The organism is Treponema zioleckii, from assembly GCF_014737315.1.
GTDB classification, from domain to species: domain Bacteria; phylum Spirochaetota; class Spirochaetia; order Treponematales; family Treponemataceae; genus Treponema_D; species Treponema_D zioleckii.
Window position 1 is genome coordinate 1 of sequence record NZ_JPUF01000001.1, and the last position, 115,343, is coordinate 115,343.

A 115,343-nucleotide genomic window follows, 5' to 3' on the forward strand; every position below is an offset into this window, starting at 1 on the left:
GAATTTCTATTCCGTAACTTCTACCTGAGACTGCAAAACCGAAATGATGTTTACGTTCGAACCGTCGTTAAGAAGCGACTGTCCTTTTACGACGATTTCATCGCCTGCGGCAAGTCCTTCCGTAACTTCTGTTTTGCTGTCAACTTCAATACCAACTGTTATTGGCTGGAGTTTTACTTTTGCCGGAGTTTCCCCGTTCTTCTGGCTTGAGACCATAAAGACATAAGTTTTCTGGTCGCGAATTACGATTGCGTTTGACGGAATTACGATTGCGTTTTTTACGCTCTCCGTAACGAGTTTTACGCGGGCATACATTCCCACTTTGATTCTTGGGTCTGGCTTTGTGAATTTGAGTTTTACCTGCATCGTTCGTGTGAGCGTGTCCAAAACAGGGCTGATTTCTACGACGCGTGCCTCGAATTCAACGCTCGGATATGCGTCAAAACTGATTGTGGCAACCTGCTTGTTTTCGATTCTCGAAATGAATCTTTCGGCAATGTTGATTTTTACTTCCAAATCGTCGGTGCGCGAGATTTTTGCCAATGATGAAGACTGTGCCACAGTTGCTCCCACCGTTGCCGGAAGTGCAGTTACTCGTCCCGCGATTGGCGCGCGAACCGGGCTTGCTGCGTAGTACATTCCGCCGCGGCTTGCGTCAACGTATGCAATCACCTGATTTTTTGAAACCTTGTCGCCAACGTTTACGAGCACGTTCGAAACTTTTCCTGCCATGTCCGGCATTACGTCTACCGTGTTCACCGCAGTAACGTCTCCGCCGAATTCCAGATAGTCATCAAGATTTCCTTCTGAAGTTTTGTATGTGTTTACTGCGAAAAGCGATTCTACCACTTCGTCTTTTTTTGCAACATTCTTGTTTTTTGGTCCGCAGCTTAAAAGGCTTGTTGCCAGCATTGCAGCGGAAACAACTATGACTGTAGATTTTATTGTGCGATTCATTTTTCAGTCCTCCGTTTTTTATTTGTTTGATTCTTCAGCTTTTGGCTGAGATTTATAGATTTCTGTAAGATTCGTGTTCAAAGTGTTTTCCAGTTCCATCAATGCGGAGATGTACTGAAACTTCTGATTCAAAAGGCCGAGTTTTGCCTTGTTCAGTGCTGATTCAGAATCCCGCAAATCAAGAAGTTCTGTCATACCGTTTCGGTAAGTCCTGTACATCTGATTGTAGGCTCTTTGCGCTAAGGTTACGCTTCGGCCCATCGCGTCAATTTGGGCTTTTGCCTGATTCAGCGTGTCCACTGCTTTTCGTACCGAAACTTTCTGATTTTCTTTGAGAGTTTCCATGCTCAGTTCGAGTTTTGATATGTTCGCGCTCAAATCTTTTTCTTGCTGACGGTTAGCTGACCACGGAAGCATGTTCGTAATGTTCCATGCGAGCGTTAGGCTTAGCGAGCCGCTGTCATACCATTCGTCGTCTTTTCCGATTCCTTTGTAAAAGTGGAATGCTCCGTCCGAGCCGATGTAGGCTGGCTGCCAGGAATAATTCAAAGCCAAAGCCGGAGTCCATGTGGAAAGGTTCAGGGCCTTTTTGTTGAGTTTTAGGACTTCCAGATTGTTTTGAAGCGAGCGGATTGTAAGGTCGTTCTCACCGTATTTTTTGATTAGAGTATCAACATCAACGTCAACGTAAACTGGCTCAATCGTTCCCGAAAGCTCGATTTTTGTGCCGACTGGCATTCCGAGCAAAAATGCGAATGTGTCGAGTTGCTGAACGAGAGACTGTTCTGCTGAGTCTACGTCCGGTTTTGTGTTCTGATAGTTTACTTGCGTCTGTAATAGCGTAAGTTCCGGAACCGTACCGTTCTTGTAGTTCACTGCCGCCTGATTCATTCGCTGACGTGCGTTTTCGAGAGTCTCTTTTTGGATTTTAAGATTTTCCTGCTGGAGCAAAAGCGCGTAAAAGAGCTTTTTGATGTTCATTATTGTTTCGTTCTGGCTCTGCTCCCAAGAAATCTTTCCGGCTTCGTAGCCAGCTTTTGTGGCTTTTATCTGCTGAATATAGGCAAGGCTAAAATTCCAGCTAACACTTGCGCTTCCCACAACAGCCCAGCGTTCTTCTTCATCCGCAAAGTCTGTTTTTGGAGCAGTGTGCAGAATTGATGCCATGAGCTGTGAAGTTGCCGCACTGCTTGGCGAATATTCCGTGCTTCGGTTCATCGTGCCGGAAAGCGTTACCGACGGCAGAAGAACGTTCCACGCGTTCTCTGCGGCGCGCGCCTTAATTTCTAGGTCTATATCGTTGCTTTTGAGTGTGCGACTGTTTTTCTTCGCATATTCAATAGCTTCTTCGAGCGTTATTTTTGTAGCCTGAATTTCTGCTTTTTGCTCGGTCTGGTTTTCCGCGGCTTCTGGTGTTGAAGCGTTTTGCGAGAAAGCGAGACTTCCTGTAAAAGCTGCCAGACAAATTGCGGTCATGAGCTTATAGTGAATCTTCATGTGTCCACCTCCGTAAAACTTGATTAAATTGAACAGGAATCCGTATCGATTCCGTTTTGTATACACTCAAAAATTTTTTCTATGGCAATAAGATATTCTTCGTAAGGCATCTTGTACTTTTTCCCCATGACGGTCAGTGCCACCGGAAGAAAACCTTGCCATAAACTTAAGATTTCTGGAGAAATCCTAAATCCCAAATCGATTTTTTTTACATCTTCCGCTATTCGGTTTTCCCATGCGTGGGTAACTTCAAGACTTTTGTCGCTCCCCATTTGGTTTGATGTGTTTTGAATCAGCCACTGGCAGATTGGAATTATCGACGGTCTAAAAAGAAAATAATTTGTTTCCGAAAGCAAAGAAATGTAGATGCATTCAGAATAAGTTTTTGCCTCGCTGATGTTTTCAAAGATAATTTCGTTCAAAAGCGAGAATTCTTTTTCGATAAGTTTTGCAATCAGCTGATTTTTGTTGTCAAAGTAAAAATACAGGCTGCTCTTTGCCATGTTCAGCTCGTCTGCAATCTTTTCGATTGTTACGTTCGTCAGTCCGAATTTTTTGATTACGGTTGCAAGTGCCGTAAAAATTCGGTCTTCCGGTGGAAAAGCCGACTCGTCAATCGAACAGATTTTTTTGAGTTCTTCTTTTCGTTCGTTTGAAATTTCCTTCGGAAAAATCGCTGCGCCTGGTTCGGCGACTCCTCTAAGTCCGTCCGTAACGAATTTTATGAGTTTTACGCCAAAATTGTCGTCCAATGCCGTTTTTTTGCATTTGTGCATCTTTTCGCGGATTTTAAGGAACAAAAGGAACGTCGTGCCACAGTAAAGTGCCTGAATCTGGTCGTCGTTTTTGCCGCTGAACGTCCATTCTTTGTTGATTGATACAGTTGCCTGCTTTACGCCGCGCGTTGAAAGTTCTGCTCGCATTTGGGACTCAAAATTTTCGTTGAGCGAAAACTGACTCAAAAAATAATTGATGTATTCAGGATTTGCTGCAAAAAACTGAATGGTTTCTGCAAACGGCATTTTTGAGTATTCTTTTCCGCTTTCGGCTGCCTTCTGAACTTCAATCAAGCGTTCCGCCAAAAGGTCGTAAAAATGCGCTTGCATTGATTCGAGCAAGGCTTCCTTGTTCTTAAAATGGCGGTAAATTGCCGGCTTTGAAATGCCGACTTTCTCTGCAATCTGATTCAACGAAAAATCAGTAAAGTGCGGCTCATGGTAAAATGAAAACGCCGCGTCGAGAATGAGAGATTTTGTATTTTTTTTGTTCGAAATCTGACTATTTGCCATAAAAAGTTACCGTCTGTTCGGTAACGTAAATATATCGAACAAACGGTAACATAGTCAATAAAATTTATTGTTTTTTTTCTGAGTTTAGTACAACAATTAATTGTCATTCCGATCTCGTTTCGGAATCTCTGTGTTTGGATTCTGAAACAAGCTCAGAATGACTGTTTTTTGTGATTCTATTCAGAAATGCTTTGGACGCGTTCCTTAAATTCTTCGATATTCTCGCATTTTAATTCTTCCGCGATTTTTAATTCATCGAGCGCCTTTTGATTTTCTCCCGTGTACGCATAAGCCACGGCGAGATTTGCGTGCGCGATTGCGATTCTAGGTTCTTTTTCGATTGATTTTAAAAGAAAATTCACCGCCTCGTCGTATTTTTGCATTCCAAGGTAAAGCGAACCTAAACTCACGAGAGCTTCCGCTTTTTCTGGATTCATTTTTAAGGCTTTTTTGTACGCTTCCTCGGCTTTTTCGTCATTCTTCAAAAGATGATAGTTCATGCCGAGCGTCACGTAAGTTCTGTAATCTTCCTTTAGTTCAAGGGCTTTTTCCTGAAAGACAATCGCATTCTCCAAATCCTGCTCAGCAAGATAGACGTTCGAAATCATCGTGTAGACTGATTCCTTTGAGTAGCTCAGTTCCTCGGTCAGGGCCTGATTAAAAAGCTCAAGTGACTTTTCGTAGTCCTGTGCCTGATAGGCCTTCATCGCCTTTGAAACCGTAAAGTCACCCGGTTTACCGCATGAAGTTACCGTAAGAATTCCAAAAAATCCCATTGCCAAAAAAAATCTTTTTAAAAAAAATCTCATGTCAAAAAGATAGCATTGTTAAATTAATTTGAAAAGTTTGATTGTAAATTTGGGATTTTGAATTTATAATTTTTCTATTATGGTGAATATATTACCCATTGCTAGCGGAAAAGGCGGCGTTGGAAAAAGCAACATAGCTGTGAATCTCGCAATTATTCTTGCCCAAAAGGGGCACAGAGTCGTTCTTGCTGATTTTGATTTTGGCGGCGCGAATTTGCACACTCTACTCGGCTTAAAAAATAATCACGTGGGAATGGGAAATTTCATCTACAAGCAGACTGCGGATTTATCAGAGCTTTTGCAGGACACTCAGGTTGAAAACCTAAAATTCATTGCGGGCGATTGTTTGTACCCTGGAACCGCGAATATCGACAATTCGATGAAGAAAAAAATTATCCGCAAGCTTACGACGATTGACGCGGATTACCTTCTTTTGGATTTGGGGGCCGGGACCACATACAATACACTCGATTTCTATCTATTAACGTATAATTCGATTCTTGTTACGACTCCTGAACTGACTTCGATTCTGAACGCATATTCGTTCCTGAAGGCTGCTGCATTCAGATTTTTTGTGCGGCAATTCAAAGTCCGAAGTGAAGAAAAAAAATTCATCGATGAATTTTTGCAGAACAGTTCAAGCGGAACCGAAACTTCTTTCCTTGACTTGGTAAATCAGACTGCGGCAAAGTTTTCCAGCGACGAGTCGGTTTTCCTCACGGAACTGAATAAATATCGTCCTCAGGTTATAATGAATATGGGGCAGAATTCTGCCGACCTTGAAATGGGCCGGAGGCTGCGTTCTCTCGTAAAAAACAAACTCGGAATCTCAATGGATTTCGTGGGCTTTTTACCGAAAGATGATAATATAAGCTATTCGATTGCGCTAAGAAAACCGCTTGCGCTTTCGGATGCAAACTGCAATTTTGTAAGTTCTGTGCGAACCGCCGCTGACAGAATTTTGCAGCACACATATTATTACAACAACGGTCTAAATGATGATACAATCGGTGGCGAGTCAGACACTGAGGATTTAACTTCCGACTCGGATTTAAAATCTTTGGAAAACGAATTTGATTCAAATGTTGACAAATAACCGTTTGAAAAATTAAGATAAATTTAAATGTGACTTTAGCATTGCGCAACTGTGGGCAAAAAGTATAATGTCAAAAGCATAATAAAGGATGTATTTATGGATTTAACACACTCTATTTCTCAGATTAAAGACATCAGCTCAAAATCAGAGCAGGTTTTTCTCCAGCTTGGAAATCTCTTTCCTTCACTATTAAACCGTGATGGCGAAACGTCACTTCAAGAATTGAGAAAAATGTTCATCAATCTAAAATCTGGAGAGGATGCCTCGGACGAAAAGGAGAAGGCTCTTTTTACGGATTATTCGGCAAAATACAATCCTTTGTTTGACAAGTTGAATTTGAAGATTGAAGATCTTCATCGGCTTGACAAAATGATTTCGGACATAAAAGAAGATTCTGAGCAGATGGAGCTTATCGCTCTTAATGCGATGGTAATTTCTATAAAATCTGGTGAAAAGGGACAGGCTTTCAGCCGAATCACAGAAAACCTTCAGCGGCTTTCAAACGATATGTTCCTTTTTTCGGACAAATTGAGTGAAGAGGAAAGTCAGCTTTTAACCCATATCAACACTTTGAAGTCGATTTTCTCTGGAATCCTTGAGTCTCAGAAATCGCTTTCCGCAAAGGGAACTTCGGGTTCTTCAGAAATCAGAAGCCTGATTATGAACGTTACGCAGCCGATTTCTTCTATGGAAAGCGACATTGATAGCGTTTATCCTTACATTCAGAAAGCAATGGAATGCTTGCAGTTGCAGGACATGATTCGTCAGTCTCTCAGTCACGTTCAGCGTTGTATAGAAGAAATTTCTTCTTCTCGCGCGCCGGCTCCTGGAACTGAGGAAGAACTTGACTACGTATGCTTTACGATTGCCCTTCACAAGCTTGCAAACGAAGTTCTGAAAGATATTAATTCTTATGTTTCTCAGGGATTTGCCACATTCGACAAAAACTGGCAGAAAGTTATTTCGATTCTTGACCGAGTTGAGTCTGCTCGTCTCGAATTTGAGTCAAGATTCCTTAGTGAATTTGCCGTAAGCTCTGAAAATATTGAAAAACGGCTTACGGGCATTATTGACGGCTTCCAGTTGATGATGAACGAATTCAACAATTATCATTCAGTTCAGAAAGATTTGCTCCACACTTGTCAGAATATCACAGAGCGTGCGCGAATTATTTATGCAGTATTCGACAACTTGCGTCCTGTAATGAGTCGCTTGCATCACGTTCGAATTTTGCAGCAGATTGAGGTTGCGAAGAACGATGCAATTAAGTCTGTACAGGATTCTGTTACGGACATGGACAATCTTATTAAAGATGCCAACGCTTCTCTTGATGACATGCAGGCTTTGCTCGAATCGTTCATTGCGGACACGAGTTCAATGCTCGGAACATTCACTACTTCGATTTCAAAAGACAACGAAAATATGGTTGCTCTCCGCGAGGACAAGAGTACGTTCTTTGAGGAACTCAAACTTGGACGCAATCAGCTTGCTTCAATTATACAGAACTTTACGGTATTCCCGGACGGATTCCAGTCTAAGTGCGTTACGGTTCAGCAGAATTTGCAGGGGCTTAAAAATCTTGAGTCTGAAATCTCAGGCTTTATGAATTTGGTTTCAAATTCTGCACGTGAATTTGAGTTGAAGCGAAGTCAGCTCTTTGGAGAGCATGGAATTTCTGATTGGAAAATCAAGAACAGCCGGTTCAGCGATATTATTGAGCACTTTACGATTACTGCCCACAAAGCAGCCGCTGGCAAATTGGCTGGCGTGAGCGTAGAAAAAGGTGCTGCTTCTGGGGAAGTTACTTTCTTCTAATGAATAGATATTACGATTCTCACTTTGATAAGCAGATTGTTACGATTTACCCAGGGGAATTTTACTCGACTTCCGAATCCGAGATGATTTCCACGGTTCTCGGTTCGTGCATCAGTATTGCACTTTTTGATGCTGACGCACAAATCGGTGGCTTGAATCATTTTATGCTTGCAAAAGACAGCCGGATTGAAGGCGATTATGGCGAAAAACTCATGGGTAAATTCGGTGAATATGCGATTGAGCTGCTTATAAAAGATTTGGTAGAAAAAGGGGCTAGAATTTCAAGGCTCTCGGCAAAAGTGTTTGGAGGCGGAAATATTTTTAATCTGCCTTCAAACGTTGGCTCGCAGGTTGGCGAAGCTAACAGCCGGTTTGCATTTGAATTCTTGCAGCAAAAAAATATTCCTGTTTTGAGTCAGAACACGGGTGGCCCGCACTCAAGAAAAATATTTTTTGACCCGCTTACAGGCAAAGTTTTTATGAAATTCATCAATAGAACCGTTGTTGACAACAATATTGCGGCGGACTTGGCCGCAGATTTGATGGAAAAAGAAAAAAAATATGCAGAAAAAATCGAAAAAATTGAATTTGCAAGGGTAAGGGATTTGTTCGCCTGAGAAAAACGCGAGCAGATTCTTACGTTTTCTTGCCGACTGCTGCATCGAATCATAATTTGCTTTCATTCCGAACCTGATTCAAAATCCATTTTCCACCAGAAGTGCAGATGCTGAATCTAGTTCAGCATGACAGAAAAATCGAACTTTAATCATCTTACTTTTCTTTCAGTTGCATTTGTCAGCGTTGCGCGTGCACGGAAAACTTTCAATATTTTTGCCAGCTAGCTTAAACTGTTAGCTTATTTTTTTTGCTTTCTCAACATCAGATTTTATGAATTCAACAATCTTGTCTAAATCAAGGATGAGGATAAACTGCTCTCCTTGTCGTGCCACGGCACGAACGAAGTATCTTTGTTCTTCGGGAATACCGTAATTTGCGGAATCTGCCTGAATAATCGGCAACTTTGTTACAATATCAACTTCGTCTGCAATAATCGAAATTTCAAAAGGCTTTTCGCCTTCTTTTGGAAGTTCCAAGTCTATTACGGTCGTTTCGCTCAAGTCGTCTGACGGATTAAAACCGAACAGCTTTCTTAAATCAATTATAGAAACAACTGAACCGCGGATGTTCATTACGCCTTTTAAATAATCAAGAGAATTGGGAACAACTGTGCGTGCTGTAAAATTAAAAACTTCTTTAACGTATGCCACTGGCACGGCAAACATTCCGGTACCTAATCTGAAAGAAAAAAATAATTCATTTGATAAGTTGTTGTCTTTCATTTGACGATTCCCCTAAAGTGCCTTAAACTTTATTTAAGATAATTATAAACTACATTAAGTAAAAAAAATAGGAGAACTTGCAGTAAATGGCTGAGAAAAATACTGACAGAATAACTGTAAAATGGCAGGGAACTGCAGGAATTGAACAAGCTCATGCATTGAGCGATGAATTGCTGCAAGCTTTTAAAGACTCCTCTGATGTAAGACTGGACATTTCTGAAGTTGAAGATATTGATATTACTGGAATCCAGGTTATTATTGCAGCTCGAAAAGAAGCTGAAAAACAACAGAAGAATTTCTATATTACGGGAAAAATTCCTCCCGCAATTCAGGATTTTACAGCTGCAAGCAGTATCTCGCTAAAAGACTACGTTGCTGATTATGGAAACGAGGGAGATAAAGATGCTTGAGCAATTAAGTTCAGTTTTTTTTGATGAGGCAAATGAGCTTTTAGACAATCTTGAATCTCAGTTGCTTACATTAGGCGATAATCCGAATGACTCAGAAACTATTGCCGCGGTTTTTCGTGCGATGCACACGATAAAAGGTTCTGCCGCAATGTTTGGCTTTACGGATATTTCGTCGTTTACGCATGAAGCCGAATCTGCTATGGATCAGGTGCGTAACGGTGTTATTCCTGTTACCGGCGAGCTTATCGATTTGCTTTTAAAGGCCCGTGACCACATACGAAATCTTTTGGATGCCGGCGCGGAAGTCCCAGAAAACTACAAGCAGGTGAGCGAGCAGCTTATCATTGCGTTTAAAATCTACGTTTCTAAAAACGGCGGAAACGCCTCTCTCAATCAGCCTGTAAAAAAAGACGTTCCAAAAATCAAAAAAGAAGACAAACTTTCGTTTTCTTGGCGAATAAAATTCAGGCCGTCAAAAAACATTATGAAAAACGGAACCCGTCCAGAACTTCTTATAAAAGAGCTTACCGAAATGGGAACGGCGACTGTCGTACCGTTTTATCATGCTTTGGCGCCGCTTTCCGAGATTGACAGTGAACTTTGTTATTTTTCTTGGGACGTAATTCTTACGACCGGGAAATCTGAAAACGATATAAAAGATGTTTTTATCTTTTTGGATGATGAATCAAAAGTAGAAATCGAAAAAATTGATTTGCTGCCTGGCGAGAACAACCGAATCGGAGAAATCCTTGTAGACCGAAAAGATGTTTCCCGCGAGGAACTTGATAAAATCCTTAAGGAGCACAGACAGCTTGGCGTAATTCTTGTTGATAAGAATATGGTTTCGGAGGAGCAGGTTCAGTCTGCCCTTGCCGAGCAGCAGCATTTAAAATCGCTTACGCCGGGCGGTCAGGTTGCCACTCCGCAGAGTCCTGCTTCTACTCAGACTTTACGAATCAGCTCTGCAAAACTTGACCAGCTTGTTGATTTGGTGGGTGAGCTTGTAACTTTCAATGCTCGTCTTGAGCAGGAAGCCCAGGAAAAGAATATTGCAGTCTTTAAGAGTCTTAGCGAACAGTGCGGACGTGTTGTGGTGCTTATGCGCGACGTTTCCATGGGCTTACGAATGGTTCCGGTCAGTACGCTTTTTTCTCGGTTTAGACGAACGGTGCACGATTTGGCGGCTCAGCTCGGAAAGCATATTGAAATGGCTACTGTGGGCGCGGAAACCGAACTTGATAAAACTGTAATCGAAAAATTGAATGACCCGCTTCTTCATTTGGTTCGAAACTCCGTAGACCACGGAATTGAAATGCCTGAAGACCGCGTGGCTGCCGGCAAAACTTCTGTAGGAACTGTAACGCTTTCTGCAAAGCATGCAGGCGCGTTCATTATGATTACGGTAAAAGATGACGGAAAAGGCCTGGACAGGGATGTTATTCGTGCGAAAGGAATTCAGCGCGGACTTATCAGCGAGAATGACAATCTTTCGGACAACGAAATCTACAATCTTATCTTTCAGCCCGGTTTTTCTACCGCAAAATCTGTTACTTCGATTTCGGGCCGCGGAGTTGGCCTTGACGTTGTAAAAAAAGACATTTCCACGTTGAGCGGTACAGTCTCGATTGAAACGGAAAAGGGCATGGGCACGACTTTTATCCTAAAAATTCCGCTCACCCTTGCAATCATCGACGGAATGCTCGTAACGATTGACAATGCAAAATACGTTGTTCCGCTGAACGCAATTTCGGAGTGTATTGCATACTCAATGCCGGCAGAAGAAAAGGGGCAGCGCTTTGTAACAACTACTAACCACGGAAAACCGTTGAACTGCATAAATCTTCGGGAATTCTTTAATTTTGGCAAGGAACCTCCTGCAAAACAGGAAATTCTTTCGGTTTATGATGGCGATGAAGTTTACGGTCTTGTAGTTGATAAAATTCTTGGAAGCCAGCAAACGGTAATAAAACCTTTGGGACCGCTTTATGGAAATTGTGTTGGAATCAACAGTTCGTCAATTTTGGGCGACGGTTCCGTTGCGTTGATTCTTGATGTTTATCAGCTTACGGGGCTGATAAAGAATTCTAGCAAAAAGGCGAGTTAGTTCGGTAGTTTTTGGGGATATTGATTATGGATAAAAAATCGTCAGAAAAATTGGCTATTCTCACTAATGCGGAACTTACGAACGAGCAGTTTCAGCGAATTGCGAATTTTATCCAGAAAAATGTGGGCATAAAAATGCCTGAGCAAAAAAAAATAATGGTGCAGTCAAGGCTTTATGCACGCCTGAAAGAGCTTAAAATAAGCAATTTTGATGACTACATCGACTATGTTTTTCAGCAGAACGCGCAGGGCGAGGAAGAAATCGCCCTGATGATAAACGTAATAACGACGAATCTTACGAGCTTTTTTAGGGAGTCAAACCATTTTGATTTTATGACGAATGTGGCGCTTCCCGAAATTGCAAAAGAATATCCGTCGGTGGAACTGTGGTCAGCGGCATGTTCGAGCGGGGAGGAGCCATACACGATTTCTATCGTCATGCAGGAATTTATGCGGACTCATCCGAACGCCATCAGAGATTTTTCGATTCTTGCTACGGATATTTCGTCAAGAATGCTGGATAAGGCCATAAATGCGGTTTATCCGATGGAGAGCGTGGAAAATATTTCTTACGACCTTAAAAAAAGATATTTTTTGAGAAGCAAAAATAAAGAAAATCCGCTTGTAAGGTTAAATCCTTATACTCGCGGAAAAGTAAAATTTGACCGTTTGAACTTTATGGATGATGATTATTCTATATCAACTTCCAAAAATATAATTTTCTGCAGGAATTGTTTGATTTATTTTGACAAGCCTACACAGGAGTCCGTAATACGAAAGTTAATCAAACATCTTGTTCCTGGAGGATATTTGTTTTTGGGTCATTCAGAAACGATTTTCGGAATGGATCTTCCGTTAAAAACGGTTGGGCCGACAATTTTTAAGAAAATTGACTGATAGACAGGAGTTTTAGCAACGGTAAGAAGATGCCAATGAATCCAATAAAAGTTTTAATCATAGACGACTCAGCACTCGTTCGTCAGACAATTACGGAAGTTCTCGATTCAGACCCTGAAATTAAGGTCATTGCAACAGCGCAGGATCCTATTATCGGTGTGCGCAAAATCCATGATGAGAGACCTGACGTAATTATTCTTGACATTGAGATGGCTCGTATGGACGGTCTTACCTTCCTTCGCAAGATGAATGAAACGGTAGACCCGATTCCGTGCGTGATTTGTTCATCTCTTGTTGCTAAAGGTTCTGCCGAATCAATTAAAGCCCTTGAGTACGGGGCTGCAGAAATTATTTTAAAGCCATCGTTTGGGACTAAAAAATTCCTTGAAGAATCAAAAATACAACTTTGCGATGCCGTAAAATCGGCAAACAATTGTCAGGGCAAGATTAAGCAGCTAATTCCTTCTCAGGCGGCCTTGCATTCAAAGTACGGAGAAACTCCAGTCAAAAAGACGCATGATGAGCATAAGTCGTCTTCTGGAAAAAATTCGGCTTTTCCAAATCCTGTTTTTGGTGTTCAGCCTAAACTGTCTGCGGACGTAATTCTTGAAAAACCAAATCCTGCTCTTGCACCGATTGATTCAACCGAGCCTGTAATCGTGGTTGGGGCGAGTACAGGCGGTACGGAAGCTTTGAAAGATTTTTTGGTGGGCTTACCGCCAGATTCCCCTGGAATTGTAATCGTTCAGCACATGCCGGAGCATTTTACCGCATCGTTTGCGCAGCGCCTTAACAGCCTTTGCCAGATTGCCGTTCACGAGGCCGAAGACGGTGACATTGTTCAAAAAGGGCAGGCTTTGATAGCTCCCGGAAATCACCACATGCTTCTGAAACGCCAGGGCCTGAGCTATTACGTTGAGATTAAAGACGGACCGTTGGTTTCGCGTCATAGACCTTCTGTTGATGTTTTGTTCCGTTCTGCGGCACGCTACGCTGGAAAAAATGCCATCGGCATAATAATGACAGGAATGGGCGATGACGGTGCCAAAGGAATGAAGGAAATGCACGACGCTGGCGCATTCAACATTGCTCAGGACGAAGCTTCCTGCATTGTTTACGGAATGCCGGCGGAGGCGGTAAAGGCCGGCGCGGTCGATAAGATTGCGCCTTTGGATGAGATTGCGGCAGTAATGCTCAATAATGCTAAGTTAAAATCTGCGGCACGCGGGCATTAGACCCGTTTGTGAGACAGTAAATCATACAAGAATGTTAAGGGAGGCGAAAAAAATGGCTAAAAAAATTCTTGCAGTAGATGATTCAAATTCAATTCGAAAAAGTATTTCGTTCATACTTGGTCAGGAAGGTTATGAGATTGTGGAAGCAGTTGACGGTGTTGACGCACTTTCAAAGGCAAAATCCGATAAGTTTAACCTTGTAATTACTGATATCAATATGCCGAATATGGACGGAATTGAACTTACTAAGCAGTTGCGTCAGACAGAGGGATACAAATTCATTCCGATTATCGCGCTTACGACTGAAAACCAGCAGTCCAAAATGGATGAGGGCAAGGCTGCAGGAGCGACTGGATGGATTGTAAAACCGTTTACTTCTGAAAAATTGATTGCGGTAGTTAAGAAAATAATTGGATAAAAACAGTTAGATTCGACAACAGTGGAATTCCTGGAGGATTTATGAGAAGCATTCGTTCGGCAATGACAGTTTTTATTTCGCTGATTATCATTGCCATTGGCATTACACTTACGACAATTTCGATTGTTATTGCCGGAAAGGCGGTAGATATGGGGTCTATGGGTAATATGGACACCCTTGTTGATAATGTTGCAAGTTATGCGGATTTAAAACTTGAGTCGGATTTGATTGCTCTCAGAACCATTGCAGAATTCCCTGTTGTAAAGGAAGATGGCTCTTTGCAGAATCAAGCGATGCAGCTTTCCCAGTACCTTAAGAACGTGGGAAAGAATGCCAGATATTTTGTTCTTGCAGATTCATCTGGACATGCTTACACTTCCGAGGGAGTGGAACGTGATATTGTTCGCCGGGAGTACTTCCAGAATGCTTGCAATGGAAAAGAGGTTGTTTCCGGGCCAATTCTGAGTGCGAAAGGAGAGCCTTCTATTTATGCGTCCGTTCCTGTTAAAGGATATGACGGAAAGATAAAGGGCGTGCTTGCCGTAAATATTGACACCGGAATCTTAAAAGACTTTGCCGCACAGATGTCTATAAGCGAGAACGGAAAGTCAGTTATAATCGATCGGGCTTCTGGAGCGATTCTTTGTTCTGATATAGAAGAGTACGTAAAGAACGCTGAGACATTTGAGCATCTTGCACAAACGTCGCAAAGCGGCCTTGTGAACTTTGCAGCGGTCACAAAAAAAATGCAGGCTGGTCAGCACGGATGTGAGCTCATAAAAATCTATGGCAAGGATTATTATGTTGCTTACACATCGATGAAAAAAGCAGATTGGGCCTTGGCAATAGACGCTCCCCGTTCAGATTTTGCAGGTTCGGTTTCTTTTTTGGCTGAACTTCTTTCAATTTCGTGCGTTATTTTTGCAGTTGTTTCAATCGTGATAGGATTCATTTTTGCAACTTCGCTTTCAAGACCAATCAATTTGATTTACCGGGTTTTGGATTCTGTTGCAAATGGAAATCTTATTCTTGATAAAAATGATGATGAAAGGCGTAAAAAACTTTTAACACGTAAAGATGAACTTGGAAAGATGGGAAAATCTCTCCAAAAGATGCTGGAGTCGCTTACAGCAACGATTCAGCATGTGCGTGAGGCTGCGATTCAGGTTCGCTCTGGCGGTGAGCAGCTTAGCATTTCGAGTCAGTCGGTTTCTTCCGGAGCTAGCGAACAGGCTGCTTCTACGGAAGAGATGAGCGCGACAATGGAAGAGATGACGGGCAATATCCGACAGACTGCCAATAATGCCGGCAAAACAAGTGAAATTGCGAATATGGCAGCTGCCAAGGCCGAAGCGGGCGGTGAAGCCGTTCAAGAAGCCGTTAAGGCTGTCGAGATGATTTCTGAAAAGATTGGCGTTATTGAGGACATTGCGGGGCAGACCAACATGCTTGCTTTGAATGCCGCTATTGAGGCTGCCCGTGCGGGTGAGGCTGGTAAGGGATTTGCGGTTGTTGCGAGCGAGGTCAGAAAACTTGCGGAGCGTTCTCAGTCGGCGGCGGCCGAAATCAGCGATATTTCTGCAAAAACGCTTTCTACTGCCGAACATGCCGGTGCAATGATAAAAGAAGTTGTTCCGGGCATTGAGCAAACTTCGCAGCTTGTTCAGGAAATTGCAACTGCAAGCCGAGAGCAGGATAACGGTGCGCAGCAAGTCAGTACGGCGATTGTGCAAATGGATTCTGTTGTTCAGCAGAACGCAAGTGCGGCGGAAGAAATGGCAGCAATGGCGGAAGAGCTTAGCAGCGAGGCACAGCGACTTGTAAAGGTTATTAGCTTCTTTAAAGTTGATGGCGACCCGAATGCCGACAGCGCGGATATTGAAGCAAAACCTGTTGATAAAGTTCCTGAAAAACCTGTTTCTGTTGCCGAAAAAAAGGTTGAGACCAAGGCGAATGAATCGCCTGCAGAAACCCCGGCTGTAAAAAAAGTTGAAAAACTTAACATAAAAAAGATTGAGCAGGCTGAAAAGGTTGAAGAAAAACCTGAAAGCAAAAAAACTTCTAAACCGCAGAAAATGCAGATAAAAAAGGTTCCTGAAAAACAGGCTGAAGCCCAGCCGGCTTCAGGAAATGCTGCTAAAAGCGAATCTGGCAGTGCTCCTGTGAGCGGTTCAGTAACTCGAAAAACTACTGCCGATTTGATTAGTGACGCAGATTTCGAAGAATTCTAATTTGACGCACGTCAGATTGAGGGGTGAATTTTATGATTCAAAATTATTTAACTTTTACCGTAGCTGAGCATGTTTATGCTATAAACGTCTCTTCCGTTCTTGAGGTTTTGAATTTTAAAGTTTCCACCTCAGTGCCGTGCGCGCTTCCGTATATCGAAGGTCTTATTTATTCCCGCGAGCAAGGTATTACGGTCGTGAATCTTAGAAAAATGTTCAATTTGCCTGAGCACGAAGCGGACAAACGCACAAAAATAATCGTAGTTGAAGTTCAGGTTCCTACAGACGAAGTGACGAATCATATAGTTCTTTACGGGCTTGTTGCGGATTCTGTTCAGGACGTAATTCAGATTTATGAGGAAACGCGCATTGCTGATGCGGAATGTCTTATCCCAAAAGAATTTATCTCATTCGTACTGAATTACGAAGATAAGCCTCTTTTTGTTTTGGATTTTAACAAGCTTTTTGAAGAACCAAAAACTGTCAACCTGGAAGAAAATCTTGCATTGGTCAATATGTAAATTTCTAGTGCTAAATGTCGGAAAATTACTAGCATTGATTATTAATCGATAATTGACGATACAGTTTTATTTCTATATTTTTTTTAAAAACTGAATTTTAAATTAAGGGAATTTCCGAAAATATTCAAATTTTAAGTTTTTAGAGATGACCATAATTTTTAGAATTCATATATTTTTTGGAGGCGAAAAAAAATGGCAAAAGCATTTGAGATGAAAGATTTCGACCTTTCTGGAAAAGTTGCATGGGTAACTGGTGCTTCTTACGGTATTGGTTTCGCAATCGCAAAGGCATTCGCTGCTGCTGGCGCAAAAATCGTATTCAACGATTTGAGCGAGGAAAAACTCGCAACTGGTGTTGCCGCTTATAAAGAAGCTGGAATTGAGGCTCACGGTTATGTTTGCAACGTTACTGACGAAGCTCAGGTTGTAGAGACTGTAAAAAAGATTGAGAAAGATGTTGGTGTTGTTGATATTCTCGTAAACAACGCCGGAATCATTAAGAGAATCCCAATGACAGAGATGTCTGCTGCAGACTTCCGTGCTGTTATTGATGTTGACTTGAACGCTCCGTTTATCGTTTCTAAGGCAGTTATTCCTGCAATGATTAAGAAAGGACACGGAAAAATCATCAACATCTGTTCAATGATGTCTGAGCTTGGTCGCGAGACTGTATCTGCTTACGCTGCTGCAAAGGGCGGTTTGAAAATGCTCACACGCAACATTTGTTCAGAGTACGGCGCAGACAATATTCAGTGTAACGGTATCGGACCTGGATATATCGCAACTCCACAGACAGCTCCTCTTCGCGAGAAGCAGGCTGACGGCTCACGCCACCCATTCGATCAGTTCATCGTAGGACGAACTCCTGCTGGTCGTTGGCTTGATCCTGAGGAACTTGCAGGTCCTGCAGTATTCCTTGCATCTGACGCATCAAACGCTGTTAACGGACACATCCTCTATGTAGACGGTGGTATCCTCGCTTACATTGGAAAACAGCCTAAATAAGTTCGGAAAAATCCTAGAGACTGACTGAAAGTTGATTTTTGACTTTCGGTCAGTCTTTTTTTTGGATAAAACAGAATGAATTAAGTTTTCCTAACCTAAAAGATATGTTAAAATCATAGTTATAGGTCTGAAAAGTTCAAATCTTTTTGACTGGAGCGAGTTAAAAATTAGGAGCTAATAACTATGAACGGAAACGTTATTGTTGGACAGTCTGGTGGTCCTACGGCGGTGATTAATTCTAGCCTTGCAGGTGTTTTTAAGACGGCAAAAGACCGTGGGGCAAATAAAGTGTACGGCATGTGCCACGGAATCAAAGGGCTTTTGGACAGAAAGTTCATTGATTTGTCGGACAAACTTGATTCAACAATGGCAATTGATTTGCTAAAACGAACACCATCATCTTATCTTGGTTCTTGCAGATATAAACTTCCTGAAATAAAAGACAGCAAAGAGACTTACGATAAAATCTTTCAGATTCTGAACGAGCTTGAAATCAAATATTTTTTCTATATTGGCGGAAACGACTCTATGGACACCATCAAAAAACTTTCTGATTATGCGATTGTTTCGGGAAGTGACATAAAATTCATGGGCGTTCCGAAGACTATTGATAACGACCTTGCGATTACAGACCACACGCCGGGATATGGCAGCGCGGCAAAATTCATTGCGGCCACAATGAAAGAAATTATCCGCGACGGTTTGGTTTACGATTATCCGAGCGTTACGGTTGTCGAAATTATGGGGCGAAACGCGGGCTGGCTCACGGCTGCTGCGGCTCTTGCAAAATCTGACGACTGCGAGGGCGTTGATTTGATTTATCTTCCTGAAAAGCCGTTTGACATTGACCGCTTTATGGTGCGGGTAAAAGATTTGGCGGCAAAAGGAAAATCTCTCGTGATTGCGGTTTCTGAAGGAATTAAGGTTTCGGACGGTCGCTACGTGTTTGAGCTTGATAACCACGTTGAGATGATTGACGCGTTTGGTCACAAGCAGATGTCGGGAACTGCGAAATTCCTTTCGAACAAGATTGCTTCCGAGCTTGGATTAAAATCCCGGGCCATCGAGCTTTCGACTTTGCAACGATGCGCGGCTCACATGTCGAGCAGGACGGACATTACCGAAGCATACAATGTTGGCGGTGCGGCGGTAAAAGCGGCTTTTGAGGGCGAGACCGGAAAAGTTGTAGTTTTGAAGCGAGTTTCTGATGACCCGTACATGTGCATAACTGAGACTGGCGACGTTCATAAAATTGCGAACGTTGAGAAAAAAGTCCCTCTCGAATGGATTACGGATGACGATTACGTTACGGACGAACTCGTGCATTATATTCGCCCGCTGATTCAGGCGGAACTTTCCCCGATTATGATTGACGGTCTTCCGCGCCACCTAAAAGTGTAAGGAAACGACGGGGGTGCGTGCGTTTCGCACGAGCCGATTTTGTCGTTCCTGTCAATTTTTCAAGCAAAACTGAAGAAAATCGTGCGTGTTGTTTAGGCTGATTGAGCTTGTCGCTACTCAACCGCACAGATTCAATGTCCGTGTGAAAAGGGTGGGCTGCATGAGAATACTTTTGGGACAGACAGTACTTGCTTTTTTCCTGTCATGTTGAAACTGCGATTCTCATTCAGTAGAATAGAGAAATGTACCGAATTTATGTTGAACGAAAGCCGGGCTTTGATGCCGAGGCTAATCGTATTTACTCAGAAATTACTGGATTTCTTGGAATTGCTGGCGTAAGTAAGGTTCGTTATTTGAACCGCTACGATATTGAGAACACTTCGGAAGATGTTTCCAAAATGGCGGCGAGCCGAATCTTCTCTGAACCTCAGAGCGATTTGGTGAGCGAGTCTGTTGAGATTCCTTCCGGTGACACGGTGATTGTTTGGGAATATCTTCCTGGGCAATACGACCAGCGTGCTGATTCTGCTGAGCAGTGTCTTTCGCTTCTTCGTGAGTCGCTAAAAAACTCCGTAAAGGTCGGAAATCTTCCACCGCGTGTGCGTTGCGCAAAAATGGTCATTTTGACCGGAAATATTGCGGCTTCGGACGTTGAGAAGATTCAAAAATATCTTATCAATCCTGTTGATTCCAGAATCACTGATGAGAAAATCCCTGAGACGCTTGAAATGAAGTCTGAAATTCCGGGCGACATTCCTACTGTTGAAGGATTTATAAAATTCGGAAAAAAAGAACTTGAGGAATACAGGAATAAGATGGGCTTGGCTATGGATTATGCCGACATCGAATTCCTTCAGAAATACTTCAAATCTATAAATCGAAACCCTACCGAAACCGAGGTGCGTGTTCTTGACACTTATTGGTCGGATCACTGCCGCCACACTACGTTCAATACTATCCTTAAAGACATTAAAATCGAAAAAGGTCCTTACAAAAAACTGTTCGAGTCTTCGCTCAAAAATTACGAGGCTATGCACGCGGACGTTTATCAGAACCGAAAGGATAAGCCATTGACGCTTATGGACATGGCTACAATCGGCGGAAAATATCTTAAAAAGCACGGTCTTCTTGAAGACATGGAAGTGTCTGCCGAGAACAATGCCTGCTCGATTTACATTGACGTTCATTACACGACGGGCGAGCCGACTGAACGCTGGCTTTTGATGTTCAAGAACGAGACCCATAACCATCCGACTGAAATTGAGCCGTTTGGTGGCGCTGCAACTTGTATTGGCGGTGCGATTCGTGACCCGCTTTCTGGTCGTTCGTGGGTTTATCAGTCAATGCGAATTACAGGTGCGGGCGACCCGACTGTGCCTTTGAGCGAGACTTTGCACGGAAAATTGCCTCAGCTAAAAATCGTTCGCGAGGCGGCTCAGGGATTCTGCTCTTACGGAAACCAGATTGGTCTTACTACCGGACAGGTTGCGGAAGTTTATGACCCAGGATTTGTTGCAAAGAGAATGGAACTTGGTGCGGTGATTGCGGCCGCTCCTGTTGACACAGTGATGCGTGAGGAGCCGGAGGCCGGGGACATAATCGTTCTTGTTGGTGGCGGAACTGGCCGTGACGGAATTGGTGGTGCTACGGGTTCTTCAAAAGTTCACACAGAGAAATCTGTTACGACTGCCGCTGCCGAGGTTCAGAAAGGAAATGCGGTAGAGGAACGAAAAATCCAGAGACTCTTTAGGAATCCAGAAGTTTCTAAGATTATTCGCCGGTGCAATGACTTTGGTGCTGGCGGCGTGAGCGTTGCTGTTGGTGAACTTGCCCCAGGACTTGATATAAATCTTGATAACGTTCCTAAAAAATACGAGGGACTTAACGGAACTGAACTTGCGATTTCTGAATCGCAGGAGCGAATGGCTGTTGTTGTCCGCAAGAATGATGTTGAAAAATTCATTGAGGCTGCGAATGCAGAAAACCTTAACGCGGTTGTTGTTGCGACTGTAACGGACACAAATAAACTCGTAATGAAGTGGCGGGGAAAGACAATCGTTGATTTGGACAGAACTTTCCTCGATTCAGCTGGTGCGGAGCATACTGCAAAGGCTTTGATTGAGAGTCCTGCTGTTCAGGCGGAGTCTCCTCTTGTGCGTCCGCTTGCTTCGGTTGCCGAAAAACTTGGAAAATGTGCGTCTGCCACGGGCGAGTCTGCGAGCGAGCGGCCTACTGCCGAGCAGATTAAGGACGCATTCATCGCGAATATTGGTGATTTGGCTTGCTGTTCTCAGCGCGGACTTTGCGAGCGTTTTGACGGTTCAATCGGTGCTTCCACGGTTCTCTTCCCTTTCGGCGGAAAGTATCAGGGAACTCCAGAAGCCGGAATGGCCGCAAAAATCCCGGTTCTCTCACCGCGAGAGACTTCTACCGTCAGCTTGATGACTTACGGATTTGACCCACGCGTTGCGAACTGGTCGGCTTGGCACGGTGCGCAAACTGCCATTCTTTCGTCACTTGCAAAAATCACTTGTATTGGCGGAAAGGCTACGACTTCGAGAATGTCATATCAGGAATTCTTTGGTCGAACCGTTGACGAAAAACGCTGGGGCTACCCGACGGCTGCTTTGCTCGGTTCGGTAGACGCTCAAAAATCAATGGGCTGTGCTTCAATCGGCGGAAAGGATTCTATGTCGGGAACTTTTGAAAATCTCAATGTTCCTCACACTCTTGTTTCGTTTGCTGTTGCCCACGACGAGGCTCAGAACGTTTGCTCTGGTTCTTTCAAAAAGGGCGGAGACCACTTGTTCCTTGTTATGGTTCCTTATTCTGAGGAACTTGCGCCTGATTGGGAAGTGTTCAAGAAAAACACGGATGAACTTTACGAGCTTAACAAAGCCGGAAAAATCAAGGCGATGTATCCTGTAGGTGCGGGCGGAATTGCCGAGGCCGTTACAAAAATGGCTTTTGGAAACAGAATCGGCTGCCAGCTTACTGCTATTCCTTCGAGCGCGACTGCGCTGGGATTCCACAGAAACGTTACGAATACGATTGCCGATTTGTTCACTCCGCTTTACGGTTCGATTATCGTTGAGACTGAGGATGAAAAATTTGACAGAAATCCATCTTTCGTTAACACGACTGTAGTTCATCTTGGAAACACACAAGAATCTTCAATTATATCTGTCGCTATGACTGGATTGAATCCGCTTCCGATGGTTGACATTGAGCTTTCTGAGCTTGAAAAAGTTTGGGAGTCAAAACTTTCAAAAGTCTTCCCGCCGGTAAGCGACGCAAAAGCTCAGGAAAAACTTCCAGAATGGGCGGTGCGCGAGCATGACTCTCTTGTTGAGGCTCGAAAAACGTTCACGGTTGTGGACTCTTCAAAAGCGAAGCCACGTGTTATCATTCCGGTCTTCCCAGGAACGAACTGTGAATTTGACATGGCTCGTGCATTCAATCTGGCTGGTGCTGAATCTAAAATCTTCGTGTTCCGAAACAGAACACCAAAAGATTTGGAAGAGTCGCTCCTCGGCTTGCAGAAAGAGATTTCTGACGCTCAGATTCTTGCCCTTGCGGGCGGTTTCTCTGCCGGTGATGAGCCTGACGGTTCTGGAAAATTCATTGCCAACGTAATTCGTGAGCAGAGAATTTCGGACGCGGTAACAGCTTTGCTTGAAGAGCGAAAGGGACTTGTTCTCGGAATTTGTAACGGTTTCCAGGCTCTCATTAAGACCGGTCTTGTTCCGTTCGGAAAGATTATGGCACCTGACGCTTCAATGCCGACTTTGACGTACAACAATATTCACCGTCATATTTCGCGTGTTGTTCGTACCAGAATGGTGAGCGCGGCTTCTCCGTGGGCTCTTGACCCAAGCGTTCTCAAAGCTGAACCGCATTATGTTCCTGTTAGCCACGGCGAAGGAAGAATCATAATTTCTGACGAACTTGCAAAAAAACTTTTCGAAAACGGTCAGGTTTACAGCCAGTACTGCGACGAAAACGGAGTCCCGGCCGTAAGCGAGCCAGATAATCCGAACGGTTCTATGTACGCGATTGAAGGTCTTACAAGTCCGGACGGTCGTGTTCTCGGTAAAATGGGACACTCGGAGCGCACTCTCGGAAACGGCGAAGGCGGCTCTAGTTCAGATTTGATTAAAAATATTGCGGGTTGCGGCTCTGGAAATTCTTGCCAGAACCTCTTTGCAGCCGGCGTAAGATATTTTAAATAATTAGTAGGCACTTTTTATGCGGGGAAGATTTTTCTCCGCATAAAAAGTTGTATGGATGGAATTGATGAAAAAGTTAGTCAAAATCCTTGCGGTGCTTTTTGCCGCAGGAATTTTTTTTGTTTCATGCTCAAAAGAAGAAAAATCTAAGGGCCTGGTTTGGTTTGACACGCTGGAAGACGGTCTTGAGGCCGCAAAAAAACAGGACAAGAGAATCTTCCTTCATTTTACATCGTTTGACGATGACGGAATCAGCAAGCGGATAAAAGATTCTTTGCTTGATTTGCCGGAATTTGCCGAGGAGAATTCACAAGAATTCGTTTTTGTGAATCTTGATTTTTCAAAATCACTTTTTGAAAAGGCGTTCAATCCTCAAACGCAGAATGAAAATGCTGATTCTGGCGCAAATGAGGAGCTTGCGAAAAAACTTTCGGCCAACGCAAGAAGTCAGCGTAATTACGGGGTAAGTGCATTCCCTACGACTTTTGTGCTTTCAAAAGAAGGTTACGTAATTAAAGAAATTGATTTGTTTGACAGAAACGAAAGTTTTAAGGCTGACGAAAATGATGCCTCTTCGCTTGTGAGCGAGGAGGCTGTTCGTCCTTTGACTTTGGTCGAATACAAGGCTGTTTTGAAGGATTTAAAAGAATCTTTTAAACTTTTTGACGAACTTCTTGAAAAAACAAAATCGTCGGAATTGGGCGAAATGGTAAAGGCAGTTGAGAATCTTTACACTTTTACGGCCGTGCAGAGTCCTGACGAATCGACTGATTACTGCTATCCTTTGAAGGAATTGAGTCAAAAAATCGTGGACACAGACAAAGAAAATAAGTCGGGCGAGGTCGGAAAACATTTTTTGATTCTTGCAAAATACGAGGCTCAGGATTTGCTTTCCGAGGATAAATTTCTTGAGGCGAGTGAAGTTTGGTCAAATGCCTCTAAAAATGCAGTTCTTACGGCAGAAGAAAAACAGGCGGCGCTTGTTCAGGCGGGATTTACGCTTGCGACGGGTGGCTCAACAAATTACGCGAAGATGATAGAATATTTTGACGCGGCGATTGCCACCGCCCCTGATTCGGATTCTATCGCACAGATTGAGAGCCTAAAGAGCCTTGTGGAGCAGACTGCTTCCGGAACGGTTTCTGAGTCGTCTGAGCCGGGCGAGCAAGGTGAGTTTGCACCGTTCGAGAATGCCGAATAAAAATTAGCTGTTAATAAAGCAAACTGGGCTGACTAAAAACTTTTGTCATGCTGAACTTGTTTCAGTAGCTGCTTTGCATTATTTGGCATTTCTGCGCTTGGTTTGGGAATCTATGCTTCTGCTTTGTTTGCTACCTCTGGCGGTGAGCATGGCAGAAGTTCAGATGTAACCAATGCAACTTTATAATTTTATAAGGAGATTTTTTTATTTTTATGGATGACCCCTCGGGTAATTTATTTTCTTTAATCGTCCTGCTGCTTTCTGCGGCAACTTTCGTAACTCTTTCACTTTTATTTTCTGCGAGCGAAAGTGCTTTTCTTGCCTTGAACAAACTTCGGGTGCACTTTCTCCGTAAAAAAGGCGACAAACGTGCCGTTCGGGCGGGTAAGCTCCTCGACAAAAAAGAAGAGCTTTTGAACATGCTGCTCGTTGGCAACGAAATCGTAAACGTCGCTCTTTCTGTTGTCCTCACTTCTGTTTTCCTTAAACTTTTTGGTCCTAAAGGTCTTGGAATCGCTACGGGAATTTCTACCGTGCTTCTGTTGATTTTTGGCGAGATTACCCCAAAAAGCGTAACCACGCGTCACCCAGAGGCGATTGCGTTCGGTCTTTCAGGATTCGTCACTTTCTTTTTTTATCTGCTTCGCCCGTTCGTAATCTTTTTTACGTTCATTTCGCGTTCAATTCTAAAAATGTTCGGAATCGACACGAAGAAAAAAAACGTGTCTTTTACCGAAGACGAAATCAAAACGTTCATTGATGTTGGCGGAGAAGAAGGCGTGCTTGAAAACGGCGAGAAAAAAATGATGAACCGTGTTTTTAAGTTTACGGATTTGGCGGCGGTGGACATTATGATTCCGCGTCGAAAAATTGTTGGAATCCAGCCAGACGCAAAGTATCGCGACATTATCCAGCTTTCGGAGCGAACGAGACTTTCGCGTTTTCCTGTTTATCGCGAGGACATTGACGACATAATCGGGGTTCTTTACGTTAAAGATTTGCTTTACTTTGACCCGAAAGACGGAGATTTTAGCGTTGGGCGAATGATGCGCGAACCGCTTTTTATTCCCGGAACTACGAAAATGTCTTCGGTGCAGTCGCTCATGTACGAGCGAAAAGAAAATTTTGCCGTTGTAATCGATGAATATTCTGGCACCGACGGAATTCTTACGAGCGAGGACATTGCCCGCGAAATTTTTGGCGGAATTGCAGATGATTTTGAGCAGAGCGGGCGTGCGACCGGAGTTGAAAAAGCTGCTGAAGATAAATTTGCTGACACGATTCTTGAAGGCTCTTGCCGGCTTGTGGATTTGGAGGAGAACCTTCACATCAAATTGGAGTCTAAAATGAACGAGACCCTTGCTGGCTTCATTACTGAGCAGCTAGACCGAATGCCGATGCTTGGCGACAGCGTTGAAGTGAGCGGATATAAATTCACCGTTGAGGCGTTTGAGGCTTTGCGAATTTCAAAAATCAGGTGCGTGCGGCTGGTTACGGAGGATGACGAACTGACTATGGAGGAAAATGAAGATGAATCTGCTGTTTGATGTGGTTTTTCCTATTCTTCTCGTCATTCTGCTTGTTTTAATCGTGGCGTTTTTTGCGTCGAGCGAGACAGCTTTTCTCTCGATTTCAAAACTCACGATTCGGCAAATGCTAAAAAAAGAGCCTCCGGGAACGAAAAATTCCCCTGCCAAACGGATTGCTTATTTGAAGCGTGACACGAACAAGCTTCTTTCGCTCATTTTGATTGGAATCAACTTTGTGACTTCGTTGGCTTCGGGGCTTGCGACTACGGTTGCCATAAATCTTGCGGGGGCGGCGGGTTCTGCCTATGCCACTGTGGTTATGGTTTTTGTGCTGATTATTTTTGGCGAGATTACCCCAAAAACGTTCAGCGCGGTTTATCCGGTTCAGGCTGCCTCTAAATTTGCCCGACCGCTCATCATTTTGCAGAAAGTGTTATTTCCCATTGTGTGGATTTTTGCAAAGATTTCTGGCGGAATCACGACCGTTCTGAATGCTCTCTGGAAAAAAGATGAGAATCTTGTTACGGAAGAGGAACTTAAAAGTCTGATTGAAGTAGGCGAGAACGAGGGAACTTTGGAGCACTCCGAAACGAAAATGCTCTACAAGATTTTTGATTTTACGGATTTGCACATTCACGACATTATGCGTCATCGTTCGATGGTTCAGTGGGTTCCGCTGGATGCAGACTATGACGAGGTTGTGCAGATTTTTACTCAGAGTGGATACTCAAGACTTCCTGTGTGCGACCGTGAGAAGGGCTTTGAAGATGTTTGCGGAATGATTTATTACAAGCACGTGCTTTTTAAAACCGGAAGTGCGCAGCGTTCGTCATCAACGTCACAAAAGTTCGCTCAAAAGTGCATGAGACCTGTGATTTTTGTTCCTGAGACCTTGATGGCCACGGAACTTCTTTCAAAATTCAAGAAGGAGAAGGTGAATTTTGCCATTGCGATTGACGAGACTGGCTCAAACGTGGGAATTGTGACGATGGACGATATTTTGCGCGCGGTTTTTGGTCGCAGCGTAAGCGACGAGTGCAACGACGTGCCGCCGGAGAACAGAATCCAGCCGATAACTCCGCTTGAGTACATTGTGCCGGGCGACATGCGGCTCGACGACGTGAACGAACTTTTGGACATGGATTTGGACAGCGAAGATTACGACACCCTCGGCGGTTGGCTTTTGGAGCAGTTTGACGCTCTCCCGGAAACCGGCGAAGTTATTACTCGGAACGACGTTGTTTACAAAATCGAAGACCAGAGCCAGCGAAGAATTCAGAGCGTCCGAATAAATCTTCCGACTCCGCCCATGCGTCAAGGAACTTAGATTTGTTTTATAGAGGAAAATTATGCTTTTGACGTTGAGGCGGTTTGTTTTTTCTTTTCTGCTGGATATTTTGCCTTCATCTTGTTTTGCGTGGCGGAGATTTGTTTTAAGAGTGATGGGCGTAAGAATCAAAAAGTCGGCTCGCGTCAATTCTGGATTTAGGGTTTATGGGGGCGGACCGTGCGCTATTGGCGAGAATGTTTGGATTGGAAAAAATTGCCATGTTTATACGGCCGGGGCAAACGGTGTTTTTTTTGATGATGGTGGAGAGATTGGTCCTGAATGCGCGTTTAATTGCCAGACTCATAAAATCGGAGACGAGAGTTCTCGCGCGGGCGAATGTATTCTTCACGACGTAAAAATTGGCGCTGGTTCGTGGCTCGGAATGCGCGTGACGGTGCTTTGCGAGTCTGTGGGGAGCGGAGCTGTTTTGGGAGCCGGGGCCGTAGTCCTTTCCGATGTTCCGTGCAACGTTTTGGCGGCAGGTGTGCCAGCGGTGGTAAAAAAGAATTTGTAGGCGGATTTTCGCAGACTGGACGCAGATGATTATGAAAAACCTTGTTCTTTTTTAATTACCTGCGTTCATCTGCGTCAAAACTTATTTTCGTGCGCCAAAAATGGGCGTGTATTGAAAATCTCTCTTGTTTAGGTTATGTTTTAAAATTATGAAAAACTGTTTTCTTTTGATTCTTTCGATTCTTATTTTTTCTGAGTTTGTTTCTTGCAAAGAGGAAAAAAAGGTGGATTCTCCGCTCGTTTCGGAGACAAAAAAGCCGGATTCAACTTCGGTTTCGGAAGAAAAGTGGTTCATGGCACAGACCAACGAAGCTGCCGTTACTTCTGTTGTTGCGACAAGTGAACTTGTTGAGGCGCAGTTTGAGGGACGATATCTTTATCCGCCTATAAATATTCTTGACGGCGATTTTGAGAATACTTGGTGCGAGGCTGACAAGGACGGGCCTGGAATCGGGGAATCGGTTACTGTTGAGTTTGCTGAGCCTGTGAGTTTTGACGAAATTCAGATTGTGAACGGATTCGTTTCTGAAAAATGGCCGAACCTCTACAAAGACAACAACCGAATCAAAGGCTTGCTTCTTACGCAGGTTGCCCGTGAGCACTTTCAGCAGAAAGAATACACGCTCGCCGACGATGTGCCTGACTGGCAGTCGATTAAGTTTGAGCTTCCGCAGACGGCTCAGACGCTCACTTTTAAAATTACGGACGTTTACAAAGGAAATAAATACGACGACACTTGCTTGGACGACGTTCGTCTTTTGTGGAAAGGCAAGGTCATTCCGTTTTCGAATGTTTACAACCTAAAAAATGTTCAGAATGAGAATTCAAAGTTGATGCTTGAAAAATCCGCTTCGGACTTTAAGAAAGAATTTGAGTCCCTTTTTGACGGCGGAAGCGAATTGTATCTTCTTGCGGATAATCCGGCGCGGTCGCTGATTATTTCTCGCAGGGATTATACTGGCAGCGTGGATATAACTCAAATCGAGACGGTCGAGATTGTGCGCTCTCCTTCAAAAGAAGAATTCCTTGAGAAAATTAAAGATTATGAGCCTGCAAAATCTCCTGACACATACAATCCAGAAAAGGCGGAATATTGTGCTTTTGGTCCTGTTGAATATGAATGGGGCGACACTGAGTATGAGCTTGGTTCTTTCAGAATCAATAAGACGGTGCAGGTTGGCTATGTTGAGACAAAGACCGCCTTTATTGCAAAGATTGACGGTTCTGACGTTTTTATAAACGGCGTTCATTATCGTGTGCTCAACCGCTATAAGGTTGCGGACTGGCGCTCAAGAAATTAGCCCTAGCTATTTTATGTATCGTTATGCTCCATCAAAACGGCGCAGCCGGTTACGAATAAAAATCGGTTGTGCCGTTTATTGTCTTTTGAGATATTTTTTCTGGATAAAAAACTGGAATCAGTTTGCAAAAAAATCAAAACTCTCGGCAGAAAAAATAAAAAATCAGTTTCCGTTTCTTGTTTTCTCTCATTCTTCTCCGCTGTACAGAAATCTTTCGGAGATTGACCGGGAATTGCAGGACGGAAAGGTGAAGAATCTTTCTGTTGCGTTAAAAAATCTTTCCCCTGTGATTTTGTCGCCAAAAAAAATATTTTCGTACTGGAAGCTGATTGGAAATCCGACCCGGTTGAAAGGTTTTAAAAAGGGAATGACGCTCTTGAACGGGCATCCGGTTCCTGCGGTTGGCGGCGGGCTTTGCGCGCTTTCAAACCTGATTTATTGGATGACGCTCCACACGCCGCTTTCGGTTACGGAGCGCTTCCGTCACAGTTACGACGTTTTTCCTGATTCAAACCGAACTTTGCCTTTTGGGAGCGGTGCGACCTGTTTTTACAATTACCGTGATTTGATGATAAAAAATGAGACTTCTGAGGAATTTGCGTTGCTCGTTTGGATTCATGGAGACCGGCTTTTTGGCGAGTGGCGGGCAAAAAATCCTGGTGAATTTTGTTATGAAGTTTATCAAAAAGACCACTGGTTTACGAGCGAAGCTCCTGGCGTTTATATTCGCCACAACACGATTTTTAGAAAAAAGTGGGCTTTGCCGGCAGGCGCGGGCAGTGAACGGACTCTTTTGGAGGACGTTGAGATTACCGAGAATCACGCACTGATGATGTACGAACCGCTTTTGGATTCTCCTGTGGAAAGTCAAAAATGATAAAAAAAAGATTTGTAAAATTCACTTTGCTTGTTTTTGGATTTGCTCTCGTTTTTTGCGTTCGGCTTTTTATGCTTCAAAAATCTTCGCACCCGAACGGGCTTGACGGCTATTTTTATGCTTTGCAGGCAAAATCTTTTGCCGAGACGGGGAGACTTGAAAATCCGAGCCACGAAATTGGTTATTACATTTGCGGTGCGTTTGCCTTCGTTACGAAAAATCCGATTTTGGGCGTAAAAATCTGGGCTGCCGCTTCGTCGGCTCTGGTTTCGCTTGCAATTTTTTTTGTGGTTTTTGCGCTGGCTAAAAAATTTTCTCTGTCGTTCGCTGGATTTTTTTTAAGTGCCGTTTCGCCGACTTTTTCGGTAATGGGCATAAATTTTATCAACAATCAGACTGGAATCTTGTTTTTGCTTTTGTATGTGGCTTTGTTGCTTCAAGTGGCTCAGCAGATTCACGGGAGTCAACACAAAATCCGTTTGATTTTAAGAATTCTTCTTTGCGTCATGCTGTTTGCTCTTTCGGCGGTGAGCCACAAAGTGAGCTTTGTTTTTGCAATTCTGGCAACTTTTTTGTTCGCGATTCACTTTGTTTTAATTTTGCTCAAAAAATGCAGCAATCAAAAAGTGCTGTTGGTGGTAAAAATTGCCTTTGCGGTGATTTTCGGAACTGTGGGAATTTTTTTGGTGTATTTTTTTCGTCGGCAAAGTCCACGATTTATGAATGCGTTCTCGCTTCCGTTCGTGAATCTAAAAAATTGCGCTCAGCTTTTGAATTACGTAGGTTTTGCGGGCGTAATCGAGATTGGTTTTTACGCGCTTGCGCTTTATGCGTTCGCCATTTTTAAACGTGAGTTTTTGCCAGCCGTTTTGGTTCTCGCGTTGTATTTTCCGTTCTGGAATCTTGGGCAGGATATGGCTTCGAGAATGCTCTTAAATGCCGTTCCGCTGGGACTTCCGCTTTTTTTGTGGTTTCTGAATGATTTTTTTGCAGGAAAACTTTCTCGTTCTGCGGTAAAAAAACTGATTTTTACCGTGAGCGGACTTTCTTTCATCCTTCTGTTTTTTACGCCGAACCTTTACAATCCCAAAAAAGACCCTCCGTACAGCTATTACAGGCGTGTTGTTAAAAATATCGAGCTTGATGATGATTGCTTGCTAATTGCGCACCTTGGCTTGAATCACGTTTACACTTATTACAAGGGGCTTAAAGACGCGCTTAATTGGCTTCCGGATTTTTATATGCCGCTCGAAAAAACTTGGCGGATTGCTTACGGAGTTGATTCGGAGAGAATAAAGTCGGTTTTTGGAAAAAATGAATTTGCGGGATTTATTGACGATTTAGTTCAGCAGATTGATTCGCGTTACGTTTTGATTCGGGAGGATTTATGGCAAGCGTACCTTGCACGCGAAGAAAGCGAGATTTCCGAAACGCTCAAAAATTGGTTCAATCCGCACGAAGTTCGCCCGAATTTTATTCGCCGTAAAAAAATTTCTCGTGGTTAAAAATTGCCGTAACGCCGAATGCAAAGTCCCCGAACGAGTCCGGGGGCTTTAGAATTGAATCTTTACAGGATTCCCAATGAACCCAAAAGAAGGATTGTTAAAAGAATTGGCGCTACGAATTTTATCATAACGGTGTACAAAGTCTTTCGACCGAATTTTTCTCCGTTAATCGTTGCTTCTTCAATAACCGTCTTTGGTTTTGCAACCCAACCGATAAGAATACAAGTTCCGATTGCAACGACTGGCATGAAGATGTTGTTTGAAATGTAGTCCACAATGTCCAAAATCTGAGCGTCTGAGCCATTTGGAAGTTTTACTTTAAAATAGAAAATATTGTAGCCGAGGCAGATTACGATTCCTACTGCAAGTGCAATAGCTGTTTCAAAAACAGTTGCCCTTTTTCGGCTGATTTTGTAGTGGTCAATGAATCCTGAGACGACCGCTTCCATAACGGACATTGCGCTCGTAAGGGCCGCAAAGAATACCATTATAAAGAATGCCGCTCCGACGAACTGACCGATTTTTCCCATCTGAACGAAGACTTTCGGAATTGCGATGAACATGAGTCCAGGTCCGCCTGTCATTCCTTCTTTGCCCATGAACACGTAAACGGCAGGAATAATCATAACGCCGGCAAGAAATGCTACGAGAGTGTCAAAGATTTCGATTTGGTTTACGCAGCGGTTCAAGTTTGACTCTTTTTTGAAGTAAGAGCCGTAAGTTACCATAATTCCCATCGCAACGCTGATGCTGTAGAAAAGCTGGCCCATTGCGTCGGTTGTGGCAACAAAAATATCTTTGAATGTAAGGCCGTCCAATGACGGAATCACGAAAACTTTGAGTCCGTCCAAGCCAGTTACGCCAGTCTCTGGATTTTTTATTGTAATCGAGAAGATTGCGATTGCAACTACGAGGAGGAAAAGAATCGGCATGAGGATTTTTGAAATTGACTCGATTCCTTTTTTTACGCCTCTAAAAATTACAAATGCAACGGCAAAAAGAAAAATTGCATCAAAAATAATCGGCTGGTACTGTGCGGTGATGAATGTTTCAAAATATTTGTCAGCCGCTGCGTCAAATCCGTGACCTGTAATGAATGCCACCATGTATTTGAGAACCCAACCGCCAATAATGCAGTAGTATGGAAGAATGAGGAATGGAACGAGGGTAGAAAAGCCTCCAATCCAGCTGAATTTCTTGTTGATTTTGCCATACGCTGTGAGCGAACTTTGCTTTGTTTTTCGGCCGATTGCAACTTCGGTTATGAGAAGTGTAAAACCGAATGTGAGTGCCAAAATGATGTAAATTACGAGGAAGAGTCCGCCTCCGTCTTTTGCGGCGAGATACGGAAATCTCCAGATGTTACCAAGTCCGACGGCACTACCTGCTGCCGCCAGCACAAAGCCTACTGAGCTTGAAAAAGAGTTACGTTCGTTATTCATAATTTGTCAAAATACCATGAAATCAAGGGGTGATACAAGACCACTAAAGTATGATTTCAGGGGGCTGCAATCTGTCATGCCGAACTGGATTCGGCATCTCTTTTATTGTAAAGAAAACAGAAAAAAATAGACGATTTTTGTAGAGTTTATTATATTGTTCCTATAAAATTTACCGAACCGAACGGGGGATTTATGGAACAGATTTTTGAGAATAAAACTTTTGATGAAGAGCGCGCTCTGTATGGAATTGACGGGGCCGTTGTAAAAAATTGCCGTTTCGACGGACCTGCCGACGGAGAATCTGCTTTAAAAGAGTGCCGGAATCTTGACGTTCGCGACTGTTTTATGAATCTTCGCTATCCGTTTTGGCATGTTGTGGGCGCGAAAATTTCTGGAACCACGCTCACCGAGAATTGCCGCGCGGCTCTCTGGTACGACAAGGACATTATAATAGAAGAAAGCCGGCTCGGCGGAATAAAAGCTCTTCGCGAATGCGAGAACATTACGCTAAAAAATTCAACCGTAAGTTCAACAGAATTCCTTTGGAAATGCAAAAATTTGAACATCGAGGACGTTACGATTGAACAGTCGGAATATCCGTTTTTTGAAGTTCGCGATGCGAAAATCCGCGGGCTAAAAATGAAGGGAAAGTATTCGTTCCAGTATGACGAAAACATTGAGATTTCTGACTCCGAACTGGACACAAAAGATGCCTTCTGGCACACAAAAAACGTAACGGTTCGCGACAGCGTTGTGCGTGGCGAATATTTGGGCTGGTATTCGGAGAATTTAAAACTTATCAATTGCAGAATTATTGGAACTCAGCCATTTTGCTACTGCAAGAATCTTGTTCTGGAAAACTGCACGATGGAAGACTGCGACCTTGCCTTTGAGCGAAGCTCTGTAAATGCCACTGTAAACGGAAAAATCGACAGCGTAAAAAATCCGCTTGAAGGAAAAATCGTTGCCGATTGCATTGGCGAGTTGATTCTTGAAGAAAACGTGATTGACAAAAGCAAGACCCAAATTGTCTGCAAGAACAGCGATTGCGAGTGCGCGTGAGTTGATTTATGGACCCCGAATCAAGTTTGGGGTGACAATTCTTATCGGTTATTTCCTGCACACGGTGGTTTCGACATAGGGAGCGTTAAAAAATCGCACTGCGATTTTATCGATTCTCCGAAGCAGCTATGCTGCGTATGTCTCAACCACCTTTTTTTTCTATTGGAGTGTAAGCTCTGCACTTGAAAGATATTTTTCTAAATAGCTTATCGTAGAAGAACCATTAGTATCGTCGGTGGCATAGATTTGATGCGTTTTTTCTTGGTCTGAATAAGCCTGAGCGCTTAAAAGGTAGCTTGTGGTATCAGAAGAAGAAATATCTGGAGTAAGAGTCACTGTTGTGTATGTGCTGCCTGCTGGGACGAAAATCTCTTGTGTTAGCGATTCTATCGTCTCTGCCTCTGTGCCTGCAGCTTTTTTGATTTCTATCGTGCAATATTTATCCGTTTCGGCATCTGGAAAGAGGAGCGTTATAGCCCACATTGTTTTAGGGGCTGGCGTAAGTGTGGCATCTGTGTTCTTTGTAAGAGAACCGACATCAAATACAGTTCCTTCTGAAGTTATTTTAACATCACTACCCCATGCGTGATATATATTTTGATTATCGGTAGTAACCACAAGAGTTGGATAGATTGTGTCTCCAACATTTATATCCGTTGAGTAACCTGTTGCCGTAAAAATAAAGTTTCCATCCGTACTAATCTTAATAGAAGTTGTATCTATGTTGTCGTATTCGGCCTCTTCAGCAACTCTTGTGTAAGAGTCGCCTGTTTTTTTCCATAAAATAAGACGGCATGGAGGAGCAAGGGTTTCCGACTGGAAAACCTCCATAGCATCGCCAGTGACCGTAAATTTAACAACTTCCCAATCGAGCGAGATGTCATAATCGCCAACCTTAATCTCAACTTCTGTATCTGCACCGATTTTTGCGCTTGGCTCGTTCGTGCTGATTGCAATTATTTCTTCGACTGGTTCTGAGTTGCCAGTAGCGGAGTAGGTCGTTGTTGATTTGCTGTAGATTTTTACCTTAAAAGAGACTGTCTTTCCAACTGGCAAATCGTCAACAGTAAAACTTTTTAGAGCTTCGCTTGCTTTGCCTTCATTTTCGTTCTGAATGTTCTTGTACTCTTCGATCGAATAAGATTCCGTAAGAATCGTTGCCTTTCTTTTGAATGAAGAACTTCCGCTTGTGCAAAAAACGTCTGCATAAACTTCAATATCAACTGTGCCGCTTTCTTCTTCTGTGGTATCGTCTGCAAGCGAAACGGCTCTGCTTAGAAGTTTTGAAGTGTCGATTTTAAAAGTTGCGCTTCCGCTTTCAGCTACGTCCGAGCAAGAGGCTAACAAACTAAGGGCAAGCGTTACGATTCCCCCAAAAATAACTGAACGTAATTTCATATTCACCTCCAAATTAATGGACGTGTTCAAAAAACAAAAGAATTTCGGAACACGTCGAATTAACAATTGTCTTTAGTTGTTAGCTTTGCCAAAAATCCTACGCTTTTTTTATGAACTCCGTGAGCATTTCGATTGTCTGGTCGATTCCGAGCGTGCTTGAATTTATGAGCAAATCGTAATTCTTTCGGTCTCCCCAAGTGTCTTCGGTGAACGTGTTGTAATGGTTCGCGCGGCGTTTGTCCACTTGAATTACCGTTTTTTTTGCGACTTTTTCGTCAACGTTTAGTCGCTCCATTATGGCTTTAACCTTGTCTTCAATATTCGCGTAAATAAAAATGTTCAAAAGCTCTTCGGATTGTACGGTGTCGGATGTTCTTAAAATGTAGTCCGCGCAGCGTCCGACGATTACACATGGCTTGTCGGTAAGACCGAGTATGATTTTTCGTTCCGCGTTAAAAACTTGGTCTGCGAGCGGAAGGTTTGCCTGTCCGAGCTGCTGTCCGCTTCCTGCCGTTGTGCCGGCATAACTCGTGCCCAAAAGCAGGTTGTAAAGCCAGCCAGAAGAAAGATTCTGTTCTGTCTTTGCGATAAAATCTGGCGAGAGACCGCTCTCTTTTGCCGCCATGTCGATTATTTCGCGGTCATAAAATGCATATCCGAGTTTTTCTGCAACGTGCATTCCGATTGCTCGTCCTCCAGAACCAAATTCTCGGCTTATCGTAATTATCTTTCTCATAGTAGCCTCCTTAGATTTTAAATCAGATATTTGATGATAAAAGTTTTTTAGCTCCGATTTTGGGTTTTGGTCTGCAAAGTCTAAAATATGTGCCGAACACGGCAATAACAGGTCTTGCAGAAACTCAAAAATCGGCCTATTAAAGAATTATAGCACGGTTTTTTAAAAAAAAGTGAGTTGAATTCAAAATTAATTTAAGAAATTATCATGCCAAAATGCTGTTTTGAGATGAAAAAGATTCGGAAACGACTTTGGAATAACAGGCTTTGTAAAAAGCCGAAATTGAACCTATAATTTAAAATGCGATTTTAAAGTTTCCTTAACATAAAAATGGAGTGATTATGAAAAAACTGATTTTTATTTTACTCGCAGGCCTTGTTGTGCTTGCTTCATGTGCTTCCAACCGTGTTGAAAGCGAAAAGCCTGCTGTTTCTAAGAAAAAGAATTCCTTTGATGAAAAAAAGTACGCTTCATGGATTTTGCACGAGACAGAATTTGACGGAGCGACCTTAAAAGTGCGCGTTCCTGACGAAAACTGGGTTTTTCAGGAGCCAAAACTGAAAATTTCTAGTGCAACCGTTGTGGCAGTGATTGTTGCGCCTGAAAACATTGGAAATGTTGTTGTTACGTCAGAACCCAATGTGCAGAATCTTAGCATGGAAGATTTTATGGAAGTTGGACTGGCTCAATTAAAACTTGTGTATCCAGACCTTAAGATTTTAGAGCGGCAAAATGACTCTTATTCTTTTGTTGTTACCCAATATGGCAAAGAACTAAAAATGCGACAGAAAATTATAATGAGCCAGCGATTGATATTTTGCATAACTCAAACCTTCGTTGCTGAAAATGCCAGTGATATAGAAAAAGTTCTTTTCGACGTTGTGGAAGGAATTCAGGTGGAATAACAGTCAACTGCCATTCAGAACTTCAAAGCCGGTCATGCCGAACTTGTTTCGGAATCTCTCCCATCACTGCGGGGGGCATAGATGCTGAATCAAGGCGACCGCGAAAACGAAAGCGGTCGAGTTCAGCATGACCGTGAGTGCTCAACGACTACGATTCTGAAACAGATTTTGCATGGTAGGGCTTTAGGCGGCTCAGAGCTTTGAATTAAAAGATTTTAAAACGATACGCGAGTGAAATGTCAAACCAATGTGCGCCCGCACCACCGTCATCTGTTCCGTCTTTTGTGTATGTTTTTGCGCTTGTTGATTTTGAAAATGAGTCTCCGCGCAGAGTCCGCATATAAAAATAACTTGCGTTCAGCAAAATTGAGTGACGCTTTGCAATTTTGTATTCCGCTCCGAGATTCCATTTGAACGCACCAAAATAGCCTGGCGTTTTGTCCGCAAACATTAAGGCTCTTTTCCAGTGCGTGTCGATGGATTCAGAGTACAAATATGGCGAAAAATTGAATCCTGCGTTCAAAACGAAATTTTTAGGCAGTTCAAGAGAAGAGTCAAAACCGAGCCAAAAAATGTAGCTAGTTCTTTTGTAGCTTATAACCTTGCCGGTAAAATGTTCTTCTTTGGTTGAAGAATCGTTCCAGGGTAGTTGATATGTGTCGTTTACTGTTGCTCCGTACCAATAAGAGCCGCCTTCGGCATCAAAACTGATTGAATTGAAATACAGTCCTGCGAATGGTTTTACAGAAAGTCTTAAAAAATCATTTTTGTAAGGTTCAAAATCATAGCCAGCTTTTATTTCAAAAGTGTAATCGTAGTCTAAATAATTGTCGCTTTCTGAATAGTTCGTTTTGTATTGATAATCTTCAAGGCCTGCTGTGCCTATGTTCAGCCAGTCGGAATCTGCCATTGTGCCTGTTTGTGAAGTTATGCCCGAAGTAAACGACAGATTCAAAAAAATATTTTTCCAGCCGCTGTTAATTTTTAATCCGCCGTAAAATTCATTTTTTAATTCCCAGTTCAGTTCGCTCAGCTTGTCATCATCGTAATTACTTTGCTTCAAAAACACATATTCGTCCACTTGCCCGAATTTTAGCCCGGCAAGCGGTTCCACGCTGAGTGACCAATCCTCGCGGGCTGCGAAGACTGGCATTAGGAATAAAAAAATAGCAGCAGAAAGAAAAAGTTTTTTCATTGAATTCCTTAGATTTCAGCTTGTGGGTCAACTCCAAAAATCGATTTGAGCTGTTTTCGGGTTGCTTCCATGTCTTTTGGGTATGGCGCGGTAAAAGTCATTTTTTCGCCGGTTTTTGGGTGCGTGAGCGTGAGCTTGTATGCATGAAGGGCAAGTCGGCTCAAAAGCGGTCGTTCGCTGTTTTCATCTCCGTTCCAGCGTTTTTTTATCTCGCTCAAAAGAACCGGGTGCTGATTTCCTGAATAAAGCGGGTCGCAAACGATTGCAAGACCTAGTGAATTCAAATGCACGCGAATCTGGTGCGTTCTGCCGGTGTGCGGTCGAGCCTCAATCCAAGTGTACGGACCGACTTTTCCGAGATTCTTAAAGTCTGTAACGGCTTCTTTTCCGAATCTTTGGTTCAAAGTCGTTCTGTGTTTTGCGTCTCCGTCTGGAAGAAGCTTTGCCGTAACGTGATTCGTTTCCCACGTCGGGTAGCCATGCACGAGGCAATGGTAGATTTTTTGAACCTCGCGGTTTTCGAACTGCATTGAGAGCGCGCGGTGAGCTTCCGCGTTCTTCGCGTAAATTACGCAACCTGATGTGTCTTTGTCGATTCTGTGCACTGCAAAAAGTTTTCCGAATTCTTTCTCCGCCTCAAGGTCGAGCCGAGGAGCGTCCTCGTCGTATCGGTCAGCCGCAATCAAAAGCCCTGAGCGTTTGTTCAAAACAACAATGTCATCATCATTGTAAATTACTGTGTAATCTGGTGTAAATTTCATTCCTCAATTTTATAGCAGATTGTAAAACTTTTCTATTAAGAGGGCTGTTTATTTTGAAAATCAGTTTAGGGCGATTTGTGCCGATAATAAAAAACGGTGCAATCATAGGAACTTTTACGGGTTCTGACAAGATTGGCGGTTGCTCTTCTAGCTTTAGTGGCGAGTATCGTATGTCGAAAGCTATAATTCTTGGCAGGGAGGGCGTGCAGTGTGCCGAATCGTAATGATTTTGCTGGTTATCTTGCTACTGTTGCTCGGTTTTCCGGCGTGGTAAACGCAGCTCTCTTCGGTACAAAATATCGAATGAGCAAAAAAAATAACCGCCTAAGTCTTGCACACTGAGGCGGTTGTGTCCGAAAGGACATAAAACCTTAAGATGAAGACCAACCGAAATCTTGGTCGCACTTCTTTTGTAGTATATTCCATAGTTCGTGAAATATCCATAGCTATTCGCTTTTTTATTCCGTCTGCAATTTTTACAATGACAAATTGACGAAAAATGTCATAATAGATTACTATTGTAAGAATATATTAGGGAATGTTAAACAACCGTCATTCTGAGTTGATTTTGGAAATGGCGGATAATTTTTATCAATTTTTTAGGGAGAATTGAAATGGCAGTAATCAAACCTATGGTTCGCTCAAACATCTGTATTAACGCTCACCCAATCGGATGCGCAAAAGACACTTTGAGACAGATTAACTACGTAAAAGAGAAGAAATCTTCACGAAATATCACAAAAGCCCCAAAGAACGTTCTCGTTCTTGGTTGTTCAACAGGCTACGGACTTGCTTCGAGAATTGCAGCTGCATTTGAATATGGTGCAGACACAATCGGTGTTTCTTTTGAAAAAGAGGCTACAGAGAAAAAGGCCGGAACGCCGGGCTGGTACAACAACAAACAGTTCGACAAATCAGCTGCCGAGGCTGGATTAAAATCAACTACATTCAACATGGACGCTTTTTCTGACGAATGCCGTCAGGCTGTAATCGACGAGGCTAAAAAATGGGGCGTAAAATTCGACCTTATCGTTTATTCACTTGCTTCGCCGGTACGCACTGACCCAGACACAAAAGTGCTCTATCGCTCTGTAATCAAGGCGATTGGTCAGGAATACAAGGGTGCCGCCCTCGACATGATGACAGGAAAACTTTCTGACATGGTGGCTCCAATTGCCGAAGGTTCGGATATTCTTAACACAATCAAAGTTATGGGTGGAGAAGACTGGGAACGATGGATTGACCAGCTTCAGGCTGCCGACGTGATTGCCGACGGATGCAAAACAGTTGCTTATTCATACATCGGACCAAAATTGAGTCACGCGATTTACCGCGACGGAACAATTGGTACCGCAAAAAAGGATTTGGAAGCTCACGCACGCTCAATTTGCAAAAAGCTTGCAGAAAAAAACAACGGCTCGGCTTACGTTTCTGAGAACAAAGGGCTCATTACACGTTCATCTTCTGTAATTCCGATTATCGCGCTTTATCTTGGCTGTCTCTTTAAGGTTCAGAAAGCTGCCGGAACGCACGAAGGCTGTATTGAGCAGATGGAACGCTTGTTCGCTGAGCGACTTTATACTGCAGACGGTGTTGTTCCTACAGATGAAGAAGGAAGAATCCGAATCGACGACTGGGAACTCGACCCAAAAATCCAGGCAAAAATCGACGAGATTATGCCAAAAATCACCGAGGAGAACGTTGCAGAACTCATTGACCTTGAAGGTGTTCGCCACGACTTCTTGAACATCAACGGTTTTGACGTTGAGGGCGTTGACTACGACGCTGACGTTACGGATATGTCTTCAATCGAATTCTAATTCCTTTTATGGCTTTCTGTTTTGGTCTAGTTTGTACTGAAATGGAAAGCGAGACTTAAAACGGGGCTGCCTAAAAAGTTTATTGGTTTGCCCCGTTTTTATTTTAAGATTCTTCTAATTTCTTTTCTTTGCGTATTTTGTTATCATACACCAATGAAAACTGAAAAACGAATAGAAAAGTGCAAAAACCGCACGCTAAAGTCTTTTAATCCGTGGTTTGCATATATTTACCATGTTTTTAGCCCATTTGCGGTTTTTACGAATTTCCGCACGTTCTGGGTAATCATCAAAGAATTTTTCTTTCTTCAATATTTTGAAAAACTCCACATTTTAAAAATCCCTGTGGTTCACGTTGACCATCCGCTTGACGAAAAAATTCCGTTCACGCCGCAAAAGGTTTCGATTTATCTTGATTTTATAAATCTGTGGGTGCGTCCGCTTACGATGCTCGGTCAGCGGCTGGGGCTTATTCGCGGGCCAAAGGTGTGCAAACGGTGGATGCGGCTTTTTAGAAAATTGTACATTTGTGCGGGGCAGATTTATCATTTTAGACTCACCACGACGAATCGGCCAAAATACAAGGAAATGCGTGAATTTCGGCAAATTCATGCGCTGGACCCGCATTTTCTATGTGTTCCGAGTCTTCATATTGCCACGGTTTTGCTTGCGTTCGCGTTTTACAGGCAGGCTTTTAAGGACGAAAATTTTACCGCGGACGAGATTGCTCGCTGGCAGCCGGAACTTTACGCCGGGGCGGTGGAGATTTCTGAGACGGTGCTTTACGTTAAGCAGCACAGCGTAAACTGTATTCCTGCCGCAATTTACATGGTCGTTTCGAATTTTTCGGAGCTGATTAGCGAGGATGAGGGACGAAAATTCGTGGATGACCTTTTTTTGACTCCTGAAGGTTTTTCCCTTGAGGAGGCGAAGGAGATAAAGGATTACATAAAGAATCGGCTGAATGCTTATATTTTGGACGGAAAAACAGCCCAGCATTGGTATGAGCCTGTTCACAAATGGCTTGTGGATTACGATAATCAGAATAAAGGGCATCTCTAAAGTCAAAATTTGAATGTTTTTTGAGATGCCTGTGAGTTTTAAGGTTATCTCTAAACTGAAGTCTGAATCAAAAGGAGAATAAATTATGGCTAGAGTTGCCACTGTTGAGCGAATCACTGGTGAGACGCAGATTGTTTTGACGCTGAATCTTGACGGAAACGGAAAGTGTGATGTAGAGAATCCAATCGGATTTTTTGACCATCTTTTAAAATCATTTTGCAAGCACGGACTTTTTGATTTGTCTGGCTCGATAAAAGGCGATTTGAACGTTGACCAGCATCACACAATCGAGGACACTGGCATTGTGCTCGGACAGTGTTTTGCAAAGGCTCTCGGCGATTGTGCCGGCATTTTTAGGAGTGGTTCTTTCCTTTACCCGATGGACGAAAGTTTGCTCAGGGCTGCTGTTGATTTTGGAGGCCGCCCGTTTTTGGTTTGCGAAGCCGCACTTTCAAATATTCCGTTGGTGAGCGTTCAGGACGGAAGGCAGGGCACGTTCCAGACGGATTGTTTTGATGACTTTTGGAACGGATTCGTTCAGGCCGCAAGGTGCAACCTTCATTTGGACACTTTGCGCGGCAGAAGCGACCATCACAAGATGGAAGGGTTGTTCAAAGCTGCCGCAAGGGCAATCCGTTGTGCTGTTGAAATTGACCCTCGCCGAAACGGGGAGATTCCTAGTACCAAGGGGACGATTGGAGATGGGGTTTAGGATTAAAATTTAGTTTTAATCGTCCCTAAGTTTTCTTTCAAAAGTTGCTCACGCCCCGCCCACCGGAAACGTTTGTAATCTGCCTAGAACAACTGTAAGCCAAATAAGCAAGGTGGTGCTCGAATGTACCAGTTGACTCGGCTCCCCCAAAGTTGCTTGCGGCGCGCGAGCGACAAAACTGCACCTCCCCCAGGCGGCTTTCCTTGCCGCCGCCTGGGGGAGACCCTTGCAAGGAGTCCCACCAAAGCGCGAGTTTTCCGACAGGAAAAGTTGCGGGAAACGCACGAGTTGACTGATATTCTCAAAACCAACTAGTAGCGTTTCCGTGAACGCAAAAGTAAAATCTCAAAGTTTGGCAGTCGCTTTTCCGTCTTTTCGCGTTTCCTATTTTTCAGTAGAATAATTCAAATATGGAATTTACACAGGAATCTATCGACGCACTCGTTGTGAACGAGGTCGAAATTATGAAAAAAATCGCTGACGAACTGAATATTCGGGTTAATCAGGTCAGCGCAGTTATCAGTTTGGTTAATGAGGGATGTACAATCCCTTTTATTTCCCGCTATCGAAAAGAAAAGCATGACAATTTGAACGAAGTTCAGGTTACGGATTGCGACCACTTGTTCAAATCATACAAGAATCTTGAAGAGCGACGCATTGAAATCGTAAAAGGCATTTTTGCACAGAACAAACTTACCGAGTCCCTTTACAATGCCGCAATGAACGCAAAAACGCTCACCGAACTTGAGGATTTGTGGGCACCATTCAAGAAAAAGAAGAAGACACGCGGAATGGTTGCTGCTGAAAAAGGCCTTGAACCATTGGCAGACTTTATTTGTGCCGAGAACGATGACGCTGCCGTTGAAGCAGAAGCTGAGAAATTCATCAAAACAGACAACGAGGATTCAGCACTTAACGTTGAGTCTGCAAAAGATGCTATTGACGGTGCAAAAGACATTATCGCCGAGCGAACGTCTCAGGACACAACGAACCGTTCTGACGTTCACGATTTGTACATGTCTTCTGGCACAATCCAGACTAAAGGAATCGTTCCGGAGGGACAGGACGCTGAGACTGCCGAGAAGACTTCTACATACAAAATGTACTGGGATTACTCTGAGCCTTTGAATCAGGTAAAACCTCACCGAATTCTTGCGATTAACCGTGCAGAACGAGAAGGCGCATTGAGCGTTACGATTGACGTTCCTGTTGATGATGCGGTTACGCTCCTTCAGAAAAAAGTTAAGACTTCAAATAAATATTACAAAGACGCGATTGAGGACGGACTTGTTCGACTTCTTTCACCTGCCGTTGTTCGCGAAATCCGCAGCGACGAGACAGACGAAGCTGACGACCACGGAATCGAGCTTTTCTCTGAGAACCTCAAGAATCTTTTGATGACTCAGCCAATCAAGGGAAGCCGCGTTCTCGGAATCGACCCTGGTATCCGCACGGGAACAAAGTGCGCGGCCCTCGACGAGACCGGAAAATATCTCGGATACTTTAAGATTTTCCAGGTTCAGCAGCCGGACGAAGCATACAATCTTTTAAACGAAGCAATCGACAAATACGATATTCAGGTTGTTGCCGTAGGAAACGGAACCGGTTCTCCTGAAGTTCAGGCACTCGTTTCAAAAGTAATCAGCGAAAATTATGCCGATGCAGACGTAAAATACACCGTCGTTGATGAATCAGGCGCTTCTGTTTATTCAGCATCTCCTGTTGCAACCGAAGAATTCCCGGATCTCGACCTTACGATTCGTGGTGCAATTTCAATGGGGCGACGACTTCAGGACCCGCTTGCAGAACTCGTAAAAATCGACCCGAAAGCAATCGGTGTTGGACTTTATCAGCACGACGTAAATCAGAAAAAACTCGCCGAGCAGCTTGATGAAGTCGTAGGCTCTGTTGTAAACCAAGTCGGCGTTAACTTGAACACTGCAAGCTACATGCTTTTAAAATACGTTTCTGGAATCAATGCAAGCCTTGCAAAAAAAATCGTAAAATACCGCGACGAGAACGGTAAGATTTTGAGCCGTGAGGATTTGAAGAAAGTTCCAGGACTCGGCCCAAAGGCATTTGAGCAGTGCGCTGGATTCTTGAAGATTGCAGAAAGCTCAGACCCTCTCGATAACACTTGGGTTCACCCGGAAAACTACGATGTTGCCCGCGAAGTTCTTACTTTCGTTCAGCAGAAAAAAGCTGTTCCGGCTGACGTAAAAAAAGCTTTGCTCGAAAAATACAACATTGGCGAAACGACTTTGAACGACATTATCGACGAGCTTGGAAAGCCTAACCGCGACCCTCGCGACGGATATCCGGCTCCAATCATGCAGAAAGGCGTTGTAAACTTTGAGGATTTGACGGTCGGCATGAAAGTTACCGGAAAAATCAAGAACGTAGTTGATTTTGGTGCTTTCGTAGATATCGGCTTGCACGAGACCGCTTTGATTCACGTTTCTGAGCTTAGCGATTCATTCGTTTCTGACCCGATGGACGTAATCAAAGTTGGCGACGTAAAAGAATTTACGATTATCGCTCTCGACAAAGACCGAATGAGAATCAGCCTTTCGCTCAAGAGCGACGCTCACACTCGCCTTGGACAGACCAACGAAGGCAAAAAGCCTGTGGCAAAATCCGGCGACGGCAAAAAGCGCGTTGTAGTCGTTAAGAAAGGCTCTTCAGCTTCCGCTGACGGCAAAAAACGTACTGGCGACCGCCCGAAAGCAAGCTACGGTATAAACGACGGATATTCATACAATCCGTTTGCCGCTGCATTCGCTAACATGAAAAAATAAAATTTTCTGACAAGCCCCGAATTTCCCTGCGAGATTCGGGGTTTTTTTTTAAGAATTGATTTAAAAAAAGGAGACAGCTCTATGACATTAAAAAAACTCTTTAATTTTGTTTCGATGACTGTTGGGCGGCGGAGTATTTTTGTGCTGTTTGCAGTTTCTTTGCTGTGCGTTCTTATTCAGTCGGCAACGGTTGTTGTGCCGTTTTTTATTGAGCATTTTATAAACGACATTCAGACGGGAAATTTTTCGGTTCGCATTTTGTATGCCGCCGGCCTTTTTTATGTTTTGGCATTTGCGCTTGGAAATCTGGTTACATTTTTTTACGGAAAAATTCAAATCGGCATTAAGAATAAAATTCAGGTGAATCTTGTCCGCTCAATTTTGAGCCGAAATCCGCTTTACATCCGAACGAAGGGCGAGGGATTTTTTGCGAAACTCATGGAAAATTCTCTCGAAGTCGTCATGAACTTTTTTGCTCCGTACAATCTGCGGAATTTTTTCTTGATAATTCAGAATTGCGTGATTGTCGGCATTCTTTTTTACAAAAATCAGCTCGTGGGAATCTTTTGTGCAGTTCTTTTTCTGCTTTATTTTTTTGCTTACCTTTTGAACAACAAACTTTTTTCTACAATTTTGATGAATTTTATTGAAAAAAGCAGTTCTTCCACGGCACTCATTTATGATTTTATTCGCGGAAACAAGTCACTTTTTGCTTCCGAACAATCGCTAAAGTTCGCGGAAAGAAAAATTTTAAAAGTTCTTGCTACGGTTCGTAAAATTGAATTCCGCCTGAATTTCTTTTTTGATTTGATTTTTACGAGCGTCGGCAATTTGTTCCGGCCGTGCCTTAACATTGTGATTGTCGCGATTCTCGGTAAGTCCGTTTTGGAAGGCTCGGTTTCCTTCGGAACTTTTGTGCTCGTCATAACTTATTACAATCTTCTTCAAAGCGGCATGAACAGCTTTCAGGGAATTTCAGATTCGATTTTTCACACTGCTGGCGCGCTGAATTCGCTCTCGCTTTTTTTGGGCGAGAATACGACTTTTTCTAAAAAGGCTCTAAAAACTGATTCAAAAGAATTTTTCTATAATATTGATTCCGTGTCGTTCTCGCTGAACGAAAACTTCATTTTGAAGAACGCAAGCCTAAAAATCGGCGAGAATTTTCATTATGCACTTGTGGGACAGTCGGGGCTTGGAAAAAGTTCGCTCGTGAACCTTCTTTTGGGCTTGCAGTCTCCTCAAACCGGCGCGGTTCATTTTTTGAGCGGCAAAAATGACGTTTCTTCGGTTCATGTTTTTGAGGATGTTGCGTGGTTTTCCCAAAATCCTGACATTTTTAATCTGACTCTCAAAGAAAATATTTTTTTAGGCGACAAGATTGACGAAAGTGAATATGCGGAATTTGTAAAGATTCTTGAACTTGAAAAACTCGACGGAAGACTTCTTGGAAGCGGCGGCGAGAATATTTCTGGCGGGGAAAGACAGCGGGTAGGGCTTGCAAGATTTTTGCATCAGTTAAAATCAAAAAATCATTATTTTATTGACGAAGGATTTGTTTCTCTCGATGAGTTTACGAAAGAGAAAATGCTTTTGGTAACGAAAAAATCACTTTGCGGCAAAACCGGAATCTGCATCACGCACGATGATGCGGTTTTTCAGTCGCTCTGCGACAAAGTGATTCTTTACGATAAAAACGGAACGATTTCGCTTTTGGAAAAGCCAGAAGGTAAGCCGTTAAAAGATTTTATCGCCGCGGAATAGATTTTATGCTCGCCCGGATTTTTTTGTTGCGTCTTTAAGCCAGTTCCAGTCCGCATCAAGCAGGTCTTGATTTGTGGCACGCCACTGCCAGTTTCCGCTCTGGCTTGAAGGCGTGTTCATTCTAAAACATTCTTTGCTTCCTATAATGTCCTGCATTGTAAGGATGCAAGTGTTCGAGGCACTTTCTAAAGCGGCCTTCATCATGCTTTTTCGGAGTTTTTCCGTACTTGTGAGCGAAAAATATTTTAGCGCGCTTAAAACATCCGCTTGTGGGGCAGAAGTCGTCCAGCCCAAAATCGTGTCGTTGTCGTGGGTGCCAGTATAAACCACCGAATTGGCAATATAATTTTCAGGAAAGTAGTCGTTTTCGTCCCGCGTGTCGAATGCGAATTGAAGAACGTTCATTCCCGGAAATCCTGTTTCTTTTAAAAGCTGACGGACACTTTCGGTCAAAAAGCCCAAATCCTCGGCAATTACTGGTTTTTTAAGAATTCCTGTCGCCTCAAAAAAATCCATGCCCGGACCCGGCCGCCAGATTCCGCCTGCTGCAGTTGTATTTTCCGCCGGAATGCAGTAAAAAGACTCGAATCCCCGAAAGTGGTCGATTCGGATTATGTCGTAAGTTTTAAGGCTCCGTTCAAGCCGTTTTTGCCACCATTCATAATTCGTGGATTTTAAGTGTTTCCAGTTGTAAACCGGATTTCCCCAGAGTTGTCCGTTTGCCGAAAAACTGTCCGGCGGGCAGCCTGCAACTTCAAGAGGTTTTAGGTTTCCGTTCAGCAGAAAATTCGCAGGCGAAGCCCAAACGTCGGCACTGTCGCCAGAAACGTAAATTGGCAAATCCCCGATGATTTTTATGCCTTTTTCGTTGGCGTATTTTTTAAGTTTGTTCCATTGCATAAAGAACAAATATTGGAGCATTTTGTAGTAGGAAATTTCTTTTTCGTGCCCGTTTTTGAATTCCAAAAGAGTCTGTTTTTCCCGGAGTTTGAGGCCGTCTTCCCAACGGGAAAGGGGCGCACCGTTGTATTTGTCTTTTATGGCCATAAAAGTCGCATAATCGTCAAGCCAGTCTGCGTTTTTGCTGCAGAAAGATTCGTAGTCGTTCGGAACGTTCAGAAAGAAATTTTCTTCTATTATATTGAATACTTTTCTTCGGTTCTGGTACAAAAGACCGTAATCAGCTCGTCGCTCATCGCTTCCCCAGTTAATCAACTTGTAATCGGAACATTCAATATAGTCGTCCTTTACTAGCTCTTCAAAATCTATAAAATACGGATTTCCGGCAGCGGTAGAAAAACTTTGGTAAGGGGAATCCCCGAATCCTGTCGGGCAGATTGGAAGCATCTGCCAGTAGGTCTGATTGTTCGCACTGAGCATATCAACAAAGGAATACGCCTGTTTTCCCAGCGTTCCGATTCCTGTTTCTCCCGGCAATGATGAAATGTGCATGAGAATTCCAGATGCACGGTTTTGTAAGTATGACATAAATAGCCTCGTTTAATTTTGCCCGAATTTTGTGCCTCTAGTATTACAAATCAAATAATTGTCATGCTGAATCCTGTGCAACACAGTTGCTGCGGAACCCCGCTAGTATAACGAATCCCAAAACAAAGATTTCGAAACTAGTTCGGAATGACGGTTAATTATTAGAGGCGTTCGGAAAATTCAGCTTTTCGAACACCTCTATTATTCGTTGTACTAGGACTGTCCAATAAGTTCGTTGTATAGGGCGTGGATGCTGAAACAAGTTCAGCATGACAATACTTTTTGGACAGTTTCTTGACGCCCCTGTATTTTGGCATACAGATTCCGAATCAATTTCGGAATGACAGCTAATTCGATTCGTTATGTTAGCGCACGTTGCTTACGCTTTCCCCTTCAATAAATTCAAAGGGAATCAGAATATGGTTGTTCGGCGCTTTTTCGGTAATGCTTTTTAAGAGAAGAGCAAGACCTTGCTCCGCAAGCAAATCTGTTTTTTGGCGAATCGTCGTAAGGCGCGGAGTGCAGTACTGGGAAATTTCAAGACCGTCGAATCCTGTAACGGAAATATCTCTGGGAACTGAATACCCCCTGTCAGCGAGAGTCCGCATCGCACCAATGGCCATTACGTCCGCCATTGTGAATATTGCGCTGATGTTTGGAACTTGGTCGAGCAGTTTTTTTGCTGCCTGTGCGCCGCCTTCAAAAGAGTATTTTGCCGCGACGTACTGTTTCTCAAAATCAAAAGGAATCCCGTGAGACTCAAGTACCGTCAAAAAACTTTGGTAGCGTCTTCGAGAAAGCTCGGAACTTTCAAGTTCACCGCCAATCACGCCTATTTGCCTGTGACCGTTTTTTATTAGAAATTCTGCCGTAAAAGAAGAACCACCGCAGTCATCAATGCTGATGCTCGAAAGATTGCTGTTGTTTACCGAGTGCGCCTGATTTGAAATGAGCACGCAGGGAACTTTCAGCTTTGCAAAATCATCTTTGTAAACGTCTGGCGTACCGCCCAAGAAGACTATGCCAATCGGTTTTCGTGCGTAAAAAATCCGGCAGGCATATTGGGCTTCGTTCTCGTACTCGTCGAGCACAACAACGTCGGCGGTGTATGGAAGCTCTTCAAAGCGTTTCTGAATGCACTCCAAAAGGGAGTTGAGCAAAATGCTCGACATTCCTTTTACCAGAATAAGAATTGTGTGCCGTTCCTGTTCTTTTAACAGCTTCGCGTTTTGGTTCAGCACAAAATCGTATTTGTCGATTACTTGCTGAACTTTTTCGCGCATAGCCTCGCTTACTCCCGCCTGACCGTTTAACACACGGGAAACAGTTCCAACTCCAACCCCGCATTCCTTCGCAATATCTTTTATAGTCATATCAACCTTTCACAGCACCAGAGATAACTCCACTGATGATATAGCGTTGTGCTAAAAGATAAAAGACGATAATCGGAATGATTGCAAGCATGAGCATTGCCATGAATCCGCCGTAATCGGTTGCTCCGTAAGCCCCTTGCATCGCAATCTGTATCGCGACTGGAACCGTTTTGTCGTCGGTGCCGAGTACAAGATACGGAAGAAGATAGTCGTTCCAAATCCACATGGCGTTAAGAATTGCCACGGTGATTGTAGTTGGTTTTAGGACCGGAAAGACAACCAGAAAGAACGTTTGGAGCGGCGAGCATCCGTCAATCTCTGCGGCTTCTTCAATGTCCACTGGCACCGATTTTATAAAGCCCGTGAACATAAAAACCGAAAGTCCCGCCCCGAATCCAAGGTAAACGAAGTTGATTCCAAAAATATTGTCAAAATTAAGTCTGTTTACAATGTACGTCATTGTGTACATTACCATTTGGAAAGGGACAATCATGCTGAATGCAAATAGATAGTAAAGACCTTTCGTGAATCGGTTACGAACCCGCGCAATGAACCAGGAAGTCATGGACGTGCAGACTAGAATAAGCCCAACCGAGAACAGCGTTATGAACGCAGAGCGCAAGAACGCCAAGAAAAATCCTGATGAAGTAAGGCCAGTAAGATAGTTCGTAAAGCCTACAAACATTTCGCCTTTTGGCATGGCGAACGGCTGGCTCGAAATAAAGAGCCGCGATTTAAAAGAATTTATGAGTACCAAAGCGATTGGTACAAGAAAAATTATTGAAAGCACGATAAGCATGTAAAAAAGAATTGAATTGATTCGTGCAGTTTTTACTTTGTCGTATCTCATTGTTCAACCTCCTTTCGAGTCGTAAGTTTTAGCTGCAGGAATGCGAGGGCAACGACAATAAGGAAGAAAACTACTGCCTTTGCCTGTCCCACGCCCTGCCAGCCTGTTCTTCCGTAGAAGGTGTTGTAAATGTTGAGGGCGAGCATTTCCGTAGTGTTTTCCGGCGCGCCTGCCGTAAGGGCAAGGTTCTGGTCGAACATCTTAAAAGTGTTTGCCAGCGTAAGGAACATACAGATTGTGATTGACGGCATTACAATCGGAATCTTTACTTTTATGAGTGTTGCGAATGCCGAAGCTCCGTCAATCTTTGCGGCTTCCAAAAGTTCGTCCGGAACATTCTGCAAGCCTGCAATGTAGATTACCATCATGTAGCCGATGAGCTGCCAGTTCGTGAGGATTACGAGTCCCCAGAATCCGTATTCGGTCTTGAATGTAATGTCAACTCCAAAGTACGAAAGGACTCCGTTAATCATCAGGTTCCAGATGTAGCCCAAGACGATTCCGCCAATCAGGTTCGGAAGAAAGAAGACGGAACGGAAAAAAGTCGTGCCGTTTAGTTTTCGGGTCAGTATGAGTGCCAGCGAAAAGGCGAACACGTTTACTGTTATCATCGAAACAAGCGTGAACAAAGACGTAAATCCGAGTGCATGGACAAATTCTTTGTCGAACGTAAAAGCTTTGATGTAGTTTTCAAATCCTACCCATTTTGCATTCGTTACGGTCGTGAACTTTGTGAATGAAAGCCCGATTCCCATGAGGAACGGAATTACAAAGAACAGCGTGAACGCAATCAAGGTCGGAAGTACGAATATGGGGAAATAACGGGCGACTGATTTTCTCATTTTACCGACTCCTTTCTGCTTTATTCAAAACTTACTGGATTGATTCGCTTTCTTTTGCCCAGCTTGCGGCAACGTCAGAAGCTACATCGCTCCAGTCTTTCTGCTGCTGCGCATATTTGAGAAGCGAAGCGCCAAAGTCGTTCTTGAATTTCTGAGATGGAAAGAGCGTGAAGTTCCATGGTACGGAAGTGATTCCTGGTTTTGACATCCAGTTGATAACTTCTTTTGCGAGCGGGTCTGTTGGACGTTCTGCATCTGTGAATGTGTCGAATGGTGCAATGAATCGAAGTTCGTTCGTTACGTAACGTTTTCCGATTTCGCTTGAGAACATCCAGTAAACGAAGTCTGCCGCGGCTTTCTGGTCAGCTTCCGAAGCCTGGCTGTTGATTGAATAGAAATTCTCTGTTCCAACGCACAATCCCTGTCCTTCTTCGCCAGAAACGTCTGTGTAAATTGGGAGATATTTTACGTTCTCTGCCTTTACTTTGTTTCCGCTTACGCCTTCAATCTGTCCCCAAGCCCAGTTTCCGTTCTGAACCATAACGCATTCTTCGAGTGCGAATTCAGACATTGAATCCACGACGGTTTTTGTTCCGACTGTCTTTCTGTCAACGGTTGAGTTTTCCAGATACAGGTCAAGAATGTTCTTAAAGTTGTCGCCGTACTGGAACGAGATGCGGTTTGTTGCGTCTGATGAAAGGTCAACGTTGTTTGTTTTGAATTCGTAGTAAACCGGAAGATTTGCAAGGTGAGTCTGCCATCGCCAGTCCTCGCCGGATTTGAGAGAAGTTGAAGCGAATACGCCTTTGATTCCGAGTTCGCTTGCCTTTGACTGCATGTCGTTTACGAGTTCCTTGAGTTTTGCAAAATTGTTGATTTCGTCCATGCTGGTAAAAGTTGTCGCGCGGTTTTCGAGAGCGAAATATTTATCTGTGAGAGCTTTGTTGTAAATGATTCCGTAGCCTTCGATTGCGTAAGGAATTCCGTATACGCCGTCTCCTGCCGTAACTGCGATTGATTTGTCGCTCAGGTGCTTGTATAAATCAGTGTCTTTTAAATCTGCGCAAAAATCCTTCCATCGTGCATAGCCTTTTGGTCCGTTAATCTGGAAGAGCGTCGGTGCTTCTTTTGTAGCCATTTTTGACATGAGAGTTTGCTCGTAAGAGTTGTTTGCGGCTGTCTCAACGATAACTTTTACGCCCGTTGCTTTTTCGTATTCAGCGGCAAGCTGCTTGTACTGTTCCGTTACTTCTGGCTTGAAGTTAAGGTAGCGAACTGTTGCGGTGGCTTTTTTCTCTCCGCAAGACGTAAAGAGCGCACTTCCTGCGGCAAGAATCATTCCTGCTGCAAATGCAGATACAAATTTGATTGAACTTTTCATAATAAACTCCTGAAAAAGGACTGAATGATTTTTGGAAACGTTTCCAAACTTTTTTCTAGGATATTTCAACATTCTTATTTTTGTCAAATTTTTTTTATAGAAATTTAAGGAATTTTATGAACGGGGAGGGGAAAAAAAATTTAGAGAATTGTCATGCTGAATTCATTTCAGAATCTAGACTACCTGCCTGTAAAGTATAAGACCCCGAATCGAGTTCGGGGTGACACAGAATTGCGCTTTTAGATGGGTGTGGGTGGTTGACCGTAGCCGAAACCACCGTAGGCTAATTGAAATTAATCTTCTGTAATTAACCTATTCAAATAACTTTTGAATTAAATTTTCGATTGTAAAATTTCCCCAGCTTGAAATATCTGTAAGACATGTTTTTCCGCTTGTTGGATCTGAATTTTGAGTTTCAATTTTTCCTAAAACTCTCAAAGTTACAGCACTTGCTGCCCATTTAGCTCTTGTAAGTTCTTTTTTATTTTGTTGCGTAATAGTTGTCACCTGCAACAACCATAATCAGGTTGTCAGATGAAGTATCATATTTTAAGTAAATATTTCCTGTAAAAGAGTTGCTAGAGTTTGAAACTTGAGTTGTTGGGACTGAGTTTTCCTCAGAAGTATCTGTGTACTTGTACCACTTATTTCCAGTCTCATTTAAAATAAGCTCTGTTGCGCTAAGTCCGTCGTCTCCGTCTTCGCCTGCGCAGCTGGTAAACAAAAATCCGCTTGCAGCGAGCAATGCTGCGGTTAAAATCGTAAAAATCTTTTTCATTATTTTCTCCCGTTAAAATTAAAATAATCTGTATCGATTTTAATGGGCATAAGGCGTTTTTTCAAGGACAAGAAAGTTGAAAAACTAGGGTTCTGCATTGTTACAAGCAGTTTATCCTATGCGCCCGTAAAAACGCGCATTTCTGAAAAAATAGCCGCCTAGTCTGACCCCTAGACGGCAGTGACCGAAAGGTCATTTACCTTTGATGGAAGAAGACCAACTAAACTTTAGTTGCACTTCTTTTTATATTATATCGGATTCCAATATAAAAATCCACAAAATTTTAGAAGCCGATTCTTACGCCCGCGTATGCAGAGGCACCGGTTCCTGAAAAACTTGTGGCAAAGTCCGTGCCTGCAAGGCGAGCCTGGCAAATAATCTCAATGACGCGGAAGTTGAATCCAAAGCCGAGTTTTTGGTAAAACATTTCGTCAAGGTACGAAGTGCCGAACGTAAGATTAAAAATATTAAAAGCCGAAATAAGGGCATCTAAAGAATATTCTGCATAAATTTTTGAGTCAGAAGTGTACGGATTTCGTACGGCAATGGCAGCCATCGGATTGATTCTAAACCACTTGGCTCCGCCAAAAGGTCGCCATGAAGCGTTCAGGCCAACTTTTAGCGGTCTGTGAATTTTAAAGTCTTCTTCAGAATATTCCCAGTCCGTGTGACCGTGCTCCGAGTTGTGTTCCTCGCTGTCGCTGAGCTTACCAAGAAGGCCGTTTGTCTCGAATGAAGCGTAATAGCTTGTGCTCGCCTTGTGCTTTAAGGTTCCCGCAACAATCGGAATGCGTGTGAACAAGCCTGCGTCAAGACTCGGAAAGAATCTTTTTTCGAGGGCAAGTCCAAAGTCAAATCCGCCGTTGCTTAAAATCTCGTTGACCGCGATTTCTGGAATCTTATTGTCGTCGAGCATACTCTGCAAGCTCACGCAAGAATACACTTCAACAGGCGCGGAAGCATACGCCTTAATTTCACCTGTTTCTTTTGTGGAGAGCGAACCCGTCGCTGTTGTTTCTGGAACGTAAACGAGCGGAACGAAGTACGATGGCATAAATTTTACGGCAAAGCCTTTGATTTTTGTCTGGAGCGAAACTCCCGCGTGAACGAAGGTCTCAAAATGCCCGGTTACGTCAACTTTTCGACTTTCTCCGATTTCAATTCCTTCTGCAAGGAACGCGAACAAATCGTGGGAAATGCTCATAAATCCCGTTGCGTCAACTCCGCCAAAAAAACTCAGCCTGCATTTTTCGCCAATATTAAGGTTTACAAACGCTTTTTCATGGGTTGCGACACCAAACTGCAATCCGTCGTCCGAAATATCATTTGAAATCTGATTAAAGTCAATAACCAGGTCTTTGACCAAAAGATTGCTCGTAGAAAAATAATTGTTTGCGCCTCCCGCCTCGGAATCCACGCCAATCTCAAAATATCTGTTTGGTTTGTACAAATCTGCGGCAAGATTTTCGTCCGCAAAAGCGGCTGTTGTTGTTATTATAGATGAGATAACACAAAAAACGAATGATGAAAGTAAAATCTGCTTTTTCATTTTAGTTACCCCCCATTAATCCTTAGAGTTCCATAGTTCAACGGTTCCGTCTGTTTCAAGCTTTATAGAGCCGGTAAGTCCGAATTTTGCATTTCTTGTAACGGTCACTTCGCCTGTTCCAATCTGTGCCTGAATTTTTGGCAAGAATGGATAAGTTGTAAAAATCGACTTTGCCTCATCTTTTGTGAACTCAAATGCGTTGGCTTGGCCAGGCGTAAAATCAAGTTCTTTTAAGATGCCGGACTCGCCTTTATCTTCCAAAGTTGCATTGAACGAAAGCCCTGTGGAATTTATCACTTTGTAGTTGAACTGGAATGACTTCAACACATCAGCCCATTCATTCCATTTTTCGCTGTCTTCCGCGGAATCCCGTTTTAGAATATCCTCCGTGATTTCCGCATCTTCGCTCATCAGTGCAAGAACGTCGTTGATTGTAACGAAATTGTCGTTTACGCCGTCAGTTGTATCGGTAATTTCGATTTTTAGCGGAACTACAAGAACGATGTTTACGTTTATGGCGGCCCCTTTAGATAGTGCGTTAAGTTCTTCTCCGCTGATAGTTAGCGATGAACCCGTTCCCGAAAGCGAGAAATTATAGTCAAAGGTTAAGTTGTCTGGTCTTGCGTTAAAGACATCGCAAAGTGTGTCGGAAGAAATTTCGTAAGAGTAATTGCCTTCCGCGAACAATTCTTCGCTCGTTACCATTCGGTTTTCGTTTGCAAGGGTTTCGAGAGTTTTAATTGTTCGCTTTACTGGGAGATTGGTGTTTGATGGCACAAATTGTTTTGAAGTTCCTGAGTAATTTGCAGTTACGCTTCCGCTTGCCGTAAAGCTGCTAAGGGCATCAATTCCAGGTTCGTTGATAAAAAGATAGCCTTTTATGTCTTTGAACTGGATATTGTTGATTAAGTCTGAATTGTCGCCAGAAAGAAAGTCGCTCATCATGCTCGAAAAATTCAAGCCAGTGTCGATTGAACCACTTTTGTTGCCAATGTCGGCAAGGCTGATTTCTACCTCGGTAAGTTCCGTAATGTTGCATTTTCCGTTGAGCGAAATTTTTAAATCGTCCGAATTTTCCGGGAAAATGATTGTGGCATTTTCCAAAGAGATTTTTATGTAGCTTCCGTTTGTCGTTACGGGGTTTGGAGTTACTGTTTTGCCTGCAAGACTTGCAGTTTTGTTTATAATGTAGCCGTCTGCCTGAACGTCTGTAAAGTCGTTGTTTTCAATGCTGATTCCGCCGCCGAGGGTAAAATTTTGCTCGTCCAATTTTACGCCTGTCCAGCCGTCTGGAAGCTGGCAGTTAAAATTGAGAGTTCCCTGTGCGATTGTTGCGTGGTCAAGTTTGTTGTTGAGACCTGTGAGCGGAAACTGTTCGTTGATGTTTATCGTGCCGTCGGTGCCAAGGTCGTCGTTCGTCATTGTAACGCCGGTGATTTTTGAAAGCGTAAGGCTTGATTCCGGGCCTACGCTAGCTGTGTATTGCCGTTGTGTGCCGACGCTTCCGCCCAAAATCGTGCCGCTTGCAGTAATCCGCATTTGTTGAACGATTGTTCTTCCCGCAAGGTCAATGTAAGCGTCCCCGCCATGACCGACTTCTACAGGTTCTGACACCGCAATAACTTCACCTGTAGCAGCGTTTTTTAGCGTAAAAGTTGCGCGCATACGAAAATCTGCTGAAGGAGTTCCGTTAGGAGCCAAAGTGATTTTGAATCGTCCGCGCCTGACTGTCATCTCCTCAAAATCCGGGCTTGTGATATTAAAGTTCAGACCCACGCCTTCAATAGGCGCTTCACTATCGCCTGGCTCAAAAACCCGAACCGTTTCTCCAGTTACCGTAAGATTTTGCTGAACCGTATTTTCAAGGTCAGGTGCAGAAAATGAAGATTCGAATGTGATTTCATCCAGATTCGAATCAGAATTCAGTGAAATCGGAATCTGCACAATTGGGTAATTTAGCGCATACTGAATGACTTTATCGCCGTTGTCATCAGGATTCGCTCCTTCCGCCGTAGGGTTGTAGTCATACACAGAGGAATGAAGCCCACTTGCTTCTGAATCTGATGTATTTTCGTCAAGAATTTCCTGAATTTTCTCTGCAGACATTTTGTCTTTTATGGCAAACTCGCCGGAACCCAACGGAACTGCAAATGAGCCTTTATGTTTTACAGAAATTGATTCTGGCATTGTCAAATCAGAACAAGAGAATAATAAAATTGAGAATAAAGCAGAGAATATTCCAATTTTTGCGTAGAGTTTCATAAGCGAACCTCCTTCGTATAAATTAGAACTTTTTTAATTGATTGTTAAATAGGAGAAAACTCATTTACCTTGCGAATTTTAACACAAGCAAATACTAAAAACAACATTTTCATAAAAATAATTTTAAATTTTTAGAAAATTCTGCATAATCGGTGCGAGTTGACCGCCCCCTAAAAGTTGCTTGCGATGCGCGAGCAACAAAACTGCACCCCAACCTCGCCGCCGTGCTTGTCGCGGCGAGGTTGAAGCACCTGCAAGAAGTCTAACCAGAGCGCGAGTTTTGGGAAACGCTAAAAGTTCTTTTTTTGTTCGGAAAAGTTTGCTTGTGCGTTTCCGAAAACTTGCGAGAAACGCACAAGTTGATTTTTTCTCTAAAGTTCACTTACAGCGTTTCTATGCATGGTTGCATGACATTTTGTCTACGGATAGAATAGCGTGCATAGGAGTTTTCAAATGAAAAAATTATCAATTATGGCTATTGCCGCAGTTTCATTGGCTGTGCTTTTTGTAACAGGATGCAACAAAAAAGAGACTGCTTCAAAAGAACAGACTGTATCAAAAATCACAGGCGTTGCTGACCTTGTTGGAAAACATATTGGTGTTCAGGCAGGAACTACAGGCGAAAGCTATTCTCAGGAAAATATCAAGGATGCAAAAGTTGATTCTTTTAAAAACGCAATCGATGCTTCGCTCGCACTCAAAAACGGAGCAATTGACGCAATCGTAATCGACGAACTTCCTGCGCTCGAAATCGTAAAACGAAACGCTGACCTTGAAATCATTTACGATGATTTTTCTTCGGAAGAATATGCAATTGCCGTTCAGAAAGGAAACACAGAGCTTTTGGAGACAATCAACGAGACAATTGCAAAGCTCAAGGCTGACGGAAGATACGATGCGCTCATTTCAAATTTCATGCCGCTTGAAGGCGAAATTACAATTCCTGTAATCGAAGCAATTGGTTCGGACGGCGTTTTGAAAATGGGAACAAACGCAGCTTTCCCTCCTTTTGAATATGTTGAAGGAACTGATGTTGTTGGATTTGACCCTGCAATGGCTCAGTACATTGCAAATGCAGCCGGAAAAAAACTTGAAATCGTGGATATGGCATTTGACGGACTTATCGCCGCTCTTCAGGCAAACGCAATTGACTTTATTGCAGCCGGAATGACAGCTACGGAGGAACGCCGACAGAACGTTGATTTTTCTGAGCCATACTATCAGACAAAACAAGTAATCATCATCAAAAAATAGATTGCAAGACTTTTTTCCGCAGTAGCGGATAGGTCAGGGAACTGCCGTTAAGATTTTTCTTTTGGCAGTTCCAATCTTTTTTTGGGAGACTTTATGCTAGAAAGCTTTTTTAACACAATGATTGCCAAAGGTCGCTGGATGCTTATTCCTCGCGGGCTTGGCACAACACTTTTGATTGCGTTGTGCGCGGTTTTAATTGGTTCCGTTTTGGGCTGCACGTTCGCACTTTTTAAAATATCAAAATCAAAACCACTTAATTATATTTCTTCATTTTATACTACGATAATTCGCGGAATTCCGATGGCGACTCAGCTTATGATTTTTTATTTCGTTATTTTTGCGCCGCTCGGATTTAGCAACACGGTTGCCGTCGCGATTATTGCGTTCGGGATTAATTCCGGGGCTTACTGCACAGAGATTTTTAGGGCCGGCATTCAGGGCGTTGACCCAGGACAAATGGAAGCCGGAAGGTCACTTGGGCTATCGTGGAGCCAGACCATGCGAAAAATCATTTTGCCACAGGCATTCAGAACGATTTTGCCTACATACACATCTGAATTCATCACTCTTATAAAGGAAACTTCCGTGGCAAGTTTTATTGCCGTCGTTGATTTGCAAAAAGCTTGCGATAACATTCGTAATGCAACTTACAACGCTTGGATTCCGCTGCTTTCGTGTGCGGCAATTTACCTTATCCTAACGCTCGGACTCACAAAATTCTTTGCGATTTTTGAGAAAAAACTTGCAAAATCAGACAGGAAATCAAAATGATAGAAGTTAAGAATCTCATAAAAAAATTCGGATCGAATGTCGTGCTGAACGATATTAGCGAAACGATAAAAAAAGGCGAGAAAATCGTTATAATCGGGCCTAGCGGCGGCGGAAAATCAACTTTTCTTCGTTGTCTGAACCTTCTCGAAACACCTGATTCTGGAAAAATCATTTTTAAGGGAACTGACATAACCGACAAAAAAACTGACATCAACAAAATCCGTCAGCAAATGAACATGGTTTTTCAGCATTTCAATCTTTTTCCGAATCTTACGGTTTTGAAAAACATAACTTTGGCTCCCGTGATGCTAAAAATCATGACAAAAGATGCTGCCGAGGAACGTGCGAAAGCCCTCTTAAAACGAATCGGCCTTTTGGACAAAGCCAACGAATATCCTTCGAGCCTTTCGGGAGGGCAAAAACAGCGAATCGCGATTGTGCGCTCACTTGCAATGAATCCTGAAGTGATTCTTTTTGACGAGCCGACCAGTGCGCTTGACCCGGAAATGGTCGGCGAGGTTCTCCAGCTTATGAAAGACCTTGCAAACGACGGAATGACGATGGTTGTTGTTACTCACGAAATGGGCTTTGCCCGCGAAGTTGCCGACCGAGTATTTTTTATGGACGGAGGAAAAATTGCGGAGCAGGGAAGTCCTGAGCAGATTTTTACCGCGCCAAAAAGCGATAGGTTGCAGCAATTTTTAAAATCCGTGCTAAAATAAAAAAAATATGACAGAAAAAGAATTCCAATTTGCTGTGGAAACGCGGCAAACTCTAGAATTTCCTTATGATGGAAAAACTTATCGGCTTGCCTACGAAAAAGATGATGACGGTAAAAAGTGCATTTTTTTTGGAGAAGCTTTTCTGACTGAAAAATTTTCTTCGTTCCGCGAGCTTATGGCTACAGCAAAAATAAAAAATCATTTTTTACGCGAAGTCATAAAAGAACTTTCGTTGTAGATAAAAGAGTCTGTTTTAAAACTTTGTCATGCTGAATTTATTTCAGCATCTGTATTGCGTCGGGTTCGGAATGACACTTTTGAAACTGCCTCAGAAATATTTTGATTCTTTTAAGGGAAGAAAATGTACGAAGTTGAATTAAAAGCCCACGTGGATGACCGAAAAAAAGTCATTAGCAAATTGAATTTTTTTGCCAAGTACATTGGTGCGGTTCAAAAAGATGATATTTATTGGGGACTTCACATTGGCGAGCGGAAAATTCAGGCTCGCCTCCGAAAAGAAACCCCGCTCGAATTTTTGGATGCCGAAGCTGTGATGATGAATATTCGGGCGGACGATGCCCGGTTAAAGCCTGATTTGCGCCATCAAAAAATTTATTTTACCTACAAACGAAAGGAAGTCCGCAAAAATGCTGACGGAACTACTTTTGAGGTGAACGATGAGCAGGAAACGCTCGTAAAGGAATCTGAGCCAATCGAGGCGTTCTTTAAGGATTTGGGGCTTGAAATTCTGGTGGAAAAGCACAAAACGGTAATCAGCTATTTGTACGAAGGTGCGCACATTGAGCTTTGCACCGTTCCGCCGTTGGGCGACTTTCTTGAAATTGAGATTCTGACTTCTACGAAAGATGAAAGTTCTCTTGAGAGTTATCGTAAAAAACTTATTGAAATTCTTGAAAAATGCGGAATTTCAGAGGATAAAATTGAGGAGCGTTATTATTCTGAAATGCTTCAGGGGCTAAAAAATGTTTGATAGTTCTGAATATAAAAAAAGTGCGCTAAAACGCCTCAAAGAGTGCAGGTTCATGTTGATTTTGGCGGGGCTTTTTCCGCTCTTAATCGCCGTTATTTTTTGGCGGGCTAAAAGCAGAGTTTTTTTTAATATGCCAAACTTTTACACCGTTTTTACTTTTTGGAGTCTTTGTGCACTCGGAATCATAAAGATTGCGTCGAGTGCGTTTTTTCTGAAGGCTTCAAGGCTCACTTCCGAGTCAAAAATTTATGTGAATGATTTTATTTGTTTTGCAGGGGATTTTTGGGAAGACGGCGTGATTTCTATGTTTTTGCGCTTGTTTTGGGTGTGCCTGTGGTCATTTTTGTTTGTCGTTCCGGGAATTATGAAAGTGTTCGCTTATTCCATGACGAATTTTGTGCTTGTTGAGAATCCTTCAATCGGTGTAAAAAAAGCCATGCGGATAAGCAAAATTCTTACGGACGGGCACAAAGCGGACCTTTTGGGAATGTACGTTTCCTTTTGGCCCTGGATGATTCTTACGATTCTTACGTGCGGGCTCTCCCTTGTGTTTTTGTACCCGTACATCAAGCTTACTCAGGCGAATGTGTATTCTTATTTAAAGCAAGAATCCCTTCGCACTGGAAAGCTTCTTCCTTCGGATTTTTATCCGTCGGTAAAATAAAATTGCAAAAAGCAGGAATAAAAAATGGAAAGACAAAAAAAAGGATTTATTGTAATCACGGTGATTCTTGTGGTTTCGGTGGCAATGCTTCTTGTTAATCTTGGTGGTGAGACAAAAGAGCACCGGGACGTGGATTTTATTGCAAGACTTTATATTACTGGCGAGATTCTCGAAGCTGGGCATGATTACAATCAGCAGTGGCTTTTGGACACAATCGACGAACTTTCAGAAGACGAGCACAACAAAGGAATCTTGCTTGTGATTGATTCTCCCGGAGGAGCTGTTTACGAAGCTGACGAGGCGTATCTTGCCCTAAAAGAATATAGAAAAAAAACTAATCGACCGATTCATGCGTATTTTAAGCATATTGCCGCTAGCGGCGGATATTATATTGCGTGTGCTGCGAATAAAATTGTGGCGAACCGAAATACGATTACCGGTTCAATCGGCGTGATTGGCGGACAGAGCGTAGACGTTACGGATCTTGCCTCGACTCTCGGCATCAAAATGAAGACTTTTACCGCCGGTCGCAACAAGAACATGCTGAATTATGATTCCCCGCTCACCGACGAACAGGAAAAAATCATGCACGATTTTGTTTACGAAGCATACGACCAGTTTACTCAAATTGTTGCTGAAAGCCGCGGAATGCGCATTGAAGATGTTCGGGAACTTGCGGACGGACGAATCTACACAGCCCTTCAGGCAAAGAAAAACGGACTTGTTGATGATGTGAGCGATATTTTTGTAGCAGAAGACGAACTTAACAAAGTTTGTGATTCGAATAATACGCTTGAATTCTATGATTACGAATTCAAATACGAAGAAACTTTTCAGGACTTAATCGGGGATTTTGGTTCATTCTTAAAAAGCCCGATTAAGAGCCTAAAATCTTCTGTTCAAGAAGAAAGTTTGCCTTCCCTCCGTTACATGGCATATTGAAGCAGGCTTAGTTCCAGCACTTTTTCGCAAAGCCCTTTTACGCCGTCTTTGCAAAGTGCTGTAACGAATGGTCGCCCGATGAGCACTTTGTCTGCTCCGAGCGCAAGTGCTGTTGCAACGTCCAGCGGCGTTCTGATTCCTCCGTCAACCCAAACTTCGTCGCAATATTTTCGTAATTCATCAATGTGACTTTCTAAAAATTCTGCGGTGCTTCCGCTTCGGGTGTCAATTCTTCCGCCATGGTTTGAAATATACGCCACAGCCGGCCTTACTTTTTTTACAAGCTCAATGTCTTCTTCCGTAAAAACGCCTTTTATGGCAAAGGGCACTTTTAGGTAATTCTTGATTTCGATGAGCTGTTCTGCAGTCTTTTTTTCAAGTTTTACGAGATTTCGCATTGTAACGAGATTGTAAGAATCAATGTCCACTCCGACGATTGTTGCACAGGACTTTGACCATTCAATCCGTTCAAAAATACGTGTGTTCGGGTAAGGCTTAATAAAAACTCCGGCCTCAACGTCTTTATTCAGATTTTTGATTGCCTCAATCCCGTATTTTAATTTTTCGTCAGGATAGCCGTCGCCAATGCAAAGCCCGATTCCGACCTGATGGGAGGCTTCTACGATTTTTGAGTAATACGAATCTTCTGTTTCAAAACCGATGTTTTCCACGGCCCCTGTTATTGGTGCAAGGCAGATTCGCGGAATTCTGTCTTCCGCAGGTTTTCTTAAAAATTCAGAGACAAGTTCTTTATTTTTGGAGCGAACTTCTTCCCAACCCAAAACGTTGAGCTTAAAATTTTCATTGCTCCTTACGCCGCCCATTCCCGGCAGCTGACCGATACATCCTTCACCTCTGCAAGTTTTGCAAAAGTGGCATTTATAATTAGTCGCCAAAACAAATTCCTAAACATCGTCCGGTTGTAATCATTGGATTATCCGACGGAATATTTTTTACTTTGCCTGCAATTTCTTCCAACGGAACTGGGACGATTTTATTATTTTGCAGTGCAACTAGATTACCGAATTTTTCTTCTGCTAGGAAGTGCGCGCCCGCAGCCCCAAATTGCGTTGCTAAAACTCGGTCGTAAGGCGAAGGTGTTCCTCCGCGCTGCAAATAGCCCAAGACGGTCACTCGGCTCACAAGTCCGGTAGCTTCTTCAAGTTCATGCGCCACGCGGTAAGCAATCGAGTATGGCATGAGCTTTCGCCTTCGTTTTAATTCTTTTTTTTGCAAAAGTGCCTCGTCTTTTGAAAGTGCGCCTTCTGCAACGACGACAATCGAAAATTCCTTTCCGGCATCTCTCCGCTTCATTACGCATTGCGCCACTGAATCAATGTCGTATGGAATTTCCGGAAGAAGAATTACGTCCGCGCCGCCGGCCACTCCTGAGTAGAGTCCGAGCCAGCCGGCTTTGTGTCCCATCACTTCAATCACCATGATTCTTGAATGACTGTGCGCCGTTGAGTGAATGCGGTCCACGGCTTCGGTTGCAACGTCAAGGGCAGTGTGAAATCCGAAAGTTACGTCTGTTTTTACAATGTCGTTGTCGATTGTTTTTGGAAGCCCGACAACGTTTAATCCTTCTTTTGCAAGCAGACTCGCCGTTGTGTTCGTGCCGTTTCCGCCGAGACAAACGAGCGCGTCGAGTTCCCATTTTTCATAATTTTGTTTGATTAAATCAACTGGATAAAGGCCTGTTTCTGCATCTGGCTCTGGATTTTTAAACGGTTTTTCCCGCGATGTTCCGAGAATCGTTCCGCCGCGTGTAAGAATTCCAGAAACGTCACTTTCGGTCAACTCAAAAAAATTGCCTTCGGCAAGTCCGCGATAACCGTTTCTGATTCCGATTGGCTGCATTCCGTATTGAAGCATTGCCGTTCGGCATACCGCACGGATAGCTGAATTTAGTCCGGGTGCGTCTCCGCCCGAAGTCAAAATTCCAAATTTTTTAACACCTCTGCTCATATGCCAAAATTATACACAATAATTTGTATTTTTACAGAGAAAATTTGAAGAATTAAGGATTTTTAAAGAAATCTTAAAGACACTGCGAAAACTTTGTTAGTTTTCCTAAGTTCCCCTAAATGATTCTCAAAATTTTTTGCTGGATTCTGGCGCTCAGACTATTTCCCTAATAAATTTAATAAATTTTTTTCAAAACCGATAATCTAAATGAATCATTTTAAAAATTTTTTCGGTTTGTGGGAGAACTATGAAAAAATCAAATAATATCGCATTGTCAATTGCGGGAATCGTTCTTTTTGTCCTTGCAGGATTCATTTCGGTTTCATTATTGCTTACAGTCTTTGACTTTGGCGGACAAAATCCAGCGAACAACACAATTTTTTATCGTTTTGGAAAAAAATTAACAGAATTTTACGGATACACTTCCATTTTGATACCAGCATTTTTTATAAGTGCCGCATATCAGTGCTACGCTTCAAAGTGGACGGCAAAAAATGGGGTGATTCTTTTGGGTTCTGTCGTTCCGTTTTTTACAATCGTTGCTCTGGAAAAAATCATTCGTGACGCTTGCAGTTCAGATTCCGGCTCTTCACTTTTTGTAAAAATCCTTGCCATGCTTACGATTGGCATTTTGGTGCTTGCCGCCGAATATTTGATTCTTGCGGTGGCAGGAAGCATTATAAGCAGTTCCGAAGCTGAAGAAAATGAATCTGATGAAGAGAATCTTGGCGCGCCTGCGTCTGAAATTTCGCTTTCTGACGAACTGTTCCCAAAGCCTGCAGTTGAATCTTCTGAAAATCCAGATGAAAAAGACAGGACGCTCGTTCCAGAAAATCAGGAAGAACTTTCCGAGGATTTGTTTGATTCTGACGAAACTGACCAGTTTAAGAACCTTTCGGAGGAAGAAAACAACCCAAAATCAGAGCAGACTCTTGTTCCTGAAGCTGAAACTCTTGAAGCTGGCGAAGAAAATTTTACTGAAGACGACGAATTTGAAGAAAACGTCGAAAATGTGCAGGAAGATTTTAAAGACGGAGAAACCGAAGAATTTTTTACTGAGGACGACGAGGATTCTGAAAAAACTCTTGTTGAATCAGAAGAAGAAAGAAAAACTTCGGCTGAGTCTGCCGAAAATGAAAATTTAATAGAAGAAAAAATTGAAGAAACGCCTCTTAAAAAAGAAAACCGCTTTGCAAAATTTTTTGATGCAGTGGAAAAGTCGGATTTGGCGGCCCTTGCCGCACTTGAGCGAAAACCTGTTTACGGCTTAAAACTTGAAGACTCGCAAAAAAACGAGCCTGAGACAAAAAATGTGACTGGCGAAACTGAATCTTCTGAAGATGAAAATCCAGAGCCGATTGCAGAAAAAACTGACTCTCAGGAAATCGACATAAATAATCTTACCGTTGATGAAGCAGAAAAACTTTCTTCTCAGGGAATCGTGATTGATTCTGCGGTTCAGAGCCGAAAAACTGAAGATTCTCCGCAATACAACGAAAATGCCGACGTGCCAGAAATTGACGAAACAAGTGAAGAAGGTTCCCTCGTTGATTTTAACGAAAATGAGCCGCGAAAAATTCCGTTCGCTCCAAAACAGTACACTGAAGCCGAGCGAAAAGACATTATGCTTCATAAAACGCTTGAAGCGGCTCCTGAGGGCGGGCTTTCTGAAATCACTGACAAACCGACTTCTGACGACGAAAAAACGGCTGAACTAAAACATAACGAAGCAATTCCCGCGTCGCAAGTGCTTTCGATTCCTTTGGACGATGACTCAGAAGAAGAGGTGGAAAATCCTTTTGAAAATTTTCACGACGATGAAGAAGACAGCATTGTAGATTCGATTATCAACGAAACTAGCCTTGACCTGGAAGACGGGCTTCCGCAGTTTACAAAATCTCAGCCACGTGTTGAGCAGAAAAAAATCGAGGCGCAGCAAAAACTTTTGGAGCAGCAGGAAAAACAGCAGGATTCTTTTGATGACGATTTTTTTGACATCGATATGAATGCGGAAGATGAAGACGAAATCGAAGCCGAAGAAGAAATGCGCCTTGCCCGTGCGTCAGATTCTTCTTCGCGTGTTGCAGAGCCGCCTCTCGGAATAAACAAAGTTTTTGACCAAATGGAAAAGGATGCAGAAGCTTTTCCAGTTTTTAGGGACGACGACATTGGTTCTGATGAAGAAGATGAACTTGAACAGTCTGTAAACAAGTCTTTGGCGGCTGTTGGAACAGACCTTTCGTATGAGCCGATTACTCGCAACGAAAAAGCGCCTGATTCCTTTGAGCCAAAATCAATGACTGCGGACGAAAGCGATGTTTCTGAAGTTGAGGAGCAGGAAACTCCGGCAGGGTTTGAAGAAGACGAAGCCGAATCTGAGGAAGAAAACGAAATTCCTGACGCACAAAAAGAACTTTCCGAAGAGAACTCTGATGCAGAAAGCTCACCAGAAGGGAATTCTGACTTCCAAATTGATTATTTGCTTGAAAAACAGTCTGACAATTTTGGCGAGGAAGATGAAAAAGGTGGTGCGCAAAAAGTCGAAGACTTCAACGAGCCGCAAATTGAGGATGATGAATTTTCTGATTCTCTGAATGACGAGGATGAGGATTTTTCTGGAATAGACCGGGCTTTTGACGAAGAAGACTCGTTGGAAGACGAAAACGGTGAAGAAGAAAACGAAAATCAATTTTCGAACTATCAGTTTAATCCCACTGCAAAGCCTGTCGTAGATGCGAGCGGAAAACCGTATCAAGACGAGCCTGAAGCTGATTCGGAAGAATTTGACGAGGATTTTGATGATGACACTGACGAAGAAGAAAATTTTGATGACGTTAATGTTGTTGATGAATTTGAGAGCGAGAATGAAAATCTGAATGCTCAAAACGGCGCCCTTCCGACGAAAGAGTTTACCGTTCAAACGATTGAGGAAGAAAAGCCTCGTCGAAACATTGGACCTTACAAAATTCCGAGTGATTTATTGAACACTTACCCGGACAATAAATATTGGATTGTTGACGATGAGACTCGTCATGCAGGCGAGGAATTAAAGCAGACTCTTAACGAATTTAAAATCGAGGCGGAGGTTACGGGAATCCGAAAAGGTCCTGTCGTAACCATGTTCGAGATTTTGCCGGCACCTGGCGTAAAACTCAGTAAAATTGTTGCCTTGCAGGACAACATTGCGCTTCGATTGGCGGCAAGTTCCGTTCGTATCGTAGCTCCTATTCCTGGAAAGCACGCCGTTGGTATTGAAGTTCCGAACAAGCGCCGGGCAATCGTAAGTTTTAAGGAAATTATCGACCAGGAAAATCCGGCTTTCGAAAAAATGGGAGTTCCTGTAATTCTCGGAAAAGATATTTCTGGTGAACCGCAGATTATCGACCTTGCAAAAACGCCGCATCTTTTGATTGCGGGTTCGACGGGTGCTGGTAAGTCTGTTTGCGTAAACACAATGCTTCTTTCGATTCTTTACAAGCGAAGTCCGCAGCAGGTTAAGCTTGTTTTGATTGACCCAAAAATCGTAGAGCTTAAACTTTACAACGATATTCCTCATTTGCTCACTCCTGTAATTACCGAACCTAAAAAGGCTTTGCAGGCATTGCAGTATTGTTTGTGCGAAATGGAACGAAGATACGCGCTTCTTGACGGAATGAGCGTTCGAGACATCATTTCGTACAACAAGAAGATTGAGGAACGACACATTGCCACCGAAAAACTTCCTTACATGGTCGTAGTTATCGACGAGTTTGCGGATTTGATGGCAACGACCGGGAAAGAACTTGAACAGACAATTGCCCGCCTTGCCGCGATGAGCCGTGCGGTCGGAATTCATCTTGTTCTTGCGACTCAGCGTCCTTCAATTGATGTAATTACTGGACTTATCAAGGCTAACATTCCGAGCCGAATCGCATTCATGGTTGCTTCTAAGATGGACAGCCGAATCATAATTGACCAAGTTGGTGCGGAAAAACTTCTTGGAAAAGGCGACATGCTTTATTCGAGCGCAACCGACCCGTTCCCGACACGAATCCAGGGAACTCTCGTGAGCGACAACGAAGTTGAGAACGTCGTGGACTATGTTAAGCACTTTGGCGAGCCGGAGTACATTGACGACGAGATTTTTGTTGATGATGACGAGGAAGATGAGGGAAATCATAGTCTGTTTGACGACGGCGAAGACCCTCTTTATGATCAGGCATTGCAGATTGTTATTCAGGCGGGAAAAGCCAGTGCCAGTTACATTCAGCGGCGCTTAAAAATCGGTTACAACCGGGCTGCGCGTCTTGTGGAAGAAATGGAGGAACGCGGAATCGTCGGACCTCAGAACGGAAGCAAGCCCCGCCAGATTATTCACGTGCCGTGATAAATGAAAATTAGCAAAAAAAGGGACTGTCAGAATTACAGTCCCTTTTTTAGTTGTAGTATAAATAGTCTAAAAATCGAAAGCAAACGAGCAAGAAAGATTTACAGAAATCCTAGCAGATTACAACAGAGTTATCTGTCTGGCTGAATGGTGCAGGAATATATTTATCTGCAGCCCAGTCATTTTCCCAACGAGTTCCATCAAGGAGGTATCGGAATTGATATTCTTTACCAGCTTCGAGCGCAATCTTTATAGAGAATGAGCCGTCCTTTCCCTTTTTGAGAGCCTGTTCTGTACTGCTCCAGCTATTCCAATCTCCAGCGATTGTTATTTTTTTTGCACCTTGAGCAGCTTCTGGTGAAACTGTAAATGTTACATTGCAAGTTTTTTTGTCTTTTGAGAAAGATTTCTTCACTGCCATAATTCTACTCCAAATCATTAAATTTATTTTAATAGAATAAGGTAATTATATAATGCTTTCTCTAATTAGTACAGAAAATTTTAATGTTTTACATTTTTTTTGCTTTTTTTTACTGTTTTTTGATTAAACGGGACTTTTAGTGTTGTAGATAACAAAAATATAGAATATATTTGAGACGATATACTTCATACCCGTTGATTTATCCAAATTGCGAACGGGAACGAATCCGTATGGATTTGTAAAATCTTGCTAAATAGGAGTTCCAAATGGCAACTATCTTATCTAACAATCATTATCTTTTTACATCCGAATCGGTTGGTGAAGGGCATCCTGATAAAGTTGCAGATCAGGTTTCTGATGCAATCCTTGATGCTTGTCTTGAGCAGGATCCGCAGTCGCACGTTGCATGTGAGACTTTTACGACTACGGGAATGGTCCTTGTTGGCGGCGAAATTACTACAAATGCAAAAATTGATGTTCAGCAAATTGTTCGTGACGTTGTTCGTGACATTGGTTACACAAAAGAGGAATATGGAATTTCAGCTGATTCTATGGCCGTTATGAACGTGATTCACAGACAGTCACCAGATATAAACCAGGGTGTTGTTGGAACAGGTCTTGATGAATTCAAAGGTCAGCAGGGGGCCGGAGATCAGGGACTTATGTTTGGTTTTGCCTGTAACGAAACTCCGGAGCTTATGCCAGCTCCAATTATTTTCTCGCATAAATTGCTTATCAAAGCTACAGAATTGAGAAAATCTGGAAAATTCAATTGGCTGCGTCCTGATGCAAAATCTCAGGTGACGATTGAATACGAAGGTCACAAACCTGTACGAATTGATACTGTCGTAATTTCTCACCAGCATGATGAGGATATTTCTTACGACAAAATCAAGTCTACAATCATCAACGAAATTATTAAGCCAGTTCTTGAACCGACAGGTCTTCTTGACGCGAACACAAAATTCTTTATCAACCCGACAGGAAAATTTGTTGTTGGCGGACCGAACGGCGACGCTGGTCTTACAGGCCGAAAAATCATCGTTGACACTTATGGCGGAATGGGTCGCCACGGTGGCGGAGCTTTCTCTGGCAAAGACCCTTCAAAGGTTGACCGTTCTGCAGCGTACATGGCTCGCTACATTGCAAAGAACATTGTTGCTGCAAAACTCGCCGACCGCGCGGAAGTTCAGCTTGCATACGCAATCGGAGTTCCGTTCCCGGTTTCAATCATGGTTGATACCTTTGGAACAGGCTCTGTTTCGGACGAAAAAATCAGCGCGGCTGTAAAAAAGGTTTTTGATTGCACTCCTGCAGGAATCGAAAAGACTCTTGATTTAAGAAAGCCGATTTACCGCAAAACAGCAAGCTACGGTCACTTTGGTCGCCCAGAATTCTCTTGGGAAAAGACTGACAAAGTAGAAGCCCTTCTTGCAGCGGTAAAATAAAAGGAAACGCCACGAGTTGGTTTTGCGAATAACAAGCTAGACTTGTGCGTTTCCCACGAGTTTTTCTGGTGAAAAACTCGTGCTCTGGCGGGACACTTTGCAGGTGTTCACAAAACGCGGCGGCAATGAAGGCTGCGTTTTGTGAGTGCAGTTTTGTTGCTCGCGCATGGCTCGCAACTTCTATGTAGCGGACGCTGGAGCAGATTTTTGCGGTAGCAAGCTTCACGCAAGGTTCTTAGTCTTTTTTTTGTTGTGTTAATTTAATTTTGGTTACATACTTTATTATAGAGGTATTTTTTAATGAAAAGCTTAACACAACATTGTACATGCACATCTAAAAAAAAATCATTAATTCTGTCTATTAATCACTATTTTATTTTTATTACTACTATCATTTTTGACTTCAATTTTAGTTTCTTGCGGAGAGAAAAAAGGAGTTGACAACAAAAAACTCACCAAAATTGAACTGTGGTACGTTCCGTCGCAGGTAGAGGCCGCTGAACCGCCTGAAAATTGGTTTATGTACGATAAAATTCGGCAGACGCTCGGCGTGAACCTTGTGTTGCGTGCTCTTCCGTCTGATTCCGCTGAACTTGACGAAGTTATACAAAAAGCGGCAAAAACGAATTCTCTTCCAGATATTTTTAGAACAAGTCATTCGCTGATGGTGGAACTTGCAAAGCAAAATAAAATCGCCTGTATTGACAAAATCTATCCGCTTATGCCGATTAGAAGCCGTGATATTCATACTCCGGAAGCTATAAAAGCTAGCCAGATTGACGGGCTTAGTTTTGCACTTGCATATCCTACATCGAATACGAATATTCCGCGGAACGAGGGCGTTTTAATTCGTAAAGACTGGCTCCAGAATCTTCAGCTTGAAGTTCCTCGCACGACCGACGAATTTTTTGACGTTATGGTTGCCTTTACAAAAGAAGATCCTGACGGAAACGGAAAGGCCGACACTTACGGGTTTGGAGCCTTCCTTGAGCGAAATGCACAGGAAGACGGACTTGGAAAAAGATTCGCTCCGTTTTTTGGTGCGTTCGGAGTGGTCGGAACTTTGAACTATGCCCCTGACAATCCTCATTTGAATATACGCGATCCCCGTTTTTATTTAGCTCTCGAATATGTTAAGAAGATGTATACCGCACGTATAATTGACCCGGACTTTTTGGGTTACCACAAAGATGATTTTAGGCGTGCTTGGAAGAACGGAAGATTTGGTATTATGCGTGAGCAATTTGCAGCTTATTCATTGAAGAGCAATTACACACCTTTTGATGAGAAATTCCCTAACGGCGAGTGGATTGTAATTGATCCTCCGGTAGGACCTCGTGGAGAATCTTCTGTTGGTCTTAGCACTCAGGCTTGGAACTATTTGTCAATCAGCCGACGTTCTGTAGAACAAGGAAAATTGCCTGTAATCGCAAATCTTCTTGAATGGCTCTATACTTCTGCTTCAGAAAATTTGTTGTACGGTCAGCTCGGCCTTAACTATATTTATGATACGAACGGAAAAATTTCAGACAAAACCCCGATTCCAGAACTTTCTTATACTTCTGTAGAAAGTGCGCCTCTTTTGCAAATGAGTTGGCTTGTAGAACACGTTAACGAGGATAAGATGCGGGAACGCTATCCGATTTGGCAGCGTGCGAACAAAACTCAAATGGATCCTCTTGCGGTTCTTGAAGAAATGCAGTCAAAGCACTGGACGGTTGGTTTTACATTTGAGTCCATGCCTAAGGCTCTTAACGATGCGTATAATCAGGGATTGATTGACTTCCTGACAGGGAAACGCAATTTGACGAAGGAAAATTTTGAAGCCTTCATTGAATCCCTTGACGAAAAAGGACTCAAAGAATGGGAAGACAAAATTATCTCTGATGCACGAGAAAACGGTTTGTTGCCACAATAACTAATGAATCTGCTTTCTGAAAAAGAAATTATTGAGGTGATGGAACGACTAAAAAAAGCGAATCCGTCTCCTCAGTCTGAATTAAAATGGACTTCTCCTTTTACATTGCTTGTGAGTGTAGTTTTGAGTGCGCAAGCTACCGACAAAAGCGTGAATCTTGCCACAGAAAAATTATGGAAAATTGCTGATACACCGCAAAAAATTCTTGATTTAGGCGAAGACGGCTTGATTCCTTACATCAAATCAATCGGACTTTACAAATCTAAGGCACGACATGTAATTGGGCTTTGCCAGAAGCTTATCGATGATTTTGGCGGAGAGGTTCCTAAAAGCCGCGAAAAACTCATGTCCCTGCCTGGAGTTGGGCGAAAAACTGCGAATGTCGTTCTGAACGTTGTCTGGAATGAGCCGACAATGCCCGTTGATACTCATTTGATGCGAATTTGCCCAAAAATTGGGCTTGCCGAAGGAAAAAATCCGCTTGAAGTTGAGCAGAGTCTTTTAAGGCGCATTCCAAAAGAATATATGAATCACGCTCACCATTGGTTTATTTTGCACGGAAGATATGTTTGTACGGCACGAAAACCTAAGTGTGATACCTGTCTTCTAAACGATATTTGCAAACATAATGTGTAAGGGGCATTTCGAAGTTCCCTAAAAACGCTTCTCATTTTTAGGCTGAATCAAAATCTGTAAATCTTGTTCAGCACGGCATCTCTTTTGGCAGGGAAAATTTACAATTTTCATTCAATTCAATAGAATAGAGAAACACGCAAGGAGTTCAAAATGAAATTTATAAAAAGATTATCCACGGCATTTTTTATGCTTTTTGCGCTTTCGAGCTATGTTTTTGCTCAGAGCGATATTAGTTCATCGGTTGATGAGTCGCAGACCGGATTGCAGACCAGCGAAATCAGCACTGAAGACGCTGTAAAACAAGATGAAGAAAAATATAAAAATCAACTTGCACAGAAAAAAATTGTTGATTTGGCGATAAATGAAAAGGAATCGCAGCATATCGGCGAAAACATTGCAGACACTGCAAAAGAAGTAATTCAGGATACTGCTGACAAAACACGAAAAATTTTCGGGCTGGATTATATTGGCAAATTCTTAACTATTGATAAACTTCAAGATTTCCTTACGACTATTCTGGCACTGGTTATTTTTTACATCTTTTTTAAGATTTTGAAAAAAGTTTTACAAAAAAATATCTCGCCAAAAGTTGAGCCTCACACAATGGGGCTTATAAACAAAATAGTTTCGTATGTTTTCTATATAATTATGGCGGCATATATTCTTGGATTGTTTGGAATTGAGCTCAAAGGTCTTTGGGGTGCGGCAGGAGTTGCCGGTCTTGCAATAGGTTTTGCGGCACAAACTTCGGTTAGCAATTTGATTTCTGGTTTGTTCGTGCTCACTGAAAAAACAATGAAAATCGGGGATTTTATTGAAGTTGACGGAGTTTCTGGTACAGTTGACGAAATCGGGCTTCTTTCGGTAAAAATTCACACGCTTGACAATCAGCTTATTCGCATTCCGAATTCTACGATAATCAACACGAAACTTATGAATTATGCGACTTACGACCTTCGACGATTCTCATTCCTGCTTTCGGTTAGTTACGAGAATGATTTGGAAAAGGCTCTTGAGATGATACAAAAAATTCCAGAAATGTGTCCGAGCGTAATCAAAAATGACCCGGACCACGCGCCTGTTGCGGTTTATTCTGGACTTGCAGATACTGGAATCGACATAAATCTGAACGTTTGGTTCAACCGAAAAGATTTGGTGACCGTAAAAAACGAAGTCTTTATTGCATACACAAAACTTTGTCGCGAAACACCGGACCTCGATTGTGCTTACAAGCGAATCGACGTTTCGATTCTTAACGATAAAACAAACGCGTAATTTAAAACTTTAAGAGTGGCAGAATAGAGGGTCCATATTAATTTAAGGGTTGACCCCTTGAATCTTATGTTTTAAAATTTTAAAACCGATAATTTAGACAGTATTTCTCAAAATGGGGCAGTGAAAGCATGAAAACGATTGGAATAAAGCTTGCAGACGGAACATTTTACCCGATATTGGAAGAGGGCACTCCTAAAGTCAGGATGCTTGACTTGACGACGGCAAAGGATAACCAGTCTAAAGTTCAGATTGACCTTTACCGCTCAGAAGACGGCACGATGGAGAATGCTGAGTACGTTGACACTCTTGAAGTGACAAGCTTGAATCCTCATCCGAACGGCGAACCTGAACTCCATTTAAAAATGGGGCTTGATGAAAATAACGAGCTTACGGCAGAAGTCGTAGATCCGGAAACTGGAAAAAAGAGCGAGACAAAAGTTGAATTGATTTCTCGCACGCTCGCAGAACGCGACGCTCCAACGGACTTTGCAGTTTCTGGCTCAAGTGACGTTGATTTGCCAGACTCAGATGATGCGACGGTTGCCGAAAATGCCGGCGACGTTGATGTTGCTCCTGAAAACTCTGATGACGAATTTAGTTTTGATGAAATTACGGATGAAGATTTTGCGAACCTGGACACTCCTTCGGAGCAGACGGCTGTGCCTGAAATCACAGATGAGTTGAATCTTGATTCGATTCCTGATTCAACGGCGGATGATTCGAAGACCGAAGTTGCGGATTTGGCAAACGACAAATTCAGTTTTGACAATGCGGAAGTCGTTAACGAAAACGGACCGGACCCAGCTGACGCAATCGTTGCGGATGAAAGTGCCCTTCCAAGTTTTGAAGAACTTAATAAAGAACTTGATGCAGAGGAGACTGTAGCTGAGTCTGATGATATTCCTGCTGACGATACTACGGTCAACGATGATTTTGCAGACAATAAGTTTGATGCAGACGGACTTGATGTGCCTGCTGAGTCTTCGTTCGTTGATCCGCTTAACGAGTCCGAGGCTGTTAAATCCGTTGATCTTGAAAATCCGTTTGAAGAGACTGTTGAAGACGAAAAGCCGGGCGAGACTTCTAATGAAGACTTGTTCGATACAAGTGCGCTAGATGCGCCTTCATTCGACGACTTTGGAAGTGACAATACCGAATCTGCGGATGACAAATCTGCTGATATTTCAGAAGAGACACTTCCTGATTTTGGCGACTTCTCAATTCCAGAAGATGATAATAATGCAGAAAAGAATGCCGTTAGTGGCGGAGCTTCCGCAACGGGACTTTCTGGACTTTTGACAAAGGATGACCTTGACGATCCAATCTTCAAGAACACTGATTCTGACCCGGTAAGCGAGTTTGATACGAGTGCTCTCGACAATGATTCATTTGACAGCACTGATTTTGGTACAGACTTCAATGACTTTGATTCTACCAAAACCGATTCTGGAATTGCCGCAGCTGGTTCGTCAATGGACTTCTCTGATTTGTACGACAAAGAGACTTTGAATGGTGAGCATGCCGACATTTACGCTGATCACGAGGAAACAAAAAAGAAGACAAGAGTTCCTGTAATCATTTGCGTGGTTTGTGCGATTATTTGTGTGATTGCAACAATTCTTGTTCTGTTCGTAATTCCGTCTAAGTACAACTTGATAAAATCTCGTAATACTCGCTACAGAGATGAAACGAATGTTACGAACGTAACGAATGTTAAGAGCGAGCCGAAGGCTGAAAAAACTAGCGAGGAACTTCCTCCACCGCCACCAGCTCCTGTAAGTGAGCCTTTGAACGCAGAGCCGGCTCCAGTTCCTGAAGCATCAACGGAAATAAATCTCTTGCCGCCTGCAGAAGAAACTCAAACACCTGCAAGCGAAACCCAATCGGTTGGTGCGCAAGAAAAAGGTGATTCTGGCGAGGCTGAAAAGACTTCTGCTTCAGAGCCAGCTGCAAACGGAATCAGTGAACAAAAATCTTCTGAACCTTCAGAGCCAGAGCCTGTTGCAGAAAAACCTGCTAAGTCTGCGCCGGTTGCTGTTGAGGATAAGATTGTAATCACTACAGAGCCGGAAAACGTAGTTCCGGTTCCGCAACCTGTACCCGCAAATCCTGAAAAGGATGCCGTTCCGTACAGAATCAAGTGGGGCGACACGCTTTGGGATATTTCGGATTCGTTCTACAAGAACCCGTGGAAGTATCCTAAGATTGCTGATTACAATAGCATTCCAAATCCTGATATAATTATTTCGGGTACAGATATTCTTATTCCTAACGAGTAATGATAAAATAGAGGCTGTTCGACCGTAGTGCTGGACAGCCTTTATTTTTGGAAATATCAATTTATGAAAGTATCTTTTAAAATTAAATCATTTCTCTCTTGTCTTGTTTTTAGTCTTGTTTTTTTTAGTTCATGCAAAGATTCAAAAGCTGATTCTGCAAAGGAAAGACACGAAAACGACTCGTTTTACTTTTTGGGGCTACAGGCCGCTGACAAAGAAGATGAGCCGACTGCCACGCGATATTTTAAGTCTGCGCGAAAAAATGCTTCTCCGCTGATTGCCAAGCGAAGTGCGGAAGCGTTGACTTTGCTCGGAAACGTTCAGGACAGAATGGAAGCTGCTGAATATCTTGCCAAGAAATTTTCTGATGACGAAAGTGATTTGATAATTGCTGGTCGTGAGTTTTTTAAGAATAACGAGTTTGCAAAAGTCATTTCGATTACGAACAAGGTGGATTTTGAAAAATCACCGAACGAATTGATTCAGCTTCGCCTGAATTCTCTCATTGAACGAAACGATTCCCGTTTTATTGATGAATACTTTCGTTGGTGCATTGTCCGCCCGCTTTCGGTTGAGCATCTTGCGCTTTACAGACGGTATCTTGCGCTTACGGGAATTACGCTCAACGAGGATGCCGACCTTGGCGTGGTGATGAATGCTTCAAAATCTTTTTTGACGGACGAGCAAAAAATCCTTGAGTTCCACAGAAACATTCACTCAAAAAATTATAATGTGGCTTTTCCCGAAGTTGACGAAATTCTTGGAATTTACGAGAAAAAAAATGCCCAAATTGAGGATACAATTCTTTCGGACATTGGAAAGGCAAGCTTTTATGGTACGGATAATTTTTATCGTACCGCAATGAAGTTTGACAAACTTGCTGACAAACTTGAAGGAAGTAAAAAATTCTATGCGTATTTTTACGCTGCCCGAATGTACGACAAAGCCGGTCGATACAAGAAGCAGACTTCGAATCGCTTTACGAGTGCCCTTGAGGTGGCGAAAGATGGGGCGCAGTTTGACAACTGCCTTTGGTATCTCCTTGATTTTCAGCTCAGGGCTTCGACAGATGATATTATCGACACGCTAAAACTTTACGGGTCGCAAATAAATGACCCTGAATATTTTGACGATTTTTTTGAGTCACTTTCAGTTCTTTTGATTTCCAGCCAGAAATGGCAGGATTTTTACAGGGTTTGGAAAGAGACTAATTCGAATTTTTCTGGTTACACGACCGGAAAGTACGCTTACATTTCTGGAAGGCTCATTGAGGAAGGCCTTGCGAGGGGCGGGGCTGGCCTAAAAACACGCCAGGCTGTGGACGCGTTTACAATCGCGCTTTCGGAAGGAACGTCGGTCTATTACAAAGTTTGTGCCCTTGAGCGACTGAATATTTTGGACAAAGAATACATAAAATCAATTATGCTTTCGAGAGGCGTTAAGGCTGAACTTGAATCGACTGCTTCCGGGGATGCGAACAAAAATCCTAAGAAAGATGATGAAGTGAATGAAGTTGCTCAGCTTACCGATGCAGGTGCTTTGCTTGCCGGGTATGCGGAGTACGGTTTTCCGCAAAAGATATTTACTGAATGGCTCATAAACCGAAAGACGCTTACTGCGCAAGAGGGAATTTCTGCCGCAAAATTCTTGTCGGCTTGTGGCGAGCATGACACGAGTTACAACGTGCAGAGCCTTAGAATTGCTACGTGGACAAAAGAGAATTCAGTTGGAAAGTTGCCTCGGGAACTTTCGGAGCTTGTTTATCCGAGATTTTTTAAGGCTTTTGTAAAAAAATACTGCGAGGAATTCGGCGTTCCTGAATACGTTATGTATGCCCTTATCCGTTCGGAAAGTTTTTTTGACCCGAATGCGATGAGCGGGGCGGGCGCGATGGGCCTTTCTCAGCTCATGGAAAGCACTGCCGAAGAAGTTGCTAAAAAACTCAAAGTTGATGAATACGATATTTTTGATGCCGAGACGAATATCCGCTTTGGAACATATTACATGTCGTGGTTAATTTCAAAAGCCGAGGAGAATAATATTCTTCTTTCAATGTGTGGCTATAACGGTGGCTCTGGAAACGTTCGAAAGTGGATTCGTGGCTCAAAGCGCGATTGGGCAACGACGGGCAGACCTGCCGCAAAAATTTCTGGAATCAGCTTGGACTTGTGGCTAGAAACAGTTCCGTACGAAGAAACCCGTAACTACGGAAAAAAACTTATTTCAACTTCGGCTCTGTATGGCTGGCTTTACTACGACAAAAATCCGTCGGAAGTGGTAAAAGAGATTTTCGGCTGGGACGTGGAAAAGTGAAAACTGTTAGGTGGTTTCGACAAGCTCAACCACCGCAAGTGCTCGTAAGTTGGCTCGACCACCCCAAAGTTGTTCGCGACTCGCGAGCAACAAAACTTCATTCACAAAACGCGGCTTTCCTTGCAGCTGTGTTTTGTGAACACCTGCAAGTGTACCCACCAACGTGCGAGTTTTCCGTTAGGAAAACTTTGCGGGAAACGCACAAAGTCAACCTAAAGTTTCAAAGTTAACTTGTCGCGTTCCCCGTTTGCGAGTGTCTTGTAAGTAGATTTGTCGCACTCAAAGTTGTCCGCGACCCGCTGGACAACAAAACTGCACGCACAAAATGCGGCTTTCCTTGCTGCTGTGTTTTGTGAACACCTGCAAGTGTACCCACCAACGTGCGAGTTTTCCGTTAGGAAAACTTTGCGGGGAACGCACAAAGTCAACCTAAAGTTTCAAAGTTAACTTGTCGCGTTCCCTATTTTTCTTTATGTCTTCGGTCAAGTTCGTTGTAAACGTCTTTCCAAGTTACACCTTCTTTGTACATAAGGACGCTCACAAAGTAAAGCAAGTCTGCCGCTTCCCAAATCACTTCGTCTTTTGATTCGGCATCGTCGGTAAGCTCTTCTGCTTCTTCCATAACTTTTTCGCGAACACGTTTGTCGTCGAGGGTTGCGGTGTAGCTTCCTGGCCGCGGATTTGCGAATCGTTCCGAAATCGTTCCGTACAATCTTTCCAAATCTGATTTTGCGTCAGCCTCGCTTGTAAAACAGTTGAAGCTTCCTGTATGGCATACGCCGCCGTGCGGAATTACCGTTGCAAGAACAGTGTCCCTGTCGCAGTCCGCGCGCATTTTTACTAGTTCCAAAAAGTGACCGCTAGTTTCGCCTTTAGTCCACAAAGTGTTTCTTGTTCGGCTAAAGAAAGTGAGTTTTCCTGTTTTAAAAGTTTTTTCAAATGCTTCGTGGTTTGAATATCCCATCATCAGAACTTCGCCCGAAGGAGACTGGGCGATGACAGGAATCATTCCGTCAACTTTTTCAAAATTAAGACAGTTTATGAATGAATCTTTGAGCGAAACCTTGCCTGTATACAAAGCCATTCCGAGCTGCACGTCACAACCGATTTTTTCGAGTTCTGCAATCTGTTCCAGACTGTTAACGCCACCCGCAGCGACTACACGGCATTTTACCGCTGCACGTAGGGCTTTTACGGCTTCCATGTCCGTTCCCTGCATACAGCCTTCTTTTTCTACGCAAGTGAACAAAAGTTCCGAGCAATATTTTTCGGCTTCCTTTGCTCCGTCGATGAGCGGAATATCAACGGTTTCTGTCCAGCCTTTTACGGCGATTTTTCCGTTGATTGCGTCAACCGAGATAATCACGCGCTGTTTGCCGATTGCTTTGTTCAGTTCTTCAAGAAAAGCGGTGTTCAAAATCGACTCCCCGGCTTTTGGAGAAGGATTCCATGCCGCTGAGCCGACGATAACTTTTTCCGCGCCCAAAGAAATCAGTTCTCGCGCTTTTTTTACGTCGCGGATTCCGCCGCCAACGCGAACGTTTCCTTTTCGGAGAAGGGATTTTAAAAGAGCTGTGTTCTTTGTGTTTCCCTTTTCGTCCGTGTTTCGGAGAGCCTGGTCAAGGTCGATTATGGCAACCTCGCCATATTTATCAAAATCAGAAATCAATGCATCAGCATCATCACGCTCTAGCACCAAATCCTTGCCGTTTTTCAACTGGACAACGCGTCCGTCTTTCATATCAATACTTGCGATTACCATAGTGCTTTATTATATCAGAATGATGGCGTATCATGCTATAATCTGTCTGCATTCACACGAGTTCCGCATTACAAACTTGCAAGTGTAAAAAAATTGTCTGCACTACCGTAAAAAGCCGTTTTTGTTCACGCGGTGCAAGGTGCAAGGAAAACTATTGATGCCGCAAAGCGGCTCCCCTTGCAAACGTTCACAAAAGCCGTTTTTTACTCTCGTTCCGACAATTTTTTGTCAACATGCTTATAAAGTGGAAATCGTGCCAGCATTTGAAAATAAACTAGACAACAGGACAATTGAGGAAAATATGAAAAAAATCCTTGCGCCCATGGCAACTTTGAGCCACGAGGCTTTTAGAAGATGTGTCGCACGTTTTGGTGGCTGCGACGAATATTTTACCGAAATGATAAACGCAGGTTCTTTGATTCACATGGGACCTTTTGAAAAATTTTATTTGATGAGCGGGCCTGAGCCAGAAAAAATCGTCTGGCAGATTACCGGCAGCCGCACAGATTACATGACCGAAGCCGCAAGAATCCTTTCTGAGCGAGAAGGGCTTGGAATTGACATAAACATGGGCTGCAGCGCACCTCAAATTGCGAATACCGGAGCCGGCGTTGCGTGGATGCTGAAGCCACTCGACGAAACCCGAAATCTCGTAAAAAGCGTAAAAACTGCTTCTGGGCAAAAAAGACTTTCTGTAAAACTTCGCTTGGGCGATGAAAATTTTACCGAGGAAAAACTTTTTGATTTTTGCAAAATGCTCGTTGACGAAGGTGTTGAGATGCTTACGCTCCATCCACGCACAAAAAAAGAAAAGTAACCGTGAGCATAGCCGCTGGCAGATTGTTGAAGATTTGGCGAAGAAATTTCCAAAAATTCCTGTGATTCTGAACGGAGACATAAAAGACAAAAAATCTTATGATGATGCAATAAAAGCCTCTCCGTCAGCAAGCGGAATTATGATTGCGCGTGCCGCGGCTCAAAAACCCTGGATTTTTGCAGAGCTTTCACTTTTGCTCACCGATGCTCGCATTGACTGTGAGCAGCTTGCGCTTGATTTTATAAACGACGTTGAGGAGTGTCAGCCAGAAGAATTCTGGAAAACCCGATTGCAACGGTTCTTTGCGTATTACTGCCTGAATTTTAGCTTCGCGCATTATTTTCAGACTCAAATGCTCAATGCCAAAGACAACGACGACGCACGTGCAAGGGTAAGAGCCTATTTTGAAAAATGCCCAGACGATAAAATTCTTTTTCCAAAATCGTAAAGAAGGCAATTATAAACTTGCGAGAGTAAAAATCTGTTGGTCGCCCGTTGCGCCGTTTCGATAATCTTTTCCAGAATTGATAGATTTCAATAGGGAAAAAAGTATTATCTTTTTGAAGAATTCTAATTTATAATTTTATCGATGAGATTTTTTTTTGTAATTGGCTCAATAATCTTTACAGTTTTACTTTCATACAGTGCATTTGCGATAGCTTTTAAACGTGAAAGCATCGCTATGCCGCTTTTAAAATTGAACATTGCGGTCCTTTTAGCTCTCATCTTTTATACAATCCCAATCATTTTTCCGGACGAAAAATATTCAAAAATCGTTTTTTCGCTTTATCTTGCGGTTCTGGATTGGATTTTGTATCTGACATTTGAATACGCGTGCGTTTTTACCGAACAGTCGGCTTCGTTACGAAAAAACAGGCTTTTTAAAATGGTGCTTTTTGATTTGGCGATTATCGATGGATTTTCAATCCTTACGAATTCGTTTACGGCGCACGTTTTTAAATTGCAAGCCGTTTATGAAGGTTCAACGTTTTCTTACTGGGCTATTCACTACGAGTTTTTCTTCTATATTCATGCTTTTTTGTGCTACATTATGGCGTTGAGCACAATTCTGGAATTGGTGCGAAAATTATTGCGTTCCCCGAAAATTTACAGAAAAAATTATCAGATTCTGTTGATTGCGTTTATTACTACGTTGATTTTGAATGCACTTTTCGTAACTTTTGGACGAATCACAAAAATCAATTATTCGGTCTTTTTGTATTCAATTCTTACGATTCTGGCTTTTTATTTTTCTTTTTATATTGTTCCTGCGGAAGCCGAAATTACGACTTTTTCGCAAATTACGGAAAATCAGGAAAGCGGACTTTTGTGTTTTGACGCGGACGGCAAGCTGATTCATGCGAACAAAAAGGCAACTTTGCGAATTCGCGACGACAAAAGAATCCTTGAGCAGATTGAGCTTTTCAGGAGTCTGAATTACGACAGAATTACCCGCGAAATCGAGTTCAACGTTGTTCCGACCGGAAGATTTTCTGCCGAAAAGCGTTTGTTTTTGGAGATTTTTAGAAATATTCGTGATTCCAAAAACAGGCTCATCGGAAGTTACATAAAATTTGATGATATTACGGATGAACGCAAACGGCTCGAAGAAGAAACTTACAATTCAACTCACGATTCTCTTACCGGACTTTTGAACCGCAAAACTTTCTTTAAGCGAATGTGCGATATAATCCGAAACGACAGCACGACTCCGCGAATGCTTCTTTGTACCAACATAAAAAATTTTAAACTCGTGAACGATCTTTTGGGCGAGCATTTTGGGGATGAGCTTTTAAAACGGCAGGCCGAGCAGCTTGCCGCAATCAAAATGAACGACGTAATCGTCGGAAGAATTTCTGGCGACAAGTTTGCAATTTTGATGAACAAGCGCGATTTTGACGAAAAAGAAGCTGTAAAAGATACTCAGGCATTGCAGGATTTTATAAAAGGCATAAATTTCAAGCTTCATGTTTATCTTGGCGTTTACGAAATTGCCGACCCTTACGAAAATGTTTCTCAAATGTACGACAAAGCTTTGCTTGCCATAAAAAGCATTCAAGGCGATTATGACCAGTCAATTTCTTTCTACGATTCCGGAATGATGGATTCGCTTGCCGACCGCAAGAACATTACGAATGATTTTGTGTCCGCTCTCGAAGAACGGCAGTTCTGCATGTATCTGCAACCGCAAGTTCGTAGCTCAGACCAAAAACTTATGGGGGCCGAGGCGTTGGTGCGCTGGAATCATCCTGAACGGGGGCTTATTTTTCCTAACTCGTTCGTTGGGATTCTTGAGGATATGGGACTTTTGCACCGTTTGGACAAGTACATTTGGGAAGAAGCTGCAAAGCAGGTTGCCGAATGGCAGAAAAGGGGCATTGACTTGTACATTGCCGTAAATATTTCGGCGAAAGATTTTTATTATCTTGATTTGTACAAGAGTTTTACGGAACTTGTGGAAAAATACAAAATCTCGCCGAAAAATCTAAAACTTGAAATTACCGAGACCGTTCTTATGCACGACATTGACTTGCACAAGACTGTAATCGACAATTTGCAGGAGTACGGCTTCCATATTGAAATGGACGATTTTGGAAGCGGATATTCGTCGCTGAACATGCTTAAAGATATTCGCTTCGATGTAATTAAAATCGACATGGAATTTTTGCGTGAAACAGAAAATACGACCAGAAGCAAAAAAATTCTTACGTCGATTATACAAATGGCAAAAACATTGGGAATTACGATTGTGACGGAGGGAGTCGAAAATGATTCGCAAGTTGATTTTCTTACGGAAATCGGTTGCGATATTTTTCAGGGATATTATTTTTCAAAACCTGTGAGCGTTTTCGATTTTGAATCAAAATATTTGAAAGATTCGCCGGCATAAAATAAAATAAATGGAATCTCCAAAAACTTCAGTTTTTAGAGATGTCCTAAACTCAGGAATACCGAAAAACAAAATGAAAATTTCAAAAATTGTTTATACGATAGTTTTACTTTTAATCGTCTCAGTTTTGATGGTGCTCTTTGCCAAAATTCTTAGGAGCAGGAAAGAACACAAAAAAATACTTTCGATTCCGTGTTTTCTTGCAATCGCCACGAGCATAATTTATCTTGGCTTTTTGATGAGCGAAAAATATAAAATCTCGCTGATTTTTGAAGAACTTTATCTTATCAGCACGCTTTGGCTTGTAATGTCGATGCTATTTTTTACGTTGAAATTTTCAAAACTAAAAAAAACGATAAAGTCGGTTAATATCGGTCTTACGATTTTGGGCGTAATCGATTCGGTTTCAATAATCGCAAATTCATTTTTTCATCATAGTTTTGATTTGGTAAAAATCGTTTCGGTTTATGATTTTTCGTATTGGGGCATTTATCTAAAGAACGTTCATTTTATTCATCTGGGACTTTGCTACGGCATAGCGCTTGCAAACGTTCTTGTGCTTTTTAAAATGCTTATTACGAGTCCGCGATTTTATAAACGACAGTTCGGAATAATTCTTATCGCATATCTTGTTACGGTTATTGCGAATTTTTTGAGCTACAATTTTAATTTCCCGCTGGATTTTTCGGTGCCGCTCTATCCGCTTTTGGGAAGTTTTTTGACGTATTACACGTCATTTGGTTTTCCGAAAGAACTTTTGCAAAAGATTCTGGCTACTTTTTGTCTTTCAATGGACGAGGCTGCGGTTTATTATGATATTGACGGCAGATGCAAATGGATGAATTCTCAGGCGGAAAATCTTTTTAACAGTTACGAAGATGCCGAACAGTACCGCGAGTCTTGGCTCAGCATTCCCCGCGACAATATTTCTGACCAGACGGACAGTTTTTTTTACGGCGGCAAGTCCCATCATTTTCAGGTGGAATACAAAGACACGTCTGATTTAAAAGACAAAAACGAAGGTGAGTTGTCTAAAATCGGTTCCTTTTTGATTTTTGTGGACAAAACGGAAGAAATAAATCAGATTCAGAAGGAGCAATACGAAGGCTCCCACGATGATTTGACAGGTGCGCTTAACCGCTTTGGATTTTTTAAGCAGGTGAACGAGGCTATTTCCCGGAATTCCACGGAAGGCATGATTCTGATTTGCTCGAACATCAAGAATTTTAAAATGATAAACGAGATTTTTGGTGAAAAAGCCGGCGATGCGATTTTAAAGAAAGTCGTTGCGGTAACAAAGGTTTCTGTCGTCAGCGGAATGATTTTTGGCCGCATAAATGATGATAAATTTGCGCTTTACATGCCAAAATCCAGCTTTAAGGAAGATTTTTTCCTTGAAAAACTAAAATCTATGCAGACCGTTACTCTGAACACGCTTTACAAAATTCACTTTCAGTTCGGAATTTACGAGCCACGCAAACGTTTTGAGAATGCCCAGATAATGTTCGACAAGGCCTTGATTGCAATCAATGCTATTTCAAATGATTTGTCACGTGTTTTTGCGCGTTACGATTCGAATCTCATGGACAAGCTTCTTGAAGAAAAAAATATTCTCGGCGAGTTTGACCAGGCGATTGAGGAAGGGCAATTTAAAATGTATCTTCAGCCGCAAATTGGGGTGGACGGTTCGTTTTTTGGTGCGGAAGCCCTTGCGCGTTGGCAACACCCGACCCGCGGATTCATTTATCCAAAATCTTTCATTTCTGTTCTTGATAAAGCCGGGCTTCTTTACAGGCTCGACCGTTATATTTGGGAGCAGGCCGCCCGCCAGATACGCGATTGGAATGAGCGCGGACTTGGCGACGTGCATATTTCCGTGAACGTTTCGGCAAAGGCCTTTTATTTTATTGATATTTACAAGACTTTTACAGGACTGGTTGAAAAATACAAAATCAATCCGTCGCACTTAAAAATCGAAATTACCGAAACTGTAATTATGACGGATTTTAAGAAAGCCATGCTGCTCTTTTCAAAATTGCAGGAATATGGTTTTCAGATTGAAATTGATGATTTTGGAAGCGGATATTCGTCTCTCAATATGCTTAAAGACATTAAGGCTGATATTTTAAAAATCGATATGGTTTTTCTAAAAAAGACCGAAAACATGCGACGGAGCCGCATTATTCTTGAATCGATAATTTCTATGGCAAAGTCCCTTGACATGATGGTTCTTACGGAAGGCGTTGAAGAGCGTGAGCAGGTTGAAATGCTCAAGGAACTCGGATGCGACACCTTCCAGGGCTACTATTTTTCAAAACCGCTCACCCCGGAAGAATTTGAATCGCAATATTTTACTTCGTGATTGTGATTGACTGGTCGGCTGTGAATGACTTGCCAGGTTCAAGTGAAATCAATCCGCCTTTGTTTTCCCATGCGTGATCAGTGTTCTCTGCGTCAGCTGTGCCATACCACGGTTCAATGCAGTTGAAGCCGTTTCCGCTGGCACCTTCCGAACCTTTGCCGCCTTGCCAAACCATAAGATATGGGTAGCCTGCGCAATTTACTTTTACGAGCGAGCCGTCTTTTTTGTTGCGAAGTCCAACCCAGTTTGAGTTGAAAGCAGTAAAGAAATGTCCGTTTCCGAATCCTTCTGCGTTTATTGGGATGATTCCTGCTTCTTTTTCGCCGTAAGGTTTTGTGCAAGGAGCCGTTCCTTCCTCGTCAACTGCGAGCTGGGCTGCGTCGTTCAAGAGAACTGTTGTGAGAGGCTCTTTCTTTTCAAATTCATATTGGTAGTCAGCGTTTGTTGTTCCTGCGGGGTCGGTGTTTCGTGGACAGCAGAATGCAGTGTGACTTCCGAGGCTAAAAGAAATTTCTGTGGAATCTGTGTTTGTAACGGTGGTCGTAAAAACGAGTCCGTCGTTTTTTAATTCATAATGGGTTTTGAGCGAGAATTTCCACGGGAATTTGTCGGATGTTTCTTCGCTTTCAGTCAGTTCAAAAGTCGCGCTTGTTGCAGTCTGTTCAAGAAGTTTGTGCTCCAAATCGCGGCTCATTCCATTGTTTACAAGGTGATATTCTTTTTCCCCGACAGTGTAGAATCCGTCTTTAATGCGACCTACATGCGGAAAAAGAACCGGTGCGTGGAATTTCCAGATGCTTTCTGGACCTTCAAAAACGTATTGAGTGCCGTCTTTTACGCTTCTAAAAGAATTGATTTCGGCACCGTGGGTGTTCAGGACAACTTCATAGTTGTCGTTTTTTAATGTAATAGTCATGCAATAAGTTTATGCCAAACCACCTTTACGGACAATATGGCTGAAAGATTTTTTTAGTTGAAAAACTCGTGTGGACGCGAATCGACTCAGCGGTTAAACTAAAAGTCGGAATTGAATCAAGGGGGTCTTGAAAAACTCTGTTAGTTTTTCGAAGTTCCCTCAAAAAAAGACAAGGGGCAAAAAAATGAATTACACGGCAGCGTTGATTGGAACTGGAAGAATCGGTTTTTCGCTTGGTTTTGACAAAAAACGTGAGCAGCCTGCGAGCCACACGATGGCTTTGTTGCAGAACAAAAAAATTGATTTGATTGCAGGTTGTGATTCTGATGAAGAAAAACTTGATGCTTGGAAAAACTTCGTCTCAAAAAAATCACATCGAAAAGATATAAAAACTTTTCAAACGAGCGAGTCACTTTTTGCTTCTGTGCACCCCGACATTGTTACCGTTGCGGTAAACGAAAACTCTCATCTTTCGGAATGCATTAACGCAATCAATTCTAAACCAAAACTTGTGATTCTTGAAAAGCCCGTTGCACTGGATTCTCTTGAAGCCGAAAAAATCCGTTTGGCGACGCAAAAAAATAACGTGCCTGTAATGGTGAATCACGAACGCCGATTTTCGGCTGACTACGTTGCGGCAAAAGAATTTCTTTCAAAAATCGGGGAAATTCAGAGCGTAAAAGCGAATCTTTTTTCGGGACTGCGTGTTTACGGCGAAAAATACGAAGCGAGCGGAGCGTACAGTCTTCTTCACGACGGCACTCATCTCGTGGATATCGTTCATTTTCTTACGGATGAGGAATTAAAAAATCCGATTGTAACTGGAATTTTTAAGGACGAGCAGGGCGACGTGCGGAATTTTGAGGCCCATTTTGAGACAAAAAAAATCCCTGAAATCACTGTGTCTATGAGCGGGCGGAGCAAATTCTTTGCTTTTGAAATTGATGTTTTGGGCACTCTCGGCCGGATTTGCGTTGGTAACGGCTACGCAAAATATTATCTTCGTGAGGAATCAAAGTTGTATTCTGGATTTTATTCACTGACGAATCAAAAAATCAAATTGCCAAAAAAGACGGGTTATTTTTCGAATATGATTCAGAATGCGGTGGACTTTTTGGACGGAAAATCCACTCTAAAAAGTCCGCTGGAAGATGCTATAAAAGATTTAAGAGTACTGGAAGAAATCCGTGCACTTTTGAAAGATGAAAATTCTGCTTCAATCCGTTCTGCGACCAATTGTCGTTGAAGAAACTTATTTCATCTCTCCCAAAATTGCGAGCGGGGGAGAGCAACAAAACTGCCCCACGAAACGCGGTTGTGCTTTTCGCCGTGTTTCGTGAGCCTCTGCAAGCATAGCCACCAGAGCGCGAGTTTTCGAAAGAAAACACACGGGGAACGCACAAGTCAGCTTCTACTCCCAAAGTTGCGAGCGAGGCGTGAGCAACAAAGCTACCCCCACGAAACGCGGCTATGCTTTTCGCCGTGTTTCGTGAGCCTCTGCAAGTATACCCACCAGAGCGCGAGTTTTCGAAAGAAAACTCGCGGGAAACGCACAAGTTGACTTGTATTCGTAAAGCCAGCTTTCAGCGTTTCCGTTATTTTTGCAATTCTGGCTTGAATCCGAGGACAGACTCTACGTTTCCGTAAAGAGCAGCTTCTTTTGAATTCAATTCCTGAAGTCCGCTTACAATCGAAGCGCCTGCACCCTTTGCGTTCTGAACGCGGAAGAATGCCTTGTCAACAGTGTTAACTGAATCCCAGTCATTCCAAGCCTTTTTGTTCAAGAATTTTGTAAAGTCACAGTCCAAGTAAACGGTTTTGCCAGTTGCAGTTTCGCTTGTAGCTGAACCGCCAACCCAAGTTCCGCGACCAAGAGTTACGCGTTTTCCGTCTTTGCTTTCTTCAAAGGCTTCATCAGCAGTAATCAGGCAGTTCTTGAAAACATAACCGTTTGCATATCCTGCTGTTGATTTATAGCCAGTGTCGGCTGCCGCCGCGGCAACGATGATTCCGCCGTTCGCATAGTTGATTGTGTGAATCTGGCAGTGGTCAAATACAGTTGTGGCCCCACCGCAAATGTAGTCAACGTCACCTTCAATGTAGCTATCTTTCATGTAGATTCGGCCGCTTCTAAAGTAAATCGTGTCCTGCTGACCGAGGAAAATACAGTTGTCGATGAACGCACGGTCAACTCCGAAGAGACCGAGAGTTTCTGAACGTCTTTCTGAGCCGCCCCAGAGTTTGTTCCATTCAGCACCCTTGTTGTAGAGAGTGATGTTTACAAGGTTAAAATATGCGTTTACGGCTGGTTTTTCTGGAATAGAAGCCTTTTCGCCAGGATTTGTGGTAGTTCCCTTTGGAAGGTAGTTTACTTCAACGAGAATATTTCCGTTGATTCCGCCAGTGTCTGCTTCGTAGCCGTAAATAATTGTTTTTGCAGGATCTGTTCCGATGAGCGAAATTCCAGGTTTTGTGATTACGAGTTTTTCGTAGTAAAGTCCAGGCTGAACGAGAATTGCAGAGCCTTCCGGAACTGCGTCAATTGCAGAAGCAATCGTCTTGTATTTTTCGTTGGCACCGACTTTTGCGGCAAAAGTCATTTCTGGAACAGAAGGATTTTTGCGGGTTACTAAAGTTTCGTTCTGCGAGTATGGAAGGGCGGTTAAATCGAGAGTACCGTTTTCAATTTCGCTTCTGTCCATAAAACTGTCCGAAAGACCAACTTCTTTTCCCTGAATGTTGATTCCTGCTGGCTTTTTAGCAGGTCGCTTGCTTTTTGGGCCAGAATCTTTTGAGCAAGTCGGCATAACAGAAAGGTCAACCTTTGAGTTCGCTTTTTTTGCAAGTTCAGCAATCGGTGTGTTCTCAACGTCTTCGTCAAGTACTACGAGAAGATATGCGTAACGTCCGAATGCATTCGTAGAGCTGTCGTTGTCACCGAATTCAAGGAAGTTTCCTTTTCCGTTCAGGTAAGCTGTTGCATCGCTTTCTGAATCCGTGAACTGCAACGGATGGTCAACGTTAACTTTTTTGCAGGTGTCTGTGTGAACGACTTTTCCGTCTATAAGAAGTTTTGAAGTCATTTTTTCAGGATCTGCGACGTCAAAAATCATTCGGTATTCGTGCCAGTCACTTACAATGTCAATCTGCTTGTTGTTTTCGTCGCGTAGGCGAGACATGCTCTTTGAGCCTTTAATCTGGTTCGAAGAATTGTGGCGGAGCAATGTCTGGTATTCACCTTTCATTACGTAGCCAAAAAGAATTCCGTAAGGAGTCGTGTTTTTGTCCGGGTCAACTGCACCCTGAGCGGCAAAAATCAAGCTGACTTTCTTTTCGTTTCCAGAGAGAGGAAGAACGAGAGCGTCGTTAACGCCGTCGAGCGTGTTGAATTTAAGAACTTTGCGTCCCTTTATGTCAGAATTTACAAGTTCGTAGTGACCTTTTTTCTTGTCACCCATAATCCAGCCAGATTTTGCCAAGTCTTTTTCTGCGTCTTTTTTATTGCCTTTTCCCGGAATGTAGAGGTTCCAGTTTTTTGTAGGTGTCATTGCTTCGCGTGGAGAAGGTTTGGCAGACAGCGGTAGAGCTGTGCTTGCAGCAAGAAGTGCCGCAAGAAGAACTTTGCTCATTTTTTTCATGAAAAATTCCTCCTTGTTTTTCATAAAACTTTTTTATTTACATCTATTTTATTATCTGTTTTCTAGCAAATTCTGATTCAAATTTAGATTTTAGATTCCTAATTCCTTTTTTGCACCGAGCAAATCTGCTTTTGAGGCGAGGGCCGCTTTTTCTGCAGCGTCAGCCAAATCTTTAAGGCAAAGGTTTCCGCTTTCAACTCTGTCCGCAAGGTCTGCGTCCTTTTTCCATGCGCAGAGAATTCCACGGCTTGAATTTACCGTTCCGCCAGCCTTGTCCAAAAGCGTCGCCGCGATTCTTGCAGCTCCGCCCTGAGCGCCGTATCCAGGAATCAGGAAGAACATTTCTGGGTAAGCGTCGCGAAGAAGCCGTGCGTCGCTTTCTTCGGTACAGCCGACTACCGCACCGATTGGAGAGCATTTCTGTTCCGGGTAAAATTCCTTGAATTCAGTTCCGAGGCGGGCAAGTTCGTTTCCTGTACGGTCAAGGACACGTCCGCCGTTTTTGAGTTCCTGCTGTTCAATATCCGTCATTCCTGGATTAGAAGTTCTCAGAAGCACGAACATTCCCTTGCCGCCGTTTTGCGGGGTTGCGTATTCTGCGAACGGCTTTAGAGTGTCGAATCCCATGTAAGGATTTACTGTAATGATGTCTGTTTCAAATTCTCCGGAAAAATGTGCCCGTGCATAGGCTTTTGCGGTGTCTGCAATATCGCCGCGCTTGATGTCGGAAATCGCGATGAGTCCTGCATCCTTGACGGCTTTTATTGTATCAACGTAGGCTTTTAAGCCTGCAAGTCCCATTGCCTCGTAATAGGCAATCTGAATCTTGCAGCAGCAGGCAGAATTGTCTGCCGCAATTCGTCTGATGATTTCTTTGTTATAAGCAAGGATAGCTTCTGCAGGCGAGCCGAGAACTTTTAAAAGTGGGGCTGGTAAATAAGATGGATCTGTGTCCAATCCAACGCAAAGTGGTCCGTTTTTGGCTGCAAGTTCCTGCAGCAATTCCATGTTATGTTTCATGCCTTTGATTTTATCATTTGAAAAGCCCACCAACAAGGGCATTGAAACGAGGATTTCCTTGCGGGTGCAAAGTGCGCTTGCCGGGAAACAAGGGCATAGATAGAACTGCCAGAAACTTTGTTTCATTCGGTCGATGAGCGAGGTTGAAGTGACAATCTCACTGTATGTGGTGATTTCGACTCCGCTCAGCCATCGCCTTCATTCTTTTTGAATAGCCCCATGACGATTTTTTCGGCTCCGAGTGACAAACAAAAAAGCCGCCCGTTATTTTTTAGGCGGCGTAAAAACTAGATGAAAATCCTTAAAAATTTACTGTCGTGTATAGACTTCCTCATCATCTTCTTCATCAGTAGCTGGCAATGTTAGCGTTGTGCCACTAATTGTGGCTTGAAAAGTTTCTTCGCTTGTTACAGCTGTAAGAGGAAAGTCTGAATTTGTAAATGTAACAGAAGATTTGCCGGCGGCAACAGCCTCAGTAACTTTGGTCTCCATCACACTTTCATCTGTATTAGCCTCTTTTTTTGTTGTGAAAGAAACTGTTCCATCGGCTGTTGGGTTTCCAGAATACGTTCCGGTTGCAAAAACCATATCAATGACATAATAGAAATCAGAACCTTCCCCAATAACGTCTTTAATGCGGCCGCTTGCCTTAAAAGTATTGTCCGAATAGCAATAAATGTAGCTATAGTTATCAGCGTCCACGGAAGATTTGTATGTTGCAACTAAGCTAGGGCCATTATCATCGTCATCATCTGAACATGAGACAAAAGACGAAGCTACGAATCCTGCTGCAATGAATGCCAAAAGTGCCAGCAAAATTTTGTTCAACTTTTTCATAAAAACTCCTTTATTCTAACTTAGAATTATCTGTTAGAATTTTTATATTAACTATACAAAAAAAAAGTAACCGGACGCAAGCGTTAAAAAAGTTGAGAAATCAAAACAGCGTGACAAAATAAAATTTACAACCGATAATTTTAGTATGATAAAACAAAAATACTTCGCAATATCGTCATTTTTTTTGATTCTTTTTGTATTGCTGATTCCTAGAGTTTGCGCGCAGCCGGCCGCTTTGCCAAAAGAAAATGCTGCCGAAATGCGTTCCCAGTTTGTTGAATACGGAAAAGTTTTTCTTGGGAAGCCTTATAAGGCCGGCGGAATCGGGCCGGATTCTTTTGACTGTTCGGGATTTGTTTATGCGTCTGCAAAAGGCTCAATCGGAATAGACCTTCCGAGAACCTCAAGAGCACTTTATTCATACACCAGCCGAATTGAACTTAGCGATTTGCAGGCCGGCGATTTGGTTTTTTTTAAGACGACCTCCAGCGGAACGATTTCTCACGTAGGAATTTGGCTTGGAAATGATGAATTTATCCACAGTGCGAGCGACGGTCCAAGAACCGGAATCATCATCACCAATTTAAAAACCGATAAATATTGGAATAAATGCTATGCAGGAGCCGGAAAATTTCTTCCGTCTGTGAGCAAGGAGGTAAAAAATGAGTCTGCTAGTTCAGTAAAAACTGACGATGCGGATTCTGGGAGTTCCCCAAAAAATCTTCAAAAATCAGAAAAATCTGATGGTGAATTGGAACTTGTTACCCCGGACATGCTCGCTTCAAAAAATCAGGATTCATTCCTTTCAAAAATTGTCCTTGATGCTTCTCTTGGAATCGGTTGGAATTTTTTTACCCCCAATTCTGTAAGGCTGAATTTTCGTGGCGTTGACTCGATGATTCATGCCTGCTACAACGGTGAGAATTTTCGTCCGGGGCTTGGAACTTACATTCGCTACGATTCGGACACAAAAGTTATGCAGTTCCCTGTAGTCTTGACGCTTACGCTCGGAGACTACACCAGAATTTTTATGGGTCCGGTAATCACCGCGGGTACGCCTGAATACGACGGCGAGGAAATAAAATCGTCATTTTTTCCGGGAATCATGGGCGTGGCGTGGAACACTCCGAGCCTAAAAGTTGGAAAATGCGGCATTTCTATTTTTCAGGATATTCATTACACTGTATTCAACAAAATGGACGGTACCGCATTGCGAGCAAGAAATAGTGTAACCTCCGGGCTTGTTTTTTCTTCTGGAATAAGGGTATCGCTCCCAATATCAAACATTCTCTAAGGATTAAAAGATGAATTTTTTTAAAACTGCGCACCGTTGTGCAGCCTGGCTGCCGTTGGCTTTAACGGCAGTCTGTTTTTTTTCATGCACACCTCAAATTTCTGTAAAGGCAACTCAGGGAGATGGGGCTAGTATTTCTTTTAAGACTGGATTTTCTGAAAATGCGGCAAAAACTTTGCGCTCGATTTCGGGGCTTCCTGAAAACGGAGCGATTTTTTCGGCTCAGGATATTATTCTTGTGCTCACCGATGCCGGAATCAGTGATGCAAAGGCTTCAACGCCGTCTGTAACTTCTCTAAATGCATCTGGAAACGTCCCTTCCGTGGCGAAGAGTGAGCTTTTTAAGGCAATGGTTCTTTCGCGCACAAAAAATTCACTAACGCTCACAATTGGACCAAAACAGATTCAGGAGATTTACAATCGGCTAGATGACGAAAGCAAGTCGTATTTTGATTTGATGCTCATTCCGTGCCTGATTGGCGAAAAAATGAGTGTAAAACAATACGAGGATTTGCTTTCGTCTATGTACGGCCCAACTTTTGCGAAGGAACTTGTTACAGGAAATCTTTCAATTTTGCTCGAAAGTCCTGACGGTAAAAAGACCAACAAAGTCAGCGTGACTCTCGGTGAACTTTTAACGCTCACTGACGCTAAAAACTGGTCTGTAAGCTGGTAATTTCGTCCAAAATTTTATGCGCAACTTCCGTTTTGCTTAAAAGCGGAAGTTCCTTTACGCCATTTTTGGTGATTATCGTAACCACGTTCGTTTCCGTTCCGAATCCCGCCCCTGAAACTTTTAAATTGTTCGCAACGACCATATCAAGATTCTTTTTTTCGAGTTTTTTCTTTGAATTTTCGATTAAATTCTGAGTTTCCATGCTGAATCCGCACAAAAACTGATTTTTTTTGTTTTCACCAAGATATTTTAAAATGTCCTGCGTTCGTTCAAGTTTTATTGAAAGTTCGTCATCCGATTTTTTGATTTTGTCTTGTGCGCACGTGATTGGTCTGTAATCTGCCACCGCTGCCGATTTTATAACGATGTCGGCTTTTTCGTATTCGTTTTTGATTGCTTCAAACATTTCTTTTGCGGTTTTAACGTGCACCGTTTTGCAGAAAAGCACTTCTTCAAGATTTACAGGACCTGAAATGAGCGTAACGTCGGCACCGCGGGCAGCTGCTGCTTTAGCGACGGCATAGCCCATTTTTCCCGTGGAGTGGTTCGTGATGAATCGTACCGGGTCAATTGATTCTTGAGTTGGTCCCGCCGTAACGATGATTTTTTTGCCGGCAAGGTCTTTTTTATAGGCGATTTCTTGAACTATATGGGCAAAAAGTGTTTCTGGCTCCGGCATTTTTCCGCGTCCGGAATCCCCGCAGGCTAAATGCCCGCTCGCAGGTTCAATAATTTTCATTCCGTATTTTTGGCAAAGTTTTAAATTGTCCTGAGTAATGGGATTTTCGAACATCTGCGTGTTCATTGCTGGAGAAATCATTTTTTGGCAAGTCGAAGCCAAAAACGTGGTCGTCAGCATATCGTCGGCAAGCCCGTGGGCAAGTTTTGCGATTGTATTTGCAGTTGCCGGTGCGACCATAAACAAATCCGCCTGTTTTGCAAGCGAAATGTGAGTCACATCATATTTAAAATTCCTGTCAAAAGTATCGATTAGACATTTATTTCCGGTAAGCGTTTCAAAAGTTATCGGATTGATAATGTTTACGGCATGTTCCGTCATAATTACATGAACATTCGCATGGTTCTTTACGAGAAGGCTTACGAGAGAAGCTGCTTTGTAAGCCGCAATGCTTCCTGTTACACCAAGAATTATAGTTTTGTTTTTCAGCATACTGCACATTTTATTGATAAAAGATATAATTTTCCACATGGATAGCGAAATTGAACAAAGATTTGTGGCACTGGAAATGAAATGTGCTTATATGGAAGATTTTATTGTGCAGTTGCAGCAGGTTTGCGTTGAGAATCAGCATTTGATTGACGTGCTAAGGCAAGAAAACAAGATTCTTTCGGGACGAATTCAGGATTTGCAGGAGAATCTTGAGATTCCGAACCGAAAGCCACCGCACTATTAATATGTGTGCTTGCAGGGCAATATTGCAAGCTTACTGGTGTAAAAAATTGATGGTCGTTCGCTACGCCGCCTAAAAAAATGATGGCTGAGCACAACTACGATTGCCCTGCAGCATGCATTCACGAAATATTAGGAATGAATTTTTAGAGGAATATTATGAACGAAAAAAATGAAAGAATTTCAATTTTGTATGAGGATGAATATCTTTGCGTAATCGACAAGCCAGCGGGAATGCTTACTTGTCCTTATCCTGGAAGTCGTTCTAAAACTGTTCAGGATGTGCTTGAGCAGATTATGCGAAAAAAAGGCACCCTCAACTCAAATCACAAGCCGTTGGTTGTTCACCGCCTTGACCGCGAAACTAGCGGAGTGATGATGTTTGCTTTTACTGAGTCTGCCCAGAAAAAAATTATGGACTCTTGGCACACGATGGTAACGGAGCGACTTTACCACGCGATTGCGGAAAATCCGCGAAACTCCCGCGAGAGCCTTCCTGATTCGGGGCTGATTGACGACGACCTTGCTTTTAACGCGTACAACATTGCTTACGTTCCAAAAAAAGCGACTGGTGCCGAAATTGCGCTCGGAAAGACCGACAACAAAAACGTAAAAACAGTTCCTGCCCGTACTCATTTTAGAATCGTTGAACGCGGAAAAACTCACAGCCTTTTTGAGCTTTCGCTCGACACCGGAAAGAAGAATCAGATTCGTGCCCACTTGGCGAGCAAAAACTATCCGCTTGCAGGCGACGAAAATTACCGCGCGCAGACAGACCCGTTCCGCCGAGTGTGCCTACATGCCCGAACGCTTGAATTTGTGCACCCGTACACCCAGAAAAAGATGATGTTCCAGGTTCCGGAACCAGAAAGTTGGCTCGAATACGTTAAAAATGGCGATTCGCATCCAGATACGCCTGCCTGGCGACAAGAAAAATCACGCTCTTCAAAACGCACTCGCGAATCAAAGAACGTGATTTTGGGACCAAGACGAATCACAAAAAAAGATAAGGCTCATTCAAACTTTATTGAAATTGGTAAACGTGGCAAACGTTAATGGAAAGTTTGGAAAACTGAATTTTTTCGAATTTCCCTAGTCTAAAATCCGACGCGCTACAGCTCAGAAAATTTTTCAATTAGCTTTGTTGGGGTGAGCGCGTAATCGCATTTTGCTTTTTGGGCGGCAAGGGCATGTGCAAGCGAGGCCGAAACCGCGGCGTCAACAGCTTTGTAATTTTGTGCGAGGAGTGCGCAAATCATGCCCGAAAGCACATCTCCGCTGCCGGCTTTTGCAAGGCTCGGCCGCCCGAACGGATTCACCATTATGAACATCTTGTAGCCGTCAAAACAACCGATAACCGGATTTGCACCTTTTACGAGCAGTACGCTTTTTGGGTAAGTTTTACAGAATTTTTCTATCAATTCAACTTTGTTTGTAACGCATTCTTCTATTGAATACTCGCCGAATCCGCAGGTTTTTAGAACCGCCTTAAATTCCTTTGGGTGAGGCGTCAGAACGGTTCTGTGGCAACGAGCGTCCAAAAATGCTTTTAAGTTTTCTGAATAGCAGGCGTCCGCATCAATAACGCAATATGTATCCTTGTGTTCAATAAGATAGTCAAAATATTTCTGCGTCGCTTCTTTTTCCCGCCCTAGCCCCATGCCAAAAGCGATTGCCTTTGCTTTTTCTGGAATCGCGTTCGAAATCATAAGTTCGCACGGAAAAAGTTCAGGACTGATTTTGTTTTCCAAATCCGTAATCGTTACAAGACCCGCGCCAAAATTCAATGCCGCACTTCCGGCAAGAATGGCGGCACCGCGTTTTTCGCCGACTGCAATCACTGAGTGACCGAAAGAACCTTTATTTACGTTGTTGAATTTGCGGTGCGGAAGAATCATGTCCGATTCTTCAAGAAGTTCCGCGACTTTTAAGCGAGAATTGCTTGAATTTTCAAAAAGTCTTCTGCTGACTCCAAGCTCCGCACACTCAATTTTGCCAACAAAATCTTTTGCCGCATCGCTGAACAGCGAAAGTTTGTGGGCACCCATTGTGAGCGTTAAGTCCGCATGAAAAACCACGTCCGCAACCGTTCCGTCCTCTCGGAGTCCTGTTGGAATATCGCATGCAATTTTGTAACAGTCGTAAAAATTTACGTCATTCAAAAGAATTTGCAGATTTTCGCTTAAGTCACCTTTGAATCCAGCTCCAAAAATACAGTCAACTACAATTCCTGTGTTCGCAAGGAACTCCAAAGTAAAGTCATTAAGGTCAAAAAAAGGTGTTCCGCATTTTTCTGCACGTTCCGCCTGCAATTTGCACAAGGCTGATTTTGGCTTTCCGCATTGGAAGACGATGATGTCAAAGTCGATTCTTAACCTGCGGGCCAAAGTGTAGCCGTCCGCTCCATTATCACCTGTTCCGCATAAAATAAGAATTCGGCGTTTGCAAGATTCTGTCTGAAAGTGCTTGCGGATAACGGATTCGAGCGAAGCCGCTGCGTTTTCCATCATAACTTCTTCTGTGAGACCGTAAGCTGCTATGCAAGCTTTATCCAATTTTCGCGTATCTTTATAAAGGTTCTGCATGATTTTAAATTATACAACGCAATCAAAAAAAATCAATTTTTTTAAGTTTCGATTAATATTCTGACTTAAATCACTCGTTTTTCGAGCCATTTTCCTGATTTGAATCTCACGAGGAACATTGCGCCCCTAAAAATCCAGTCGAGGTACATTCCGAACCAGACGCCGTAAAGCGCGATGTCTGTTTGATTCGGGAATTTCCACAAAAGCCACTTTGAAATTAAGAAGCTGAAAAGCACTCTAAAAGCCCACATGCTGATGTTGCTGATAATCATTGTGTATTTTGCGTCACCTGCCGCGCGCAAAATGTTTGGCATTGTGAATGACATTGGCCAGAAGAAAATGTTCGCGCACATGCACGTTCTGATTACGCCGATTGCAAGAACTTGTGCTTCTTCAGAAATCCTGAACAAAGGAACGATGATTGGACATGTAAAGAAAATGATTGCCGCGATTACAAACATTCCTGCATACGCGGTCTGCATCATTTTCTTTCCGTAAAACTTTGCCTGTTTTTTTTCGTCCGCACCGATGCACTGTCCGATTATCGTTACGCTGCCGAGTCCAATTGCGCTTCCCGGAATGTTTGAAAAACTTGCCAAAGTGTTTGAAATTGAATTTGCAGTGATTGCAAATGTTCCAAAACCGCTCATAAATGATTGAACGAGGATTTTTCCGATATGGAAGACTGAATTTTCGATTCCGCTCGGAATTCCGACTTTCAGAATCCGTTTTATCATTTTGCCGTTCCATTCAAATTTCCAGATTCTGTCAAAGTAGATTTCGTTTTTGTTTTTGTTGCAAAGAAGGAAGAGCATGATTCCGGCCCCAAAAAATCGGCTTGCAAGCGTTGAAATTCCTGCTCCGTCCACACCGATTCCTGCTCCGTAAATCAAAATTGCGTTTCCGGCAATGTTAATAAAATTCATTCCGACACTGACTTTTAAGCTCAGCTTTGAATTTCCCATTGACCTAAAAAGTGCCGCGCAGCTGTTATAAACTGCCAAAAAAGGAAAAGAGATAAGAATCCATTTGAAGTAGTCGAGCGCGCATTGAAGAACGTCTGGTTCTGCTTTGCCGTAAAGCGCGCTTAAAATAAGCTTTTGAGTCGGAAAACAAAGCACGACGATTAAAAAGCCTACTATTACGGAGATATTTAAAAGTTGCTTTGCCGCTTTTCGTGCATCTGCCGGGGATTTGTGTCCCAAGTATTGCGAACTTACGACTGCACCGCCTGTTGCAAAAGCGGCAAAAAGCTGAATCATAAGCTGGCTGAATTGGTCAATGAGCGAAACTCCGCTGACTCCGGCATCTCCTACAGAAGAAATCATAAGCGTGTCACACGCACCGATTGTCATTGCTAAAAATTGCTCTGCAACAAGAGGCAGAATAAGTTTTACTAAATAGGATTGATTAAAAAGTGGTTTTTCAATTTTTTCTACCATAATATCGAAGCAAATTATAATAATTCTAGAAATAAAAGTCAGGTAGGAGATGCACGTTCACAAGTACCCGCCTTCAGTTTATTTTCCGTGGCTGAGTGCTTTGTCCTCTTTGCCTGCATAAGCCCGTCCTAGAGATTTGCGATTTCTTCGGGGGTTAATCCTGTCCACTTTGCAATCTGAACAGCGGAAATCCCATCAGCAAGCATGGCGCGGGCAGTTGCAATCTTTTCTTGAGCAATTCCCTGTTGCAATCCCTGAGCAATTCCCTGAGCAATTCCCTGTTGTATTCCCTGGGCAATTCCCTGCTGCATTGCGGCATTGAGCCCTGAGCGGATGTCGCGCTCAAAAGATTCCTGCTTCCACTGCGCTATCCAGAGCGCCTTGTTTTTGCTGATGTTCGAAAGCGATTTCTTTGCCTGCATAAGCCCGTCCTCCTTGCTGGTGAGATTTTTGATAAAGTCCTGCTTTTTTGGGTTGTCGGCGTCTTTTAAGAACAATGCCCAATTTTCTAATTTTGAATTCGTGTCTATAGATTTCTCCAGTTTTGTGATTTTTGGAAGCTCTATAAAAACGACATTCAGCGTGTTGGAAAGCTCAAGCCCGTCTTTCGTGCGCATTGCATAGCGGTTTATGGCATTCCTGCTCTTCGGCGTGTAGTGGAAGTTCAGGACCGTAATCTGGAAGACAACGGGCGCGGACTGCCAGTCATCGCCTTTTTCGAGGTAAGTGGTCTCAAGGCGGGCAACATGATATTCGGCACGCTTTCCGTAGTCATATTGCTGGTCGAACGCCTGCATCTCAATCTCGGCCATTCTCCCGTCGTCGAGCACGCAGGCTATGTCGTAGCTCACGTTGCGCTGGCCGTTGTACGAAACGGGCGCGTCGTTCGCCGTCAGCTCGAAGGATTTTATCTTCTCTTCTGTAGCCGCTTCCAAAAACGAGTGCAGGGCCGCCCGCGACTCTTCCGTTGGCTGAGTGAACATTGCCTTGAAAGTCGAGTCGATGCGCGGGTTTAGCAGCGCACCTGTGTGCATCTGAGAGACATATTCTTCTTCGGAAAGGAATTTTGAACCGTTCATGGCTTTAGTATAGCACAAAAATAGGATTTGATATAAGGAATGTCCGTAAATGGGGCGAAGTATTTGAGATTCCGAAACACGTTCGGAATGACGGATTTTCATGTCATGCAGAACTCTCAATGCACGTCATTCAGAACCTGCAAGACTCGTCATGAAGAACTCGTAAGCACGTCATGCTGAACTTGATTCAGCATCTGCCTCTCTGCCATAAAAGAGATTCCAAAATAAATTCGGAATGACAAATCGGCCAGTTGCAAAAAGTAGAAAATGCGTTGGCTTTAGCACGGCCGAAATCAACAATAAAAACAAAAAAGCCCCTGCACGGAATTTGCACAGGGGCTAAACAACATGTATTAAAAAACTGGCATTAAAATTTTAGCAGTTCTTATTACATCTTAATGCGGAGTACAACTGGGATGTCGAATGTTCCCTGAGCTCCACCGTCTTTTGGGTTCAAGTAGTGAACATAGCGGAGTGCTGTTGTAACAGCAGCGTTCTTTCCGGCAGAGATTTTTGCACGGCCAGAAACGTTGAGGTACTGTGAGCCGTCATCTTTAACATCGTCGTTGTTGTCGAGGTCTGTGTTGAAGTATCCGAGGTCGAGGGCAGCTGTGAGCAAGTCGTTAACTTTGTAACTGAACTCACCAGCAACCTGCATAGCGTTTTCTGCGTCTGCATCTTTAACAGAGAGAGATTCGTATTTTGCACCGAGTGCGAAAACTGCTTCTGAAGTGATGTTGTACTGAGCGCGGAAGTCAACAGCGAATGCTGAATCGATTACGTCCTTCATTGTTCCGTATGTGAAGCCAACTACAACATTCTTTGTGTTTGGAATCATCAATGGAGTTACATAGAGACCGAATCCGTAAGCCTTGTTGAGTGGGTTCTTGAAGATGAAGTCGAATTTCGCCAAGTCTTCTTTTTCCCAAGCAACTTCTGCAACGTATCCTGCTGACTGGGCGAATTTGTTTCCGTCTTTGTCAGTGTAGCTGTCATAAGGTTCTGATGATACAGTTGCAGGTTTTGAACTATCACTGTTAGTAGCGTTTTCTGTGAGACCCGCACGGAGCAAGAGTTTTCCGCCACCAATGTCATCGAGAGTGTACTCACCGAGCAAAGCGTGGTTCTTCTCACCGTTTGGTCCAGCAACGTTACCGAAGTCAACAAGCCAGTTCAAGGATGAAATTTTTGTAAGCGCGTTTGTGCCGTCAACCTTCAATGCACCAAGACCGTTCTTTGAAGAAATACCCATTGTCTTAGAGAACTCTTCATCGAGGATACCCTGCTCTGTAGCAGTGTAGTTTCCGCGGTTTGTGTAGCGGAGGTCGAATTTTCCGCCAGTCAATTTGAATGCGCCCCAGTTGAGCCATCCGTAGTAGTTGTCAACAGCGAAAGAGCTGTCTGAACCGTTTACTGTGAATTCCGTCACAACACCTGCAAAATCAGTGCTTCCTTTGACACCGAGAGTATCTTTGCTTCCGCCGAATCCGTCGAGATCCCACAATGTTGAGCTGCTGTAAGCATCTTTAGCGTCTGTTTTTGTGTAGTTTGTGATGCTGTAAAGATTTGGTCGAACACGAACGTTATTTGTTACTGTTACTTCTGCAGTAGCCAATGAAGCTGCAACAGCTGCCAATGCAACTGCACTAACGATTTTTTTCATAAAAAATCCTCCTATTTTTTTGTGACAGTTTTGAACCAACGGTTTTATTAAACAGTCACTGTATTCTCAATATTAAACCACTTTTTTTCTAGCAATGTTCAGTTTTTTCAATTTTCTGTCATTTTTGCTAAAAAAACGTCATAAACTACAAAAAATTCATATTTAGAATCAAATTAGTTATTTATTTGTCTGCCAGGAATTCTATCGGTGAAGATATTAAAAAAATAAGTGAATTTTGATGATTTTTTTTTAGAAAATAAGTACGGAAAATTTCAAGAAAGTTAAAAAGGGGATTCAAAATTCATTTTTGTCATGCAGAATTCGCAATCCATGTCATGCACAACTCGCAAGCGTGTCATGCTGAACTAGTTTCAGCATCTGCATTTGAGATTCCGAAGCCAGTTCGGAATGACGGGTTCTAAATTTTGCGTGACAAAGTTCCACGCTTAAAAGAAAGATTCTCGGGAAAAGCAAGATTTACACAAATTTTTGACTTTCAAAAACAAACACGAAATTGAACCCATAAAAAATATTTTGTATTTTTCAGAAAAACGTCTTTTTGACGAAATACAAAATATTTTTTTGCAGTTTTACAAATTTTTAAACAAATACACCGTGTACTTTCGTGTTTTTCGCCAAGCGAACAAAATACACGGTGTATTTTTAAGAATCTGGCTATTTTGAACAAAATACAAAATATATTAGCCAGAAATTTTACTTTTAAAGAAAATATCAAATGATTTTTGCGTACGAGTTGAGTCCGTTTTTACATCTGAAAATTTGCCATTCGGTTTTGCAACTCTTCTTCCGACATTGCAAGTTTTGCCGCGGCATCTTTTATTGAAAGCAGACCAGACTTTATCAAATCAAAATACGCAGAAAAGATTCCTTGCTGCTTCCCCAATTGAATTCCTTGCTGCTTTCCCTCGTTCCAGGCTTTTTTTGCTTTGGTTTCGATTATTGGTCCTCTCATAATGTTATCGACTCCTTGCAAGACTTTTTCGTATCTTGCGGACAAAGCTCTTACAACGCTATCGGTCAATTCGATGATTGTGAGTTTTTCGAACTCACCGATAAGTTCCATTTTCATCAGTTCATCAAGTTTATCTACAATCTTTTGGAACTCATTTTTGAGTGCCAGAAGTTTTTCTTCATTAGTATTGTATTCCGCAAAATCTGCTTCAAAAGTAAAAATATAAAAAGGCAGAAGAAGAATCAAATTCTTTTCAAAAATCTCGTCGAGGTTGTACGACTTGATTTTCATTATGGGAATCCTGTAGCTTACGGTTCCGCCCGGCGTTTTTATAACATACCGATAGCTCTCAGGAGTTTTTTTTGTGTTCCTCAGATACAATACCGCAGAATTCGGAAATTCCACAGTGAGCGTTTCAAGGCTGTTTTCGCCTTGGTCAAGTGCAATCTGCGCATCATATTCGAACAGTCGGACGAGCATTCTGCTGTCGCTTGTGCTCTGACATTCCCAATGATAATTTTTGCGTTTTTCACCGACGACCGTAAAATTCGTGTCGGTAATTCTTTTTTGCTCAGACTCGTCTTGCTGGCTTATAAAATGCTCGTTCGGGAAAAATATGATTTCTTCGTTGCCCGTGTAATGCTCGCCGAACGCTTCATTTATAAGCGGCAGAATCAACCGTGAGCAGTCATTGATAAGTGTGCGGAACGCGCTGTCGTAAACATCACTCATACTTGTATTTTACTACGATTCCCGACTTTTTGTGTAGTGTTGAGCGAACAAAACTGCTTACAGAAAGACAGAGATTTTGAAAAACAATTTCTAAAACAACGGAAAAATCCAACCCAAGTTTTTGCTAAAAGTTATAAGGAAAAAAGGGAGGATTTTTTATGAAAAAAATCGTAGCTGTAGCGACGCTTGCTTCTTTGCTTACGGGTGCTACATTCGCTGCTGATATAAGTTTTTCTTATACCGGCAAGAACTACTTCACGTCTAACGGCAATGCAGGCGTAAAATATGATCATGACAAACGTTCGGACTGCATTTCATTGGGTCTGAAAAATGAATACGCGGGTGCAGTTGTTGATTTTGATAGAGATACAGACGGTACACAAGCATCTGGTATTACTGTAGATTCTTTCTATGGCTGGATGGATTTTGCAGCAATCAGTACAGAATTTACAGCTGGTATCTGGAACAGCCGCTATGCCGACAACGTAAAAACTGATGCCGGAGACCTTGATGATGAGGACTTCATCGGATGGAACTATGGTGTAACGAACGGTTCAGTTGCAAAGGATGCCGGAAATCTTACAGAAGGCAAAATTGCAATGGTTGCGGCATATACAAATAAAGAAGCTCTTCCAGGCGAACTTTTGGTAAAATTTGGTTTTGTAAACAGCGCTTGGGATTCCTTTACAAAAACTGACACAGACGGTAAATATACCCGTACAAACAGCTATGGATTTGTTGGTGAAGTTGCTTTCAAGCAGGAAAACGTATTTAACGTAAACCTTGCAATCAAATCTCTTACAGCACACAACTACTCATTCGGTTTGTATTTCAGTCCGCTCATGGTTGAGAATCTTCAGGCAACAGCAGGTTTTGCTCTCGGTCTTGATGGAAACACAACTTACAAAGCAGAGGGCGACACTGGCCTTGAATACGCATTTGACCTTCGTGCACGCTATGCTATAACAGATAAATTCTCAATCACAACAGCTCATAACTTCTCAAGTGGTCTTACAACTACTGGAAAAGACGGTGATGCAAAAAAATGGAATGACAACAAATTGGCAATGTTGAACCAGATTAACGTAACATACGCTTTCCTTGACAACATGAAGTTCGGTTTGAACTTGCAGCATTCGATTTCTGATTTTGATGCGGCATATCCTTCTGCAAATACTCTTATTGTTACACCTTCTGTAGCAATTAAGGCGACTGAAAAAGTAAATGTTACAGTTGCTTCTCGCGGTACTTTTGAAAACATCGGATTTGGCAAGGGAGCTGAAACATTCAATCTTACGCTTCCTTTAATCTTCTCTTACAACTACTAATTAAGAGTTGCACTTGAACGATTAAAAAAATCTTGGAGGATTTAAATGAAAAAAATTATAAGTGCACTCGCTGTAAGTGCATTGGTTTTCGGTTCAGCGGCTGCTAAAACCTCAGTGAACCTCAACTATAGAAACGGTGCATACCTTTATTCTCACACGGACAATGGTGAGGAAGGTTCTGCTAATGAAACATCATCAACATTCGGTTCTTTGAATAGCTATAATGGTGGACAGGATACATTGTCATTCAAGGCATCTGGTGATGTTCTCGATTTCCAGCTCGACTTGCAGCCATCTATTAAAAATACTGGCTCAAATTCAGACCAGCTCCGCTTCAACGTTCTTAAAATTGGCGCAAAATGGGGCGGATTCCATATGCAAGGTGGTTGGATTGGTGATGGTTTGAACGGCGGATACCGTGTAACAAACGATGCTTCAAACAATGAGGGTGCTTTCTTTGAAACATACAAACTCGGTTCTTTGTTCAAAAACTCATTGTCAAAATATTCTGATAACCAAGTTTCAATTGCAAATGTTTTTGACGACAGAAGTTTCTACGGACAAGCAGACTACACAATTGCAGCGGATGACCTTAAAGTCAACCTCAAAGGTTCTGTAATTTCTGACCGTTACTGGAAAAGTGTAACAGCTGAGCAGAACAGCGGCGACAAGGGGTGGTCTGTAGTCGCAGATGTTTCAATCAAAGATTTGTTCAAGACTGAAGCGTTCGTAAAGGGCGCAAACGTAAGTGCTAAAAAGAAGGGTGAAACTGCCGCTGACACAAGACTTGCTCTCGTTCCAGGTCTCTATTTCCAGTGGCTCGGAACTGAGAACCTTATTGCAACAGTAGGTGGTGCAGCAACTGTTTATGACGGTGATTTCTCTGACTACAGTGCAGACTTGCGTGTTCGCTATGCAGTTGATGAAAATCTTTCAATTACTTACTACTTGAAGTATTCTGCACTCGATACAGACAAATTCATCTCTAAAAATGCTTATGCAGCAAATGATGCGGTTGACAAGAATGTGGGATTAGGAGCTGCATTTACTACAGACGCTGTACTTTGGAACTTTGTAAACGCAAGCTACAAAATGTCTCCTTCTGTAACACTCGCTTGTTCTCTCGGTGCTTTGACAGACCTTGGCGATGGCAAAGTTGCTGATAACAAAGAGACAAAGAACGGAACAACGATTTCTGTTCATCCTAATGCAGAATTCTTTGCAGGAAAGGGCGCTTCAATCACTGTAGGATTGGCAGGAACATTTGCTGGTCTTGGTGCACAGAAAGATTCTACATTTGGTGAGAATGCAAATATTAGCTTTGCAGTGCCAGTTCTTTTCCGTGTAAAAATGTAAAATTCACTGAAAGTTAGCAGATTTTTTTATACATGTTGTTTTAGGGTCGGTATGAGTTTCATACCGGCTCTTTTTGTTTTTTTATATAAGAGTATTTTTATTCTTGTTTGAATATGAAAAAAATATTTATTAGATTCAAATTAGTTTTTATTTCTTTTTGTTTTTTTAGTTGTGCTTCATCAAATTTCTCTTTTACCGAATCTGACTCTGTTGCCGTTGTTGGAGTGAGCGGCAATAAAAATCTTTCAGAACAGGTAGACACACTTTATGTCCGCAGTGATGAAGAAGATCTTGATGATACAAGTGTGCTTTCTACAGTAGTTGACAAATTCCTTCACGGTGAAAATCCAGAATTACTCACAGCACAAGAACGAGTTGACTATGGCGAAGAATATTTGCGTTCGGCGTTGGCAAATATCGCAGGGGTGCGGGTGACTCCCAAAGAAGATGTGCTAAATTCTGAGCAATACAAGAATGCAGCGCTGAATCCTCTTGGTATGTTTACGACATGGATTCCTGCAACTGGATTTGACAAAAATTTATATTCGATTGGTGCTAAAAAAGCCCGGCTTATGATGAGCGAATTGGGCGTATCAAGGCTTGTTACTGCAGAATTTAGATTCAATAAGATTTTTGCTGACGAATCTAAAGTCAAAACAAATGTTCGGGCACAAGTCATAATGGATGTGCTTGTTTATGATGAAAAGGGTAAAATTGTGGTTATGAAATCTTTTGACGCAGTTTCTGATGAAAAACTTGAGGTAAAGAATTTTAAGTATGATACAGAGGCTCTGGTGGCATTGTATCCGTCTGTCATAGAAATTGCTGTAAATAAATTCGTAGTCTCTTATATGAATTAAAAATTTTGCGTTTTTACAAGGTGCGGTGGCTGTTTTCAGCACGGCCACCCTTGCTTGAGCGTTTCAGATTATGCATTTTATGTGGAGTTTTTTGGAGAATTTGCGAAAAAACAAAAAAGCGATTTCTTTGCCTGCATAAGCCCGTCTTCCTTGTTGGGGAGATTAAAGGCTCTGAAGTTCCGTTTCTGACAGCCCGGTCAGTTTAGAAATCTGCTCTAAAGGTATTCCAGTGGAGAGCATATTTTTTGCTACTTGTGTTATTCCCTGTTGTATTCCCTGCTGCATTGCGGCGTTGAGCCCTGAGCGGATGTCGCGCTCAAAAGATTCCTGCTTCCACTGCGCTATCCAGAGCGCCTTGTTTTTGCTGATGTTCGAAAGCGATTTCTTTGCCTGCATAAGCCCGTCCTCCTTGCTGGTGAGATTTTTGATAAAGTCCTGCTTTTTAGGGTTGTCGGCATCTTTTAAGAACAATGCCCAATTTTCTAATTTTGAATTCGTGTCTATAGATTTCTCCAGTTTTGTGATTTTTGGAAGCTCTATAAAAACGACATTCAGCGTGTTGGAAAGCTCAAGCCCGTCTTTCGTGCGCATTGCATAGCGGTTTATGGCATTCCTGCTCTTTGGCGTGTAGTGGAAGTTTAGGACCGTAATCTGGAAGACAACGGGCGCGGACTGCCAGTCATCGCCTTTTTCGAGGTAAGTGGTCTCAAGGCGGGCAACATGATATTCGGCACGCTTTCCGTAGTCATATTGCTGGTCGAACGCCTGCATCTCAATCTCGGCCATTCTCCCGTCGTCGAGCACGCATGCTATGTCGTAGCTCACGTTGCGCTGGCCGTTGTACGAAACGGGCGCGTCGTTCGCCGTCAGCTCGAAAGATTTTATCTTCTCTTCTGTAGCCGCTTCCAAAAACGAGTGCAGTGCCGCCCGCGACTCTTCCGTTGGCTGAGTGAACATTGCCTTGAAAGTCGAGTCGATACGCGGGTTTAGCAGCGCGCCTGTGTGCATCTGAGAGACATATTCTTCTTCGGAAAGGAATTTTGAACCGTTCATGGCTTTAGTATAGCACAAAAATAGGATTTGTGATGCAGAGGTGTGGATTATTGAGGAGTGTGCATAAAAATCAGTTGGCCATACGCGTGAATGAGCGACAACCAACTGATTTTTTTTAGCGGCCGAATTGTTTGTTCAGCCAATCGAATGCGGCGGCTTGCTCTGGCGGCAAGAATGCGTGTTCGCCATCTTTTATGATTACAGTATTCAATTTGTCGTCCGCTTTGTTTGCCTTCCAAATCTTGTGCATTTTTTCGTAAGCTTCATTGATTCCTGCGATTGGATTTACCGGATCGGAATCTCCGTTTATGAACATCATTGGCTTTGGAGCGGCAAGTCCCGCTACATCTGGATAATCGAGATATTTTGCGATGAACGGATGCAACATTGAGAATGCGGACTGTCCTTTCAGCTGTCCGTCGCCAATCTGCATGTGGTTTATCATCGTTCCCATCCAGCAGACAGAGACTCCGGCTGTAATATCATCGCTCAGGGCTGCGAGCTGCCATGAACGGAATCCTCCCATACTGAACCCGATGCAGGCCACGTGTTTTTTGTCAACTTGCGGAAGCGAAGCGAGGAATTTTGCCGCACGGCAGTCTTCTTGCGCGATGATTCCTGCAAAGCTCGTTCCCATGTTGAACAAATTTGAGGCCAAGGCCTGCTGGCTGTCTGTTTTAAATCCTTCTACTGAGCGATCCCCCCAGGCTAAAGCGTCAAAACTCAGAACGACGTAACCGCGCTTTGCAAGTTCGTCTCCTGGGAAAGTTTCGTCAAAATATTTGCTCGACCAAGCTTCTGCGGTCTGTAGTTTTCGTTCATCAGATTCGGTTTTGCCAAAAGGTCGGACCATCTTTTCTTTGCCGATTGTGAATTTTGACCCGTGGTCGTGGAGCATCAGCGCAGCTGGAAATTTCTCGTTCTTTTTGTCTGAGTTCGGAATCAAAAGATATGCGAGTGTTCTCGTGTCTTTGCTGATGTTAAAAACGACTTTCTGGGCTTTGTAGCCTTCACGCTGTTCTTCTTCAATCACGGTCATGTTGAACGGAGTTTTGTCTTCTTCCTGAATTATCAGTTCCCGCGCTTTTTCCAGACCTGCTTTTTTCCATTTTTTAGGATTTGCACCGTCTTTCCAGCCCAAAGAAAAATTCATTCTTGATTTTAGGGCTTCATAAAAAGTCGGCATCGCCCTGTCCGGGGAATTAATCTGTTGTGTAACATAATCGGCAGACGAATTGGTTTGTGCGCCTGCGTTTAGTGAAATTGCGAACGCCATTAATGATAGTGCTAGAATTTTTTTCATAATTTGAACCTCTTTTTAAAATTATAAAAGTTCGGCCAGAAAAATTACGTTGAGTTTTGAAATTTTTCTGACCGAACTTGTTACTTTCTTAAGAGATTTCCTTATTTTACTTCGCTCTCGTCAACAATGACTTTTTTGATGTGCCAAATGTCTTTTACGTACTCTTCGATTGTGCGGTCAGAAGAGAACTTTCCTGAATTTGCAATGTTCAGGAGAGCTTTTCGTGCCCAGCCTTTTTTGTCTTTGTAAGCTTCGGCTACTTTTTCCTGTGCTTTTACGTACAAGTCAAAATCGGCGAGAACATAGTAAATATCCGGTCGTTGACCTTCAACACCGTAGACGAGGGAATCATGCAGTTCCTTGAAGATTTGGCGTGTTGGGTCGTAAGTGCCGTCAATGAGCTGTTCCACAACTTTTTCGAGGGCTGGGTTTCGTTCGAGATACTGCTGCGGATTGTAAGAGTGGTTTTCTTCCATCTTCTGTATGTCTTCCGTCAAAAGTCCGAACGGGAATCCGTTTTCTTTTCCGGCTTCTTCAAAAATCTCGATGTTCGCACCGTCCATTGTTCCGAGTGTGAGAGCGCCGTTTATCATAAACTTCATGTTCGAAGTTCCCGAAGCTTCTTTTCCTGCTGTAGAAATCTGTTCAGAAACGTCTGCTGCCGGGAAGATTTTTTCGGCTACGCTTACGCGGTAATTCTCGATGAATACAACGCGGAGTTTTCCGCCAACGCGACGGTCATTGTTGATTCGCTCGCCGACTGTGTTAATCAGTTTGATGATTGATTTTGCCCGTCGATAGCCCGAAGCGGATTTTGCACCAAAAATAAATGTTCTTGGCGGCGGGTTAAAGCTTGGGTCTTCAAGAAGCCTGTTGTAAAGGTACATGATGTGAAGAACGTTCAAGAATTGGCGTTTGTATTCGTGGAGACGCTTTACCTGCACGTCAAAAATCGAATCCGGGTCAAGGAATTCATTCTGCTTGTGCTTGAGATAATCAACGAGAACGCTCTTGTTGTGCCGCTTGATTTCGATGAGTTCTTCGAGTGCGTCATCGTCATCTGCGAATTTTTCAAGTTCCTTGAGTTTGGTAAGGTCTTTTTCCCAACCGTGACCGATTTTGTCCGTAATGAATTTTGCGAGTTTTTCGTTAGCGGAGCAAAGCCAGCGGCGCTGCGTAATTCCGTTCGTTTTGTTGTTGAACTTTTTAGGATAAAGTTCGTACCAGTCTTTTAGCTCGGCTGTCTTCAAAAGCTCGGTGTGCAATGCCGCAACGCCGTTTACGCTGAATCCTGCGTGGATTGCAAGCCATGCCATGTAAATTTTTCCGTTGTGGATGATTGACATGCGGTTTTGTTTTTCGTAATCCTCTGGATATTTTGCGCGAAGTTCGATAAGGAATCGTCGGTTGATTTCTTCAACAATCTGGTAGATTCGTGGAAGAAGGCTCTGGAAAATCGGGATGTCCCATTTTTCGAGTGCTTCTGCGAGAATCGTGTGGTTCGTGTAAGCGAAAGTTTTTGTGACGATGTTCCATGAATCGTTCCAGCCCATTCCGTAGTCGTCCATGAGAATTCGCATGAGTTCAGGAATTGCTACTACTGGGTGGGTGTCGTTAAGCTGGATTGCGTGGAGTTCCGGAAATTTTGAGAAGTCGGTTCCGTAGTTGTTTACGAAGTGGTGAACCAAATCCTGCAAAGATGCCGAGCAGAAGAAATACTGCTGCTTTAATCGGAGCGCTTTTCCCTGAGGTCCGTTGTCATTAGGGTAGAGGACACGGCTTACGTTTTCTGCTTCGTTCTGTTTAAAAACGGCCTCGTTGTATCGCATGTCGTTAAAAAGCTGCAAGTCGAATCCTGCCGGAGAAGAAGCCTGCCAGAGCCGGAGCGTGTTGACGGTATTCGTGTCGAAGCCGACGATTGGCATGTCGTAAGGTGTTGCAACGACTTCTTCTGCATTTTCAATGTAGAATCTGTCCTGCCCGTCCGGAGTTTTTCCGTATTTGATTTCTCCGCCGAATTTTACGATTACTGCAAGGTCCGAGCGTTTTACTTCCCACGGGTCGCGGTGTTTGAGCCAGTTGTCCGGATATTCAACCTGATAGCCGTTTTCGATTCTCTGCTCGAACATTCCGTATTCGTAGCGGATTCCGTAGCCGTGGCCAGGGTAGTCGAGAGTTGCCAGGGAATCAAGGAAGCAGGCTGCAAGACGTCCGAGACCTCCGTTACCCAAACCTGCGTCTGGCTCTTCGTCTTCAACAAGGTTAAAGTTGATGTTCATTTCTTTTAGAACCTGTTTAACCTGGTCTTTGATTCCTAGATTGATGAGGTTGTTGCTGAGCGCGCGTCCCATCAAGAATTCAGCAGAAAGATAGTAAAGCTGTTTTGTAGGCTTTTTCTCATATTCACGGCGGGTTGCCATCCATGCCGGCATGATAAGTTCCTGAACAGAAGCGCTTACCGCATCAAAAAGGTCGTGACTGTTTGCCTGAGAAATGTCTTTGCCGTATTGTCGTCGCAATCGTGCCGAAAGATTTTCTTTGAACTTCTCTGCATCAAATTTCATAAGATTCTCCTTTAAAAATTTTCTATATAATAGTCCATTTATTTGCTATTAAAAGTGGACTCTGATTCCTGACGAAATTCCGTGTGATTTTTTTAATAAATCGTCCGTTTTGGAATTTATTGTTCGCAAATATTTATATGTCGAAAAAAATTCAGTCCTGTTCAAAAAAACTCCTAAGCCAAAATAGGATTCCCAACATTCTTTTTGTGGGTTGAAGCAGAATGTGTTTTTCCACTCTAATGAAAAAGGTCGAAACGGATAGGAGCGGATAAGTGCCGCCAAAAGGAGCCCGTTCCCGACGGAAAGGCTTGTATCTCCGCTTATGTTGCCCCAGCCTATATCACCGTACAGGCTGAATTTTGTATATTGCAGCAATGCCAATTTCCCCCCTGCTTTCAAGTTTGTTACTGACTCGGAATTTTTTTTTAGAACTGTCTGTTCCAAAAAAATTCCGAAGAACGGTACAGGTTGAAATTCAAATTCAACTCCTGTTCCGTATCCTAATTCTTTTTGGTATTGACCCGAAATACTAAAACTTCCCCTGTACTTTTTGCTCACCTCGTCGAAGTACAAGTTCGATGACTGATGAAGAATGTATTTGTCGTATCCATCGAAATATGGATAAGGCATAAAACGCGCTGTTGCAGAATGCAGAATTATTCCTGTCAAATACGGTGTTAAGAATGATGAATCCAAATCTATTGGATATTTAGAATTTGAATTTTTCGCAAAAATACTTGTTTGGGAAAAAAGTATCAAAAAGATAAAAATACGTTTCATCCGATTTTAAAATCTGAAATTGGAAATGCAACGCAAATTTCATCATTTTCAAAACTGGTTGAAACAGATGTCTTTGCCGTATTGTCGTCGCAATCGTGCCGAAAGATTTTCTTTGAACTTCTCTGCATCAAATTTCATAAGATTCTCCTTTAAAAATTTTCTATATAATAGTCCATTTATTTGCCTATAAGCACCACGATTGAGTTTGCAACCGCAACGTAGTGCTCCTGTGAGTTTAGAACTTCCTCCTGACCGTCAAAAAGTGCGCTGTCCATGTGTTCAAGGCTCGTGTCTATCAAACGGTACCATTTGCGCTCGTATGAGGCTTGCGGAATCGTTATGGTAAGGTCGTG

The 115,343-nt window shown here is 42.9% G+C and carries 92 protein-coding genes and 1 pseudogene (1 of these 93 running past the window's edge); 55 read left to right on the forward strand and 38 right to left on the reverse strand.

Annotated elements, in window-relative coordinates; genetic code table 11:
- Positions 1–6: 6 nt before the first annotated feature.
- From JI65_RS00005 to JI65_RS00020, 4 genes are all read right to left on the reverse strand, one after another.
- Positions 7–957 carry an efflux RND transporter periplasmic adaptor subunit gene (locus JI65_RS00005; protein WP_191013307.1) on the reverse strand — a complete coding sequence of 317 codons (951 nt, stop codon included), beginning with the start codon at positions 955–957 and terminating at the stop codon, positions 7–9.
- 18 nt (positions 958–975) lie between these two features.
- On the reverse strand, positions 976–2,454 hold the full coding sequence (locus JI65_RS00010) for a TolC family protein (protein WP_242457105.1): 1,479 nt from the start codon (positions 2,452–2,454) through the stop codon (positions 976–978).
- Between the two features lie 23 nt (positions 2,455–2,477).
- The gene (locus JI65_RS00015) at positions 2,478–3,743 is read right to left on the reverse strand and encodes a TetR/AcrR family transcriptional regulator (RefSeq protein WP_191013308.1); all 1,266 of its coding nucleotides are present in this window, start codon (positions 3,741–3,743) and stop codon (positions 2,478–2,480) included.
- A 176-nt stretch (positions 3,744–3,919) separates the two neighbouring features.
- Positions 3,920–4,519 (reverse strand): tetratricopeptide repeat protein, encoded by a 600-nt coding sequence (locus JI65_RS00020; protein WP_191013309.1) that lies wholly within the window; start codon positions 4,517–4,519, stop codon positions 3,920–3,922.
- 112 nt (positions 4,520–4,631) lie between these two features.
- Here JI65_RS00020 and JI65_RS00025 point away from each other — a divergent pair, with 112 nt between their 5' ends.
- The 3 genes from JI65_RS00025 (at position 4,632) to JI65_RS00035 (ending at position 8,080) form a co-directional block, all read left to right on the forward strand.
- Positions 4,632–5,648 carry a P-loop NTPase gene (locus JI65_RS00025; protein WP_191013310.1) on the forward strand — a complete coding sequence of 339 codons (1,017 nt, stop codon included), beginning with the start codon at positions 4,632–4,634 and terminating at the stop codon, positions 5,646–5,648.
- Positions 5,649–5,744: 96 nt separating this feature from the next.
- Complete coding sequence (locus tag JI65_RS00030) at positions 5,745–7,463, forward strand: hypothetical protein (RefSeq protein ID WP_191013311.1); 1,719 nt, start codon at positions 5,745–5,747, stop codon at positions 7,461–7,463.
- Entirely contained in the window at positions 7,463–8,080 is a 618-nt protein-coding gene (locus JI65_RS00035) for a chemotaxis protein CheD (protein ID WP_191013312.1), read from the forward strand. Before JI65_RS00030 ends, JI65_RS00035 begins: the two co-directional genes overlap by 1 nt.
- Positions 8,081–8,314: 234 nt before the next feature.
- Here the strand turns inward: JI65_RS00035 and JI65_RS00040 are convergent, their stop codons facing one another.
- Entirely contained in the window at positions 8,315–8,803 is a 489-nt protein-coding gene (locus tag JI65_RS00040; RefSeq protein WP_191013313.1) for a chemotaxis protein CheW, read from the reverse strand.
- A gap of 86 nt (positions 8,804–8,889) precedes the next feature.
- Between JI65_RS00040 and JI65_RS00045 the strand changes: the two genes are divergently transcribed.
- The 17 genes from JI65_RS00045 to JI65_RS00125 all read left to right on the forward strand — a co-directional run bounded on the left by JI65_RS00045 (position 8,890) and on the right by JI65_RS00125 (position 31,506).
- Positions 8,890–9,213, forward strand: a complete 324-nt coding sequence (locus tag JI65_RS00045; protein WP_191013314.1) for an STAS domain-containing protein — start codon at positions 8,890–8,892, stop codon at positions 9,211–9,213.
- Positions 9,206–11,317, forward strand: coding sequence for a chemotaxis protein CheA (locus JI65_RS00050; RefSeq protein WP_191013315.1), 2,112 nt, complete (start codon positions 9,206–9,208; stop codon positions 11,315–11,317). The genes JI65_RS00045 and JI65_RS00050 overlap by 8 nt, the downstream gene beginning before the upstream one ends.
- Positions 11,318–11,343: 26 nt before the next feature.
- The gene (locus JI65_RS00055) at positions 11,344–12,213 is read left to right on the forward strand and encodes a CheR family methyltransferase (RefSeq protein WP_191013316.1); all 870 of its coding nucleotides are present in this window, start codon (positions 11,344–11,346) and stop codon (positions 12,211–12,213) included.
- Between the two features lie 29 nt (positions 12,214–12,242).
- Positions 12,243–13,448 carry a protein-glutamate methylesterase/protein-glutamine glutaminase gene (locus tag JI65_RS00060; RefSeq protein ID WP_191013317.1) on the forward strand — a complete coding sequence of 402 codons (1,206 nt, stop codon included), beginning with the start codon at positions 12,243–12,245 and terminating at the stop codon, positions 13,446–13,448.
- Between the two features lie 52 nt (positions 13,449–13,500).
- The gene (locus tag JI65_RS00065; RefSeq protein ID WP_191013318.1) at positions 13,501–13,866 is read left to right on the forward strand and encodes a response regulator; all 366 of its coding nucleotides are present in this window, start codon (positions 13,501–13,503) and stop codon (positions 13,864–13,866) included.
- Positions 13,867–13,907: 41 nt separating this feature from the next.
- Complete coding sequence (locus JI65_RS00070) at positions 13,908–16,097, forward strand: methyl-accepting chemotaxis protein (protein ID WP_191013319.1); 2,190 nt, start codon at positions 13,908–13,910, stop codon at positions 16,095–16,097.
- Between the two features lie 32 nt (positions 16,098–16,129).
- Positions 16,130–16,615 carry a chemotaxis protein CheW gene (locus JI65_RS00075; RefSeq protein WP_191013320.1) on the forward strand — a complete coding sequence of 162 codons (486 nt, stop codon included), beginning with the start codon at positions 16,130–16,132 and terminating at the stop codon, positions 16,613–16,615.
- Positions 16,616–16,807: 192 nt separating this feature from the next.
- The gene (locus JI65_RS00080) at positions 16,808–17,620 is read left to right on the forward strand and encodes a gluconate 5-dehydrogenase (protein ID WP_191013321.1); all 813 of its coding nucleotides are present in this window, start codon (positions 16,808–16,810) and stop codon (positions 17,618–17,620) included.
- A gap of 183 nt (positions 17,621–17,803) precedes the next feature.
- The gene (locus JI65_RS00085) at positions 17,804–19,021 is read left to right on the forward strand and encodes a 6-phosphofructokinase (protein WP_191013322.1); all 1,218 of its coding nucleotides are present in this window, start codon (positions 17,804–17,806) and stop codon (positions 19,019–19,021) included.
- Between the two features lie 242 nt (positions 19,022–19,263).
- Positions 19,264–23,253: a phosphoribosylformylglycinamidine synthase gene (locus JI65_RS00090; RefSeq protein WP_191013323.1), complete on the forward strand. Its 3,990-nt coding sequence runs from the start codon at positions 19,264–19,266 to the stop codon at positions 23,251–23,253.
- A 64-nt stretch (positions 23,254–23,317) separates the two neighbouring features.
- Entirely contained in the window at positions 23,318–24,451 is a 1,134-nt protein-coding gene (locus JI65_RS00095) for a thioredoxin domain-containing protein (RefSeq protein ID WP_191013324.1), read from the forward strand.
- Between the two features lie 212 nt (positions 24,452–24,663).
- Entirely contained in the window at positions 24,664–25,998 is a 1,335-nt protein-coding gene (locus tag JI65_RS00100; protein WP_191013325.1) for a hemolysin family protein, read from the forward strand.
- Positions 25,982–27,307, forward strand: a complete 1,326-nt coding sequence (locus JI65_RS00105; RefSeq protein WP_191013326.1) for a hemolysin family protein — start codon at positions 25,982–25,984, stop codon at positions 27,305–27,307. The genes JI65_RS00100 and JI65_RS00105 overlap by 17 nt, the downstream gene beginning before the upstream one ends.
- Before the next feature lie 22 nt (positions 27,308–27,329).
- A complete protein-coding gene (locus tag JI65_RS17065; protein ID WP_197971886.1) occupies positions 27,330–27,824 on the forward strand; it encodes an acyltransferase in 495 nt (164 codons plus the stop codon).
- A gap of 148 nt (positions 27,825–27,972) precedes the next feature.
- Complete coding sequence (locus JI65_RS00115) at positions 27,973–29,124, forward strand: NADase-type glycan-binding domain-containing protein (protein ID WP_242457106.1); 1,152 nt, start codon at positions 27,973–27,975, stop codon at positions 29,122–29,124.
- Between the two features lie 13 nt (positions 29,125–29,137).
- The gene (locus JI65_RS00120; RefSeq protein ID WP_191013327.1) at positions 29,138–30,001 is read left to right on the forward strand and encodes a VanW family protein; all 864 of its coding nucleotides are present in this window, start codon (positions 29,138–29,140) and stop codon (positions 29,999–30,001) included.
- Entirely contained in the window at positions 29,998–31,506 is a 1,509-nt protein-coding gene (locus JI65_RS00125) for a hypothetical protein (RefSeq protein WP_191013328.1), read from the forward strand. The genes JI65_RS00120 and JI65_RS00125 overlap by 4 nt, the downstream gene beginning before the upstream one ends.
- Positions 31,507–31,568: 62 nt before the next feature.
- On the opposite strand, the gene JI65_RS00130 is transcribed toward JI65_RS00125, so the two are convergent.
- Entirely contained in the window at positions 31,569–32,948 is a 1,380-nt protein-coding gene (locus JI65_RS00130; protein WP_191013329.1) for a sodium-dependent transporter, read from the reverse strand.
- A gap of 192 nt (positions 32,949–33,140) precedes the next feature.
- On the opposite strand from JI65_RS00130, the gene JI65_RS00135 reads away from it, so the two are divergent.
- Positions 33,141–34,010, forward strand: coding sequence for a DUF3737 family protein (locus JI65_RS00135; protein WP_191013330.1), 870 nt, complete (start codon positions 33,141–33,143; stop codon positions 34,008–34,010).
- A gap of 159 nt (positions 34,011–34,169) precedes the next feature.
- On the opposite strand, the gene JI65_RS00140 is transcribed toward JI65_RS00135, so the two are convergent.
- Both JI65_RS00140 and JI65_RS00145 read right to left on the reverse strand, forming a co-directional pair.
- The gene (locus JI65_RS00140) at positions 34,170–35,408 is read right to left on the reverse strand and encodes a hypothetical protein (RefSeq protein ID WP_191013331.1); all 1,239 of its coding nucleotides are present in this window, start codon (positions 35,406–35,408) and stop codon (positions 34,170–34,172) included.
- A gap of 97 nt (positions 35,409–35,505) precedes the next feature.
- Entirely contained in the window at positions 35,506–36,144 is a 639-nt protein-coding gene (locus JI65_RS00145; protein ID WP_191013332.1) for a cytidylate kinase-like family protein, read from the reverse strand.
- A gap of 341 nt (positions 36,145–36,485) precedes the next feature.
- On the opposite strand from JI65_RS00145, the gene JI65_RS00150 reads away from it, so the two are divergent.
- A complete protein-coding gene (locus JI65_RS00150; RefSeq protein ID WP_191013333.1) occupies positions 36,486–37,049 on the forward strand; it encodes a hypothetical protein in 564 nt (187 codons plus the stop codon).
- An 81-nt stretch (positions 37,050–37,130) separates the two neighbouring features.
- A complete protein-coding gene (locus JI65_RS17485; RefSeq protein ID WP_277950570.1) occupies positions 37,131–37,253 on the forward strand; it encodes a hypothetical protein in 123 nt (40 codons plus the stop codon).
- Between the two features lies 1 nt (position 37,254).
- On the opposite strand, the gene JI65_RS00155 is transcribed toward JI65_RS17485, so the two are convergent.
- Both JI65_RS00155 and JI65_RS00160 read right to left on the reverse strand, forming a co-directional pair.
- Positions 37,255–38,244 (reverse strand): omptin family outer membrane protease, encoded by a 990-nt coding sequence (locus JI65_RS00155; RefSeq protein WP_191013334.1) that lies wholly within the window; start codon positions 38,242–38,244, stop codon positions 37,255–37,257.
- An 8-nt stretch (positions 38,245–38,252) separates the two neighbouring features.
- On the reverse strand, positions 38,253–39,005 hold the full coding sequence (locus tag JI65_RS00160; protein ID WP_191013335.1) for an RluA family pseudouridine synthase: 753 nt from the start codon (positions 39,003–39,005) through the stop codon (positions 38,253–38,255).
- A gap of 53 nt (positions 39,006–39,058) precedes the next feature.
- On the opposite strand from JI65_RS00160, the gene JI65_RS00165 reads away from it, so the two are divergent.
- The 6 genes from JI65_RS00165 (at position 39,059) to JI65_RS00190 (ending at position 47,158) form a co-directional block, all read left to right on the forward strand.
- Entirely contained in the window at positions 39,059–39,229 is a 171-nt protein-coding gene (locus JI65_RS00165) for a hypothetical protein (protein ID WP_191013336.1), read from the forward strand.
- Between the two features lie 390 nt (positions 39,230–39,619).
- On the forward strand, positions 39,620–40,825 hold the full coding sequence (gene fabV, locus JI65_RS00170; RefSeq protein ID WP_191013337.1) for an enoyl-ACP reductase FabV: 1,206 nt from the start codon (positions 39,620–39,622) through the stop codon (positions 40,823–40,825).
- A 153-nt stretch (positions 40,826–40,978) separates the two neighbouring features.
- A complete protein-coding gene (locus JI65_RS00175) occupies positions 40,979–41,884 on the forward strand; it encodes a hypothetical protein (protein ID WP_191013338.1) in 906 nt (301 codons plus the stop codon).
- An 85-nt stretch (positions 41,885–41,969) separates the two neighbouring features.
- On the forward strand, positions 41,970–42,596 hold the full coding sequence (locus JI65_RS00180; RefSeq protein ID WP_191013339.1) for an imidazoleglycerol-phosphate dehydratase: 627 nt from the start codon (positions 41,970–41,972) through the stop codon (positions 42,594–42,596).
- 410 nt (positions 42,597–43,006) lie between these two features.
- A complete protein-coding gene (locus JI65_RS00185) occupies positions 43,007–45,394 on the forward strand; it encodes a helix-hairpin-helix domain-containing protein (RefSeq protein ID WP_191013340.1) in 2,388 nt (795 codons plus the stop codon).
- An 81-nt stretch (positions 45,395–45,475) separates the two neighbouring features.
- On the forward strand, positions 45,476–47,158 hold the full coding sequence (locus tag JI65_RS00190; protein WP_191013341.1) for an ATP-binding cassette domain-containing protein: 1,683 nt from the start codon (positions 45,476–45,478) through the stop codon (positions 47,156–47,158).
- 3 nt (positions 47,159–47,161) lie between these two features.
- Here the strand turns inward: JI65_RS00190 and malQ are convergent, their stop codons facing one another.
- The 9 genes from malQ to JI65_RS00235 form a co-directional block, all read right to left on the reverse strand.
- On the reverse strand, positions 47,162–48,646 hold the full coding sequence (malQ, locus tag JI65_RS00195) for a 4-alpha-glucanotransferase (protein ID WP_191013342.1): 1,485 nt from the start codon (positions 48,644–48,646) through the stop codon (positions 47,162–47,164).
- Positions 48,647–49,011: 365 nt separating this feature from the next.
- Entirely contained in the window at positions 49,012–50,019 is a 1,008-nt protein-coding gene (locus JI65_RS00200) for a LacI family DNA-binding transcriptional regulator (protein ID WP_191013343.1), read from the reverse strand.
- A 1-nt stretch (position 50,020) separates the two neighbouring features.
- Positions 50,021–50,869 carry a carbohydrate ABC transporter permease gene (locus JI65_RS00205; protein ID WP_191013344.1) on the reverse strand — a complete coding sequence of 283 codons (849 nt, stop codon included), beginning with the start codon at positions 50,867–50,869 and terminating at the stop codon, positions 50,021–50,023.
- Positions 50,866–51,711 (reverse strand): carbohydrate ABC transporter permease, encoded by an 846-nt coding sequence (locus JI65_RS00210; RefSeq protein WP_191013345.1) that lies wholly within the window; start codon positions 51,709–51,711, stop codon positions 50,866–50,868. Before JI65_RS00210 ends, JI65_RS00205 begins: the two co-directional genes overlap by 4 nt.
- A gap of 31 nt (positions 51,712–51,742) precedes the next feature.
- Positions 51,743–53,092, reverse strand: coding sequence for an ABC transporter substrate-binding protein (locus tag JI65_RS00215; protein ID WP_191013346.1), 1,350 nt, complete (start codon positions 53,090–53,092; stop codon positions 51,743–51,745).
- 312 nt (positions 53,093–53,404) lie between these two features.
- Positions 53,405–53,599, reverse strand: a complete 195-nt coding sequence (locus tag JI65_RS00220; RefSeq protein ID WP_191013347.1) for a hypothetical protein — start codon at positions 53,597–53,599, stop codon at positions 53,405–53,407.
- Positions 53,574–53,870 (reverse strand): hypothetical protein, encoded by a 297-nt coding sequence (locus JI65_RS00225; protein ID WP_191013348.1) that lies wholly within the window; start codon positions 53,868–53,870, stop codon positions 53,574–53,576. The genes JI65_RS00220 and JI65_RS00225 overlap by 26 nt, the downstream gene beginning before the upstream one ends.
- Positions 53,871–54,153: 283 nt before the next feature.
- The gene (locus tag JI65_RS00230) at positions 54,154–55,419 is read right to left on the reverse strand and encodes a hypothetical protein (RefSeq protein WP_191013349.1); all 1,266 of its coding nucleotides are present in this window, start codon (positions 55,417–55,419) and stop codon (positions 54,154–54,156) included.
- Between the two features lie 15 nt (positions 55,420–55,434).
- Positions 55,435–57,681, reverse strand: a complete 2,247-nt coding sequence (locus tag JI65_RS00235) for a hypothetical protein (protein ID WP_191013350.1) — start codon at positions 57,679–57,681, stop codon at positions 55,435–55,437.
- Between the two features lie 453 nt (positions 57,682–58,134).
- Between JI65_RS00235 and JI65_RS00240 the strand changes: the two genes are divergently transcribed.
- The 7 genes from JI65_RS00240 to sppA all read left to right on the forward strand — a co-directional run bounded on the left by JI65_RS00240 (position 58,135) and on the right by sppA (position 63,025).
- Positions 58,135–58,935 (forward strand): transporter substrate-binding domain-containing protein, encoded by an 801-nt coding sequence (locus JI65_RS00240; RefSeq protein ID WP_191013351.1) that lies wholly within the window; start codon positions 58,135–58,137, stop codon positions 58,933–58,935.
- A gap of 93 nt (positions 58,936–59,028) precedes the next feature.
- On the forward strand, positions 59,029–59,706 hold the full coding sequence (locus JI65_RS00245) for an amino acid ABC transporter permease (RefSeq protein ID WP_191013352.1): 678 nt from the start codon (positions 59,029–59,031) through the stop codon (positions 59,704–59,706).
- On the forward strand, positions 59,703–60,428 hold the full coding sequence (locus tag JI65_RS00250) for an amino acid ABC transporter ATP-binding protein (protein ID WP_191013353.1): 726 nt from the start codon (positions 59,703–59,705) through the stop codon (positions 60,426–60,428). The genes JI65_RS00245 and JI65_RS00250 overlap by 4 nt, the downstream gene beginning before the upstream one ends.
- A gap of 7 nt (positions 60,429–60,435) precedes the next feature.
- Positions 60,436–60,666 carry a hypothetical protein gene (locus tag JI65_RS00255; RefSeq protein WP_191013354.1) on the forward strand — a complete coding sequence of 77 codons (231 nt, stop codon included), beginning with the start codon at positions 60,436–60,438 and terminating at the stop codon, positions 60,664–60,666.
- A gap of 123 nt (positions 60,667–60,789) precedes the next feature.
- On the forward strand, positions 60,790–61,419 hold the full coding sequence (locus JI65_RS00260; RefSeq protein WP_191013355.1) for a CYTH domain-containing protein: 630 nt from the start codon (positions 60,790–60,792) through the stop codon (positions 61,417–61,419).
- Positions 61,412–62,083 (forward strand): DUF975 family protein, encoded by a 672-nt coding sequence (locus JI65_RS00265; RefSeq protein ID WP_191013356.1) that lies wholly within the window; start codon positions 61,412–61,414, stop codon positions 62,081–62,083. The genes JI65_RS00260 and JI65_RS00265 overlap by 8 nt, the downstream gene beginning before the upstream one ends.
- Before the next feature lie 24 nt (positions 62,084–62,107).
- Positions 62,108–63,025, forward strand: a complete 918-nt coding sequence (gene sppA / locus JI65_RS00270; protein WP_191013357.1) for a signal peptide peptidase SppA — start codon at positions 62,108–62,110, stop codon at positions 63,023–63,025.
- Here sppA and JI65_RS00275 read toward each other — a convergent pair.
- The gene (locus tag JI65_RS00275) at positions 63,010–63,849 is read right to left on the reverse strand and encodes an alpha-hydroxy-acid oxidizing protein (RefSeq protein ID WP_191013451.1); all 840 of its coding nucleotides are present in this window, start codon (positions 63,847–63,849) and stop codon (positions 63,010–63,012) included. The genes sppA and JI65_RS00275 overlap by 16 nt on opposite strands.
- Positions 63,850–63,910: 61 nt before the next feature.
- A complete protein-coding gene (locus JI65_RS00280; protein WP_191013358.1) occupies positions 63,911–64,993 on the reverse strand; it encodes a 6-phosphofructokinase in 1,083 nt (360 codons plus the stop codon).
- Positions 64,994–67,952: 2,959 nt separating this feature from the next.
- On the opposite strand from JI65_RS00280, the pseudogene JI65_RS00285 reads away from it, so the two are divergent.
- Positions 67,953–69,359: pseudogene (locus JI65_RS00285) on the forward strand (DNA translocase FtsK); the annotation flags it as partial.
- A gap of 112 nt (positions 69,360–69,471) precedes the next feature.
- Here JI65_RS00285 and JI65_RS00290 read toward each other — a convergent pair.
- Entirely contained in the window at positions 69,472–69,780 is a 309-nt protein-coding gene (locus JI65_RS00290; RefSeq protein ID WP_191013359.1) for an isoamylase early set domain-containing protein, read from the reverse strand.
- A 266-nt stretch (positions 69,781–70,046) separates the two neighbouring features.
- On the opposite strand from JI65_RS00290, the gene metK reads away from it, so the two are divergent.
- The 6 genes from metK (at position 70,047) to JI65_RS00320 (ending at position 79,649) form a co-directional block, all read left to right on the forward strand.
- Positions 70,047–71,228 (forward strand): methionine adenosyltransferase, encoded by a 1,182-nt coding sequence (gene metK, locus JI65_RS00295; RefSeq protein WP_191013360.1) that lies wholly within the window; start codon positions 70,047–70,049, stop codon positions 71,226–71,228.
- A 397-nt stretch (positions 71,229–71,625) separates the two neighbouring features.
- Positions 71,626–73,146, forward strand: coding sequence for a type 2 periplasmic-binding domain-containing protein (locus JI65_RS00300; RefSeq protein WP_191013361.1), 1,521 nt, complete (start codon positions 71,626–71,628; stop codon positions 73,144–73,146).
- A 3-nt stretch (positions 73,147–73,149) separates the two neighbouring features.
- A complete protein-coding gene (gene nth / locus JI65_RS00305) occupies positions 73,150–73,782 on the forward strand; it encodes an endonuclease III (protein WP_191013362.1) in 633 nt (210 codons plus the stop codon).
- 150 nt (positions 73,783–73,932) lie between these two features.
- Positions 73,933–75,057 carry a mechanosensitive ion channel family protein gene (locus JI65_RS00310; RefSeq protein ID WP_242457108.1) on the forward strand — a complete coding sequence of 375 codons (1,125 nt, stop codon included), beginning with the start codon at positions 73,933–73,935 and terminating at the stop codon, positions 75,055–75,057.
- 128 nt (positions 75,058–75,185) lie between these two features.
- Positions 75,186–77,336, forward strand: coding sequence for an Hsp70 family protein (locus JI65_RS00315; RefSeq protein ID WP_191013363.1), 2,151 nt, complete (start codon positions 75,186–75,188; stop codon positions 77,334–77,336).
- Positions 77,337–77,399: 63 nt separating this feature from the next.
- Positions 77,400–79,649, forward strand: a complete 2,250-nt coding sequence (locus JI65_RS00320; protein WP_191013364.1) for a flagellar assembly lytic transglycosylase — start codon at positions 77,400–77,402, stop codon at positions 79,647–79,649.
- 460 nt (positions 79,650–80,109) lie between these two features.
- On the opposite strand, the gene hisIE is transcribed toward JI65_RS00320, so the two are convergent.
- Positions 80,110–81,411 carry a bifunctional phosphoribosyl-AMP cyclohydrolase/phosphoribosyl-ATP diphosphatase HisIE gene (gene hisIE, locus JI65_RS00325; protein WP_191013365.1) on the reverse strand — a complete coding sequence of 434 codons (1,302 nt, stop codon included), beginning with the start codon at positions 81,409–81,411 and terminating at the stop codon, positions 80,110–80,112.
- A 301-nt stretch (positions 81,412–81,712) separates the two neighbouring features.
- On the opposite strand from hisIE, the gene JI65_RS17625 reads away from it, so the two are divergent.
- The 4 genes from JI65_RS17625 (at position 81,713) to JI65_RS00340 (ending at position 87,480) form a co-directional block, all read left to right on the forward strand.
- Positions 81,713–82,228, forward strand: coding sequence for a tRNA-dihydrouridine synthase family protein (locus JI65_RS17625; protein ID WP_340138419.1), 516 nt, complete (start codon positions 81,713–81,715; stop codon positions 82,226–82,228).
- A gap of 34 nt (positions 82,229–82,262) precedes the next feature.
- Positions 82,263–82,676 carry a tRNA-dihydrouridine synthase gene (locus JI65_RS17630; RefSeq protein ID WP_340138420.1) on the forward strand — a complete coding sequence of 138 codons (414 nt, stop codon included), beginning with the start codon at positions 82,263–82,265 and terminating at the stop codon, positions 82,674–82,676.
- Positions 82,677–82,817: 141 nt separating this feature from the next.
- Positions 82,818–85,118: an EAL domain-containing protein gene (locus tag JI65_RS00335; RefSeq protein ID WP_191013366.1), complete on the forward strand. Its 2,301-nt coding sequence runs from the start codon at positions 82,818–82,820 to the stop codon at positions 85,116–85,118.
- A gap of 73 nt (positions 85,119–85,191) precedes the next feature.
- Positions 85,192–87,480 (forward strand): EAL domain-containing protein, encoded by a 2,289-nt coding sequence (locus JI65_RS00340; RefSeq protein WP_191013367.1) that lies wholly within the window; start codon positions 85,192–85,194, stop codon positions 87,478–87,480.
- Here JI65_RS00340 and JI65_RS00345 read toward each other — a convergent pair.
- Positions 87,470–88,396: an aldose epimerase family protein gene (locus JI65_RS00345; protein ID WP_191013368.1), complete on the reverse strand. Its 927-nt coding sequence runs from the start codon at positions 88,394–88,396 to the stop codon at positions 87,470–87,472. The genes JI65_RS00340 and JI65_RS00345 overlap by 11 nt on opposite strands.
- Positions 88,397–88,580: 184 nt before the next feature.
- Here JI65_RS00345 and JI65_RS00350 point away from each other — a divergent pair, with 184 nt between their 5' ends.
- Positions 88,581–89,642, forward strand: a complete 1,062-nt coding sequence (locus JI65_RS00350; RefSeq protein WP_191013369.1) for a Gfo/Idh/MocA family protein — start codon at positions 88,581–88,583, stop codon at positions 89,640–89,642.
- A gap of 349 nt (positions 89,643–89,991) precedes the next feature.
- Here JI65_RS00350 and JI65_RS00355 read toward each other — a convergent pair whose 3' ends face one another.
- The 3 genes from JI65_RS00355 to JI65_RS00365 all read right to left on the reverse strand — a co-directional run bounded on the left by JI65_RS00355 (position 89,992) and on the right by JI65_RS00365 (position 93,891).
- Complete coding sequence (locus tag JI65_RS00355) at positions 89,992–92,034, reverse strand: pectinesterase family protein (protein WP_191013370.1); 2,043 nt, start codon at positions 92,032–92,034, stop codon at positions 89,992–89,994.
- A gap of 90 nt (positions 92,035–92,124) precedes the next feature.
- Entirely contained in the window at positions 92,125–93,054 is a 930-nt protein-coding gene (gene pyrF / locus JI65_RS00360; protein WP_191013371.1) for an orotidine-5'-phosphate decarboxylase, read from the reverse strand.
- 309 nt (positions 93,055–93,363) lie between these two features.
- Positions 93,364–93,891: a hypothetical protein gene (locus JI65_RS00365; RefSeq protein ID WP_191013372.1), complete on the reverse strand. Its 528-nt coding sequence runs from the start codon at positions 93,889–93,891 to the stop codon at positions 93,364–93,366.
- Between the two features lie 145 nt (positions 93,892–94,036).
- Here JI65_RS00365 and JI65_RS00370 point away from each other — a divergent pair, with 145 nt between their 5' ends.
- Positions 94,037–95,185 carry a C40 family peptidase gene (locus tag JI65_RS00370; protein ID WP_191013373.1) on the forward strand — a complete coding sequence of 383 codons (1,149 nt, stop codon included), beginning with the start codon at positions 94,037–94,039 and terminating at the stop codon, positions 95,183–95,185.
- Between the two features lie 10 nt (positions 95,186–95,195).
- The gene (locus JI65_RS00375) at positions 95,196–95,861 is read left to right on the forward strand and encodes a hypothetical protein (protein WP_191013374.1); all 666 of its coding nucleotides are present in this window, start codon (positions 95,196–95,198) and stop codon (positions 95,859–95,861) included.
- On the opposite strand, the gene coaBC is transcribed toward JI65_RS00375, so the two are convergent.
- Complete coding sequence (coaBC, locus tag JI65_RS00380; RefSeq protein WP_191013375.1) at positions 95,836–97,032, reverse strand: bifunctional phosphopantothenoylcysteine decarboxylase/phosphopantothenate--cysteine ligase CoaBC; 1,197 nt, start codon at positions 97,030–97,032, stop codon at positions 95,836–95,838. The two genes, JI65_RS00375 and coaBC, sit on opposite strands and share 26 nt — an antisense overlap.
- 37 nt (positions 97,033–97,069) lie before the next feature.
- Here coaBC and JI65_RS00385 point away from each other — a divergent pair, with 37 nt between their 5' ends.
- Positions 97,070–97,276 (forward strand): SlyX family protein, encoded by a 207-nt coding sequence (locus tag JI65_RS00385; protein ID WP_191013376.1) that lies wholly within the window; start codon positions 97,070–97,072, stop codon positions 97,274–97,276.
- A gap of 155 nt (positions 97,277–97,431) precedes the next feature.
- On the forward strand, positions 97,432–98,328 hold the full coding sequence (locus JI65_RS00390; RefSeq protein WP_191013377.1) for an RluA family pseudouridine synthase: 897 nt from the start codon (positions 97,432–97,434) through the stop codon (positions 98,326–98,328).
- Between the two features lie 56 nt (positions 98,329–98,384).
- On the opposite strand, the gene JI65_RS00395 is transcribed toward JI65_RS00390, so the two are convergent.
- From JI65_RS00395 to JI65_RS00415, 5 genes are all read right to left on the reverse strand, one after another.
- Entirely contained in the window at positions 98,385–99,857 is a 1,473-nt protein-coding gene (locus tag JI65_RS00395; protein ID WP_191013378.1) for an NAD(P)H-hydrate dehydratase, read from the reverse strand.
- Positions 99,858–99,922: 65 nt separating this feature from the next.
- Positions 99,923–101,299 carry an MATE family efflux transporter gene (locus JI65_RS00400; protein ID WP_191013379.1) on the reverse strand — a complete coding sequence of 459 codons (1,377 nt, stop codon included), beginning with the start codon at positions 101,297–101,299 and terminating at the stop codon, positions 99,923–99,925.
- A 128-nt stretch (positions 101,300–101,427) separates the two neighbouring features.
- Positions 101,428–102,480, reverse strand: a complete 1,053-nt coding sequence (locus tag JI65_RS00405; protein WP_191013380.1) for an Rpn family recombination-promoting nuclease/putative transposase — start codon at positions 102,478–102,480, stop codon at positions 101,428–101,430.
- 286 nt (positions 102,481–102,766) lie between these two features.
- Positions 102,767–104,041 (reverse strand): hypothetical protein, encoded by a 1,275-nt coding sequence (locus JI65_RS00410; RefSeq protein ID WP_191013381.1) that lies wholly within the window; start codon positions 104,039–104,041, stop codon positions 102,767–102,769.
- Positions 104,042–104,807: 766 nt separating this feature from the next.
- Positions 104,808–105,746, reverse strand: a complete 939-nt coding sequence (locus tag JI65_RS00415) for an RpnC/YadD family protein (RefSeq protein WP_191013382.1) — start codon at positions 105,744–105,746, stop codon at positions 104,808–104,810.
- Positions 105,747–105,904: 158 nt separating this feature from the next.
- Between JI65_RS00415 and JI65_RS00420 the strand changes: the two genes are divergently transcribed.
- From JI65_RS00420 to JI65_RS00430, 3 genes are all read left to right on the forward strand, one after another.
- The gene (locus tag JI65_RS00420; protein ID WP_191013383.1) at positions 105,905–107,074 is read left to right on the forward strand and encodes a hypothetical protein; all 1,170 of its coding nucleotides are present in this window, start codon (positions 105,905–105,907) and stop codon (positions 107,072–107,074) included.
- A gap of 45 nt (positions 107,075–107,119) precedes the next feature.
- Positions 107,120–108,430 (forward strand): TonB-dependent receptor, encoded by a 1,311-nt coding sequence (locus tag JI65_RS00425; RefSeq protein ID WP_191013384.1) that lies wholly within the window; start codon positions 107,120–107,122, stop codon positions 108,428–108,430.
- Positions 108,431–108,543: 113 nt separating this feature from the next.
- Entirely contained in the window at positions 108,544–109,290 is a 747-nt protein-coding gene (locus JI65_RS00430; protein WP_191013385.1) for a hypothetical protein, read from the forward strand.
- A 162-nt stretch (positions 109,291–109,452) separates the two neighbouring features.
- On the opposite strand, the gene JI65_RS00435 is transcribed toward JI65_RS00430, so the two are convergent.
- The 5 genes from JI65_RS00435 to glgX all read right to left on the reverse strand — a co-directional run.
- Positions 109,453–110,343, reverse strand: coding sequence for an Rpn family recombination-promoting nuclease/putative transposase (locus tag JI65_RS00435; protein ID WP_191013386.1), 891 nt, complete (start codon positions 110,341–110,343; stop codon positions 109,453–109,455).
- A 115-nt stretch (positions 110,344–110,458) separates the two neighbouring features.
- Entirely contained in the window at positions 110,459–111,646 is a 1,188-nt protein-coding gene (locus JI65_RS00440) for a dienelactone hydrolase family protein (protein ID WP_191013387.1), read from the reverse strand.
- Positions 111,647–111,747: 101 nt separating this feature from the next.
- Complete coding sequence (locus tag JI65_RS00445; protein ID WP_191013388.1) at positions 111,748–114,210, reverse strand: glycogen/starch/alpha-glucan phosphorylase; 2,463 nt, start codon at positions 114,208–114,210, stop codon at positions 111,748–111,750.
- 48 nt (positions 114,211–114,258) lie between these two features.
- The gene (locus JI65_RS00450; protein ID WP_191013389.1) at positions 114,259–114,840 is read right to left on the reverse strand and encodes a hypothetical protein; all 582 of its coding nucleotides are present in this window, start codon (positions 114,838–114,840) and stop codon (positions 114,259–114,261) included.
- A 326-nt stretch (positions 114,841–115,166) separates the two neighbouring features.
- A protein-coding gene (gene glgX / locus JI65_RS00455; protein ID WP_191013390.1) for a glycogen debranching protein GlgX crosses the window boundary here: on the reverse strand, positions 115,167–115,343 show its 3' portion. Its footprint extends 1,935 nt past the window's final position; only the last 177 of its 2,112 coding nucleotides appear in the window; its start codon lies off the right edge, out of view; it ends in the stop codon at positions 115,167–115,169.

Coding starts and splice junctions, on each gene's coding strand:
- JI65_RS00210 (WP_191013345.1), bottom strand. CDS start 51,711: ATGAGAAAATCAGTCGCCCGTTATTTCCCCATATTCGTACTTCCGACC.
- JI65_RS00010 (WP_242457105.1), bottom strand. CDS start 2,454: ATGAAGATTCACTATAAGCTCATGACCGCAATTTGTCTGGCAGCTTTT.
- fabV (WP_191013337.1), top strand. CDS start 39,620: ATGGCAGTAATCAAACCTATGGTTCGCTCAAACATCTGTATTAACGCT.
- JI65_RS00075 (WP_191013320.1), top strand. CDS start 16,130: ATGATTCAAAATTATTTAACTTTTACCGTAGCTGAGCATGTTTATGCT.
- JI65_RS00310 (WP_242457108.1), top strand. CDS start 73,933: ATGAAATTTATAAAAAGATTATCCACGGCATTTTTTATGCTTTTTGCG.
- JI65_RS00045 (WP_191013314.1), top strand. CDS start 8,890: ATGGCTGAGAAAAATACTGACAGAATAACTGTAAAATGGCAGGGAACT.
- JI65_RS00355 (WP_191013370.1), bottom strand. CDS start 92,034: ATGAAAAAAATGAGCAAAGTTCTTCTTGCGGCACTTCTTGCTGCAAGC.
- hisIE (WP_191013365.1), bottom strand. CDS start 81,411: ATGGTAATCGCAAGTATTGATATGAAAGACGGACGCGTTGTCCAGTTG.
- JI65_RS00255 (WP_191013354.1), top strand. CDS start 60,436: ATGACAGAAAAAGAATTCCAATTTGCTGTGGAAACGCGGCAAACTCTA.
- JI65_RS00070 (WP_191013319.1), top strand. CDS start 13,908: ATGAGAAGCATTCGTTCGGCAATGACAGTTTTTATTTCGCTGATTATC.
- JI65_RS00275 (WP_191013451.1), bottom strand. CDS start 63,849: ATGGGCGGCGTAAGGAGCAATGAAAATTTTAAGCTCAACGTTTTGGGT.
- JI65_RS00140 (WP_191013331.1), bottom strand. CDS start 35,408: ATGAAATTACGTTCAGTTATTTTTGGGGGAATCGTAACGCTTGCCCTT.
- JI65_RS00080 (WP_191013321.1), top strand. CDS start 16,808: ATGGCAAAAGCATTTGAGATGAAAGATTTCGACCTTTCTGGAAAAGTT.
- JI65_RS00020 (WP_191013309.1), bottom strand. CDS start 4,519: ATGGGATTTTTTGGAATTCTTACGGTAACTTCATGCGGTAAACCGGGT.
- JI65_RS00035 (WP_191013312.1), top strand. CDS start 7,463: ATGAATAGATATTACGATTCTCACTTTGATAAGCAGATTGTTACGATT.
- JI65_RS00245 (WP_191013352.1), top strand. CDS start 59,029: ATGCTAGAAAGCTTTTTTAACACAATGATTGCCAAAGGTCGCTGGATG.
- pyrF (WP_191013371.1), bottom strand. CDS start 93,054: ATGAAACATAACATGGAATTGCTGCAGGAACTTGCAGCCAAAAACGGA.
- JI65_RS00225 (WP_191013348.1), bottom strand. CDS start 53,870: ATGAAAAAGATTTTTACGATTTTAACCGCAGCATTGCTCGCTGCAAGC.
- JI65_RS00315 (WP_191013363.1), top strand. CDS start 75,186: ATGAAAACGATTGGAATAAAGCTTGCAGACGGAACATTTTACCCGATA.
- JI65_RS00265 (WP_191013356.1), top strand. CDS start 61,412: ATGTTTGATAGTTCTGAATATAAAAAAAGTGCGCTAAAACGCCTCAAA.
- JI65_RS00205 (WP_191013344.1), bottom strand. CDS start 50,869: ATGAGATACGACAAAGTAAAAACTGCACGAATCAATTCAATTCTTTTT.
- JI65_RS00190 (WP_191013341.1), top strand. CDS start 45,476: ATGACATTAAAAAAACTCTTTAATTTTGTTTCGATGACTGTTGGGCGG.
- JI65_RS00160 (WP_191013335.1), bottom strand. CDS start 39,005: ATGAAATTTACACCAGATTACACAGTAATTTACAATGATGATGACATT.
- JI65_RS00055 (WP_191013316.1), top strand. CDS start 11,344: ATGGATAAAAAATCGTCAGAAAAATTGGCTATTCTCACTAATGCGGAA.
- JI65_RS00230 (WP_191013349.1), bottom strand. CDS start 55,419: ATGAAAAAGCAGATTTTACTTTCATCATTCGTTTTTTGTGTTATCTCA.
- JI65_RS00400 (WP_191013379.1), bottom strand. CDS start 101,299: ATGGTAGAAAAAATTGAAAAACCACTTTTTAATCAATCCTATTTAGTA.
- JI65_RS00260 (WP_191013355.1), top strand. CDS start 60,790: ATGTACGAAGTTGAATTAAAAGCCCACGTGGATGACCGAAAAAAAGTC.
- JI65_RS00450 (WP_191013389.1), bottom strand. CDS start 114,840: ATGCCTTATCCATATTTCGATGGATACGACAAATACATTCTTCATCAG.
- JI65_RS00345 (WP_191013368.1), bottom strand. CDS start 88,396: ATGACTATTACATTAAAAAACGACAACTATGAAGTTGTCCTGAACACC.
- JI65_RS00435 (WP_191013386.1), bottom strand. CDS start 110,343: ATGAACGGTTCAAAATTCCTTTCCGAAGAAGAATATGTCTCTCAGATG.
- coaBC (WP_191013375.1), bottom strand. CDS start 97,032: ATGCTGAAAAACAAAACTATAATTCTTGGTGTAACAGGAAGCATTGCG.
- JI65_RS00130 (WP_191013329.1), bottom strand. CDS start 32,948: ATGAATAACGAACGTAACTCTTTTTCAAGCTCAGTAGGCTTTGTGCTG.
- JI65_RS00250 (WP_191013353.1), top strand. CDS start 59,703: ATGATAGAAGTTAAGAATCTCATAAAAAAATTCGGATCGAATGTCGTG.
- JI65_RS00145 (WP_191013332.1), bottom strand. CDS start 36,144: ATGAGAAAGATAATTACGATAAGCCGAGAATTTGGTTCTGGAGGACGA.
- JI65_RS00290 (WP_191013359.1), bottom strand. CDS start 69,780: ATGGCAGTGAAGAAATCTTTCTCAAAAGACAAAAAAACTTGCAATGTA.
- JI65_RS00280 (WP_191013358.1), bottom strand. CDS start 64,993: ATGAGCAGAGGTGTTAAAAAATTTGGAATTTTGACTTCGGGCGGAGAC.
- metK (WP_191013360.1), top strand. CDS start 70,047: ATGGCAACTATCTTATCTAACAATCATTATCTTTTTACATCCGAATCG.
- JI65_RS00405 (WP_191013380.1), bottom strand. CDS start 102,480: ATGAAAATCCGTCATTCCGAACGTGTTTCGGAATCTCAAATACTTCGC.
- JI65_RS00365 (WP_191013372.1), bottom strand. CDS start 93,891: ATGAAAAAGTTGAACAAAATTTTGCTGGCACTTTTGGCATTCATTGCA.
- JI65_RS00430 (WP_191013385.1), top strand. CDS start 108,544: ATGAAAAAAATATTTATTAGATTCAAATTAGTTTTTATTTCTTTTTGT.
- JI65_RS00100 (WP_191013325.1), top strand. CDS start 24,664: ATGGATGACCCCTCGGGTAATTTATTTTCTTTAATCGTCCTGCTGCTT.
- JI65_RS00005 (WP_191013307.1), bottom strand. CDS start 957: ATGAATCGCACAATAAAATCTACAGTCATAGTTGTTTCCGCTGCAATG.
- JI65_RS00385 (WP_191013376.1), top strand. CDS start 97,070: ATGGATAGCGAAATTGAACAAAGATTTGTGGCACTGGAAATGAAATGT.
- JI65_RS00120 (WP_191013327.1), top strand. CDS start 29,138: ATGTATCGTTATGCTCCATCAAAACGGCGCAGCCGGTTACGAATAAAA.
- malQ (WP_191013342.1), bottom strand. CDS start 48,646: ATGTCATACTTACAAAACCGTGCATCTGGAATTCTCATGCACATTTCA.
- JI65_RS00030 (WP_191013311.1), top strand. CDS start 5,745: ATGGATTTAACACACTCTATTTCTCAGATTAAAGACATCAGCTCAAAA.
- JI65_RS00390 (WP_191013377.1), top strand. CDS start 97,432: ATGAACGAAAAAAATGAAAGAATTTCAATTTTGTATGAGGATGAATAT.
- JI65_RS00085 (WP_191013322.1), top strand. CDS start 17,804: ATGAACGGAAACGTTATTGTTGGACAGTCTGGTGGTCCTACGGCGGTG.
- JI65_RS00375 (WP_191013374.1), top strand. CDS start 95,196: ATGAATTTTTTTAAAACTGCGCACCGTTGTGCAGCCTGGCTGCCGTTG.
- JI65_RS00090 (WP_191013323.1), top strand. CDS start 19,264: ATGTACCGAATTTATGTTGAACGAAAGCCGGGCTTTGATGCCGAGGCT.
- JI65_RS00095 (WP_191013324.1), top strand. CDS start 23,318: ATGAAAAAGTTAGTCAAAATCCTTGCGGTGCTTTTTGCCGCAGGAATT.
- nth (WP_191013362.1), top strand. CDS start 73,150: ATGAATCTGCTTTCTGAAAAAGAAATTATTGAGGTGATGGAACGACTA.
- JI65_RS00320 (WP_191013364.1), top strand. CDS start 77,400: ATGAAAGTATCTTTTAAAATTAAATCATTTCTCTCTTGTCTTGTTTTT.
- JI65_RS00185 (WP_191013340.1), top strand. CDS start 43,007: ATGGAATTTACACAGGAATCTATCGACGCACTCGTTGTGAACGAGGTC.
- JI65_RS00040 (WP_191013313.1), bottom strand. CDS start 8,803: ATGAAAGACAACAACTTATCAAATGAATTATTTTTTTCTTTCAGATTA.
- JI65_RS00410 (WP_191013381.1), bottom strand. CDS start 104,041: ATGAAAAAAATCGTTAGTGCAGTTGCATTGGCAGCTGTTGCAGCTTCA.
- JI65_RS00015 (WP_191013308.1), bottom strand. CDS start 3,743: ATGGCAAATAGTCAGATTTCGAACAAAAAAAATACAAAATCTCTCATT.
- JI65_RS00125 (WP_191013328.1), top strand. CDS start 29,998: ATGATAAAAAAAAGATTTGTAAAATTCACTTTGCTTGTTTTTGGATTT.
- JI65_RS00060 (WP_191013317.1), top strand. CDS start 12,243: ATGCCAATGAATCCAATAAAAGTTTTAATCATAGACGACTCAGCACTC.
- JI65_RS00425 (WP_191013384.1), top strand. CDS start 107,120: ATGAAAAAAATTATAAGTGCACTCGCTGTAAGTGCATTGGTTTTCGGT.
- JI65_RS00215 (WP_191013346.1), bottom strand. CDS start 53,092: ATGAAAAGTTCAATCAAATTTGTATCTGCATTTGCAGCAGGAATGATT.
- JI65_RS00200 (WP_191013343.1), bottom strand. CDS start 50,019: ATGACTATAAAAGATATTGCGAAGGAATGCGGGGTTGGAGTTGGAACT.
- JI65_RS00235 (WP_191013350.1), bottom strand. CDS start 57,681: ATGAAACTCTACGCAAAAATTGGAATATTCTCTGCTTTATTCTCAATT.
- JI65_RS00240 (WP_191013351.1), top strand. CDS start 58,135: ATGAAAAAATTATCAATTATGGCTATTGCCGCAGTTTCATTGGCTGTG.
- JI65_RS17625 (WP_340138419.1), top strand. CDS start 81,713: ATGAAAAAAATCCTTGCGCCCATGGCAACTTTGAGCCACGAGGCTTTT.
- JI65_RS00180 (WP_191013339.1), top strand. CDS start 41,970: ATGGCTAGAGTTGCCACTGTTGAGCGAATCACTGGTGAGACGCAGATT.
- JI65_RS17065 (WP_197971886.1), top strand. CDS start 27,330: ATGCTTTTGACGTTGAGGCGGTTTGTTTTTTCTTTTCTGCTGGATATT.
- JI65_RS00155 (WP_191013334.1), bottom strand. CDS start 38,244: ATGAAAAAACTTTTTCTTTCTGCTGCTATTTTTTTATTCCTAATGCCA.
- JI65_RS00150 (WP_191013333.1), top strand. CDS start 36,486: ATGAAAAAACTGATTTTTATTTTACTCGCAGGCCTTGTTGTGCTTGCT.
- JI65_RS00350 (WP_191013369.1), top strand. CDS start 88,581: ATGAATTACACGGCAGCGTTGATTGGAACTGGAAGAATCGGTTTTTCG.
- sppA (WP_191013357.1), top strand. CDS start 62,108: ATGGAAAGACAAAAAAAAGGATTTATTGTAATCACGGTGATTCTTGTG.
- JI65_RS00445 (WP_191013388.1), bottom strand. CDS start 114,210: ATGAAATTTGATGCAGAGAAGTTCAAAGAAAATCTTTCGGCACGATTG.
- JI65_RS00370 (WP_191013373.1), top strand. CDS start 94,037: ATGATAAAACAAAAATACTTCGCAATATCGTCATTTTTTTTGATTCTT.
- JI65_RS00415 (WP_191013382.1), bottom strand. CDS start 105,746: ATGAGTGATGTTTACGACAGCGCGTTCCGCACACTTATCAATGACTGC.
- JI65_RS00065 (WP_191013318.1), top strand. CDS start 13,501: ATGGCTAAAAAAATTCTTGCAGTAGATGATTCAAATTCAATTCGAAAA.
- JI65_RS00175 (WP_191013338.1), top strand. CDS start 40,979: ATGAAAACTGAAAAACGAATAGAAAAGTGCAAAAACCGCACGCTAAAG.
- JI65_RS00025 (WP_191013310.1), top strand. CDS start 4,632: ATGGTGAATATATTACCCATTGCTAGCGGAAAAGGCGGCGTTGGAAAA.
- JI65_RS00105 (WP_191013326.1), top strand. CDS start 25,982: ATGAATCTGCTGTTTGATGTGGTTTTTCCTATTCTTCTCGTCATTCTG.
- JI65_RS00440 (WP_191013387.1), bottom strand. CDS start 111,646: ATGAAAAAAATTCTAGCACTATCATTAATGGCGTTCGCAATTTCACTA.
- JI65_RS00340 (WP_191013367.1), top strand. CDS start 85,192: ATGAAAATTTCAAAAATTGTTTATACGATAGTTTTACTTTTAATCGTC.
- JI65_RS00335 (WP_191013366.1), top strand. CDS start 82,818: ATGAGATTTTTTTTTGTAATTGGCTCAATAATCTTTACAGTTTTACTT.
- JI65_RS00115 (WP_242457106.1), top strand. CDS start 27,973: ATGAAAAACTGTTTTCTTTTGATTCTTTCGATTCTTATTTTTTCTGAG.
- JI65_RS00050 (WP_191013315.1), top strand. CDS start 9,206: ATGCTTGAGCAATTAAGTTCAGTTTTTTTTGATGAGGCAAATGAGCTT.
- JI65_RS00420 (WP_191013383.1), top strand. CDS start 105,905: ATGAAAAAAATCGTAGCTGTAGCGACGCTTGCTTCTTTGCTTACGGGT.
- JI65_RS17485 (WP_277950570.1), top strand. CDS start 37,131: ATGCTGAATCAAGGCGACCGCGAAAACGAAAGCGGTCGAGTTCAGCAT.
- JI65_RS00135 (WP_191013330.1), top strand. CDS start 33,141: ATGGAACAGATTTTTGAGAATAAAACTTTTGATGAAGAGCGCGCTCTG.
- JI65_RS00395 (WP_191013378.1), bottom strand. CDS start 99,857: ATGCAGAACCTTTATAAAGATACGCGAAAATTGGATAAAGCTTGCATA.